Raw genomic sequence first — 115,343 nt, forward strand, 5'->3', positions numbered from 1 at the left:
TGGCAAACGCAAACCCCAGCCAGCCGCCATACGTGGCCGCCTCGCTCATGCCTTCGCCCGTAAGCTGACCGATAAGTTTCGGAACGACGGGGATGATGATGCCAAACCCAATGACATCTAGCAACAACGTGATGAAGATGAAGCCGAGCGCGGCTTGGCGTTTATCAGACATGGTTCTCCGCTTTTAGGGACGTGAACAAAGACGTTGGCGGCGGTAAATGTACAAGTATTTCTAAATAAGTTAGTACGTGCTAAAAAAATTAGACGAGCTAGGCATTTTTATATATGATGAAATGCACTAAGCTGCACTTGCCGACCCATCTCTGCTATTAAAAGTAAATAATTACAAATGACAGTGGCAGTGCTTCAGTAAGTGCAGCCTGATGAGGTGAGGAGGTAATTCTTTTAGTGAAATTTTCAGAAGCAGGCCTGAAGTAGCTAAAATATAATCACTTCCTCCGTTCCAAAATAATACAGCACGCACTGCACATCCGCATATCCTAGCTGTCGAAACAACTGGGCATATTGTTGCAATTGCCGCCGGTGTTGTGGCTCGGGTGGCGGAATCTTGAAATCCAGTAACGTCACGCGGCCGGGTGCTGCGCCAACGTTTGGCTCGAATACGATGCGGTCGGGCTTGTAGTCTTGTCGGCGGGCGCCACCGACTAGGATTTCGCGCTCGGTTTCGGCCTCCACGGCTTGGCTGAAGTAATGCGCTATTTGTGGGTTTTCGACCACTTGGTGCAGCTTCTCGACTAGCTCCGCTCGTTCGCGGGTGCTCACCAAACCTTCCGAAACTAACTGCGCCGCCACCCGATCGACCTCAATAGCTAGGATGGTGCGGCGCAGAGCATAGTGGAGCTTGCGGTTCCATTCGCCCTGGGCCTGCTGATCGTTGAAGTCGAAGAGGGTGTTAGCGTGGCGACGTAGGCGTAGGCGCTCCTCCCACGGCGTGCTAGTTAGGTTCGTCAGCTGCCAGTTTGCCGTTGCTTGTTGCTTGTTTTTAGTAGCAGGAACCCGATTGTGGGCATCTGCCAAGATGTAAGCGGTGCGCTCATCGTCCCACTGACCAGTAGCTAGGAGGTAGCGGTGCAGCAATTCGGCCACTGTTTTGGCCTGGTCAGTACTCGTACCCTCGGTGTCTTTCGCGGTTTTAGTCGCCTTCGGTCGGCGGCTGATGATGTAGAGCCGGTGGCGCGGGCGCGTGAACGCCACATAAAGCATATTGAGACCTTCAAGAAAGGTTTTCTCCAGCTCCTCCGTGTATTGCTCCGCCAAGGGCGTGCGCGTAAGTGCCTGCGTTTGGCTAACAACTGCCACACCCGGCATTTCGGCTATCGGCTTCTCCTCATCGTGCAAACGCCCCCACAGCAAAGTGCCACGGTAGGGCGTCAGCGACCAATCAGCGAAAGGCACGATGACTACGCCGTAGGCTAGGCCCTTGGCCTTGTGCACGGTCGTGATGGTAACCGCATCGCGACCCGCCGGGGCGTTAATACTCAGGTTACTTTTCTTCTGCTGCCAGTAGGTGAGGAAGTTGTTGAGGTTATTGCCGAAGCGTAGGCTGTATTCCAGCGTCAGGTCGAGGAAGCGGAAAAGGTACTCGCTTTCCTCGTTGCGGCCCAGCAGCCCGAAGATGCCAATCAGGCGTTCGGTGAGTTCATACAGACCTAGGTTGCCGGTTTCCCGCTCTTGCACGTCGTAACTCAGGGCGCGCAGCTCATCAAAGAAAGGGAGAGCTAGGGCATCATTGGCTAGCTCGGCAATGCGCCGGGCACGATCGGGGGTGGGCGGCACGCGGCGTACCACCTTGTCTACTAGCAGCAAGGCCTCGGCGCGCGATAAGGTATCGGCAGGCTGGTTGAGCACCCGGAACACGGCCACGAGCAAGTTGACTACTTCTGCAAATTCCAACGACAATGAATCTGCGGAAATAATCGCGTAGCCGCGCTCCTTCAGAAACTTTGCCACCCGCCGGCTACTATCGCGCCGACGGCAGAGCACGGCAATATCCTGGAGGCGAAAACCGTCGTGCACGGCCTGTTCTACCAGTTGCAGGGTCAGGTAAAGGGTGCTTTCGTCGTAGTCGAGAACGTGGGTAGGAGGCAGGCCAGGGAGAGGTGCCTCGGTGTAAGCGCCAGTGGTAGGGTCGTAGCGAAGAGCGGGTGCATCGTCTTCGGTGAAAAGGAGCTCGACGTGGCCAGAATAAGCCTCCTTTTCAGGAGAAGCAGCAGGAAAAAGAGGTTCCGGCGCCTCTTGGGCAAAGTCCTCATCAAAGATGCCCTGCACCAACGGTAGCTGCGGGTGTGACTGGCTGACCTGCCCAAAGAAGTCGTTGTTGAACCCGATAATCTCCGCCGCCGAGCGGTAGTTCACGTTCAGGTTAGCGGGCTCTAGTGCTTGATCTAGGGTGTAATAGCGACCTTCCAGCAGGTCGCGCAGTTCCTCGTCGGCTACGCGGCCGTAGAGGTATTCCGTTTGGTTTTGGTACAGACGCAGAATCTGCTCCATCTCACCACCCCGCCAACGGTAGATAGCCTGTTTCGCGTCGCCCACAGCTAGGGAGAGCCCACCGTTAGACACGGCGTTTTCCACCAAGGGCAGCAAGTTATTCCATTGCAACACAGACGTATCCTGAAACTCATCGATAAGCAAGTGGCGGTACCGCTCGCCCATACGCTCGTACAGAAACGGCACCGGCTCGCGCAGCACAATCTGGGCAATACGGCGGTTGAACTCGGCGATGAGCACCACGTTCCGCTCCCGGCTAAGCTGGTCTACCGACTTGTTCAGTTCGCTCAGCAGCGACACGTGAAAAATATAAGGCAGCATGCCCGTTATCAGCAGATAGTCAGGTAGCAGGCTCGCGCGCAAGTTTTCTAGCTCCGAATACGCTTCTGTTAGTTCCGGTTTTACAGCATCTACGCGTTGCTTATCGGCGGCAGTTTTTACCTTGCCGCTGTACCATTTATCCTGCTCGATGGTGGCGCGCACGTAGCTGTTGGCGTCCTTGTCGGGCAGCAGGCGCTCCTCCCACTTCGTGAAGTAGCCCATGAGGCCATTCTTGCCTTGGTACAGGTCAGCTTCCGTCACGTTGGCTGCATCGAGGTTGCGCAAGGCGCGTTCGGCGACGGCCTTAAAGGTCTGTTCTATTTCCTCCTTGCGCTTCTTCAGCGTCTCGTGCAGGCGCCGGTAGTCTTGCAACGACATCTTCTGAAGCTGGGCCACAGCCTCGTGCACCGGCTCTGAGAGGAGGAAGCGCCCAAACTGCACCAGTTCATCAGCTAGGTTATTCCAACTACGGCCTTCGTCGGCTTTGCTCAGGGCATAGTCGGCGAGGGAGCGGGAGAGAAGCTTGCTGTTGGGGTCGCGGTTTACTTTGTCGAGCAGCAGGGCCACAGCGTTTTGCAGCACGGTGTCGCTGTCGAGTTCTACTTCGAAGGTAGCAGGCAAACCTAGCTCGCGCGTGAATGCCTGCACAATGCGCTGTACAAACGAATCGATGGTGCTGACGGCAAAATCGGCGTAGTGGTAGAGCACCAGCCGAAACGTAGCCGCCGCCCGCCGCCGCAGCTCTTGCTGCTTCTCCTCAGGCGTTTGCGCGTGACGCGGAAGCAGCCCATCTTCCGCCAGTTCCTCCGCAATATCGCGTAGCAGCGGGTCGTCTTGCGCCTGCGGGGCCTCTGGGTACGCAAACCGCCGCAGCGCCCCAATGATGCGCTCCTTCATCTCCCCAGCCGCATCGTTGGTGAAGGTAATAGCCAAGATACTCTTGAAATACGCAGGGTCTTCCGAGCCAAGAGCTAGCTTTAGGTATTCCTTGGTGAGTTGGTAGGTTTTGCCGGAGCCAGCAGAAGAAGAATAGATGCGGAAGGTGGAGGGCATTGAAGATGGTTTTTGATAAAACTAGAGTAATCAGTTTATTTGATAATGGACTATACTACCGACTTATCTGCTCTTGAATGGTTACGAGGCTCTGTCTCTGATCGAAGTGATACTGAATCTTTGAAAGTAAAGCATCTTCTTCCTAATACTTATAGTGCTTACATAGCATTGTTGCCTTCTGTGGGAATTATAGACGGATTCCCTTTCAATAAAGTTGATCCAAATGCTATTTCTATTGGACAGATAAATGCTAACGTTAGAGTTTGGAATGAATATGGTATATACTCATCTAATTCAACTCCTAATTATTCTAAGACAAGCTTTAGTGATTTAGCTAAGCTATTTGAATTGCCTTACAGTATGAGCATGCAGAAAACCCTGCCATGGGGGAAAAGAGGGTTTTCTATATTAGAGCAAGATACATTATATAATTTAAGGGGGATTTTAAATCAAGTATTTCCAAATAATAAGGTTAATCTCTACCTCGAAGATTATTGGAGATGGTATGAAGTGTACAATTTATTGCCACATTCAGAAGAGGTGATCTACAAAGTAACTATTGATGAGTTTATTCATTTCTTTAGTAAATCATTTTTTGATGCTAGTTTGCACCTATTTTCAGATGATAGAAGCTGGTGTTTAGTGAATATGGAAGATGGATTCTGTCCTATTATTGGTATTAATACCTATATGAATAATAAAAGGGCTATTTCATTTGATACAGAAATACTTAATATTGAATTAGAAGATTTAATATAACTTTTGTTTACCCCACCGGCCCCCACAACCGCTGTACCACCGCTTCCTCAATCCGCTTCGGCCGCTGCGACTTAGGGTCGAGCAACACCCATTGTGTCTCCGCTTCGCACAACAGCACGCCATCTGATACCCGCTCGATGCGCACAAAGCGCTGGCACTGCGCACCACGAATTTCGCCGATCCAGGTCGTGCCGCGCAACTCCTCGCCGGCAAAGCTAGGGCGGTGATAGCGGATACGGTGTTCCAGCACTACCCAAATGTATGCCTCCCGCTCGCCGGGTGGGTAGGCTGTAAGCCAGTGCGCGCCGGCCGTATCCTGCACCCAGCGCACGTATTGCACGTTGTTGGCATGACCTAGCTCGTCAATGTCGGCTTCGGTAACGGTGAAAGTGTGGGAGAAGCGAAAGGCAGAATTATTTTCCATCAAGAAGTAAATAGTTGCAAAGGCCGTTTTGTTGCGAATACAGCGTCTAAAGCCTGTTTCTTGTATCGAAGCTCAACGGTAAGCTGTGGTAAGAAGTACAGCAACTAGCTAACAAGAAGACAACTCCTAACATAATTAGTCGTACCATTGCCTAAGTTTAAGAGAATGTGCTTCATCTCGCTATAGCATTACAGATACTATTCGCGTGACCACTTAGCTTAAATGACATCCGTATAAACGCTATCATGCAGACAGGAACAGTAAAATTTTTTAACGAAACCAAAGGGTTTGGTTTCATTAAGAACGATCAGACCGGCCAAGACATCTTCGTGCACGTAAGTGACCTAGTAGATGAGATTCGTGAGAACGACAAGGTGCAGTTTGACGTAGCGCAGGGCAAGAAAGGCCTAAACGCTGTTAAAGTGTCGCTTGTTTAGTTCAAGCCTCACTTACTCAAGTGAAACAAAGAAGACCTGCTCACGAGCAGGTCTTCTTTGTTTATACCCATATCTGCGTGGAACGATTTACGGGGCCAATTTGTAAGTAACTAGCTAGCCTAGAAATCCAGAATATAGCCTGCTACGGCAACTTCTGGTAAGCCTTGCAACGACCTGTGCGAGATGCTATTTGTTTCCGCACGATGGGCTTTCGGTAGCGCCGACTCTTCGAGTTAGCTACGGTTAGCAGAGAGCCAAAACGGGCTTTTTATCTTCCGAATCACGTTTCAATATTCTATTTCAATTAGCAAATACAAAATACTCTTTGTACCTTTGCACCCGCATTTGAGAACGGCCATGTTCTGCGCAGCGTTAGGCTGCCGTCATTTGTCATCATCATCGATTGGCCTCCTGTTTCCCGTTTGTTGCTTCCATCACTTGTCGTCGTTGTTGAGTGGGAGAAGTACATCGCTGAATTCGCTGTTTTCAGAGCTCTTGTTCTCCCATTCCTAAATCCGACATGGAAAAAGTAAAATTTGAAGAGCTGCAACTCTCTGAGGAAATGCAGCGTGCTATCAGCGACCTTGGCTACGAGGAAGCTTCCCCCATCCAAACCGCTGCTATCCCAGTACTGCTGGAAGGCCGCGACGTAATTGGCCAGGCCCAAACCGGTACTGGTAAAACCGCCGCTTTCGGTATCCCTGCCATCGAAGGCATTGACCTCGACAGCCGCGCCGTGCAAGTCCTCATCCTGTGCCCCACGCGCGAGCTAGCCGTGCAGGTATCCGGCGAGATCCAAAAGCTAGGTAAATATAAGCGTGGCTTGGCCGTGGTGCCGATCTACGGTGGTTCTAGCTACGAGCGTCAGTTTCAAGCCCTTGAGCGTGGTGTGCAGATCGTAATCGGTACGCCTGGTCGCGTAATGGACCACTTGGAACGCGGTACGCTGAAGCTTGATAAAGTAAAGAAAATCATCCTTGATGAGGCCGACGAGATGCTTGACATGGGCTTCCGCGACGATATCGAGACGGTGCTTGCCCAGATGCCCGAAGACCGCCAGACGGTGTTCTTCTCGGCCACGATGAGCAAGCCCATCATGGAACTCACCAAGAAGTACCAGACGAATCCGCAGGTGGTAAAGGTCAATCATCAAGAGATGACCGTTACCAACATCGAGCAGATGTACTATGAAGTGCGCAATCCTATGAAAAAGGATGTATTGTCGCGCATCATTGATATGTACAATTTGAAGTCGACTATCGTGTTTGCGAATACCAAGCGCATGGTCGATGAAATTGTGACGGATCTACAAGCTCGTGGCTACTTTGCCGATGGCTTGCACGGTGACATGGGCCAGGCCCAGCGCCAGAACACCCTTGACAAGTTCCGCAAGAGCACGCTTGAAATCCTGGTTGCTACTGACGTAGCTGCTCGTGGTATCGACGTAGAAAACGTGGAAGCTGTTGTAAACTATGACCTGCCTGCCGACGAGGAATACTATGTACACCGTATCGGTCGTACTGGCCGTGCTGGTAAGCTAGGTAAGGCCTTCACCTTCGTGTCGGGTCGCGATATCTATAAGCTCCGCGACATTATGCGCTTCACCAAAGCGACGATCAAGCAAGAGCGTATCCCGTCGTTTGAGGATGTATCGGAGGTGAAAACCACGTTGTTCTTGAATCAGATCAAGGAGATGATCGAGAAGGGCAACCTGGAGAAATATGTAGGTCGCGTGCAGCGTCTGCTGGATCAACAGGAGGATATTACGTCGTTGGACATCGCTGCTGCGCTGCTCAAAATGACGATGAAGGAAGACAAGCAGGCTGAAAAGAGCCTGGAAGCTGGCCGCGAGCGGGGTGCCGTCCGTGCAGGCTTCACCCGTCTCTTCGTCACGATCGGCAAAAAGGACCGCGTACACCCACGGGATATCGTCGACATCATCGCCGAGAATACCTCACTGACTGGCAGCAAAGTAGGCGATATCGCCCTTTACGATAAGTTCAGCTTCGTGGAAGTGCCGAATGAGTTCGTGGAAGAAGTAACTAGCAAGCTAGGTCGCACGACCATCGCTGGTCGTCCGGTAGCCTTCAACATTGCCACGCCGCGCCAAGAAGGTGATGCGCAGCAAGAAGGTGGTGGCCGCGACCGTGGCTTCGGCGCCGAAGACAACCGTCCGGCTCGCCGGGGTGGTTTTGGCGGCAGCCGTGAAGGTGGCTTCGGTGGTAACCGGGGTGGTGGCAGCTACGGCGGCAACCGCGAAGGTGGCTTCGGTGGCAACCGCGGCGGTTACGGCGGCGGTAGCCGCGGTGGCAGCAGCTACGGTGGTGGCTACAAAGGCAACCGCGATGGTGGCAGCAGCTACGGTAACCGCGGTGGTGGCAGCTTCGGCGGCAACCGTGAGCGGGAGGGTGGCTTCAAGCCCCGCCGCGACAACCAGAGCTTCGACGAATAAAGAACTCTTCCGGCCATTTGTCGGCTTGCTCACCTAAATGCTGATTAGCAGTCCGTGGGAGATTCTAGATTAACAAAAAAGGCGCTCTGATCAGAGCGCCTTTTTTGTTGTTGGCCGGCCCAAAGCTACCGGTTTGTCGAGTGGAGTAGCTGATGGCTCATCTACATCGTCTTTTCTAACTAAAAAACAACTTTATGATCTTGGACCTATTACCAAAAAATTGGTCGGGCGTTTTACTTTAAGAAGCTTTAAACCCGTTTCTTTCTCTACTGATTTTATAAGTGTTTCCGGCTTATTCTGATCATAATCAAAGGTATAATCATAACTGCCGCTGAGGTTGGTCACGTTTAGAACGGGAGAGGCTAGGGCCTCCTGAAGCGTCTTGGCCAAGATATCCATAGATACATTGCTACCCGCCAGTATTTTATCGTCTGTGCTTTGATGGCTCATGATGTCTTTGGGATCAGCTTTTTTCAATCGCTTTTGGGCGGCAGGCGAGACGCTCAGCTCGTAGGCTTCCGCTGCTTTGTTCTCTTGCCGCACGGTAATCCCCCATGCATCTTGCAGCATCTGCTGGAGCTGAGTACGCCAAGCCCATTCGGGTGCGTTTTTTTCTGAATTAGTTGCTACAACATCGAATTTTCCCTCTGGCAATGGAGCACTAATTTCGATTGGCTTTAACGTAGCATCAAAGGCGACTTTTAGAATGTCCAAAGCTGAAGCGCCTGTCGTGCTATATAAGTCTGTACCTATTCTGACAGACGTTCCTTGGCTAGTTGAAGGGCGTAGGCTTAACTCGTAAATAGGTTTTGTCAACCTTGTAGCGACAGGTTTAACAGCTTCTTCTTTAGGCTCAACAAGGGGCGCTGCTATTTTTCCTCCTGCTAGTACTTGGTCTAGCATTGCCTCGGATAAATCATTATTTTTTGGATAGCCTGCTACTAGGCCCTTTGCGTCGATCACTACGGTAAATGGGATACTATTGACTTCATAGGCGTCGTACATCGTTCTATCAGTGTCTAAGCCCACCCAGCCGTTTATAGCTCGCTTCTTCAGAAATAGTCTTGCCTTGTCTTCCGTCTGATCTGTAATAGAGATAAATTGAACATCCTTGCCTTTGTATTTCTCTGATAAGGCGTTCAGATGAGGCATAGCTGCAATACAGGGGGCACACCATGTAGCCCAAAATTCAAGGACTATAGCTTTTCCTTGTAGCGATTTTATACTTTCGTCCGTTTTACCTGATGTCTGCAGCAGTTTCGTTAGCTTTAGCTGTGGCGCTGCTTCGCCCACTTTAGGTATTGCCGCCTTGGCGCTATACAGTTGAAAAGTAAGCAGTAATACAAATGAGAATAAAAGGGTCTTGCTCATGATTCAATAATGGGTTGTGGTGGGTGAGATGGATAGGTAATACTGATGTAACTGCTAGAAGAGCAATATATTGATTATAAATAAAGTAAGGAATTATAGTTTTCTTCCTTACCGTCGAACAGGGCTATACGCAAAAAGGCCCCTCGTTTCGGAGGGGCCTTTTTGCGTATAGTCAGAAGCCTGCTAGAGGCTTATGGGAATTACTTGCTCGAATCGCGCAGGGCACGCATTTCGTCGTGGCCTTGCTTGATACCGGCAGCTTGCTTCTCGATTACTGCTTTCAATTCAGCAGGAAGATCTTGAATTTGCTGAGCCGTTTCATAAGCTTTCTTGGCGTAGTCTTCGCCACGCTCGCACTCAGCTAGGATGCTGTGGCGGTCTTTGCTCGTTACCAAACCTTTCAGGTTGATAAAGGCACGGTGTACAGTACCCGTTACCGAGCTGCTTTCGTCTGGTTTCAGATCCAGCTTGAACATCTGGTCTTCCAGCTCAGTGATATAGCTAGCACGCTGAGCAGCGTATTTCTTAAACGTATCTTTCAGATCGGCATCTTCTACGTCGGTCATTGCCTCGGCGTAGCCCTTCTGGCCGTCTTTTAGTGTTTCAATCAATTCGTTAAGGCCGGCCTGTGTGGTTTTGGCGTCCATGAGAGGTAGTAGTTAGTGTTAAGGGAAAGAATTGTGTTTCCGTTTACTACCTATCTGCTCCTAGGGTTGCGTATTGGTGTGGCAGCGAAAGAATAATATTCTATATACCAGCTATATGCGGGCTGCGCTACGCCAAGAAATTGAACAACTTCGTCGCTACACTACGCCGTGTGGATCAGCGTGGCGACACAGCGCGGACGTTGTAGTTTGTGCCTAGGTTCTTCAGTATGCCAACTACAGAGCTTGCACTACCTCTTCTGCCATAGCACGCCCAGCTAGGTAGCCGGTGGTCCAAGCGGCTTGAAAATTGAAGCCGCCGGTGATGCCGTCAATGTCGAGCACCTCGCCGGCGAAATACAGGTCTGGCACGCGGCGACTTTCCATGGTGTGCATGTTGACTTCACCAAGTATCACGCCTCCGCAGGTCACGAATTCTTCTTTGAAGGTGGTTTTGCCGCGCACGGGTAAGGCAGTGCGCAACAGGCTTTCGATGAGCTTATTCTGTGCTTTGGCGGGCAACTCGCTCCAGCGTACTTCAGTGCCAATGCCGGCCTGCTCGGTGAGCGTACGCCACAGGCGTTGGGGTAAGCCGAAAAGTGGGTTGCTCATCACCACCTTGCGGCCATTTTGGTCCCGGAACTCGTGCAGCCATTGCCGCAATGACTCCTCTGTGTGAGCGGGTACCCAACTCACAAGCGCCATGCTTTGGTACTGCAACTCATGCAAACGGCGGGCTCCCCAGGCTGAGAGCTTGAGCACTGCCGGCCCGCTTACCCCCCAGTGCGTAACGAGCACCGGGCCTTCGTACTCTAGTTTTTCGCCGGCCACGCGTACGCGGGCATTGGGTACGCTCACGCCCGGCAGCTCGCGCAATGGTGACTCTGGTACGTTGAAGGTAAACAGCGAGGGTACTGGCTCGGCAATGGTGTGACCTAGGGTACGGAGCCACTGATAATTCTCCGATTTGGGTGCACCGCCCGTCGCAATTAGCAGCCGGTCGACTTGCATCTCCTGCGCGTGAGTGCCGGTCAGGTGGAGGCGAAAGCCGCCTTGCGGTAGGGGCTCAATTTTCTCAGCATTGGTGTTGGTCAGAATCTTAACACCCGATTGGCGAGCGGCCTCCAGCAGACACTGGGCGATAGTTTCGCTGGAATCGGTGGTGGGGAACATGCGGCCATCGGGCTCAGTCTTGAGCTGAACGCCACGGTCGGCAAACCAGCGGACAGTATCGGTAGCGGCAAACTGACGGAAAGCTTCTTTGAGCTGCTTGTTGCCCCTTGGGTAGTGCTGCGCTAGCTGGGTGGGCGAGTCGCAGGCGTGGGTTACGTTGCAGCGGCCACCACCCGAAACGCGCACTTTGCTAAGCAGCTTGCCCGTTTTCTCAATTAGATAAACCGTGAGGTGTGGGTTGGCCTCGGCGCAGGTGATGGCGCCGAAAAATCCGGCTGCACCGCCGCCCAGCACGGCTATAGTAGAAGTAGTAGAATTCACGCAGCAAAGGTAGATAGCAGTCGTAGGAACACACTACGGCTATTTCTCGTTCGCGCAAATCTGTTTGAGAACCTAGGTCCTATGTTTCCGTGTGTCAGCCCGACGCCCGAGGTATCCAGCTAACCTAGGCTCGGGAGCCCTACAAGGCAGCTAGTAAGTTATCGTGTTGAAATTTGTATGCTACTTTCTCGCGCAGTAGCCCACTATCAATGCTTTTACCACTGGCTGTATCGGCTGCCTGGAAGGCTGGCGGCGCCAAGCCTAGCTGCTGGGCAGCTAGCGTATAAAACTCCTGACGGCTAGGATGCTGCGCGGCGCAGGCGTTGAAGGTGTAGCCCCATACTTGCTGGTCGATAATGCTGGTGAGCACGCCAATGCAATCGGCAAGATGGATCAAGTTGACGGGTGCATTCGGCAGCGCTACATCTTGCTTGCCTGCCAAGAAGCGACCCGGTAACCGGCCTGGCCCAAATAATCCACCTAGCCGCACCACCGTCGTTTGCCAAGGCCTTTTAGGGGAAGCAAATAAAGCTTCTGCCCGCAGCATCGAAGAGCTAGCTTCTGCGGTGGCAAGGGCATCCTGTTCTTGCATGAGCCGCGCCTCATCGGGGTAAACGCCGGTGGAGCTAACAAACAGCACTGCCGAGACGCCACACGCTTCGGCGGCTTCACAGACTGGCTGCAGGAGGGAAGCGTAGTCGTGGCTGGTGGCAGAGCGGCGAGGAGGCACGTTCAGAATAAGTACCTCGATGCCGGTGAGCATGGCCTGAAGCGTATCGGTGTCGGTAGCTGTAAGCGTGGGCGCTAGGCTAAGTAAGAAGGGCATAATGCCAGCGTCGCGCAGGGTAAGTAGTTGGCTAGGAGTAGTGGTGGAGCCAACTACGTAGTGCCCTTGCGCTACTAGTGCCTTCGCCAACGGCAAGCCAAGCCAGCCACAGCCGAGTACAGCTACTGTTGGGAGAGAGGAATATGTTGGGAGAGAGTCCGTCATGCCGGCTGCATGTTAATGGTTTTTTAGAAATTGCCAGTAACAGAAGCTTATCGAATCTCAAATTAAGGCTTTCTCCTAAGCTTAGGTACGCCCACAAAACGTTCATTTACCCTCCTCAAACGAGCCCACCCTTATGCCCGCTTACTCCCAACCCATGCTCCGCGACAACGCACTCCAGGGCAAAACCATCGTGGTGACCGGCGGCGGCACCGGCCTAGGTCGTGCCATGACCACCTACTTTCTGCAACTCGGTGCGAACGTCACGATCAGCAGCCGCAAGTTAGACGTGCTAGAAAAAACGGCCGAGGAACTGCGGCAGCAAACCGGCGGTCGGGTGCTGGCCGTGCAGTGCGACGTACGCAAGTACGACGAAGTAGAAAACATGCTGCAGCGCACTATCACCGAATTCGGCGGCGTTGATGTACTGCTCAATAATGCCGCCGGTAACTTTATTTCGCCCACTGAGCGCCTGAGCCATAAGGCCTTCGACGTGATTGTGGATATCGTGCTTAAGGGCAGCTACAACTGCACCCTAGCTTTCGGCAAGCGCTGGATAGCTGATAAAAAGCCCGGTACCATTCTCAACATCGTCACGACGTATGCTTCGGTGGGGTCGGCTTACGTCGTGCCTTCCGCCACGGCCAAAGCGGGCGTGCTCGCGCTTACGCGCTCATTAGCAGTCGAATGGGCAAAGTACGGCATTCGTTCCAACGCTATTGCACCTGGCCCGTTCCCAACGGAGGGGGCTTGGAGCCGCCTCTTCCCCGAGCCGTTGGCGCAAAAGCTAGACCCGGCGGCCAGTGTGCCGCTAAAGCGCGTAGGGGAGCACCAGGAGCTGGCGAACCTAGCTGCCTACCTCGTGTCGGACTTCTCGGCGTACATGAACGGCGAAGTGGTCACCATCGATGGGGGCGAGTGGCTGAACGGCGCTGGCGAGTTCAACAAGCTAGAGGTCATTCCGGCGCCCATGTGGGACGAAATAGAAAAAACCATGCGGCGGTAAGCCTACTCATCCAACAGCGCTATACCCGTTCCCTTTCATTGCAAAGCAAAAAGGCCTTCTGTTCAGAAGGCCTTTTTGCTTTGCTTGATGCGTAGAAGAGATGCTGTCAAAACCCGCAGCATCCCGAAAGAGCTATGTTGGTTACAGCTTGTATCCTTTGTAGTCTTTGGTAAATTCTTCGGGCGCAATGGGCTGATTGGCAACCACCTCAGAGAAGCTGAACTGCTCAAATAGGCCTTTGTCGTCGGCGACATACACGGCCAACGGGAGCATCATCTTCTGATCGATGCAGAGCACGGTGTGGCGGCCATAAGCGTTTGGTACTTGTAGCGTTTTGCCTTCGGGAATAGCTTGGCCGGGCGTGAGGCCGTTGCGTTCGAGCACCCGAAACTCACCGCACCCGAAACGATCAGCTACGCGGGCGGGCGTGTCGCCTTTCACCGTTTTGTAGGAGACGTAGCGAAACGCGTAATCCGACGTCAGGATGTAGCAGGGGCGGTTCTGCACGATGGTGTCGCCGGTGTAACGGAAGCTACGCTCAAAGTTGTGGTCTTGGCGCAGGGCCGAGCCGTGGATGATATCGGCCACCACACCGTAGCCAGCGTCAATCAAGCTGTGGTGCTGATTGCGGCGCATGAGTGTGCCGTTGGGGTCGAGGCTGAGCGTGACATACGGAAAGCTATTAGGATACACCCAGGCATCGCCATCATTTTGCCCCGCCACCCAAAGCACCTCAATACCCTTTTTGTTGCGTAAGTACACGCGTTGCGGGTTATAGGCAAGCTTCAGAGCGGTCTGATTTGACTGGTAGCTAGCTCCAAAGCGCTCCTGGGCCTTGATGACGCAGCGCAAGGTTTTGAGGTTCTCGATGGCAACAGTCAGACGGGAAATGATTTGTTCGGTGGTGACTTTGTCGGGGGCCGCTGGGGTAGCGGCCGCCATTGCAATCCAAGTGGCTAGCACAAGAACCGAAAACCGGAAAAAACGAGTCATGCAGGAAAGCGTGCTGGTGAATTAGTAAGTGAGCAGAGCATTGATAAGAAGACAGTAACTCACCAAGTCGCTATTTTACTAATTAAGACTAATACGGGGAAGACGGGTCGCGGTGCTATCGAAAAGAAATAACTCGTCAATCTCGATGTTGCTGAGAAATTCGTAGAGCGGAAACTGCTCGACGACGGCCCGGACCTCAGCCGCGTCCTCGCCGTTCATGGTAATCCAACCCCGCGAGCGGTCGGCACTGATGGCATAGGTTTCCACTACATTTTCGGCAAGTAGGTGGTTGATGAAGGCGCGGTGTCGCGGAATGAGCGCCATGAAAGCGTCATCGAAAACATCCGGGAGGTGGAGCGAGACATGAAAGCGTGCCATAGATGGGAGGAGAACTAGCAGCCCTAACGGCTGGCTGGTAGAGAAAGTTAGATCGTCAGGAGAGGAAGGCAACTTTTTGACCGAAAAACCAGAATAGGCGGGTATGCATTTTTCTATCATCACCCCTAGCCACAACCGGCGGCAGTATTTGCCCGAAGCGGTTGCCAGCGTCCGCGCTACCGTAAGTGCCCCCCTCGACTTTTCTTACGAACATTTGATCTACGAAAATGGCTCCACCGACGGTTCTGCCGAGTGGCTGAACAGCCTAGGAAAAGATGGTCCTCCGCTACGTTATTGGACGCACTCGGAGCGCATCTTGGCCGGTCCGGCCCGCAACCGGCTCGTGCGCGAAGCTTCCGCCGACACGTGGATCGTGCCCCTCGACGACGACGACATTCTGCTCCAGCGTACGTTGTTCCACTACGGCACCCTCATCGAACAACATCCCGAGCAGCCTTGGTTTGTCGCCGATTTCCTGCGCATGGATGAAGAACGCCGCTATCTGCCTAGTGAAGACTACTACGCCTGGAAGTTTGAAACATCCACTGAAATGCTTCAGGCCATCTTTAAAGCCGAGCACTTTATTCAGGGGAACGTGTGCTATAGCCGTGCCCTATTCGATGATGTAGGCGGCTACGATGAGGAAATCGAAATGGCCGAAGACCTAGATCTGTATGTGCGTTTCTTGCTCGCCGGGCACCTGCCCGTGCTAGCTCCCCACATCAGCCACCTGCACCGCTTCCACACCAACAACGTCAGCATCGGCGTCGATGCCGATAAGCACAACGAAGACCTGCGCATCATCTACGACAAGTACGCGGAGGAGCTACTGCAGCTTGGCATCACAAGACCCTAGCATGGCTGAGTGGCTGAGTAAGGTACGAGAACAATCACTCAGTCATTCAGCCACTCAGTCACTCTTTGTAGACCACTCCGCCTTTCATCACTAGCCGTACCTGCCGCAAGGCGCTTACGTCCTTAGTGGGGTCGCCTTGCACGGCTACCAGGTCGGCGAGCAGACCGGGAGCGACTCGGCCCCGGTCTGCTAGGTGAAAGACCGTAGCGTTGCCGCTGGTAGCTTGTTGCAGCACCTCCAAGGGCGTGAAGCCGTAGTCGTGCACCAGTAGCTCCATCTCGCGGGCGTTGTCGCCGTGGGCAAATACACCTACGTCGCCGCCCATCACGAACGTGACGCCTGCCTTGCGAGCGGCTTGCACGCTCGCCCGTTTTTCTTGCACGCGGGCCGGCTCGGGCGTCTGGCCTTTGCGCCAGCCCTGATACTGCAAAATGGCATCGCCGGCCGCCACGGTAGGGCAAAGCGCAACCTGATGCTGCTTCATGAGTTTGAAGATTTCGGGCGTGCCGTTGTCGCCGTGCTCAATGGTTTCGACGCCCGCCAAAATGGCGCGGCGCATACCTTCGGGCGTAGAGGCGTGCGCTACCACCGGGCGGCCAGCTGCCTTAGCGGTTTGCACAATAACTGTTAGCTCTTCCTGCGAAAACGTGGGGTGCGACGGTTCGCCTTTGCCCCAGCGATAATCAGAGTACACTTTCACCACGTCGGCGCCCTTGCCCATTTGCTCCCGCGTGGCGCGCGCTACGCCTTCCGCTCCGTCAGCTTCCTGCGCACCCTGCGGTAGCGTTACGTCGGTCGAAAGCTTGGGGCCGTAGCTGCCCGTTGCTACCAAGGCGCGCGTGGCGATAAGCAGGCGTGGGCCCGGGACAACGCCTTGGTCGATGGCTTGCTTCAAGCCTACATCCGCGTAACCCGCGCCTTCGGTACCTAGGTCGCGGCTGGTGGTAAAGCCGGCCAGCAGCGTCCGTTGCGCGTGCACCGTGGCGCGGGCGACACGCAAGGCTTGCGACTCAGTGAGCACCTGATCGTTCCAGGTCGTCTCGTTATACGGGTGCAGCAGCAGGTGCGAGTGCCCTTCAATAAGACCGGGCAACAAGGTTTGGTTGGCTAGGTCGAGCGTGCGAGCCCCCGCCGGGGCTGTCACCTGAGCTGCAGGACCTACGGCGGTAATTTTGTTGCCGCTAACCAGCACCACCCAGCCAGCATGCAACTCCTGCCCATCGAAGACGGCTGCAGGCCGAAGCAGCGTTGCAGTTGGCGCTGTTGGTGCCGGGAGGGTTTGAGCGAAGGCTGTAGAAGAAACCGCGACGAGAAACCAGCACGCCAGATGGCGAGGAGAAAACAAATTGGAAAGTAACATGCGAACAAATAGCAACGCTTGATGATAAGGAACAAGCACCATAGTAAGGACAACAAAAAGCCCTGACAGCTGCTGCCAGGGCTTTTTGTTTAAAACGAAACGCCGGAGGTGCTTACGAGTGACCTAGCTCTGCCACAGCGGGCAAACTACGGTCGGAGCGGGCGGGAGCCGGTGCAGTGCCAGATGCCGATGCGGCTGAGCTAGCTTCCCATTGCCGGAAGCGCGAAATCTCCTCCGCAAACTTGCTGATAAACCAGCTGATCAGCGCCACATCGTCTAGCAGGCCTACCACGGGGATAAAATCGGGGACCAGATCGAGCGGCGACAAGAAGTAAAGCAGCACAGCCAAACCGGCGATGATGGTGCTCGTTTCTATTTGTCGATAAGAGCCCGTGATATAAGCACTTACAAGCGCTATCATGGTGCGGCCCATATCTACTATCTGCTGGATAGGACCATTATGGCTGTTTTTATCGTCGAGCTTGGCGGCTACTTCTCGCAGCACAACGGCTACGCGGAAAGGCTTACCGAATAGCTTGCCCGCACGCTGAAGGAATGCACTGAAGATGACATTTTTGGAAATCTGAAGACCTCTTTGAACGAGAGAAGACATGAGTAGACAAAGGCTATAATGAAGGGAGAGAATGCCTTTGTTTACGTGCTGAAGCTGCTCCGCGTTATGGCAAAGACACAACGAGTTTTCGCGCTACAGCTATCAGCAACAAAAAAGCCCACCTAGGCAGGTGGGCTTTTAGTAGGAAAGCTAGGTCCGCAAGACTATTGCTTCACAAAGCGCTTCACGTAGGATTGTTTCTCACCCGTGAGCTTCAGAATGTACATGCCGGAGCTCAGGCTGTTGAGGTGCTGGTTGATCTGCTCGTTGAGGGTCTCCAAAGAACCGCTGGCACTCAGCACCGTGCGGCCATCTGTGGTGCTTACCTGCAACCGTAGTGACTTGCCTGACTCAGGCGCGCTCAAGCGCAGCGTGTTGGCTACGGGGTTGGGGTACACCTGAAGCTGGTCGTTAGCCAGCGCGCGTTTGTTTGCCGTCACGTTGCTGAACAGATAGCGCGTGAGGATGGGGTAGTGGTCGGTAGTCGTGTTGCCGTAGTTCTGCACTAGGCTAGCGGCGTTGGTTAGCACGGCGGCCGAGCCCGGAATGTAGTAGCTGTTCATCTCGTTCGACACAACCACGTGGTCGATCATGTCATTGTAGCTCACGGTCGACTTCTTACCAGCTAGGCTCAGAGGCAGTGTTAGAGCCGGGTAGTTGGCGGCGTCGGAAGTAAAGGAGCTATACGAAGTGACCGTAGTACCCGCATCCGAGGTAATCGTGACATCGAGGTCGTCGTTGAAGTCGCCCAGAATTACGATGTTCTCCGAAGGGTAGTGAGCATCTAACTCGGCTTTCAGTTGATCGGCGGCAGCTTTGCGGCGCTGGTACGAGGTAGCCGTAGGAGCAGTGTTGGCCTTGGCATGAATCACCACAAACTTGATGTGTTTCGTCACGCCGTTCAGCGTCACGTCGGCATCCATCACGTAAGGGAAGCGGCCACCCGACCACGGGTTGTAACCCGGGCACGCTTCGGCTTCGGAACACCGGAAGAGTGAAGAAATCGTAACGTTGCTCAGCAGGCCCGTCTTGTACACGAAAGCTAGCTTCTGTGCGCCAGCGTAGTCTGGGTCACTTGGGTTATCGGCGTAAGAACCGTAGCGCGACACTTTGTAGGTGTAAGGACCGCCGGGTAGTTGGCTCACCACGCTAGCAAGGCGTACTGTATCAACCACTTCCACAAGCGCATATACGTCGGCTTTAATCGAGTTCAGAATGGTCTGAACGTTGGCTTGCTGCTGGTTTTTGTTAGTAGGGCCGTTCTGCGTCGAGCCAAACCACTCTAGGTTCCAGTTCACCACTTCCAAGGTGTTGTCGGTATTGTACGTGTTGCCCGTAACCGGGATGGTCAAGCTCGTAGCGCCGGGAGTTGCGGCGGTCAAGGTACCTGTGTAGTTACGGCTAGCTTGCGTCGGCGCAAACCGCACCGTGATGTTCTTGCTAGTGCCGCTTGCTTCGGCTACTGAGTACGTCACCGTCGAGCTGAAGGCAGTTCCGTCTTTGGAGAGCAGGAACGCAGGGTCAGAAGACGTGATGGTGGCCGGTCCCGTCAGGTTGTTGAAAGTAAGGCTTAGGGTTTGGTTGGCGGTGGTGTTAGCGGCTACGTAGTTGAAGTCGAGGCCGCTAGCAGCGTTGCTGAACAAAGCAGGTGGGGGTGGGGTGCTAGAGTTGAGCAGGCTAATGTCGTCCAACGTCCACCGGGCCCCATCTTCGGTAGAAGAGGTATACACGAAAGCTAGGTACACTTTCTGGCCCTTATAGGCGCTCAGATCAATGTTGCCCGTCTGCGTCCACGTGTCTGACGCTTGGCTTGGGAACTGAACCGGAACATCCGTCCAAGCCACGCCGCTTGCCGTGGGGCTGCCCGTGCCCGAGTAGTTCGTGGAGATGCGCAGTTGCAGCGGATCACCGGTGAAGGCTACGCGGCTCCAGAACGAGAACAGCGGGAAGTTGTAGCCAGTAGTCAGGTCGTAGGCGGACGAGATTAGCCAGTCTTCGTTCGTATTGTTGGTGCTGTTCGCGTAGCCGTTGATTTGTACGCCGTTTGGCTTCGAGGCCTTGCCAGTGGGGTCAGAAGCATCGTGGCCGAACGCGGTGCAAGCCCAGGTTTGGGCCCCTGATACGCTAAACTGCGACCAGCCATCGGAAATTGAGGTAGTGCAGTTGTCAAAGGCCGAAAGCAAATTGTTCGGATCGACGCCGTTGCCCGTCACTGCTACGCTGCGGGTGGTAGCGCCGGTGCTCACGTTGGTGATGGTGCCGCTGGCAGTACCCTGCGCGGTTGGGGTAAAGCGCACCGCTACCGCCCGGGCCATGGTTAGCTCCGCGGGCGAGTACGTGAGGGTAGACGTGAAGTCGGTGCCGTTCTTCGAGATGGTAAAGCGAGCGGGCGCCGTTACCGTAACGTCGCTGGTGAGGTTAGCAGCCGAAAGCGTGTAGTTCTTAGTGGCCGAAGTAGTGTTGATGTTTTGGTTCCCAAAGTCAAGCGTAGAGGGAGCTACCGTCAGGGCCGGCGTGTCACCCGTTGGCGTCGACCAGGCCAGTGTGAAGTCGTCGATAGCCGAAGTCGGACGGTTGCCCGAGCCGGTGCTGGCCGCAACGGTCACAATGCGAATCCATATTGGCCCCGTTAAGTTGTCGAGCTGGGAGCCGAAATCAACCGTAATGGGCTTGTTCGTGAAGGCAGAACCGCCGGTGGTATTGCCGGTGCTCACCGTTGTGAACGTGCTGGGCATGGCGCCTGTGCCGTAGTCTACCTGCCAACTAGTCGTGCGTGTCGAGGAGGCATCAAGCGACTGAAGCAGGAAGTTCAGCTTGAAGTCTGTGCGGCCGCTGGTGTTAGCTACCTGAAACACGAAGGCCGCGCCGGGGTCACCAACTGTGCCCGTCTGGCGCACGCCTAGGGCGCGGTTGGTGGAAGCATCTTGTTCGGCTGAGGTAGATGTTGCCGTTAAGCCTGTAGCAGACGCCAGATTCTTGAAAGCACCGCTGGTATTGTTCCAAGCCGTTTTGGCTGTGGTCAGGGTTGCCGTGGTGCCTAGCGCGGTGGTGGTAGCGGCCGTACGAACGGTGAAGCCGGTAGGCAAGCCACTGCCAATGCCGTCAAACGTTTCGACGTAAGGACTCGTGGCAAGCGTCGCCTGTGCCCAGGCGCTACTCGCTGTGAGCAGCGAAAGCGCACATCCCGCTAGTAAGCGGGAAAAGGGTAAACGGTTTTTCATCGAATAGGTGTTAGGGGAAAAGTGAAGTAAAAGTACAAGGTTGGAGAAATAGTAATGTTACTATTATATTATAAAAAGACAATACAATCTTTTTATTGTTGCATCTGACCAGCTAATTAGTTGCTAAAGGATCTTGTTAAAGCCCAATACCTTACTGTATCCAGCCATAGTAATTGTACAGTTGGCGGTTAGGTAAGCTCTTATTAGCTAGCTCGACTTATACGTAAAAAGCGTGGGCTCAGGCAACTATAGTTGCCTGAGCCCACGCTTTTTTGTCATGGTTGCACGAAAAAGTATGCGACTACTCAAATAAGCATACCGAGCCGCCCACCCAATCTTTATTCTTGTTGAAGTCCACCCCGATCATAGCGCCGCGGCTCAGGCGACCTAGGTTCGTGATGAGCATGGGGCGGGCTGCCTGTTCGTGCCAGATATAGAGCATCCGGATTTCGCACTTCACCAGCCCATCGGGCGACTGAATGACGGGCTCGTAGTGTACTTTGCGTTGGAGCAAGTAGTTGTGCTTGTCCGAAATGGCATCCAAATCTGCCGCTGTCACGTCGAGCCGCACGCCGCTGCCGGCAAAAGAAAACAGCGGCTTGAGCACATAGTTCTCCAAGTCAGCGGGGTAGGAGGCTAGGTCGCTTAGGTAATGACTTGGCGGCACGAACGGATGGTGCAACAGCGGCATGGTGTACTTGCTGATGCGAAAGAACCAGTTGGGGTGGCCCACCCACTTCACGTCCACATCATCAGTCAACCGAAACTCGGTTTTGAGGTCGGAGTGCTGCTCTAGCTCATCAAAGATGAGACGGTTATAAATGCGCTTGATTTCAATTCGACGTCCGTCTTTCTCGTAATACAAGTGGCGACCGTCTTTGCGCACCTTCGTCAGGCAGACTGCTTCAACCCCGATACCCCGGCGGGTTAACTCGAAGTCGAGGCGGGTTTTCTGCTTTTCGGGGAAGAGCTCCAGCAGAATTACATTCTCCGGATTCTCGTCCGCCACAATGAGCTGCCGCAGTTGGGCAAAATACTCAGCTGAGCTACTTACGTTGAATAGCTGCGACACCGTATCCGGGATAGGATAGAACTGCCGAAACTTACCTGGTAAATAGTCCTGAAAAGCGTAGAGGGAAGGAAAGCCTTGTAATTCAATCAACTGAGGCTCTAGCTCGCCGTCGGCGTTGCGACATACCGCATAGTCGATAGCGAGAAATGCAGTGTGCGCATCCTCGTGCGGTACGCGCTGATGAGGTGGCACAGCACCTTCCGTTAGCTGCTTGAAGTTGTCTGCCGTCAGTACGTCGATGATGCTTTCCCCCGCGCTGATCAGCTTGTCGCGCAGCGCTGCTGGCACAAAAATCGGCGTTTCCGCAATCCGAAAGTCCAGCAACCCGGGCAAGTCCGCTGCCATCGAGGCCTGCATTTCTTGGTAACGCTCCGGGCTAAAAGCCTGATTGAAGGTGGCGCGGTATTCGGGAATCATAGGAGAGAGGTTGACGGGCAGAAAAGAAGCTAAGCGAAATTCGCCTAGCTATTTACGCTGAACTCGGCGGGGGCCTGTTGTTCCAGCAACGATTGGATAGAGGTGCGTAGGAAAGTGGGCAGAATGGCCGATTCGGTTAGCTCAATGGCATTAGGGTCTTGCAGAAGCTCAACCATTTGGTAGTACTTCTCCTCCCCATAATTCTCAATCACCGACTGCCGTTTTTCCTCGGTTTGCATGTAGCGCAGCATACCTTCGCCGTCGGCCTCGGGGTGAAACTGAGTGCCGAAAACCTCTTCCGTGAAGCGAATGGCCATTAGCGCTTGCTCCAAGGGCACGTGCGGCCGCTCTTTCTCCAAGGCTAAAATCTGCACCCCGAGCTCCGCAATGCGCTCCGAAGCGGGCTGCGTCACTTGGTAGTCGCGCGAGTCAAGCACGTAGAAAGGGTTCGGTAGCGTGCTCAGGAACGGGTCTTCTTGGCCGGCTTCCGTTTTCGGAATGGGAAAAATACCCAGAGAAGTTGATTTGCGCTTGCTCAACACGCCGATGCCTAGGTGCCGGGTGAGCAGCTGAAACGAGTGGCAAATGGCAAACAAGTATTTTTTGCGCTCATGCGTCCGGTTCCAGGTCAGAATGCCGTCGAGCAGCGCGAAAAAAGGCTCCTCCCACGGTTCTTCTGAGGGGAAAGGGCTGCCAGGGCCGCCGCTGGAAAGGTAAATGTCGTAGCTAAGGTCCGGAATTTCGTTCTTAGCTCGCACATCGAATACGTCAAACGCAAGTGCAATGGGGCTATCTGCCTGGGTATGGCGAACTTGCTGCACAATGCAACGCATGCCTTCGTTAGGGGCGTTGTTGTACAGGTCAAGAATGGCAACTTTTAATGGTTTCATGCAAGAAGACGGCAGCTGTTACGCCACCGGATTAGGAAAAAGCCAATGTGCAACAAAGGTCGTACCGACCTAGGTGCTTGGCTTAGTGAGGTATAGAAAAGCACACGTCGGCGACTACCGTCGACGTGTGCTTCCTAGTATAACAGCCTAAAGCCCGTAGTGGGTTTCCGAAATGATGTAATCCACTACTTTCTTCAGGTCGCCGGTTTGGCGGAATACGGCTAGCTGCCGGTCGGCGCCGGTACCAAACTCCATCATTTTGAGAATGTATTCCACCTCATGGCGGCTGCCTAGCTCGTCGAGCACGTCGTCCACAAAATCGAGAAGTTCGTGGATGAGGGCGCGTGTGGGCACTTCTTCCTGCTTACCGAAGTCGATCAGCTTGCCGTCGATGCCGTAGCGGGCGGCGCGCCACTTGTTCTCGTTGATGAGCGCCTTGCGGTAGAGTCGGAAGTTGAGGTTCTGCAACTTCAACTTGTAAATTTTTGCTACCAAGGCCTGCATAACGGCCGCTACCGCGACCACCTCATCCACGCGCATCATCATGTCGCAGATGCGGTACTCGATGGTGTTAAAGAACGGGTGCAGACGCAAATCCCACCAGATTTTCTTGCCGTTATCGATGCAGCCCGTTTTCACAAGCTGCTCAATGTACTCGTCGTATTCGCTGGCGCTGCCGAAGTAATCGGGAATACCGGTGCGCGGGAACCGCTCGAACACTTTGGTACGGAATGATTTATATCCCGTTTCGCGGCCTTCCCAGAAAGGTGAGTTGGTGCTGAGCGCAAATAAGTGAGGCAGAAAGTACCGCAGCGAGTTCATCATGTACACCCCTAGGTCACGGTTTTCGAGCCCAATGTGCACGTGCATACCAAAAACTAGGTTGGAGCGGGCAGCGTCCTGGAGCTCCTCCACGATTTTGTCGTAGCGGGCGTCGGGCGTAATGGGCTGATCTTGCCAGCGCGAGAACGGGTGCGTGCCCGCCGCGGCAATCTGCAAGTCCACATTACCAGCTAGGTCGATTACCTGACGGCGCAAGTGCATTACTTGGTCGCGCGCCTCATGAATGTTGTGGCAAATGGTCGTGCCAACCTCCACCACCGACTGGTGCATTTCGGCTTTCACTTGCTCCTGCAACACCATTTTGCCCCCTTCCACGATCTGTGACATGTGCGAACGAAGGTCGCGCGTGATGGGGTCAATTGTCTGAAACTCTTCCTCGATTCCGAGCGTGAAAACCGGCAGTGCCATAATGAATACTACTAATAGGTAAGGAGGGGATGCTGCACCGGGCAACCTAGCTCCCTTCCTGCAAGAAGGAAGCTAGGTGTGAGGCATTCTTATTCTTGAGCTTTCTTTGCCTTCGGAGCAGCGGCTTTCTTCGGAGCAGCTTCCTTTTTAGGCGCTGCTTCTTTCTTGGGCGCTGCTGCCTTCTTAGCAGGCGCTTTCGCCGCCGGAGCAGCCGGAGCTGCAACGCCAGCCGCGGCGGCCGAACGCTGCACGAAAGTGCCCCACGTTAGGTTGTCTTGGCCGGGCTGCTGCGCCTGCGCACGCTCGATGGCGTAGTTCGCGGCGGTTTCTACTACCCACTCAAAGTTCTCCTGGCCAACGGAGTGAATATCCGCATCGGGGGCAGGATTGCCGAAGTCGATAGCCAGTGGAATACCGTCGCGCACGGCAAATTCTACGGTGTTGAAGTCATAGCCTAGGCCTTTATTCAGCTTCAGCACGTAGTCTGTCATGGTAGCTAGCAGCTTTTCGCCAGCTGGACCCGTAGTTTTCATCTCCGTGGCGTAGCGCTGGTGGAAATCGTTGCGGGGCTCGTAGGGCATGATGCGCACTTCTTTGCCGCCGATGCAGTAGCAACGGAAGTAGTCGGTGAACTCTACCGCTTCCTGGAACAGCATCACGAGCTGGCCGGTAGCGTCGTAGGCGCGGAAGAATTGCTCGGGGTTATCCAGCTTGTACACGCTCTTCCAGCCGCCGCCGGAGTGGGGCTTCATGAAGGCGGGGAAGCCGATCTTGGCGAAAATAGCGTCCCAGTTTGTCCACTCCAAGTTACGGAAGGAGTTGTGGCTCGTGTCGTCGGGGCGCTCCTTGGAGGGCAGCAGCACGGTGCGCGGTACTGGCACGCCAAGTTGCACGGCCAGGGCGTTGTTGAAGAACTTCTCGTCGGCGCTCCACCAGAAAGGATTGTTAATCACGGCGGTGCCGGTCAGGGCAGCGTTTTTGAGGAAGGCGCGGTAGAAAGGCACATCCTGCGAAATCCGGTCGATGATGACTGCATAGTCGTTTGGAACAGCTTGTTCCACCATGTCAATCTTGACGAACTCAGCAGTGATGCCGCTGGGTGCTTTCTCGTTGATGCGGTCGATGAAAGCTTGGGGGAAAGTGTTTTCCTGGCCGAAAAGAATACCGATTTTTTTCATGAGCGTAGTACGGGGTAGTGATCCGTAGGAGAGAATGAAACGAATGTAGAAAAGACGCCGACGAGCTAGCCGGCGGCTCTAAGTACTTAAATCTGCGACAAATAATGCGGGAACATGTCGCGCCACACTGGCCAATCGTGCGAGCCAGGCCGGATGTCGAGCCAGTGACGGATGCCTTTGCGGTTCAGAATGTCGGACATTTGCAGCGTGGAAGGCTTGCAGAAATCGTGTTCGGCCGTCCCTAGCACGATGTTCATTTGGTAGAGATGATCGTTCTGGGCATTGGGCATGTAGTCGGGCGGGTTGTTGTAGAAGAAATTTTCGTCGTAGTACCCGTCCATGAACTGGCGCATGTCGTAGGCGGCACCCATGGCAAAAAGATAAGCAACTTGCTCGGGGTGGCGGAAGGCGAAGTTCAGGGCCTGATAGCCGCCGAAGCTGCACCCAGCCACGCCAATCTTATCGACGCTGCACTCGCGCTGCAACATGGGCACGAGTTCCTGGCTGATCATGGCGTCGTAGCGCATGTGGTTTTGTACGCGCTCGGCCGGGTGCAGATGCTTGGCGTACCACGTATGCGCATCCACGCTGTCGATGCAGTACAGCTTAATCTTCTTATTCTCAATAAACCACTGCACCGACTCAACGAGCTTGAAGTCTTTGGCTTCGTAGTAGCGGCCCCGCGAGGTCGGAAAGACCACGATGGGGTAACCCCAGTCGCCAAAGACCAGCATCTCCACATCGTGGCCTAGCTGGTGGGAGTAAAACGGACGGTAGGTTTCCTGCAAAATCGTAGCGGTTTAGTGAGCAGGTAAATAAAGGAGAACCGAGCGAAAACACCTCATATGTGGTGCGTAATGCTCGGGAGAAGCCGAAAAAAGTGCTTTATTGGTAGCACGCCACGTACTGGCTTGCTTTATTTGAACGATGAGTCAATATTTTTCTACCCAGCGCCAAACGGTGACGGTCCTGCGCAATCAGTCGATAGATTCGATTCCATTAGAACGTACGGTTCGGCTTGATGTAGTGTTACCTCCGCATTTCGACCCAGCCGCCGGACCTTACCCGGTTCTCTACTTAAATGACGGGCAAGACCTTAACCGGCTACGTCTGCCTGCTACGCTCAACGGGTTGTATCGGCGCCAGGCGTTGCGGCCGTTTGTGCTGGTCGCCATCCACGCTGGGGAGCGAATCCGCGAGTACGGCACGGCTGCCCGCCCCGATTTTTTGAACCGCGGCGAGAAAGCCGGGCTTTACACCGAGTTTATGCTGCGCGAACTGATGCCGAGCGTGCAGGAGCAATACCACGTCAGCGCCGACCCTAGACAGGTGGTGGTGGCAGGCTTCTCGCTCAGCGGCTTATCGGCTTTCGACTTGGTGTGGCATCACCCGGAAGTGGCGCGGCGGGCGGGGGTGTTTTCGGGTTCGTTTTGGTGGCGGAGTCGCGCCCTGAGCGAAGGCTACACCGATGCCGACCGCATCATGCACAATTTGGTGCGCCACGGGCAGGCCCACGCCGAGCATCAGTTTTGGCTGCAAACCGGCACCCAGGACGAAACCAACGACCGTAACCACAACGGCATCATCGACTCCATCGAAGATACTTTAGACATAATGGCCACGCTGACGCGCGTCGGATTGCCCGAGCCCTCGGTGCGCTACGTGGAAGTAGTCGATGGTCGGCATAATCAGCACACGTGGGCCCACGTGATGCCCGATTTCTTGCAGTGGGCTTTCGGCGTCGATGCTAGGTCGGGCTGGCAGATAAGTCGTCCGCCCATGAAGGCGATTCCGTCGCATCACTGGGAAAGCACGCGCCGCATGATCAACCGCCGCCATCCACGCATGCGAAAGAGGAGGAATAGCAGTTACTTAGCAGCCTCATCCGCTCCTTCTTCCGCTATGAACCCCATCACGACGCGCCCGGCCCCCAGTGAGTACCTAGAATACTACCAAACGTACATCGGCTATATTCCCGAAGGCGCTGACCCCATTGCGCATCTACAAGCGCAGTTCTGGCAAGTGCAGCAGCTCACCAACATGCTCACCGACGAGCAAGCGAACCTAGCGTACGCGCCCGGCAAGTGGACTATCAAAGAAGTGTTGCTGCATATCTTAGATACAGAGCGCATTATGGCCTACCGCGCCCTGCGCTTCGCCCGCGGCGACCAGCAAAACCTGCCCGGCTTCGAGCAGAACGACTACGTGCCGAACTCCGGCGCTAATGAACGACAACTCTCCGACATCGCGGCCGAGTACGCGGCCACACGTGCGGCCACAGTGGCGTTGTTTCGCACATTTACGCCCGCTCAACTCGACCGTGCAGGTACGGCCAATAATGGTCCGGCAAGTGTGCGCGCCCTCACGTATATTGTAGCCGGCCACGAAGCGCATCACCTGCATATTCTGCGTGAGCGGTATCTGCCGCTTTTGTAAAATCAGGCGAAAAGACGCACAACACCGCTTTGTGCCCTTGCGTTAGTAAACTTCCTTATTCACCACCACCTACCGTTTCATCATCATGGCAAAAGCACAAGACGCCCGAAAAGAGAAGAAAAAGGAGCCTGTTAAAACAACCAAAGAAAAGAAGGCTGCTAAAGAGGAAAAGAAGCAAGCCCGCGCCCGCAAGCAGGACTAGCTTCGCTAAAAGTGACGGAGCGGCTGGGTGACTGCGTGAATGTCAGAACGACAACACGCAGTCACTCAGCCGCTCCGTTATTTCACAGCGTGTAATAAGGCTCCTGCTCTTTGTCGTGGTGGCGAATGTAGCCGTGCAGGGTGAGTTTGATCAGGGTGCGGTAGGCGCGGCGCTGACCTAGGTTCAGCAGCTTCATGTACTGCGCTAGCGTGATGCGCGGGTTTTTGCGCAGATACTCCAACACCGCTAGCTCTTCTTTATTCAGCGGAATCTTTTCGAACGTCGGTTCGGAGCGCTCCAAAACTTTCTCGGTCAGGCTGCTGGTTTGCACACTTTCGTCGCGGACGCGCACGTAGCCGCGCCAGTCGCCGGGAGCCACTTGGGCGCGGTGCGGTTTTTGGCTGCTTTCCTGCACCGTCACAATGAGCACAGTGCGGCCATCTTCCTCTACCTCCTTGAAACCTAGGCGCAAGGGCGGCTCCACGTAATGCTCAGCTGCTTCGCGCAGCACGTACATTTCCTCCTCCGTGTCGCGCACGCCCACAATGCGGCCGTCATCATCCACGCCTACTAGCACGCGCCCGCCGTGGGTGTTGGCCAGCGAAGCTAGGGTGCGGGAGATGCGGGTCGGATGGGTGGTTTTCTTCTTGAATTCCAGCCGCTCACCTTCGCCTTGCCGGATCAATGCTTGGAGGTCTGTCATCTTCTGTTTGTCTTACGCTATTGATAGTCAACGATAGTGGTCCTACGACTCCAAAGTCGTAGGACCACTTTGTTCTATCACTACAACTGTCCAAGTCCCGTTTCTTCCTCCGAAATGCGCCAGAGTCGGCTCGCTTCTGCCCGGTTCTGCGCGCGGCTAGAGCAGCGGCCCGGCTTGTTATGCTTGAAGTATTGCCCTGATACTTTTTCCACCTCTGGCAAGCTAGCTAGGTAGATGCTGGTTTGGGCACCTTGCTCGGGCGTAACCATAAAAGGGCGAGCCAGCCACCACAGCGCCTTGATGAGCCGAGAGCTATTTGGGTTCACCAAGCCCGTGTCTACAATGCCAGGATGCAGGCAATTAGCCGTTACGCCCGTAAGGTCGAGGCGGTTCGCTAGCTCATTGGTGAAGAGAATGTTGGCTAGCTTGGAGTCGCAGTATGCCGTGAGGGAGCTGTACTTCTCGGGGTCGTTGCGGGCTTCTTGGGAAGATTCTATTTCGCCCAGCCAGTGTGCGTCCGACGCTAGGGTGATGATGCGCGCTTTATCGGCGGCGGTTAGTTTCGGCAAGATCAGGTTGGTGAGCAGGAAGGGGGCTAGGTGGTTCGTCACCCAACTCAGCTCATGGCCTTCGCTCGTGATGGTAAGCGGACCCGGCACAATGCCAACGTTATTAATAAGGACGTCGAGCTTTTCGTAGCGGCGGTTGATTTCGTCGGCTAGCTCCCGCACGTTGGCGAGCAGGGAAAAGTCGCAGAGCAGCACGTCGGGTTCGGACCTAGGGGCAGCTAGTTGCACTACGGCGCGGGCGCTGGCGGCGCGGTCGGGGTGGCGGCACACCAGCACAAGGTGCGCCCCGCGGCGGGCTAACTCCCGCGCCGTCACCAATCCGATGCCGCCGGAGGCACCCGTTATCAGCACCGTCTTACCACGAAGTACTTGTTGATCAAAAGAGCCAACCATGCGAGGGAGAGAAACTAGGAATGCTCCACAAAACGGGCCAACCTAGGGGATGTTGCAAAAGCAATAAACGACAAAATGCAGCGGGTGGCTTTCGGGGGAGGTCGGCTTAAGGCAGTAAGATAGGTAAAGCGTGGTATCTGACCGTTGCTTAAATAGAAGCCTACTACTAAGAGATGGGGGTAAACGCAGCACCAATTAAAGTAAAGGCGTAAGCTAAACCGTCTTCGTAATTGTTGACTGTACCTGTTAGGCTTTCCCCTTCATGAGTTTACTTACCTCGTTAGCGCGTCAGGTGACGCAGCAGGCCACCATTGTTGCCGCACAACGTGTTGCGGCCCACGCGTATCATCTCACGTTAGCTAGCCCGGCCTTCGTCGATTGGAAGTATGTACCAGGCCAGACGCTGAACGTGTTTTTCGGCCTAAGTGCCCGCGGCGAAGCGGCCACCTTACGCAAGCGAACCTATTCTGTATGGGACTATAACCCGCTTACCGCACAGTTGGAGCTAGCTGTTTGCACCTTCTCTGATGGGCCGGGTGCCCGCTGGGCTGCTCAGTGCCAACCCGGCGATGAAGTGAGCTTCTACGGACCGGGTGGCAAGTTCCTATTAGACCCGACTGCCACAGGTTTTGCGTTGCTCGGTGATGTGTCTTGCCTGTCACACTTCTATTCGCTTCGTCGACAGATTCCTGCTAACGTTCCAGTAATCAGCGTCATTCACGCGCCACACGCCGACGATTGTTTCCCTGACCTAGACGGCAGCTCACCGCTGCACTTTGTGGTAGCCGATAGGCTTTCAGCGGAGCAATACCTAGCTGCTGCAAAAGAGCAAGGGCTTCAGACTTCGCCTCAAACGCTGATCTACTGGGGCGGGCCGCAAACAACCTGCGTTGCCGGGCACCGACTGCTTCAACGCGAATGGCAATGGCCCGATCGGCTGTTGAAGACGAAGCCGTTTTGGAAGTAGAATAATTAAATTCTCCTATTTATCTTGGGAGTATGTTCACTGCCTTGTCTCGCCCACTCACGTTAGCAATTACAATATTACTAAGTGGTTCTGCTATCTGCCTGTCCGCTACTGGTCAGACGCAGGACCTGTCGAAGTCGGCTAGTTTAAAAAAAGCTTCAGCTTCGGCGTTAGCAGTCCGCTCTGGCGAGTCTGGATTACTAGTAGCTGATCCGGTGTATAGCTACGTGCAACTAGGAAAAGGAGTCGCGCATAATAGCTCAGATGTCACGGCTCAGTATGATGAAACTGAGGTGCTGCATCGGGGAGTGGCGCAGCGTCTGCCTGGCGAATCAGATACTACCTTTTTGAAGCGAGTACTCCCGGTTTCGTTCCCTGCCTCTTCCGACTTAGTTACGTATGCGTGGCGACCTAGCTCCTTTGGGAAGCAACTGTTCTTTTCGGTGCAGGGCAGCGGCGACAATGAGTACGGGCGTGACCTATTCGTGCTCGATCCTTACCAGGCCAATACCTATGCGGTGCAAGTCCTAACGCTAGAGTCGATGGGCGACGCAACCGACCTAGCTGCTCTCTTTTTTGCAGACGTTGACCATAATGGCCAAAAGGAATTACTGACGCTACTCGAATGCAGCTTGCGCGAACCAGCTTTTAAGAAGAAAGGGCAGCAGTACTACGGACGTGTAGCACATTATCAGACGTTGGTGTTTCAGTGCATCGGCCTAAGCAGTGCCGGGCGCCCTCAGTACCGACTGGATGCAACACCTCGTGCCTATTTGGATGAGCTGCCCACTGCTGCCGCCATTCGTCAAGCATTAGCTCAGCATCAACAGAAATTACCTCAGCCCAAAACAAAGGCTATAAAGTAAAGAAGAGCGAATACAGAGGAGTACTGATCAAATACGTTCTTCAACAAAGGCGGCCCCAACAAAAAAGCCGCTCCTGATCAGGAGCGGCTTTTTCTTCAAAGTCAAAACCTAGGTATGCTTAGAAAGGCAGATCGTTGTCGTCGTCGCTGGCGATAGGCGCAGCGGGTTGAGCACGCAAGTTCGGGTTTTGGTTGGCAGCAGGACGCGGAGCCGGAGCAGCTTGCTGGGAGTAGCCACCACCTGAGCTAGCTGGAGCAGCACCACCGGCAGCCGACTCAATGCGCCAAGCTTCTAGGTTGGTGAAGTACAGCATCTGACCGTTTTTGTTGAAGCCGCGGCCGCGCAGGTTGAAGGTTACCTTTACTTCGTCGCCAATTTTGTAAGGGTCAATGAGGGCAGTTTTGTCCTGCACCATTTGGAACTTGATATGCTCAGGGTACTGGCCATCCTGAACTTCCAGCACGAACTCGCGCTTGCGGAATTTCTCGCTCACCTGTTGTTCATCGAAGATTTCGTGCAGGCGGCCGGTAGCTTCGTAAGCCATAAGAAAAAGATATTGAGAGTGAGATTAGTCATCCAAATATACGAACAAAAACCCGCTTTGGCTAGGTAGCTCGGCCAAAACCGCGCTCCGCTGGCTGCGTACTGAGGGGTGGCTAGGCCGCGAAAGTAGGTGCTTTTAGCCTCCAAATGCGCCTTTGTAAGCAGCTTAACTTCACCCAAATTTTTCACTCTTTGTTCTTCTTTTCCGCATGAATTCTCCTCTCGCTCTAGCCGTGCACGGCGGTGCTGGTACCATCTCCCGCGACCAAATGACGCCTGACCTCGAGCGCAAGTACCGCGACGCGCTGCAACAGATTATTGAAACCGGCTACGATGTGCTGCGCCATGGCGGCTTAGCCCTCGATGCGGTAGAAGCGGCCGTGCGTGCCCTCGAAGATAGCCCCATGTTCAACGCAGGTAAGGGCTCCGTTTTCACCCACGACGGTCGCCACGAAATGGATGCCGCCCTCATGGATGGCCGTGACCGGTCGGCCGGAGCAGTGGCGGGCGTGCGCAACATTCAGAACCCGATTAGCCTGTGCCGTCTCGTGATGGAGAAGTCGGACCACGTGCTGCTGGCCTGGCCCGGCGCCGAGGAGTTTGCCCGCGAGCATAACGTGCCCACTCAGCCCGACGACTACTTTTTTACTCAGCACCGCTATGACCAGCTCCAGGGTGCGCTGAAAAGTGGCAAGGTTCAGCTCGATCATAGCCACGACGGCTCCCAGAAGGAAGACCCCAAAAGCAAGATCGGAACCGTGGGGGCAGTGGCCCGCGACCGGCACGGTAACCTAGCTGCTGCCACCAGCACCGGCGGCATGACCAACAAGCGCTATTCCCGCATCGGCGACTCGCCTGTGATTGGCAGCGGCACCTTCGCCGACAATCGCACGTGCGCCATCAGCTGTACCGGCACCGGCGAATTTTTTCTGCGGGCCGTTGCTGCCTACGACGTGGCCTGCCTCATAGAGTATCGTGGCCTGAGCCTGGCCGAGGCCTGCAACATCGTGGTGCACGACAAACTAGCTCCCGTCGGCGGCGATGGTGGTTTGATTGCCGTCGATACGGCCGGGAACCTAGCTCTGCCCTTCAACTCTGAGGGCATGTACCGCGGTACGCTCACCTCCGAGACTCCTTTGTATATCGGTATTTTCAAGGAGTAGAAGGCCTAGCTTTTTTGCATTGCATACACCGGAGCTAGCCGGTAGGAGAGGTCCTTTCAATTGGAAGCTGCCAAGTGCTTTACCATTCGTCGTGCTGGATGGTTGCCTGCTCCATCACGCATAGTGTGCTGGGCGTAATCGTGTTATCGATTCGGATAGATTTGCGCAAAACATCATCTACTAAGATATCTGCCTTCAGGTATGCGCCGGGCGGAACCCGATTGCCGGCTTTTATTCGTTTGAAGGCAAGGGTAACATAATAGTCTTTGCTGGTCAGAACCTTGTACGTGGTGATGGTGCCCTTCGCTGTTCCGCCGCTAATATCAGTATCCATGTTTTTTGTGGGGCCAGAGCCATCTTCCTGATTGCAGCCAGCATTGACATAAGCACCTAGGTCGTCGAGCTTCGCACCGGTGTAGCGCACCTTCACCGTATGCATAGCAGGCGCTGGGCCATCCATTTTCGCATTATCGTCTGAGCAGCTAAGTAGCGGTAAGAGAGCGGTAAAGCACAGATAAGATAGGAGGGGTAGCTTCTTCATGGCTTTGCTATAGAGGTTCTTAGGAAATATATATACTATTTTTTAATAGTGCTTCATACGCTGTTGCTTAAGTTTAGTAGTCTGTTGCTGGTTGCTACACAGAACCTCCTTAACACTTTTGTTTACTTACGCATCTGTAGAAACCAATAACTCCAATAGCTAATCTACCTAGCCAGATACGGCCGTACCACCTTGGTCCACAAGGCGTAACCAGCGGGCGTCATGTGCAAACCGTCGGATTGGAAAAGCTCGGGACGAGGTTTACCATCGGCCCCAAGCATGGGAGGACCTACGTCGACAAATTGCGCCCAGCGGTGCGTTTTGGTGTACTGTTGAATTTGCTTGTTGGCCATTTGCATCTTCTCATATTGGGCAAAGCGGGCCAAGCTAGGTTTGATAGCAATGTAGAGCAAGCGGGTGCCGGGCAGCTCACGGTGCAAGCGCTCGGCAAACGTGCGAAACTCCTCCATGACTTTTTCGGGCGCCACACCAGCGTTGATGTCATTGTCGCCGGCGTAGAGCACCACCTGCCGCGGATGGTAAGGCGTAATCAGCTTGTCAAAGTAGTGGTTTACGTCGCTGAGCTGGGAGCCCCCAAAACCGCGGTTCAAGACCGGGCGGCTCGGGAAGTCTGTTTGCAAGGTTTGCCACATCCGGATGGAAGAGCTACCGGTGAACACAATACCGCGCGCAGGTGGGGGCAGCAGGCTGTCTTGATGGGCAAAGGCAGCAATTTCGTCGGCGAAAGGGGCTATGGTTTGCGCGTGCAGGGCGACGGGCAAAAACCAAAAGATTAGTGACGCTAGCCAACCATGCCATGACCGAATGTTTAAGATCTTCATTTGGTGAAATCTGAGAAGTGGGAGGAGAAGTTGCTGGTAAGCACCCTTATTTACGGTGTGAGCAAAGCTATCTATATTTAAAAACCCACAACCTAGCCTACATGAAAAGAACGTTACTCCTTAGCATACTAGCTGGTGGCCTGTTTGCCTTCACCAGTTCGGTTGCACCGAAAACTTTAGCTGCCTTGTTTGACCAATACTGGGAGAAGTAAGCCGAACGCCCGTTGCAGACCCTTAGCCGTGTTGGATAAGAAAATGGATGCCTGGGCGGCTAAGCAGAAGTAAGCACACTAACTAGGGCGCCATAAAAAGGGCTGAGCCCGCAGAAGCAATATATGCTTCTGCGGGCTCAGCCCTTTTTATTCTAGATTGACACGAGCAGCTTCCTTACGCTTCCGTCTCAGCTGGTGCTAGCGCTTCTTTGCTCGTGTAGAACTTCCGCTCCTTTATATTATAGACGTTGCCTTTCACCATCACGTGCATGGTCATATTCTCGATGGAAATGGCGGCGCCCTTTTTGGCAGCAGCGGCGTTGTTGTGCTGCAAGTCGTGCCCATCCATGATGACCACTAGGTTGGAGCCAATTGTCTCCACTAGGTTGCCTTCGGTAATGAGCACGCCAGTGTCTTCCCCTAGGCCAATGCCGATGAGCTTGGGGTGGAGGGCCACCGCCTCGATCAGCCGCCCAAAGCGCCCCCGTTTTACGAAGTGCGAATCAATCACGGCCGTGTCGAGTAGTCGCAGACCTAGGCCTAGCTGTACGGCTCCCTTCATGAGAGCACCTGGCACGCTGCCGCCTTTGATCATGATGTGCGACATGGCCATGGCCCCGGCGCTGGTGCCGGCTATCACGAAGTTGGGCTCCTGAAAATAGCGCGTCGTGAGTCGATCGAGAAATTCGCTTTCGCCGAACATATCCCGTAGGCGCGCCTGGTTGCCGCCGCTCATCATTACCACGTCGGCGGCGAGCAGGCGCTCTAGGTACTCGGGCTTGCGCGCATCCTCGGGCGTGCGAATATCCATCACCCCGACGTTCATGCAATTCAGCATCGCAAACGACGACACGTAAATCTTGCCGACTTCTTCCGGAATCATGGAAGCTGTCGTAATCACTTCAATGCGCGGATCCTCTTTGCCGGATTCGGTAACGATGCGCTTTAAGATTCCTAGCTCAAAAAAATTGAGGTAGTATTTCTTCTTGGTGCGGGGATTAGGGTGGGTGCCTTTATCTTCATTGCCACCGATGGCAATCAGCTTACCGAGGGGTTTTTGATTTTTCAACGCAAACAATCAACTGGTTCAACACAAAAGATAGAAACGAAAGGTAGTGGCAAGCAAGCTTTAGGCCACCATGTTTTCGTTTTTACAGCTCAGCCTAGCCCAACCAGCGTATCAAGCGTGCTTGTGGCTACGGCGTGATAGTTGGGTCGCGCTTCGGCGTAAAGGGCCTGCGCCCATGCTAGCCCTTTTGGCGTAGCGAGCACCGCCTTATAGAGCGGCACCAAAAACTTGCGCCGCCCTACTCTCGTCAGGAACTGGTGCACAGCGGCATCGGCGGCATGATAGCCAGCCGCTAGGGTCAGGGGGAGCCAAGCGCCGAGCAGCTCAGCATTGTGGGAGTGTGTAAACCCAAAGACCGCATCGAGCTCGGTAAGTTGCTCGACTGTGAGCTGTTTGGGCAGGCCATGCAAGAAGTGCAGCCACTCATGGCTACTCCAGCCAGCCGTAGCTAGGTGGGCCGCTGGCGTACCATGCTGCCACTTAGCTAAAGCTTCCTCCACCGCCGCAAACCGCTCAGACGCAACAGGTGGTGCTACCGCCGGAATACCCGGACCGTTGATCCATGCATCGAGTTGCAGCTGCTCTTCCAAACCCGGCTCCTGGTCGAGCAGTTCCCGCCGTAGGTAATTCACAAACGAAGCGGTGTCCATCGACTGGAAGCTGTGGCGGGTGAAGTACTCCTTAATAAAGGTGTCTAGCCGCTCCCGGCCCACGAGGTGCTCCAGAGTGAGTAGGAGGTAGTCGCCCTTTTCGTAGGCAATGTCGGTGAGGCCTTCGTCAGGGTCGCGGCCAGCTAGGTCTAGGTGTAAGAGAGTATCGGGGCTAGTCGGGCCGATTTCGTTAATAGTAGTAAGCAGATCGGAGTGACCTAGCACTTGCAGCATATCGGCGTAGGAGCGACCGTACAGTTTTTCCATGATGCGCCGTTCGAAGTACACGGTGAAGCCTTCATTTAGCCAGAAGTCGTTCCAGGTAGCGTTCGTCACCAGGTTACCCGACCAAGAATGAGCTAACTCGTGAGCTATCAAGCTAGTGAGGCTCCGGTCGCCGGTAATAATAGTAGGCGTTACAAATGTTAAACGCGGATTTTCCATTCCACCGAACGGAAAGCTAGGAGGGAGCACCAGCAAATCGTACCGTTCCCAGCGGTAAGGGCCGTAGAGTTCTTCCGCCGCCGCGACCATTTTTTCTAAGTCAATGAACTCGCTGGCTGACCTAGGAAGCGTCACGGGTTCGGCGTATACGCCGGTACGGCCACTTATAGGAGTGAAGCCTAGGTCACCCACCGCTAATGCCATGAGGTAAGCCGGAATAGGCTGAGCCATGGAAAAATTATATTCGCCGAGGGTGTTGCGTGTTTGCGGATTCGTGGCGCTCATTAACGCCAGCAGTGCCGACGGCACCTGCACCCGAGCCTCGTACGTGAAGCGCACGCTAGGCGAGTCTTGGCAAGGCAGCCAGGTACGAGCGAGGATGGCCTGCGATTGGGTGAAGAGGAAAGGATGAACACGTTCAGCGGTCTGCTCGGGTGCCAGCCACTGCAGCGCCGCCGCCTCAGGTGAAGTCTGGTAGTGAATCGTGACGGTATCCGTCTCGGGCCGGTGGAGGTCGATGCGTAAGGACTGCCCGAGCACCGGGTCGTCAGGACCTAGGTCGAAGGTGGTTGGTATACCTGTGGGGCCACCGAGCAACACGGCTTCGATGACCAGTCCACGAGCGTCGAGCCACAGCTCTGTTGCTCCCTCGCTGCGGTCGAGTTGCCAGGTGGCTTGGCCAGCTAGCGTGCGGGTGGTAAAGTCAACGATGAGGTCGAGTGCTAGGTGGCGGACCCTAGCTTGTGTAGGACGGGCGTGGCTGTGTGGGTCGGATGTGAGGGAAGGCAACGAAGTGGACATGGACAAAGCAGAACAGAAGAAAGAGACTTTACTACGGATAGTAGATAGGAAAACAAGAGTAACCAAACCGGCAGCTGCAGCCGGGCCTAAGTTCCGTACGAGGATCCAGAGAAAAGCACTAACTTGCGGCTATTGGTGTATAAAAATAGTAGGCAACCTCGCTAGGCGATACGCAGTAAAATGCGGAACTCCTAATGAATGGTTGAGTTTAGCGTTCGGCTGAACTTGCCATTATCAACCTACTTTTTTGTACCTCGTTTTCCTATTTGCATGAACTTCGTTATTCGTCCTTCTTTCCTGACTACGCTCTTGTTCTGGGTGCTGAGCTTGACGCTCCTCACCTCGACTACGTCGTGCAGCCAGGATCAGAAGGCTAAAATACAGAACGCCATTCCTGGTGCGCTCACGAAAGAACGCGGTCCGCAGCCTAAGCTCGACAGCGTGTATGTGGCGCGTACCATGAACGCCGAGCCCGCTTTCAAAGGGCAATTGGTGTGGGCCAAAAAATTCTATCGGGAGCGGGGCTTCAAGCTCGGCTGGTTCCATGATCATGAGGTGGTGCCCCAGGCCAAGACCCTGCTTGAGGTCATTAACAAAGCCGCTGATGAAGGCCTCAACCCTAAGGACTATAAGATCAAGGACTTTGATAAGCTCTTTGCGGAGCTAGACAAGGCGCAATCTGACACGACCAAGCGTAATGCTTTGGAAAAAGAGATTGACGTCTCGTTATCAGGCACTTACTTTAAATGGGCTTCCGATTTTTATCGGGGTATTGTAGACCCGCGCCAAGTAAAAGACATAGACTGGAACGTGAAGCGCAACAAAATCAAGCTTCACAAGGCGCTGATGACGATCCTGAAGGAGCGCGACAGCACCTACCCTTACTACCAGTTTGAGCCCCTGCACCCCGAGTATGACCGCCTGAAAAAGGCCTTGGCTGAGTACCGTTCGATTCAGCGTAATGGAGGTTGGCCAACCTTACCTGTGGGTACTAAGCTGAAGCCTGGCGACACCAGCCCCACAGTTGCACTTCTGCGTAAACGCTTGTTAGGTGACAAAGCAGAAGCGGCTCCTGCCACCGTTGCTAGTGCAACCGAAACACCAGCCGTGGCAGTTTCCAACAAGCCAGTTGGGAATACCACAGCTGCTCCAGCCGAGAAGTACGACACCGAATTGGCGAATGCTGTAAAGTCATTTCAACGGCAAAATGGACTCGCTGCTACTGGCGTCGTGAGCGGAGAAACCTTGCAGACACTCAACGTTCCGGTGGATCATCGCATCAACCAGATCATCGTGAATATGGAGCGGTGGCGGTGGATCCCTAAGCGCTTCGAGCCAAATTATTTGCTCGTCAATATTCCGGATTATACTCTCCATGTTATCGAAGACAACAAGGAGGCGTTCAATATGCGCGTCATTGTTGGCAAGACACTGAATGCTACTCCGGTGTTCAGCGACAAGATGGAGTACGTGGTATTGGCTCCTTATTGGAACGTGCCAATGAGTATCATTCAGAAAGAACTCCGGCCAAAATTGATGGCTGATCCGGTAGGCACGTTGAATCGCCTGGACATGGAAGTGGTGAAAGGTTGGGGCCGTAAAGCTACACCTATAGACCCCACGACTATCGACTGGTCCAGCGTTGATCAGACCAACTTTAAGTACACGGTTCGCCGCCGTCCAGGTCCTAAAAACGACCTAGGAGATGCGAAGTTTATCTTCCCAAACTCTCAGGATATCTACCTCCACGACACTCCTCACGATGAACTTTTCAGTCAGGGCAAGCGTGGGTTTAGCCACGGTTGCGTACGCGTACAGGACCCTATTAAGCTTGCCGAATACCTGCTGCGCGACCGGCCCGAGTGGGACCGCCAAACTATTCTGGACACTATTGCTACGCACCGGGAGAAGTACATCACGCTCAAAGAAAAGTTGCCTGTGTACCTCGTTTACTTCACCGCTTGGGCGGACGAGGATGGTACCATGCACTTCCGTGATGATATTTACGGGCATGATAAGGCCTTAGCTAAAGAGTATTTCGACTAAAGGAGGCAGATCCCGAGAAGAGAAAAGGAATTGATCTAAACCTCGCTTAGCACAATTCAGAAGGCGTCTCGATGACAATCGAGGCGCCTTTTTCTTTACGTTATAAACCTCAGTTGAAGCGAGCATAGGTAGTACCAGTTGTCTTTTCAGTATGCAGCGGAATAGAATAGTGTTCTGCTGTTCGAGCATTTATGGTAAATGACAGAAGAGGAGCAGAGACTTAGTTCTTGCCTGCCCCTAATTAAAATATATGTTCAAGTAGTAGGATGAATGGCTTAAGTGGTTGTTGATAGATTTGTAAATACACAATTCACTTTGTTTACAAATATACATAAGGCAAATAGTGGTGCTGCCTCCTTGTTTAATATTGTAAACAGAGGTAAAGTGTAGTTGTTGTAGGAAGTAAGAGCGTACATTTGTAATTACCCAACTAAGGTTAGTTATACACGATGGTCGAGCGCATTCGGCAGCTTTTGGAAGCACGGCAATTAACGCCCACGCAGTTTGCAGATGCGATTGGTGTGGCTAGACCAATTATCAGCCATATTCTAAGCGGCCGCAACAAGCCTAGCTTAGAGGTAGTGCAGAAAATTATTGGAGCCTTTCCTGATTTATCCCTCCCCTGGCTGTTAAGCGGTGCGGGCACTATGCTCGCCAGTGCCATACCGCCGGATGTTAAAGTTTCTCCCAAAGCGCCGACCTCGCCTACTAGTTCTGACAACCTCTCTGGTGGCGCCACTAACGCACGCCAAGCTTCCCAGGACAGACCAGCGGCTTTGCGTGCGCCTGAAACGCCGTCAGCCCCCTTATTTGAGCAATCCAAGCGCCAAGTGGAGCCTGCTCCAACACCCAAACCTGCGAATCCAATAGAAAACAGCGAACAAGTGCCTCCTGCGCCTCCGCTAGTACCCCGTGCATTGGCTCCTTCAACTAGCAATAATGATTCGGTAGCTACTTCCGCGGCGCCAGCGCTAGAGATAGCGCAACAAGTACAACCAGCAAGAACTGTGGCGCCAATACCTCCCGCAGCTGCTACGGCCTTTGCAGAGCCAGATAAAGCGATTCGGCGGATCGTCATCTTCTACCAAGACGGCACCTTTACTGACTACAGGCCAGAAGCTAATTAATGTATTGTGCAATGTGGTGACCCTTAACAACCCTTGCAAAACAGGTCTGGTAAACGCGGTTAAGCAGGAGAAATAGCCAAGTTGATTATTTCTAATCAGAAACAGGTACAGTAGTTGTTTACCTGTGTTTTACTGCTAGCTGGGTGGTCCTGCGTGCTTATTCCGCTTGCTGTAATTGAGACCGGCGTTCTTTAGACTAACTGCCTATCTACGCTCCAAAAGGCCTCTTCCGACAGTGTTATTGAACTAGTGCTCAGAGTTAGAGTAGAAGAGTATCGAAAGGTGTGTGCTGTGCTGCCTGCTACTGTCGAGCTATATTTAATACAATTTGGCAGAGTCTATATTCACCTCCTGGTTTTGCTTGTAACTGTATTCGTAAGTATAGTTTGTACGCCTTAGCAATACAGGTCCTGTACACGATTTATTTATATTAATTATAGGTGGTTTAAATGCATTGTATAAGACCGATTATTGATTTTATAAATGCTTTTTTTTCAGTAAGTTATACTAGTGGTTATTAAGCTATAGTAAAAAGAAAAATGCTTGTTTTTATTGATCTTGCAAATAATATTTAAGTGTAATTTATAGCAGTGATTTGCGTTCATTACATGCAAGACTGATTGAGTGCTGTCTTGCTAAAAGCCTTGACACGTGAACAGCTGAGAATAGTCCTGAGTTTTGAGGCTAATTGATATCTAACACTCTTAGCTAAGCGCCTGAGTAGGCATGCTCTCTAGCATGAATAGATGCTGAAGTGCCATTAGTATCTGTTGAGCCATTTTTTATACTAAGCGTGGTTTTTAGGTGCAGAAAGAATGCGCTTTATAAGAGCACAAATGTTAGTGCCAAACAACTTAAGGATGAGTGCAGAGGAGCTGTTTACACTTGTTATAAATGTAAACAGTGGTTCAGAAGATAAATAGCTAAGTACTCAGTTCAGCATAAGACGGTAGTGCTTGGCAGTTTTAGGGGTGGTGCTTACCTTTGGGCATGAAAAAATTACGTCTGCTCTCCCTGCTATTCGCCGCTGGCGCCTCGTTTTATCTAACGTCCTGCACGCCGCCACCTGACGCTGAGAAAGACCCTAACGCTGACGCCGCTTATAAGCGCGCTCATCGTCCCGAAGGTTATCGGGCCGCCCAAAGCAGTCAGCCTTCTGTTAATAAGCAGTAAGGCTGGTTTCAGAGTAGGCGACTTTACCTAGCAATTTTATAAGAGACCTGGTAGCTATCAGGCTCACTTATCCAGCTGATAAACCCAAACAGGCATAGGCCCCACTGATATAATCGGTGGGGCCTATGCCTGTTTGGGTATTGAATCTACAAGTTCCGAGCGTTTCGCAGCACCAGGGTGAGCGCGCGGCTGTACGCTTATTTACGCGTTGACTGACTCCGCGACGCCGGATGCTGGGCTAGGTGCCGTCGGCGTAAGGTCTGGTAACTGAATACCAGCGAGCAAACTCGTCTCCAACAAGTCGGCCCAGGTACGGAAGTACAGCACTACATCATCGCGGTGATTGTGGCGGAGTGCGTTGCGGCGCTCAAAGGGAATAGCCGCTAAGATGGTTGGGTCGTTGAGGCGCTCTAGGTGCGTAAGGTCGGAGCGGGTGAAACCTAGGGCAAGCATTTCATCAATGGTCTCATCGATGGGCAGCCCACTGGTAGGGCAGTAGTCGAGTAGCTGCCGCTCCCAGTCGCCATAGCGCTGCATGGCGCGCGAGTGAATTTCTCCCTTCGTGAGACGGGTGATGGTCTGAGCTAGGTGGCCGCAGTTACAGCTGCCCATGTGCCCCCATTGGTAGGGAGCCTGAGTGGTGAGCCGCTGAGCCGTATCGCGCAAGGCCTGAATAACCGGAAGAGTGCTCTTTGCCATGATAAGGGGTGTTAAAAGATTAGCGTCAGCTAATTAAAACAACATTTGTCTTTATAAGCGAGGCTAGCCAGAATTTGTTTCCGATAACCAGCGAATCAGTGTAGGCTACGTAGGGACTAGGAAGAACCTAGCTTCTACAACAAAAAACCGTCTGGCGCACTTAGCACCAGACGGTCGTTTACTGCTCGGAGGAACAGTTAAGGCCTAGCCTATCTAGGTCCATTGCTACGGTTGCCCCGGTAGCGCCGGCGGTTTTGGCTGTTGCTGTCAGCGTGCTCGCCTGATCCTGCCGGACGGGCAGAGGTAGCACGTTCCGGGCGTGGGCCTCCACCGGTACGAGGGGTTGGCTGACCAGAACGGCCTCCACCATCGGCGGCACGAGGTGCTCGTGGCTCGCGGCCTGGCCGAGGTGGCCGACCTGCTGGGCCTTTCGGGCGCTGGATTTGTCCGCCGCTGAGGAGAACGGGTGCCACGGCACCTGTGCTATAAGGGTGGTCCGCTACAACGTCGATCTGACGACGGATGAGCTTTTGAATATCCTGTAAATAGGCGCGCTCTTCATCTTCGCAGAAGGAAAGCGCAATGCCCGAAGCCCCGGCCCGGCCTGTACGCCCAATGCGGTGCACGTAAGTTTCGGGTTCGTTCGGTAGCTCATAGTTGATGACGTGCGTGAGTTCCTCCACGTCAATGCCACGAGCGGCAATGTCGGTGGCGACGAGCACACGAGTGTTGCCCGCCTTGAAGTTCGACAAAGCCCGCTGGCGATGGTTCTGCGACTTATTGCCGTGAATTGCTTCGGCCACAACGTTAGCCTTGGCTAGGGCCTTCACGACCCGGTCAGCGCCATGCTTGGTGCGTGCGAATACCAGCACCCGGCGGATAGTCTTATCCGACAAAAGGTGCTCCAGGAGAGCCGGCTTGTCATTCTTTTCAACCAAATACACAGCCTGCTTCACCGTATCTGCGGTGCTCGAAACGGGCGTCACGGCCACCTTCACCGGATTAGGGCGCAGAATGGAATCGGCTAGCTGCTGAATTTGAGCCGGCATGGTAGCCGAGAAGAACAGCGTCTGGCGCTTAGCGGGCAGCTTCGGCAGGATGCGCTTGATGTCGTGAATGAAACCCATGTCGAGCATGCGGTCGGCTTCATCCAGTACGAAAACTTCGAGGTGGCGCAGGTCGACGAAGCCTTGGTTCATGAGGTCGAGCAAACGGCCGGGCGTGGCGATGAGCACGTCGACGCCCCGCTTCAGAGCGTTGGTTTGAGGCAATTGACCTACCCCACCGAAAATGACTGTATGGCGTAGCCCTAGGTGCCGACCATAAGCGGTAAAGCTTTCCCCAATCTGGATAGCCAGCTCGCGGGTTGGCGTCAGGATGAGGCAGCGGATGCGACCTGCCGGCTGATGCTGAAGCTTGGCGCGCTGGCTTAGAATCTGCAAGATCGGCACTGTGAAGGCGGCGGTCTTACCCGTACCCGTTTGGGCAACTCCTAATAAGTCGTGGCCCTCCAGCACGTGCGGAATAGCTTGCTGCTGAATAGGCGTGGGGGAAGTGTATCCCTCCTCGTGCAAAGCGCGAAGGATGGGATCAATAAGATTGAGTTCGTCGAAGGACATTAGAAAATAAAAAGGCAGCCAAACAGCGGCTGCGGCTGCGTGACTGGCTCGATGCTCCAGTCAAAAAAGAAGAAAAAACGCCTTGGAAATAGGGAAAAGCGTAAGCAAATCCTAGCCGAAAAACGTATAGTCAGGCGAAATGCCGTGCAAGATGCCGGTTTATTGCGAGATATAACGAATAACACCATTCTGCAGCCTATGAACATCAAGGACCGGAAAATCCTTCACGACGGCCACTATAAACTTGCCGAAATTATTGTTGACGCTGATGGTAAGGAACTTAAGCGTGAACGTTTTGAGCCAGGACGCGCTGTCGGGGCCATCGTTTATGACACTGCTCAGCAACAATATCTGTTTGTAAAACAATTCCGAGTTGGTTCGGAGTCGGAGTTGTTGGAAGTAGCGGCGGGGGTACTCGACAAGGAAGGCGAAGGCCCCGAAGACGCTATCCGCCGCGAAATCGACGAGGAGCTAGGGTATGCTGTCGACCACTTGGAACCAATAGCTAGCTTTTTCGCCTCGCCCGGTGCCAGTGCCGAACAGATCCAGCTTTACTATACGGAAGTAAGCCGTAAAGTAGGAGCAGGTGGCGGAGCTGCCGACGAAGATGAAGGCATTACGGTAGTTTCTTTTACATGGGAAGAGCTACTCCGCACTGAGTTCAAGGATGCCAAAACAATCATTGCTGTGCAGTGGCTTCAGCTGCACAAAGGAGGCAAGTAACAGTGTTTCTTCCTTCGCGTCAATAACAAACAAGCCGTTCGGATTCGAACGGCTTGTTTGTCGTTAAACCAAAATGGGTATACAATATACTACTGAGGGTTAACGATATAATCAAAATTTTGCTTCAGCTTTGAATCTGTAATGGTTACCAATACAGGCTGAGTTGGATCTGTTTTAACAAATGGAATAATACGTTGGCTCATGTATTGGTCGCGATTCCAGAAGCGGCCATTGCCAGCGGCGAGGGTCTGGCTGAATAGCTCCTTACCTGCCTCGTCCTTGCCCAACACCGTGAGGGCCGAGGGGTCGGCGTTCTTCGCACCTTGGCGATACATCGTCACGACCAGCACGCCACCAGGAGGCAGGGCACTGAAGCGACGCTGGTAGGTGGTGTCGGCCCAGCTGTTCATTTTGCGCAGCGCATCTATTTCGGTGAGCAACTCGGTGTAGGGGCGGTAGGCTACGCGGGTGAGCGTACCGTTTTGGTCTGAGTCTTCGTCCGTATTCTTGGTCACGTTTTGCACATAGGCGCAGTCCTTGTCTTTTTGAGGACGCAAGTAGCGTTTGCGAGGAGTGCCGGGAATTGGGGTGGGAGCCTGGGCGGCAGCTGTCAAGGAAGTAAACAGCGCCAGGAAGAAGAGAGCTTGTTTCATAAAATAAGGAGGATACAATAGCGTTGGTACGACCTAGGAGGGAATTAAAGTTGGACAAAGCGGATAAAGCAGCCGCTTAGCTAAAATCGGGCCCGGAACGGCAGCGAGGTGTGGCAATAGTGCCACGTTGAAAGGTGATGTAAGGGTAACCTGGGCGTAATAGCTGATTCACAGTAGCCTTAGATATTTGTTTAAAACCATTTAGGCCCAACCCGATGCATGCTCCGAATACGATGCCGCTTCTGCGTAGCCTGATCCACGGGCTATTTTACGCGCTGTTCCAGTTCGCCCTGGTGCTAGCCTACCTGCTGCACTCGGCTGCGGCTCTCCGGTCTCCTTTTCGGGCCAGTGAGAGAGTACACCAACCTAGCTCACGACGTATTCAGCCACGGGCGCGGTTGTGGTCGAGGCCGGTAACCGGATAGCTATGAAGGTTCCCAAACGCCGCCGCGTGGAAGTTGCGGTTATCTCCGACGTGCACCTAGGTACCTATGGCTGCCACGCGCCGGAACTGCTGCGTTACCTGAAGAGCATCAAACCAAAAGTGCTCGTGCTCAACGGCGACATTGTCGATATCTGGCAGTTCAGCAAAAGCTACTGGCCGCCCGCCCACATGCGGGTGGTGCGCCACCTAGTTGGGCTCCTGACCAAAGGCACGCGCATTCACTACCTGACCGGCAACCACGACGAGCTGCTGCGCAAATTTGTCGGGGCCCGGCTCGGCGCTTTGTCCATTGCTAACAAGCTGGTGCTGGATCTGCCCGAGGGCAAAGCCTGGTTTTTCCACGGCGACGTCTTCGACGTAACCATGCGCCACGCGCGCTGGCTGGCCAAGCTCGGAGCCCAGGGCTACGACCTGCTGATTCTGCTGAATCGCTTGGTCAACTTTGGGCTTCAAAAGCTAGGTCGGCCGCGCGTGGCGCTGTCTAAGGTGGTAAAGGATCGGGTGAAGGGAGCGGTAAGTCTTATTAGCGATTTTGAACTAACCGCCGCTGGTATTGCCGCCGAAGAAGGATACCGCTACGTGGCTTGCGGCCACATTCACCAGCCCGAAATGAAGACCATTTCGACGCCCCAGGGTGAGGTCTTGTATTTGAATTCCGGCGACTGGGTCGAAAACCTAACGGCGCTGGAATACACAACTGCCGCTGGTTGGCAGCTCTACCGCTACGCTCTCGACCCGCGCATGCAGCAGCCCCTCGAACCGGAGGAGCCCGACACCGCCGACGCCACGTTGCTGGCCGACTTGCTGGCTGAATTCAAGCTAGGTCAAAAAGTAGCCGATAAATAAAAGTATAAGCCGTCTGCGGTGCCGCTGCTTCAGCGGCACCGCAGACGGCTTATAGTCATCACCAGAAACTTCCCCGAATGCCCCGAGTACTTTACGCCATCCAAGGCACCGGCAACGGCCACCTAAGTCGCGCCCTGGATATAGTGCCGCTGTTACAACAGCGTGTCAGCCAGCTTGATGTGCTGGTGAGTGGCCCGCCCGCCGACCTTACGCTCCCTTTTTCGGTTCGCTACCAATGCCACGGCCTCGGTTTTATCTTTGGCAAGAAAGGCGGCATCAACTTCGTGAAGACCTTCTGGCAGCTGAACTCGGCCGCTTTTGTACGCGAAATGCGCCAGCTGCCCGTCGAAAGCTACGATCTGGTAATCAGCGATTTTGAGCCCGTGTCGGCGTGGGCGTGTCGTTTGCGGCATGTGCCGTGCGTTGCACTCAGTCACCAGAGTGCCGTGCTGAGCGAGTACGCTCCTCGCCCCACTACCGAAGATGCTGTCGGCCGGGCCGTGTTGCGACACTACGCCCCAGCTACGGTGCGCTACGGATTCCACTTCGAGCGCTACGAGCCCGGCATTCACACCCCCGTTATCCGGCAGCAAGTGCGGGCGCTAACCCCGCAGAATGACGGCCACTACACCGTTTATCTGCCTGCCTTCGACGAGGAAACGCTGGTAAAGCGCCTGCGCTACCTGAGCCGAACTACCCGCTGGGAGGTATTCAGCAAGCATAGCCAAAAGGAGTCGGAGCACGGCAACGTGCGGGTACGGCCCGTGAGCGGGGCAGCCTTCACCGATAGCTTGGCGCGCAGCGCCGGCGTACTCTGCGGCGCCGGCTTCGAGACGCCCGCTGAAGCGCTGTTTCTGCGGAAGAAGCTATGCGTGATACCTATGAAAAACCAGTACGAGCAGACCTGCAATGCTGCCGCGCTGGCGCGCATGGGGGTGCCGGTCGTGAAGAATTTGAAAGACAAGCACCTCGCTACCCTCGACCACTGGCTCCAGAACGGACGTGTCGTGCCGGTCGACTACCCTGATGAAACCGCCCAGGTCCTGGACAAGCTTCTGTTCGAACAGCTCCAAGCAGGGGTACGGCCTATCTCGTTGCCGTCTTGAGCCAATACCCTAGGCTCCTGAGAGCAGTAGCTAGGTGTTTGGGTAACCTATGATAGTAAGTGAGCAGTAATGCGAGTGTTGGTCAAACGCGACTCCCGATAACGCATGTTGCTTTGCTAGCTAGCTCCTCCGAAATTTTCTTACATGACCCAATTACCCGCGGCATTCTTTCCGCCTAGCACACCGACCGTTTACAGCCGCACCGACTTTGGTCCTGATTTTCGCTGGGGTGCTGCGACGGCTGCTTACCAAATCGAAGGCGCCTGGAATCTCGATGGCAAAGGACCTAGCATCTGGGATGCTTTTGTGCGGGGACGGCGAACGATCAAGCGCCGGGAGACTGCCGACATAGCATCTGATTTTTACCATTTGTATAAAGATGATTTAGATCTTATGCAGCAAATGGGTATAAACGATTTTCGCTTTTCTACGGCTTGGTCGCGGATTCTACCAGAAGGGATAGGCGCCATAAATGAAAAAGGACTTGATTTCTATGACCGCTTGGTTGATGGGTGCCTGGAGCGGGGTATCACACCTTGGCTGACCCTTTACCATTGGGATTTACCTCTGGCCTTGCAGCGGCGCGGCGGCTGGACAAACCGTGCCATCGTGGGCTGGTTCACCGACTTTGCGCAGCTAGTTGCTGGCCGCCTCGGCGACCGGGTGCAGCACTGGATGGTGCTCAACGAGCCCATGGTGTTCGTCGGTGCCGGGCACATGCTTGGGATCCACGCACCAGGGCGGCGGGGGCTAGGTTCCTTCCTTTCGGCTACCCATCATGCGGCTTTGGCCCAAGCCGAGGGCGGCCGAGCCCTACGAGCAACGCTGCCCGCCACGGCCCGCATCGGCACCACATATTCTTGCTCTTATGTGACCCCTTGGCGCCCAGGGCTACCCCGTGACGAACGCGCCACGCGCCGCGCCAACGCCCTGCTCAACCGCCTCTTCGTGGAACCCGCTTTGGGGCTAGGTTATCCTGTAGCCGACTTGCCCATTTTGAATTGGCTAGACTATTATGTTCGGCCCGGCGACGAGGCGCTGTTACCATTCAAATTCGATTTCTTGGGCGTTCAGAACTATACCCGGGAGGTAGTGCGGCACTCGCCCTACGTACCTCTATTGTGGGCGACGCTTGTAGGAGCAAAACCGCGTGGAGTCTCGTTTACTCAAATGGGGTGGGAGGTATATCCGGAGAGTATTTACCATATGTTAAAGCAATTTAGTGCTTATTCGGCGGCGCCTCCGTTGCTGGTGACCGAGAACGGGGCTGCGTTTCCGGATGAGCTGGTAGCTGGTCGCGTGCCTGACCTAGCCCGGCAAGCGTACCTGCGCGCCTGCATTGGGCAGGTATTACGCGCCCGGCGTGAAGGGGTGCCGGTAGAAGGCTACTTTGTCTGGTCCTTCACTGATAATTTCGAGTGGGCCGAGGGCTACGAACCGCGCTTCGGCCTAGTGCGCGTCGACTACGACACGCAGCAGCGCACTGTGAAGGACTCAGGCTGGTGGTACCGGGATCTGCTGGCGGGAAATGCGTGCTAAAGTGCCTCATTCACAATTCCATAACCAGAAGGTAATGCTGCGGTAACAGGTTGCCGGTAGCTTTGGCGCTTTGAACCACCAACGCGTTGTTGCTCCAAAACAACTCGTTGTTAAGCAGCCTATTATGCACCAAAACTACTCTTTCTTGCCAAAAGCTCTGTTGCTGTTCGGTCTCACCGTGGGCACTGCGCACGCCCAAACCATCAGCCGAACCGCCGCCACGGCTATCGTTACTGAAAACGCCGGTTCCGTAAGCCTGACGTTCAGCATTCAGAACCCCGGAACAAGCGCCAGCACCGTAGAAGCCGTGGTGCAAGGAATCAGCACCGCAACGGCGGGGCAAGATTTTACTTTCCCGACAACCCAAGCCATTACGTTTCCGGCGGGGGCTACAGGCACTCAAACCCTGACCATTCCGATTTTGGATGACGCAACGGTGGAGGAAACAGAATACTTCACGGTTCGTCTGCAAAACCCGACGAATGCCACCCTAGCTTCTGGCGCCACCGAGGTTCTGGTCTATATAAAGGACAATGACACGCCCGCGCCGGTACCCGCTCGCAACGTAACGCTGAGGCTGTTGCAGAGCTACCAAACGGCAACGCCTTTTAGCGGTAGCACCCAGATCAATTCGGCGGAGATTGTTGCGTATGATGCCAGCACCAAGCGGCTGTACGTGGCCAACTCCGTTGGGGGTAAGCTCGACATTCTCAACTTCGCCAATCCTGCGGCCATTACTTCCGTGGCTTCCATTGATATCAAGCCGTACGGCGGTATCAACTCAGTAGCCGTTCGCAACGGCGTGGTGGCCTGCGCGCTCGAAAACAGCAATCCGCAAGCCAACGGCAGCGTAGTGTTCTTCGACCAGAATGGTACGTTCCTGAAGCAAGTAACGGTAGGGGCCATGCCCGACATGATTACCTTCTCGCCCAACGGCAACTACGTGCTGACGGCCAACGAAGGTGAGCCCAAAGCTGACTATACGGTGGACCCGGAAGGAAGCGTATCGGTGATCGACGTGGCGGGTGGCGTAGCTAGCTTAACCCAAGCTAATGTAACGACGGCCACCTTTACCAGCTACAACAACCAAGCGGTGCAGCTGCGGGCCCAGGGTATTCGCATCTATGGCGGGCTCGCGGCGGCTCCTGCCACCGTAGCCCAGGATCTGGAGCCGGAGTACGTGGCCGTGAGTGCCGATTCGCGCACGGTGTACATCACCTTGCAGGAAAACAACGCCATTGCGGTGCTGGATCTTGCTACGAAGCAAATCACTGCCATCCGCCCCGTGGGCTACAGCGACTTGCGGCAGCCCGGCCGGGGCATTGATGCCTCCGACCAGAGCGGCGACGTGCTGATTGCCAACTGGCCCATCAAAGGCATGCGCCAGCCCGATGCTATTGCCTCGTTTGAAGTAAACGGCACATCGTACCTGCTCACGGCCAACGAGGGCGACGCCCGTGAGTACAGCACGGCCTTTGTGGAGCCCGTGCGGTTGGGAAATGCGAGCTACGTGCTCGACCCCATCACTTTCCCCAATGCGGCGCTTCTCAAAAACAACGCTGTGCTAGGTCGCCTGAACGTGACCAACAAAACCGGCGATACCGACGGTGATGGTGACTTTGATGAGATTTATGCCTTTGGCGGTCGGTCGTTCAGCATTTACAACGCAGCCAGTGGCGCCGAAACCTACGATAGCGGCAACCTGCTGGAGCGCGTTACGGCCGCTGATGCTACGTACGGCGCCATTTTCAACGCCAGCAACAGCTTTGGTGAGGCGCCTGTCCGTAAAAACCGCTCCGACGATAAAGGCCCTGAGCCAGAAGGCGTGACAACGGGACAGATTGGTAACAACCTATATGCGTTTGTTTCGCTGGAGCGGATCGGGGGCGTGATGGCCTTTAACATCAACAACCCTGCTAGCCCCGTGCTAGAGTCTTACATCAACAATCGTAGCCTGACGGCCGGGACCGGTGACCTAGGTCCGGAAGGTATCGTGTTTGTGTCGGCGGCCAATAGCCCCACCGGGCAACCCTTGCTGATTCTAGCCAACGAGGTCAGCAGCACAGTGGGCGTGTACGCTGTTCAGGCGCCGGTATTAGCGGCAGCTTCGGCGCGCACGGCGGCACCGCTGGCTCTGTATCCGAACCCAGCGCAAGGCGCAACGGTGCACCTGAGCCGCTCGGTATCCGGTACGTTGACGGATTTGCTAGGTCGACCAGTGCGCCAACTACTGGCCGCTGATCGTTTTGAAACTACGGGGCTAGGCGCCGGCGTGTACGTGCTGCGCACCACCGACGGAGCCACCAGCAAGCTGATCGTGAAGTAACAAGCTAGGTTACAAGCCAAAAAGAAGGGACGCTGGTAACTACCAGCGTCCCTTCTTTTTGGTATAGGACAAGCTAGGCTTAGAGCAAGCCGAACAGCCGGTGCTTTTTCTTATAGCCTTTGTAAACCTTGTAATTTGGACGGTGTACTGTGGGCCGACTATAAAGGATGCGCGGAGTAAGCGAAGCCTTTACATCGGTGCTCACAATCGTTGGGCTAGCTACTACTTCGCTAGTCCCCGCGAACGTAAGCAACCCGAAGAGAAGTAAGAGAATGCTTTTCATGCAGAACAGTTTTGGTTGAGGTGTAGTGGAGTGCGTTGACTTATAAAAGGAAGATAGAAATTTTTGGAGGAGATATGCAAGGAATAGCACAAAGTTTTATATGTATAATATAATTTATATACTAGCATGTACATAATAAAACGCACACTAAGCACATCGTAGAAATGTGCTTAGTGTGCGTTTCCAACAAGTTCTGCATCAACCTAACTAACAGAGCTAACACCTAGGTGGCTCTTTGAGGCTGGCTGATCAGTGATTTATCGGTGCCTCAATGATTAGAAACTCACTTTCTGTTTCACAATGAACGCTAATCTGGTCCGTTTCCCAGATACCAATCGAATCGCGTGCGTTCAGTTCCTGATCGGCTAAAGCTAGCTTCCCGCTGATGCAGAAGATAAACAAGCACTTATTAAGAGGTTTAAAGGCGTAGTCCAGGGTTTTGCCAGCTTCGAAATAACCCAACGACAGCTTGGCGTTCTGGTTGATCCAGCAATGCGCCGTGCCCTCTTCGTTGCTGATAATTGTGACAAGCTGGTTGTGGCGTTTCTCCCGCGGGAACTGACGACGCTGGTAACGCGGCGTCACGTTTTGCAGCTTCGGCTCAATCCAAATTTGCAGGAAGTTTACTTGATCGTCGCCTACGTTGTATTCCTCATGCCGCAAGCCGCTGCCCGCGCTCATGATCTGTACGCCGCCCGGTGTAATCACCTCCGAGTAGCCTAGCGAGTCTTTATGATTCATGCTCCCGGCCAGTAGCACCGAGATAATCTCCATGTTGGCGTGCGCGTGCAAGCCAAACCCTTGTCCTGCAGCTACGAAGTCGTCGTTGAACACGCGCACCAAGCCGAAGCCAGCTCGCACGGGGTTGGCATAAGAGGAGAAACTTAATGAGAAATTGCTTTGCAGCCAGCCAATGTCTTTCAAACCTCGGTCTTGGGCGCGGGTGATATGGGTAGTCATCAGGCGGTGTGTGGATGTGGTTATTTGGGGTAAACAAAAAAGTGGACAAAGTGGCCTAAGAAAGCAGGCCTACTAGGCTGTATAAGCTAGCTGCTCAGCTAAGAGTAGCTAGCTCTGAAGTAATAGATATTCTTAGAAAGTAGATTGCTCTCATGAGCGGGGAGTGAGAATAATACTATTAATATAGTATAAATAATATATAATAAAGCTTTGTGCTGGTAACATTCAAAGAAATATAAGTAATCAAATAAATTATAATCTACTTAGTGGAAAAGTTATATAAATGAGGCAATAAAAGTCCTTTGGTCTATTTTATGTTATAACTGTGTTATAGCTTACGAAAAGGAATAATGATCTTCTTAAGTTTGAGTTAATTGTATTTATAAGGGCTACTGCTAGTTGATTAGTATCGGTGCTCTTTATCAAGATTACCAAATAAATACAAATATGATATCGAACTGCCTCTTGCCAAAGAGGTAGAGAGCTGACTTCCGTCGCCGCTATTCTTTACTCCCTGACAAACAGTAGGATCAGGCCCGATAACGCTTGGTACTACATAAGTGCGCAACGTGAATGAAATCTATTCTACCTCTTTCCATTTCGTTATTACTATTCGGTGGTCGGGCGCAGGCGCAAGTACCTACCGTATCCTACGCTGAACCCATCGTCATCACCAAAGGAGGCGTTTATACAGGCAATTATCGCAGTGCGAGTTCGGCCGTACCATGCGTGCTGGTGATTACCAATGAACCCGTAGTACTAGAAGGTTGTACGCTGGTTGGTGCTGGCGACTTAGTGCAAGCATCGGGCGGTTCTAACTTAACCGTTCGCAAGTGCCGCGGCTACGGGCTAGAGCCTACGGAAGATAATCGCCCCCGCGGCCGTTTTGTAGATGCGTACCAAGCTAGGCAGCTAGTTGTTGAGCACAATTACCTGGAGCACACAACGGGGATTCTGGCTAATCGGTGGAGCGGCGATGGCTCGGCCCAGCAGACGCTAACCGTCCGCTACAACCAGGGTGTCAACTGCGACGGACGTTTTCGCAATGGCGGCAAGGAGAATCGCAGCTTCGTGCAGCTCAACACGGTGCAGAACCTAGCTGGTATCGACATCAGCTTCAACGAGTTTCGTAATGAGCCCAACGAAAGCGCCGTGGAAGACAATATTAATTTCTATAACTCCTCGGGCACGGCGCAAAGCCCCGCGAAGGTGCACGACAACTATGTGCAGGGGGCGTATCCGTACCCAGCTACCGACTCCTATTTCACCGGCACCGGCATGACCACCGATGGCGACGGCTCGACGGCCGCTACAACGACGGCTTACCTGGAAGCGTACAGCAATCAGTTTGTGAGCACCTGCAATGCGGCGATGAACATTGCCGCTGGCCACAATATCTATTTTCACGATAACCGCATCGTTACCAGTGGCATGCTAACCGATGGTACCCCCTTGAACGCTACGTACGCGGCCACGGCTATCTTCAATGGCTACAACAAGTCTGGCTCCGTCTTCTTCGGCAATAAAATCGAAAACAACACGATTGGGTACGTGAAAAGCGGCTACAACTTTCCCTACACCAACCGGCACGACCAAGATGTAGTGACAGGTGCTAACCTGATGCCAATGACGGGTAACAACCACTTACCCAACACGCCTATCACGGTTCAAACCGAGAAGAATGAGTGGTCATTGTGGCAACAAAAGCTCCAACAACAGAACACGTACGTGGGGCCCCAAGCAACCATTGCCTTGCCGGTGCGAACAGCTGCTGCCTCTACCGCTAAGCCTATCGAGCAGGAACTCTACACGCTGATGGGCAAGCAACTATGGCAGCGCCCGTACCAAGAGCAACTGGATTGGAGTCAGGAGCACCGTGGCTTGTATATTCTGCGGACGCGGCACCAGGATGGGAGCATCACTAGCAGCAAAGTCTTAGTTGACCAATAACTGGTAGGAGCTAACAAGCCGGGCCCACACGCAATTTGTCGAAGATAATTTGCGTGTGGGCCCGGCTTGTTAGCTTGCAGCCTCATTCCTAGCTCACAGCCAATGGCATCGCACATTCTTCTAATCGATTGTCCTGATGAACGCGGACTAGTTTATAAGATCACAGGCGTTCTACTGAAGCACAACTTAAACATTGTGCGCAACGGAGAATTCGTGGAAAGAGAATTCAACCATTTCTTCATGCGGACTGAGTTCTCGGGCGATGTGGAGCGCGAAGCCGTCGTGCAAGACCTACGCGAGGTATTGCCGGCCACCGCCGGAATCAAGCTGACTGCTAGAGAGAAAAAAGACATCGTTTTACTGGTAACCAAAGAGCATCATTGCCTTAGCGACTTGCTGATCAGGCATGCTTTTCAGGAGCTGAACGCGCGCATCCTAGCTGTGATCAGCAACCACGACGTGCTAGCTGACTTGACCCAGCGGTTTGATATTCCGTTCCGTTATGTCAGCCATGAAGGCAAAAGCCGTGAAGCGCATGAAGCGGAAGTGATACAAGCCATTCAGGCGTACAACCCTGAGTTTGTAGTGCTGGCCAAATACATGCGCATTCTTTCCCCCGCGTTTGTTGCTGCATTCGCTAACCGGCTCATCAACATTCACCATTCTTTTCTGCCTGCTTTCATCGGTGCGAACCCGTACGCGCAGGCGTATGAGCGGGGCGTAAAAATTATTGGCGCCACCGCCCACTTTGTAAATGAACAGCTCGATCAGGGGCCTATTATCGCGCAGAATGTCATACCCGTGGATCACACCCAAAGCGCAAAAGAAATGGCACAAGCGGGCCGCGACGTAGAAAAAATAGTACTGGCTAGGTCGCTGAAGATGGTATTCGATGAGCAGGTGTTTGTCTATCGGAACAAGACCATCCTATTCAACTAAGATCAGTTAACTCAGCTGAAGCGCTGGCTGGCATGGCGAGCTAGGTAGGGGATAGAAGGGCAAAAGAGTAGGATCTGTTCTAGCGAAACGGCATCTCTACTAATCAATGCATTTAAATAGGAAATGAGAAAAGCACCTTACAAAAGTGAGGTGCTTTTTTGTGCTAGGTTGTTAGCTTGTCGGTGCTGATACTGTCGTTGAGCTACAGCACAAATTACTAAACTCAACCTAACTCACCGCGCTGGATCATCGTAGGGTAGTGTATCTCTTCACTAATCTATTTCGCTATGAATCAGCCTCAAGCCTCTCAGCAGGATACACTCCATAATTCTGGCTCCGTGCTCGATCAGGCCCAGCAGTGGCTCAATCAGAGCTCCGTGACCGATTTGTTAGACAAAGTGCCCCAGTCCGTTAAGGGCCTAGGTACCAACGTCTCAAAATCATATAGTAAGCTGAGTACCACGCAAAAAGTGGTCGGAGGAACTTTGCTTGCGCTAGGGATTGGATACTTAATCCGCAACAACAGCAAGTCTGCTGATAAGAACACGTCGAGTGACGAGCAGACCGACAATCTTCATGAGCTATTGCTCTTCGTGAATGACCGAATCGAGGGGTATAAGCGCGCCGTAGAAGAAAGTCAGGATCCGCAGCTGAGTGGTTACTACAAGCAGTTGGTAAGCCAGAGCCAGCGTTTCTCCAATGAGCTGAATAACTACTTGCGCCAGCAAAACGGCGACCAAGAAACGTCCACTACGCTCAAAGGCAAGCTGTACCGAGCTTGGATGGACACCAAAGCCGCTGTTACCGGTGCAGATGAAGAAGCCATTCTAGGGTCCAACATCTACGGGGAAGAATGGGCAATAAAAGCGTATAAAGAGGCCCTCAGCAGCAACACCCTGCCTGGCTCCCTACGCTTGGAGGTGGAACGCCAATATGCGCAGTCGAAAAAGACCTACAAGGACCTGAAGAAGCTAAAAAACAAAGTAGCGGAGTAATGGGCCCTATAAAACCGATTACCAGACTCTAAGTCAAAACAAAAGGCCTCGCAGCACTATGCTGCGAGGCCTTTTTCTCTGCGGTCCGGACGGGACTCGAACCCGCGACCTCCGCCGTGACAGGGCGGCATTCTAACCAACTGAACTACCGAACCAGAGTGCCTTAACATGAGTGGAAAACCATGTGCTTTCCGTTAAAGTGTTGCAAAAGTAAGGCGAAAATCAGGACTTGCAAGAAAAAATGGCTTCAGTGGCTCAAAATTGCTGTTTTTGCGCAGCTACTTCCCCTAAAGCCAAGGCATCTTTCTAAGCAGTGCGCTCAGTATGAGCAGCCTAAGAACCATAATCACTTAAACACAAGCGGAAGAAAATTTTCGTTGATAGGAAGTTCGGTTGAGCAAACGAGAGCGACCTAGCTCAATAGAGCAGCGTTTGGCTGAAAAAGAAAAGGCCCTTGTAAGATCTAGCTTACAAGGGCCTTGCAGTATTACCTGCGGTCCGGACGGGACTCGAACCCGCGACCTCCGCCGTGACAGGGCGGCATTCTAACCAACTGAACTACCGAACCAATTTATTTAACTAAGGTGGAAAACCGTGTGTTTTCCGTTAAAGTGCTGCAAAGGTAGAAGGAGGTTTGAGACTACACAATACTCCGCCTATTTTTTCTGCTTTAGGCAGACGGTTTAGGTTGCTTGTGGCTGTTTCTCAGGGAGATTATTTTTTGCAAAATCATTCCTAAAGTTGCTTTGCCGCAGATGGGACGGTTTCGCTTACCTTTGCCTCCTGCTTTTTTCGCAACCAGACCCAACCCCTCGGTGATGCTCCTCGATTTTGAACAACCTATCGCGGCCCTAGAAGGCAAACTTCGTGAAATGCAGCAACTGGCGCTCGACAGCCAAGTTGACGTATCGGAGGCGGTAGCGGCCCTAGAGGCCAAAATCAAGACTCTTAAGAAAGAAACGTACGCTAATCTTACCCGCTGGCAGCGGGTGCAGCTTTCGCGCCACCCCGACCGCCCTTACACGCTCGACTACATCGAGGGCATGACCTCGAAATTCGTGGAGCTACACGGCGACCGGACCGTAGCCGACGACAAAGCCATGGTGGGCGGCTTTGCCGAGCTAGATGGTCGCACGGTGATGTTTATCGGGCAGCAGAAAGGCCGTAACACCAAGCAGCGGCAGTTCCGCAACTTCGGTATGCCCAACCCGGAAGGCTACCGCAAGGCATTGCGTCTGATGAAGCTAGCCGAGAAGTTTAATAAGCCCATTGTAACGCTGATTGACACGCCCGGTGCGTTCCCCGGCCTAGAAGCGGAGGAACGTGGACAAGGCGAGGCTATTGCCCGCAACTTGAAGGAAATGTTTCTGTTGAAAGTACCAGTTATCTGCGTGGTAATAGGTGAAGGCGCGTCGGGCGGGGCATTAGGAATCGGCATTGGTGACCGGGTGCTCATGCTCGAGAATACTTGGTACTCAGTTATTTCTCCTGAGAACTGCTCGACCATTCTGTGGCGCTCCTGGGACTACAAAGAGCAAGCCGCTGAAGCCATGAAGCCCACTGCGGCCGACATGTTGCAAGCGAAGCTCGTGGATGGCATCGTGAAGGAGCCGCTCGGTGGCGCTCATACGGCTCCGCAAAAGATAATTGAGACGCTTAAGAAAGCACTGCTTAAAACGCTTGATGAGCTGGAGGCCCTGCCTACGGATGAGCGCATCAGCCAGCGGATTGACAAGTTCGCAGCCATGGGCGTCGTATTAGAGTAAGTCAATGAACAATTATCAATGAACAAGGAGCCATTGATAGTTGCTGATATGCGTGGCTAGGTGCTTTACTTCACTTAGCCACGCATTTTTACTTGAATGGCCCCTTGTTCATTGATAATTGTTCATGGCAATGAAGCTTCACACAATTGATACCGGCCTTTTCAAACTTGATGGCGGTGCTATGTTCGGCGTGGTACCCAAGAGCTTATGGCAAAAGCTAAACCCCGCCGACGAGAACAATATGTGCACCTGGGCCATGCGCTGCCTGTTGGTAGAAGATGGCAATCGGCTCCTGTTGATTGACAATGGGATCGGGGAGAAGCAAGACGCTAAATTTCGCGGGCACTTCTATTTGCACGGCGATGATACAGTAGAGAAGTCGTTGCGCAAGCTAGGGTTCACGGCTTCTGATATCACGGATGTATTTCTGACGCACTTGCACTTCGACCACTGCGGTGGCTCGGTGGTACGCACCCCCGACGACAAGTTGGTGCTGGCTTTCCCAAATGCTACGTATTGGAGCAACGAAGCGCACTGGGAATGGGCTGTGCACCCCAACGCCCGCGAGAAAGCTAGCTTTCTGAGGGAGAACATTCTACCTATTCAAGAAAGCGGTCAGCTGCAATTCGTCAACCCCGCGGCCGGGGTGCCGGGAGCGTTGTCGCAGTTCTCCGAAATCATCTTTGCCGATGGGCATACCGAGAAGATGATGGTGCCGGTAATGCACTATAAAGGTCGTACGCTCGCTTTCATGGCCGACTTGCTACCGTCTACGGGGCACATTCCGCTGCCCTACGTGATGAGCTATGACATGCGCCCGCTCGTGACGCTTAGCGAGAAAGAAGCCGTGTTGCGCCGCGCTGCTGAAGAAAACTGGGTACTGCTACTGGAACACGACCCGACCGTAGAAGCGTGCACTGTGCAACTCACCGACAAAGGGGTGCGCTTGGCCGAAACGTTACGCTTAGCAGACTTGTAGCCTTGATGGTTAGTGCTCCTCAGCACTGAAGAAAAAGCTGCTGCCGTCTACAATTTTCCTCAAACAAGCTCCCCAAACTAATGATCGGTCTAGCTTTATCTGGTGGTGGCGCACGGGGTATTGCACACCTAGGTGTCTTGGCGGCGCTGGACGAGCTACAGATTCCGGTGGCGCGGCTGGCGGGGGTAAGTTCTGGGGCTATTGCCGGCACTTTCTACGCCGCGGGCTTTCCGCCCCGCGAGATCCTGCGACTATTTCAGGATGTGAACATCACGCGTCTTACGCGCATTGCGATGAGTCGCTATGGGCTGTTCCGAATTGACGCCGTCGGAACGCTGTTTGAGCGGCACCTAGGTGTAGACAGTACATTTGAGCAGTTGCGGCTGCCGCTGACACTCGTTGCCACAGATTTAGTAGAAGGCGTTTCTGTCCGATTTTCCAGCGGTCCGCTGGTGCTGCCGCTATTGGCGTCGGCGGCTGTTCCTATCTTGTACCGGCCAGTAGAATACCAAGGCCGGCAACTCGTGGATGGGGGACTGCTCAATAACTTACCGGTGGAGGCAATGCTCGACGAAACTCAGCCAGATTTACGCATTGTGGGGGTGCACTGCAATCCACCGAATCCCGACGCGCAGTTCAACAATATCCGAGGCGTCATTGAGCGCACGCTCAACCTAGCTATCGGGGGTAACACGGTATTGAGCAAGCAACAATGCCATTTGCTCCTAGAGCCGCCCGAGTTACGGCGGTACCGCACCATGAGCTACCGTTTGGCGCCCGAGCTTTTCGAGATTGGTTACCGCTATACATTGAGCCGGGCAGCCGAGTTAGAAGCTTTGTTGTAGAAACGGTAGGCCGTCGCTTAGCGGCTTACGCGACATTTGCCTAGTTTTGATGCCCGGCAGCGCTACTCACCAGCTGCTTTCTTTTTCGCATGGCTCGCAAAACCTCTACTTTCTGGTATCTATTCTCGCGTTTTTGGTTCTGGATAACGGGCTGGCACCTAGGTCCGCGCGTACCACCAGGCATTCCAAAAAGCATGATGATTGCCGCGCCCCACACCAGCAACTGGGACTTTATGTACGCGCGCGCCGCTTTCTTCCTGATGGACGTGGACGTGAAGCTTACTATTAAGAAAGAGTGGACGTCCATTCCGGTGCTTGGGGCGTTGGTACAGTCGCTGGGCGGCCTCGCCGTAGACCGCAGCAAAAATAACAGCCTCGTGGATGGCATGATCCAGCTGTTCAAGGAGCGAGACGAACTGGTAATTCTTATCACGCCCGAAGGCACCCGCAAATACCAGCCGAAGTGGCGCAAGGGCTTTTACCACGCCGCTGTAGGCGCAGGCGTACCTATTTTGCTCGGTTACCTCGATTATAAAAACAAAGAAGCTGGTGTCGGTCCGCCCTTTTACCCAACGGGCGACTACGAAGCTGATCTGGAGAAAATCAAGGACTTCTACCGCACAAAGCAAGGTCGCTTTCCCGACCAGGGTATTCGGTGAGTGCTCTTTGAGTTGTAAGATTCAGTCGCTGGGGGTTAGCGTTGACTTGTGTACCTTAGGCAGCGCGTCGTAAGAAATTACTAAACTGCTATGCCTGAAAAACTCCAAACGCTCCTGTTCATTGGTATTGGGTTGCTAGCCCTCGTCGTGCGGTGGTGGCGCAAGGCAAAAGAAGCGATGCGGCGCGAAGCACAGGAGCGGCGTTTGCCCCGACCCGATCAGCCACGGCCCGTGCGACCTGCTTCGCCAGGAGCGCCCGCTACTTCTTTCGAAGAATTGCTGAAGCAGATGCAGACGCAGAACAAGAACCAGGGCGTACCAACTCTACCTCAGGCAACCGTAATCCCCGAAACCACTCCTGCCGGTCGATCCTTACCACGCGAAAAAGCGAGAACCGCCCGCAGCTTGGAGCGCACCGAAACGTCTCCGGTATCCTTGGAGGCACCCGTCGCAGCTCGCTCTCTTGAGGCCGCGCCGCCCATACGGCAACGTGCGTCTACGTTGCCCCGCGCTAATACGTCGCGACCTAATGATTATTGGAGTCGTCAGGCAGCTTCCACCGGACTTAGCCGCGCGGATACACAACGACGCGTGACTGACCTGTTGCGCAACCCAGCGGATGTGCGGGCTGCTTTTGTGCTGAGTGAGATTCTGAAGCGCAAGTATGAGTAAGTAAGGCGCTTCTCGCTTTTACTTAATCCTGCGTCAGAGCATACGCCACTAAATTAGCACCCATGCGTAGCGCTGCTTCATGCACAGCGGGGGTGTCTTCGGGGTAGGTGCCCACGTCTTCCCAGCCGTTGCCTAGGTCGCACTCAAACGTATAAAAGCACACAAGCCGGCCTTTGTAGAGCAAGCCAAAGCCTTGTGGCCGCTTGCCATCGTGTTCGTGCACTTTGGGCAAGCCTCTAGGGAAAGCAAACTTTTGGTGATAAATAGGGTGGGAGAAAGGTAGCTCCACAAACTCTAGCTCCGGAAAAACCTTCTTCATCTCGGGCCGGATGAACTTGTCGAGGCCGTAGTTATCGTCGATGTGCAGGAAGCCACCGCCGATCAGATAACGCCGCAGGTTCTTGGCTTCTGCGTCGGTAAATGATACGTTGCCGTGCCCCGTCATGTGCACAAACGGGTAGGTAAACAGCTCCGGCGAATCAAGCTCTACCGTGGCTTCATCAGGAGCGATGTTCGCTTTGAGCGTTTGATTGCAAAACTGAATCAAATTGGGCAGCGACGTTTTGTTGGCGTACCAGTCGCCGCCGCCACCGTAGTGCAGCTTAGCAATGCGGAAGCTAGGTGCCACCGGCGCGGCAGCCACCGTGATTAGAAGGAAGAAGCTGAGGAAAAAAGTCTTGAGCATTTTTCGGGTAAGGTTTTCCGCAGAAGTGCGCTACAGTAACGCGCCAGCCTGCCGAGGTCGTTCAATTAACCAGTGGTTAGCCTTTAAGCAAGTTAACAACGTGCACGGTATGCACCGCGGCCAGGGCTGCCGTTTCGGTACGCAAACGGGTGAGTCCAAGCGCTACCGGCCGAATGCCGCGCTGCCGTGCGGCGGCAATTTCTTCCGGAGTAAAGTCGCCTTCCGGGCCTATAAGGATGCAGCACGTAGGAACATGAGCTACCTGCGCTAGCTCCGTGCGTTCATCGTCGGCGAGATGTGCGATGAAGGTAGTAGTAGGGTCTACCACCGGCAGAAAAGTGTCGAAATTGGTCATCTCATCTAGCTGCGGCAACCAGGCCTGACCGGACTGCTTAAGGGCGCTTACCGCAATTTTCTCCAGCCGCTCCAGCTTCAGCTCACGGCGTTCGGAGCGGGCGCAGCGTAAGAAACTCATCCGATCTACGCCCATTTCAGTAGCTTTTTCAACGAGCCATTCCATGCGGTCGAGGTTTTTGGTAGGCGCTACGGCCACGTGCACCACATAAGAACGGCGCGGTACCTGTTGCTCGTGCGTGATGCGTAGTTGGCAGCGCTTAGCATCAGCCTGCGCAACTTCGGCCTGGTACACGCCACCGCGGCCGTTTACCAGCTCTACGGAGTCGCCGGCACGCAGGCGCAGCACGCGCACGGCGTGTTTGCTTTCTTCTTCGGGAAGGGTGTAGGTTGGGGTAGTGAGGTCGGGAGCGTAGAACGTAGGCATAAGCACAAAGGTACGCTGAAGGAGCAGGTGAGTCGTTTTACTCCCCAACAGTTAGAACTAGATTTGCAAAAACGAATTGGGAGTTTCTACGATATAGGGAGCAGAAAAAAGGACCACTTCTTTGCTCCGCTTGGTCCAATGCCCACTGTCTCCATGACTATTATCATTCGCAAAGCACAACCAAGCGACACTGCCCGATTGGCAGAAATCTTTCTAGAAAGCCGCCGCTTGGGCTTTTATTGGCTAGACCCCGAGCGGTTTCAGCTCGAAGACTTTGAACGGCAAACGCAAGGCGAGGTCGTGTGGGTGGCTGAGTGCAACGGCGAATTGGCCGGCTTCATCTCCGTCGAGGAAGAGGATGCGTTTATTCATCACTTGTTTGTGGCGCCGGGCTACCAGCGTTCCGGAATTGGCCGGCGCCTGCTACAAAGCCTGCGAACGTGGTTGCCTACCCCTTATACCCTCAAATGCTTAACCAAGAATAAGCGAGCTAGAGCGTTTTATAAGAAGAACAACTGGCGAATCGTGGGGGAAGGGCGGAGCGGCACCGGCGCTTACTTGGTGCTCGTTTTTGGCTCTTTGACGCCAAAGACGAAGCAAAACCCGCCGCCGGGGCTAGGTGAGGCATAGGGAAAGTTTTGTAGCTTTACCAACCACGCTTGTTGGCAGCCCAGCTCTGCACCGGCGTCTTATTCTTTACCACTTCTAATCACCTTCCATGCAAAGTGCTTCTGCCGTGCGAGAGCAAGCTCCCGCAGCGGCCCAAACCAGTCATCCGAGGGGCTTGTACTTGCTGTTCGCCACCGAAATGTGGGAGCGGTTCAGCTACTACGGCATGCGCGCCGTGCTCGTGCTTTTCCTCACCAAGGCCATGATGATGGATAAGGCCTTTGCCTCCAAATTCTACGGCGGCTACACAAGCCTTATCTATCTAACGCCCTTAATTGGTGGCTACATCTCAGACCGGTACTGGGGCAACCGCCGCTCGATTGTGACGGGCGGCTTGCTGATGGCACTAGGCCAGTTTACGCTTTTTATATCGGCCTCCAGCTATGGTCCTGCCGAGGGCCACTCTCTCAGCCACCAACTACTGTACCTAGGCCTCGGCTGTATGATCATCGGCAACGGTTTCTTCAAACCGAATATCTCGTCGATGGTGGGCACGCTTTATTCGCCTACCGATTCGCGCAAGGATGCCGCTTACACTATTTTCTACATGGGCATCAACCTAGGCTCATTCTTTGGCAACACCATCACCAGCCTCGTCGGGGACACCGGCAATCCTGCTGACTTCCGGTGGGCTTTCTTGGCTTGCGGTATTGCGATGATATTGGGCACTATCGTTTTCAACTGGGGTAAAACGAGATACCTGCACACGCCCGAAGGCCAACAAGTAGGTACTACGCCGGTTAGCTCCCCGGGCGTGAAGGGCGTATTTATGCTGCTGCCGGTGTTGCTGGCTGTAGCGCTCGGCATTCTATGGCTCGATTCCACCCAACTAAGCGTAATTGCTCCGTTGCTGCTGATAGCAACGATTGGCATTGCCGTCTTCATCTTAGCCGACAAGTCGCTGACCTCTGGCGACCGGCAGCGGGTGTGGGTAATTTTCGCGGTTTCGTTCTTCGTGGTGTTCTTCTGGGCCGCCTTTGAGCAGGCACCCGCTTCGCTCACATTCTTCGCCGATGAGCAGATGGATCGGACCATCTTTGGGTATACGCTGCCACCTAGCCTCTTCCAAAACCTCAACGGTTTCTTCGTAGTAGTGGGTGCCCCGCTAATGGCCTTGCTCTGGACGGCCCTAGGCCGGCGCGGCGCAGAGCCGCCATCCCCCATGAAAATGGCCATTGGCCTAGGGTTGCTGGCGCTCGGCTATTTGGTTATGTGCTTCGGGGTGAAAGATATTCAGCCCGGCGTGAAGGTGAGCATGTTCTTCTTGGTAGCGCTCTACTTCCTACATTCAATGGGCGAGCTGTGTTTGTCGCCCATTGGCTTATCATTGGTCAATAAACTTTCCCCGCTGAAGTTTAGCTCTCTGCTGATGGCCGTGTGGTTCTTGGCCAACGCTGCGGCCAACTACCTAGCTGGCTTCATGAGCGGCTTGTACCCGGAAGCTGGTAAGCCAGCGCCGCATTTACTGGGCTTTGAAATCACCGGTATCTACGAATTCTTTATGGTATTCGTGGTGTCGGCGGCTACGGCTGCGGTTGTCCTGTTCATCTTCAGCCGCAAGTTGGTAAAAATGATGAATACGATAGGCTAGACCTAGGTTTGACTAGTTGAGAAAGCCCCGTTGGTAGTTGCCAGCGGGGCTTTTTACGTGAATTAAGAGTGCTGCAGTAGTGCTAACAGCAGCGGAAAAGCATGTAGGACGGTGCCGAAAAAGAAAATTAGTGCTAGGACATAAACTGGGCGGGAGTTTATGCGCAGAAAAATAAATTGTTCGATGAGCCGCCCAAGCCAGAAAATAGCCGTGCTGCCGAGCACAAAGTGACCTAGCGAAGAAGACAGCAAGGCTTTTGTATAAATCAAGCAAAGGATGCCAAAAACACCTAACACGTACATCAGCCGCAAATTGAGAATCTGCACGATGGCGCGGTTGGCACTCTTCAGTTTTCGAAGTTGCTTGCGCCACCTAAACAGCCGCCAGAAGAGTCCGTGAAATACGACGAATAACAGGTTGTACACGCCGCACATGTACAGTAGCAGTTCTGGTAGGTCTTGGCGCATGAGGCAAGGCAATAGAAATTTGCCGTTCTATACGTTAAGCGTAGTTACTAGAGCCACCGTAATGCAGATCCTATGTGGTCCTGCGCTAGAACGGACAATAGCGTGACTAGCAGAGCTCGTTCTACACCTCACAAAAGAAAAGCCCCGAGGACCTAGGTCCTCGGGGCTTTTCTTTTGTCGCAGCTAGGCTAGCTACGCGGCTGATCTTACATCATGCCGCCCATGCCGCCCATGCCGCCAGGCATACCGCCACCAGCAGGAGCTTTCTCATCTTCCGGCTCGTCCGAAATAACAGCTTCCGTGGTTAGGAGCAGGCCAGCGATGCTAGCAGCATTCTCCAGCGCCAAGCGCGTTACTTTGGTTGGGTCGAGGATACCAGCAGCTACTAGGTTTTCGTAACGGTCCTCGCGGGCGTTGTAACCGTAATCACCTTTGCCTTCGCGAACTTTCTGTACGACTACCGAGCCTTCGCCACCAGCGTTAGCTACGATGGTACGCAGGGGAGCTTCCAGCGCCGTGCGGATGATGTTTACACCCGTGCGCTCGTCGCTGTTGATCGTGTCAACGGCTTCCAGCGAGTCGAGGGCGCGCACCAGCGCAACACCACCACCAGGTACTACACCTTCCTCAACGGCGGCGCGAGTAGCGTGTAGGGCGTCGTCAACGCGGTCTTTCTTCTCTTTCATTTCTACTTCCGTGCTAGCACCGATGTAGAGGATAGCTACACCACCCGACAACTTGGCCAGGCGCTCTTGCAGCTTCTCCTTGTCGTAGTCAGAAGTAGTCGTGCCGATTTGGGCTTTGATCTCGTTTACGCGAGCCGTAATGCCTTCTTTATCACCGCGGCCATTGACAATCGTCGTATTGTCTTTGTCGATGATGATTTTTTCGGCTTGGCCTAGGTACTCAAGGGTAGCGCTGTCAAGCTTGTAGCCGCGCTCTTCCGAAATCACGGTACCGCCCGTCAACACAGCAATATCTTCCAGCATCGCCTTACGACGGTCGCCGAAGCCAGGAGCTTTTACAGCGGCAATCTTCAGCGAACCACGTAGTTTGTTTACTACGAGTGTAGCAAGAGCCTCGCCATCAACATCTTCCGAGATGATAACCAGCGGCTTGCCAGTCTGAACTACTTGCTCCAATACGGGCAGCAGCTCTTTCATGGTGCTTACTTTTTTGTCGTAGATCAGAACGAAGGGGTTTTCGAACTCCGCTTCCATCTTCTCCGGATTCGTTACGAAGTAGGGAGAGAGGTAGCCACGGTCGAACTGCATGCCTTCCACCGTTTTTACTTCGGTTTCAGTGCCGCGTGCTTCTTCAACGGTGATAACGCCTTCTTTGCCAACTTTATCCATGGCATCGGCAATCATCTTACCAATTTCAGCGTCGTTGTTAGCCGAAATGGTACCTACTTGGGCGATTTCCGAAGAGTTTTCGATCTTCTTTGACTGAGCCTTCAGGTTAGCAACGACAGCTAGTACTGCCTTATCGATGCCACGCTTCAGGTCCATGGGGTTAGCACCAGCGGCTACGTTCTTCGAGCCAGCGGTGTAGATAGCCTGAGCTAGTACGGTAGCGGTAGTAGTACCGTCACCAGCTTGGTCAGCCGTTTTGGAAGCAACTTCCTTCACTAGCTGAGCACCCATGTTTTCAACGGGGTCAGATAGTTCGATTTCTTTCGCAACGGTTACACCGTCTTTCGTAATCGTGGGAGCACCAAATTTCTTGTCAATAACCACGTTGCGGCCTTTTGGACCTAGGGTTACTTTCACGGCATTCGCCAGTTTGTCTACGCCGCGCTTCAGCTTGTCGCGGCCGTCGGTGTCGAATTGGATGTTTTTAGCCATCTTATTTAAAGAGGTTTAGAGCAGATAAGGGGGAGGGGAAGCTACTACAGTACGGCAAAGATGTCCGACTCCTTCATAATGAGGTAGTCTTGGCCATCAACGGTGATTTCAGTACCGGCATATTTGCCATACAGCACTTGGTCACCAACGCTCACCTGAGGCTTAATAGCTGTGCCGTTGTCGGCTACTTTGCCTTCGCCTACGGCTACCACTTCGCCGCGCTGGGGCTTTTCTTTAGCCGTGTCGGGGATGATGATACCCGATTTGGTTTTTTCCTCGGCGGCAGCTGGCGCAATGATGATGCGGTCGGCCAGCGGTTTAATGCTAAGTGCCATATTGTACGTTTTGGTTGAAAGGAGTTAAACGATATTGTGGGAACTAAACCCGTGCCCGCCAATGCACACTTCTTGTGCCATCCCGGCAAACCTGACAGAATGGACGCGACTGACGCTATACACGACAGCTAGGTCCAGTAGAAGCTGCCAAACATGTCAGTAGCACTCTGACAAAGGCGGGGCTAAGGGCCGGCAAATCTGCACAAAAAAAACCGGTGCCTCCTACTCAGAAGAGGCACCGGTCTGCGGAAGTCGGGTATAAAATTATGGGCTCTACTGTGCCGGTGGCGTAGTAGGCGTGGTAGTAGCGGGTGCCGGAGGTGTATCCGTGCGCGGCTGAGCAGGCTGGCCTGGTGCCGGAGCAGCAGGGGCAGCCGGACCCGTTGGGATGCGTGTCTCTAAGGCACGCTGCTGGTTTACGCTACGAGCCGGTGCACCAGCCGTGGCAGATCCTTGCAACACGTGCGTGCCCAACGACAGGATGATCAAGCCAATAGCAAAACCCCAGGTAAGCTTCTCTAATAGGTCGCCGGTGCGCTTCACGCCCATCAGGTTAGCAGCACCGCCCGCGCCAAACTGGCTCGACAGGCCACCGCCCTTTGGGTTTTGAGCCAATACAATCAGGCCCAACAACACACAAACAAGAATAATCAAGGTGATGATAGCAATGTACATCTACTCCGAAAGTTTCAGTTTTTGAATTTGGTCTGCAAAATACGCCATTTTTTCCGGCTGGCGCACCATAAGCCGTTCATATATTTCTATAGCGCGGTCGTTTTTGCCTTGCCGCACCATGATGAGGGCCAAGCTCTCCGATGCTAACTCCGGCTCGGCGCGCGTGCTTTTTACAGACAAATCGGCCTGCTCGTTAGCAGCTGGCGGCGTAGGTACCGGCGTCTTCAGCCGCGGCTTGTTGCGCAAAAACTGAGAGATTATATCAATAGAGGTGCGAGTCGGTGCCGCGGGTAGCTGTGCTGCTAAATGCGCTAGGATCAGCGCATCAGGTTCGAAGCTGCCAGTAGGTAAGCTTCGCGTTAGTTCGTCTGGGCTTTGCAAGCAATACCCCATGCGGCTGCCTACACCTAAGCTATAACCCACATCGGCAACCCCGTAGAAAACGGGTGCTGTGACAGTTGTGTCCTCAGCATCAACTGTATCAAGCTCCTCCGCTTCTAACAGTTCGTATACAGGAGCAATAGGAGGCGTTGACTCCATTAAGCCAAACTCAAATTGCGAAGAGCCGGCTTCGAGTGGCGGCCGGATAGGCGGCGCAATGGCAGGTAACAACTCCTCCGCTGATTGGACGGGTGACTCAGCTTGTTCAACTTCTACTGCCATTGGTTCTTCAATCTCTGCTCCAGCTTCCTTCGAAATAGAAGGCACTTCTTTGGTTGTCTCCGAAGAACCCGTTGGCTGCTCTGTTAGAGCTATTTCCAAGTGGTCCGTTGATTCAGGAGGCGCGGCAACGGCGGAAGTGGTAAGTTCTTCGCTGGTAGTCTCCAGAAGCACGTTTACAGGTTCTTCTACTCCTGACGAAGTTGCTTCTTCAACTGCAAGGGCTGTAGTGACTACAGCTGTGTTTTCGTCAATTGCTACCTCAGTTTCAGAATCTAACTCAACTGCGGCTTCGATGAAATCTGCTTCAGGGGCTGGTGCAAGAGCATCGATAGCGAACGGTTCGGGAGCTAGCGCTTGGGTAGTAGCCGTAGGCTCTGCTGATGCGGCAAGCACGACTATTTCGCTTGCTGGTAGTGCCGTATTGTCTACTTGCGGTGCAGCTAGTGCCGGGATAGGTGCTGTAAACTCAATGAGCTGCCGCAGAAGCTGCCGGTCAGTGGCATAGGTAGCGGCTCGCCGTAAGCGTTGGCTCGCTAACATACTGCCTCGATCGTGAGCGGCTTTCGCTAATAGTAAGTGAGCGGTCTGGCAGTAAGGGAAAGTAGTGGCGAGCTGCTCTAGCTCCCGGACTTTAGCGTCGGAAATCTCGCTTAGATGGTCCAGAACATGTAGCAGCGACGCACGGGTCATAGTAAATAAGACTGAAGGGTAAGTGTTGAGTGTTGGTAGATCCGCTGGTTGCCTTACCGTGAGGTAAGCTCTGGTGTTGAGGCAACTTGTGGGCAAAAGTCAAAACTTAACCTCAAAACTCAACACTTCTGGCTTTCATTACCAGTTGGCTACCGACTTGTTGAACACGTCGGTGATAATGTTGCGCAACACGTCGCGGGTAGCGGTGGGGTCGCTGTTGATGCTGGCAATGTCACGGCTAGCTGGGAAGTCGGCATTGCTTTGGAAAGTTTGCTCGAAGTCCTGCTTCGGGTCGCGGGCGTTAGTGAAACGCACACGTACCTGCACCGTTAGGCGGTTCACGCCAGCTTGGTCTACGTTGCCTTCCCGAGTAATGGCCGCCGGTGCAAAATCGTAAGCAACTATCTGTCCTTCAAACTGTAAGTCACCATCACGTGGCAACAATTTTAGCGTGGTATTGCGCTGGAAATAGTCTTTGAAGTTTTCCGTGAAGTTCTGCGCCAGGGCAGAAGGGCCATTGTTGGCGTTGTTCTGAAACGTCTGAATGGAGATGGTTTTGACCGTAGGGTCAATATTGGTCCCCGAAAATGAATAGATTTTGCAGCCACCTAGTATCGGCAGCAGCATTACGCATAGCCAACCGATAAGGCGCTGACTACAATTGTTCCAGGTCATACTGCTTTAGTTTACGGTAGAGCGTGCGCTCGGAAATACCTAGGTCGTGGGCGGCGTACTTGCGCTTGTTGTGGTGTTTCTTGAGCGCCTTCATAATCATTTCCTTTTCCTTGGCTTCGAGCGACAACGTTTCCTCTTCGGTCTCGTGCGGAATGTCTTCCACCCGTTGGGCTTCGTCCTCAAAGTCGGCCGCTTCATCAACGGCTAGGTCCGGAATAAAGTATTCAGATGACGTATCCGGTGCAGCCGGCCGATTCAGCCGAGGATTGCCATCGTAAGGCGCTACGTTGAGGTTCGTGAACAAATGGCTGTTCTGCCGCAATAGTTCCTGCGCTTCCGCCGGACGTTGCCCAGCAGCTAGGTCAAGGACAAGCTTCTTCAGATCGGTCATGTCGCGGCGCATGTCGAACAGCACCTTGTAGAGCAAGTCACGCTCCGAGTAAGCACTATTACCCGCCCCATCGCCCGTGCTACCGGAACCTAGCAACATAGGCAAACTGCTACTTTGCTGGGCAGGCAAGTACTGGCGTAGACGGTTGGCGTCTACCTCTCGTTCCGTTTCCAAGACCGACATCTGCTCGGCAATATTCTTTAACTGCCGGATATTGCCGGGGAAGCGAAAACGCTGCAATTCTACTACTGCGTCGGGGGGTAAGCTGATGGGCTTGACGTGGTAGCGCTCAGCAAAATCCGTAGCGAACTTGCGGAATAATAAGTAGATATCATCCCCACGTTCACGTAATGGTGGAACTGTAATCGGCACTGTGTTCAGGCGGTAATACAGGTCCTCCCGAAACCGACCCTCGCGCACAGCATCCAGCAGATTCACATTGGTAGCCGCTACTACGCGCACGTCGGTCTTCTGGATTTTGGAAGAACCAACTCGGATGAACTCACCATTCTCTAGTACGCGTAGCAGGCGCGCCTGCGTACCTAGGGGCATTTCCCCAATCTCGTCGAGGAAGATGGTGCCGCCGTTTGTTACTTCAAAATAGCCCTTGCGAGCTTCATTCGCACCCGTAAAAGAGCCTTTCTCGTGACCAAAAAGCTCTGAATCAATGGTTCCCTCTGGTATAGCGCCACAGTTGATGGCAATAAATTGTCCGTGCTTGCGGGGCGAGAGGGCATGGATGATTTTGGAAAATGACTCTTTGCCCGAGCCACTTTCCCCCGTAATCAGCACCGTCATATCGGTGGGCGCAACCTGCGCGGCCACCTGAATGGCGTAGTTCAGCGAAGGCGCGTTGCCAATGATGCCGAAGCGCTGTTTGATGCTTTGTATTTCGGAAGGTGTCAAATCTGGTCGTGTTAAAAGTCTGTTAGATTCCTTACAGTTATGCTAGGAAGCCTGTCTGTAAGTATTTCTAAACAGGAATTATCAGTTGCAATAACATAGTGCTCAGCGTTTGGCAGATAGGCTTCTAAAAGCACAGAATGCCAATGCGAGTTTTTGACTATGAATGTATTGCTAAGAGCTGGTCGTTGTTGAGATATTATCTCCCAGTATTTCAACAAGTACTCTTCAGCAGCTACCTGATAAGGTCCGAAGCGTTCAAAGTGAAAATCATAAATAAGGTCTTTCGAGCACACACTGTAAGTCAGAGTCCATTGTTTGACCTGGTAGAATAACCGAAGGTCATGTAACAGGCCAACATCTGAACAGGGTGTATTCCACCGTTCAAGAATCAATTGTGCTTCTTCCATGCGGAAGGGCGCTGCACAAACGAACTAAACAGCTTCTCCTAGCAAGGCCGCGCCCGTCGTGCTGGTAGCCAGCACGTTGACGTAGTCTCCCTTCTGGAAATTGCCTCTCGGGAAAATAACTACCTGGTTTTGGCTGTTGCGGCCACTCAGATGTTCCTGGCTGCGCTTCGAGGTGCCTTCTACCAGCACCTGATGCACCCGGCCTACCATGCGAGCGTAGCGGGCGCGGGCATGTAACTGCTGGCGGTCGATGATTTCCTGCAAGCGGCGCTTTTTCACTTCTAACGGAATATCGTCCGCTAGCTTACGGGCGGCTAGTGTGCCCGGACGCTCCGAGTAGAAGAAGTTGTAGCCCATGTCATACTGCGCGAAGTCGAGCAGGCTGAGACTGTCTTGGTGTTCTTCCTCGGTTTCGGAGCAGAAGCCCGAAATCATGTCGGTGCTAATAGCGCAATCCTCGCCCAAGATGCGGCGGATAGCGCGCACACGCTCCTCGTACCAAGGCCGGTCGTAGGTGCGGTTCATCAATTTGAGAACCCGCGAGTTGCCGCTCTGGGCGGGCAGGTGGATGTACTTGCAGATGTTCTCATGACGTGCCATTGTATGCAGCACCTCATCGGTGATGTCCTTAGGATGGGAGGTCGAGAAGCGCACCCGCAACGCAGGGCTTACCAGCGCCACGCGCTCCAGCAGCTGCGCAAAGTTGACATGTTCAGTGCCATCTTCGGAAGCCCATTTGTAGCTGTCTACATTCTGACCTAGCAGAGTAACTTCTTTATAGCCAGCAGCTACTAAGTCCTGGCACTCGCGCACGATGCTGTACGCGTCGCGGCTGCGCTCACGGCCACGGGTGAACGGTACCACGCAGAAGGAACACATGTTGTCGCAACCGCGCATGATGCTCACAAAAGCTGATACACCATTGGAGTTCAGGCGCACAGGTGTGATGTCGGCGTAGGTTTCCTCGCGCGAGAGCAGCACGTTTACCGCTTTCTGGCCGCCATCTACCTCGCTGATAAGGCGCGGCAGGTCGCGGTAAGCATCGGGGCCTACCACGAGGTCAACAATCTTTTCTTCCTCTAAAAATTTGGTTTTCAAGCGTTCAGCCATACAACCTAGCACGCCAACCAGTAGACCAGGATGCTGCTTCTTATGACCATTGATTTGTTTCAGGCGCATGCGCACCGTTTGCTCAGCCTTCTCGCGGATGGAGCAGGTGTTGAGCAGTACAAGGTCAGCGTCAGCGAGCTGTTCAGTGGTATCAAAGCCCTCCTCAAAGAGAATAGAGGAGACAATTTCAGAATCGGAGAAATTCATCTGACAGCCATAGCTCTCAATATAGAGCTTGCGCTGCCGGCCCGTACGGGTGCCGGGACTCACGCGGACGGCCTCGGCCGGCTGGTGGGCTTCGGCCGTGGGTGCAGTCGATGAATCAAGAAAATCTAGGGTGATGAGTGGCTGCGACATAATCATTCAAACACAGAAGGACGGCAAAGGTACGTCTTTACCCCGAAAAATGACAGAATGGCAGAAACGTAATTATGCTGTAGGAGTACGCCGTGATGGATTCTTCGGCTGATGTAGCATGGCGTACATCAACACCAAGCGCACCTAGGCGCGTTTCTACGGGATATTGGTGCCGAGCACTGCCAGTAACGCTTTGGCTTTCAGCAAACACTCCTCATACTCGTGCTCCGGCACCGAGTCATAGGTGATGGCGCTGCCTACTTGGAAGCTAAGGTAGCCGTTGACTTTATTATACTGCAAAGAGCGAATAACGACGTTGAAATCGAAGTCTCCATTGGGCCAAATGTAACCTAGGCTGCCGCTGTAGAGTCCGCGCCTAGTGCGTTCGTACTGCTCTATGAGCTGCATGGCCCGTATCTTAGGAGCTCCCGTCATAGAACCCATGGGGAAGGTGGCACGCAACAGATCAACGAAATCATGAGCTGGGTGACGACGCGCTTGCACGGTCGAAATCATCTGCCAAACGTGGCGGAAGCTGTAGAGTCCGAAGAGTTCGGGCACCTGCACGGAGCCGGTGCGGGCCACGCGCGCGAGGTCGTTGCGAACCAAGTCCACGATCATCAGGTTTTCGGCGCGCTCCTTCTCATCATGCAAGAGCTGCTGGCGCAACTGCTCGTCTTGCGCTGGCGTGTCACCGCGTCGAATAGTGCCCTTAATAGGCTGGGAAAGAAGAGTATCGCCATCCTGGCGTAAGAAACGCTCGGGCGAAGCGCAGAGCAGATAACGATCTTGCCACTTGTAAAAGCCGGCGAACGGTGTGGGCGAGATTCGGTTGAGCCGCAAGAAGGTGTCCACGGGCTCCAGGGCTACATGCTCAGCGTAGAATTCCTGACATAGATTGAGCTCGTATACTTCGCCATCTAAAATATCCTCGCGAATGCTGGCTACGGCTGCGAGGTACTCGTGTTTTGGCAAACGTGCTTGTATGCCTTGAATGCTGGGTTGGCTGATTTCGGTGGGAACGCAAGTCAGGATTTCGTCTAAAACGGTTGGTGGACCGTGAATTTCTACTTCTGTTCCGTGCCAGTAGAGCCAGATCTCAGGCTCAAAAAAATGAAGAGCCGGAAAACCTATGCCATCAAAATGACTGCTACTGAGTGCTTCAACCTCGTTCTTCAGGTCGTACGTAAGAAAACCGCAGCGCGGGGCTGTTGTCGGGTGTTGCAACCACGTGCGCAGCTCCTCTAATGACCTAGGTGCTACCGTCTCCGTTTGCCTGACCGCCAGCAACTGCTCGAATGACTCATGCGGATAGGCTAGCCCACTGGGCTCATAGTAAGCACAATAACGAAATTGTGCCGCCCAGTGCAGTGCCCGCTCCCGAAATTCGGCGGGCGAAATGGCCAAAGATTGAAGAGAAACTGTAGCTGCCAAAGAAGCAGATTTATAGGCGAAAGGCTAGGTTTAGCTAAGGTGTCACTTCAAGCTGGCTAACGCAATTTTAGCTTTGGTGTCGGTGCTGTTTTTGTATTCGTGCTTGGGCGAGTCGAGCACCTTTTGGAAGTACACACGCGCTAGATGTAGTTCACCATTGACCTGACAAAGATAGCCCATTTGCAACGCAGCTTGCGGGGCGAAGTAGTAGGGTGCCTGCCCCGCCAACGCAATAGTGCGGGTGTAAAACAGGCGAGCCGAATCTAAGAGACCTAGGCCATGATAAGCGCGGGCGCGGCGATAGGGCCATTCTAGCTGGTCGCGCAACGGCGTGGCGTTTACGGGAGAGAAGATCCGCAGTGTTGCCAACGCTTCTCGGTAGTAGCCACCATCGATTTGCAGGCGGGCACGGGTCAGTACGCGGTTCAAGGGTAATTCGTCATCGTAGAAGCGCTGTGCGTACGCGTCCTCCTCTACCACGGTACGACCGGTGGCATTGATCTGCTGGCGGTAACGGTCAGCGGCAGAGGTGTTGCCACCTAGCCAAGCCGCTAGGTAGAGCTTAAAGGCCGCGTCCTTGCGGTAGTGCTGACCGTGGTATTGTTCCAAAAATACCTGGTTGGCACGTTCAGCAGCGGCATATTTGCCTTGGTAAAGCAGCAAATCGGCAGCCATGTGGTGCAGGTAGGGAAGTAGCAGGTAGCTAGTACCTGCTGGTCGAGCACGGTAAGCCGCTAACGCCTGCTCCGTCTGGTGCTGGCGCTTGTGCAGGCTGATAGCTAAGTAGGTGTAGAGCAGATTGGTAGGCTGCTGCGCTGCCAAGCGTGTGAGTAACTGCGTAGCTTCCTCCGGCCGTTTATAATATGACTCCTGGATAAGAGCCAACAGAATCTGCGCTTCCGGTTGAAAATCGTTGGGGCGTTGCGCGGCCAGACCTAGGTTCTGTAGGCCAGCATCGGTGCTACCAGTTAAACCCAGCAGTTTCAGAAACCAACGGTAGCCTGGCGGAAGTGCGCCGATAAAAAACTGACACAAACCCAGCGTTTTCCGCGCCGGCAGAAAGTTGGGGTAGCGCTGCACCACGGCTTGCATCTGCAAATAGGCTTGGCGTAAGTTCCACGCGCCCTGTACTTCATGGCCAAACGTCACTTGGCTGGCCGCTTGGTGGAGCCGAATTTCCGCGGCTGCATAACGAGGCAGCGGGCCTTGTTCATTGGAGTGAGCTAGCTGCTCGAGCCGACGATCCTGCGCTTCCACAGCTTTTGCATAGCCTGCCGCCTCTTGGCTGATCATCAGCTCCGTGAAGTCGGCGCAATCGGCTACGAGTAAGGTGCTGGCGGCTGTGGGCGGCGCGGCGCGGAGAATGGTGCGGGCCGGTTCGGGGCGTAGTTTTAGTACTTCCGCGTAGGCTCGGCGTGCTTCGGGCAGGAGTTGACCGTTTGCAGGCGGTTCAACTAACGGCGCTTGCAAGGGTTCCCGCAGAGGTGCGCCGAGGGTTTCACAGAGGTGCGCAAAGGTCGTAATTAAGACGAGCACGAGTGCCCTTTGCGTTCTTCTACGAAATACTCGGGGCACCTCTGCGGGAAACTCCATAAGCTCAATAAAAAAGGAACGACCAAGGCCGTTCCTTTTTTGTTACAAGCGCTAGTAGCGTGAAACCTAGGCTGCTTTAAAGTCAACGTCGGCGAGTACGCGGCCACAGTGCTCACACACGATAATCTTTTTGTGCGAGATAATATCAGCCTGGCGCTGAGGAGGAACGGTGTTGAAGCAACCGCCACAAGCGTCGCGCTTTACCGTCACGACGGCGAGGCCGTTGCGTACGTTGCCGCGGATACGAGTGTAGGCCATCAACAAGCGGTCTTCGATGGGCTGGGTGGCTTTGCCACGCTCGTCCATGAGCGTTTTCTCCTCCGTTTCGCTTTCCGCTACGATGGTTTCTAACTCGCCTTTCTTGTTGGTTAGGTCTTTCTTGCGCTCTTCCAAGCGCTGCTTGGTGCCAGCTATTTCCGTGTTCTTCAGATCAATTTGGTATTGGGCCTCCTTGATCTTCTTCTCCGAGATTTGAATCTCTAGCTTTTGCAGCTCGATTTCCTTGGCAATTGCCTCGTACTCACGGTTATTGCGTACGTTCTGCTGCTGCTCTTCGTACTTCTTGATGAGGCCTTCGGCATCTTTAGCAGCTTGCTTGCGCTGCTTGATCTGATCGTTCAGACCAGCAATTTCTTCGTCGAACTTGCTAACGCGCACCTCGTAACCAGCAATCTCATCTTCCAGGTCGCGAACCTCTTCAGGCAGGTCGCCGCGCACGCGCCGGATTTCATCAAGTTGTGAATCAATGCGCTGCAGGTTCAGTAGGGCTTCCAGCTTACTGGCAACCGGGGTATCCGTGGAAGGATTAGAAATCATATCGGACAGGGTTTGTGGGGGTCTCAGCGATTAAGACCGCAAAATTACTGGTAAAGTTCGCGGTAAGCAAATCTTGGAATAGCTCACTGGTAAATTGCTCACTTTCAAAGTGACCAACATCGCAGAGCATCAACTGCCCTTCGGCGTTGAAAAACTCGTGGTATTTCAAATCGGCCGTTACGTACGCATCGGCGCTGGCAGCGCGGGCCTTGCCCGTCAGAAAGCTACCCGCACCGCCGCACAAGGCTACTTTCTTGATGGGCCTGTCGAAAGCCGTGTGTTTGACGACGGGCACGTCCAGGGCTTGGCGCAACCTAGCCCGAAACTCGCTCGGGCTTAACGCTTCAGGCAATTCGCCGATCATGCCAGAGCCGACTTCCTGGTGCTCATTTTCGAGGCGAATCAGATCATAGGCCACTTCCTCGTAAGGGTGCGCGACGCGCATGGCGCTCAGAACGGCGCGTTGGCGGTGCAGGGGCAGGAGCACTTCTACCCGTACTTCCTCTACGTGCTCGGGTTGGCCTGGCTCACCCTGGAAGGGGTTGGTATCAGGACCGGGGGTAAAGGTGCCGTGGCCGGGGAAACGGAAGCTACAATCGGTATAGTTGCCGATCTGCCCGGCACCAGCGGCGTAGAGGGCAGCGAGGAGTTGGTCGGCATATTCGGGAGGAGTGTACACGGCTAGCTTTGCCAGTTGGCCGCCTTTGGGTTCCAGAATGCGCAGCTTCTCCAGACCTAGCTTCTGAGCTAGCTTGCGATTGACGCCCGCTGCTACGTTGTCGAGGTTGGTGTGCGCGGCGTAGATGGCCACGTCGTGTTTGATGGCTTTGATGAGAGTCTGTTCAACTTCGTTGGCGCCGGTCAGGCGTTTCAGCGGCTTAAACACAACCGGGTGATGCGCCACGACCACATTGCAGCCGCGCCGGATGGCTTCTTCCACCACGGCGAGCGTACAATCTAAGCTGATAAGCACGCCAGTGACTTCCACCCGCGGGTTGCCGCACTGCAAGCCGGCGTTGTCATACGATTCTTGGTAGGCGAGGGGCGCCGCGGCTTCGAGCACGCGAGCTAGGTCGGCAACGGTTGTCATGTTATTCGGGAAGAATGGAAAAGCAGACAGGAACACTTTTGTGATCTACGCCTGCGTTGGATGGCGAAAGTTAGGTGGCTTGAGGTCTTACGGCATCCAGCACCTCCACGTAGCGCGCTACGTTTTCCGCCAAAGCTCGGCGTTTGTACTGCATAAGGTAACGTGGGTGGTCGAGTACAATGATCTGATCAAACAAGCCTAGCTCCTGATTTAGCTGCGTAAAGTACTTGCCATTGCGCCGACCCAGGCAAATAGCCGCGTGGCGGGCCACACCAACTTCCGCTACCTGACGACGCAGCGAATCCTGAATGGCGGGCCAGAGCGCGGCGGTTACGGCCGGAGAATCGTAGAAATTATAGTTGAGGCCGTGGCGTAGCAGCACAAGCGGGTAAAGGGAGCCCAGGAAAAAGTCTTGGTAAAAGGCCTGCGGACCGCCCATGGCGAGCACCACTTCTTGCACAAACTCGCTTGAAGGCTCGCGACGGCGGGGTAAGTCGTTGTCGATGCCCCAGGCAGCTAGAGCGACCGGATCGGTGAAGGCAACACCTGTGCGGCCGTTGCCTAGGCGGCCTGGGTTGATGCCGAGCAACGCCACTCGGGGCCGGTTATCGGCGTAATAACGCTGGGCAAACTGGGTGAACAACGCCAGGGGAGTAGGTTGTTGGTAGGGACTAATGGCCTCCACTTCTTCCGGTAAGGCAGCTGGTAGCGGAAAACTGGTGAGGAAATGCAGGAGGCGGTCGGCGAACGTAGACATGCTGGCGAAGGGAGGTCAAAGGAGGTGTTTGCTGTTCTTACGGCTTCAGCCGAAAGAGGGCGTGCCGTGCTATTCTGCCTGCAAACTTTAGTACTCAAAGTTCACTAATTCATTACCTCACCATATTCCCTGTATTTTTGCGGCTCTGCTACTTGTCTCGCTCTAGTTGATGCCGCTGTTGTCTTTCTTTCTGCTGCCTTTTGCCTGGCTTTACGCTGGCGTTATGGCTGTGCGCAACTGGCTGTACGATAAAGGTATAAAAGCAGGGGCTAGCTTCTCGGTGCCGGTTATTAGTGTCGGTAACTTACGGGTGGGGGGCACCGGCAAAACGCCCCACGTGGCCTGGGTTGTCCGCGAGCTGCTGGCCCAGGGAGAAAAGCCGGCCGTGCTGAGTCGCGGTTACGGCCGGCGTACGCGGGGCTATCGTTTGGCTAGTACCACCGATACGGCCGCTACGCTCGGCGACGAACCATTGCAGCACCACCAGGATTTTGGCGCAGCCGTGCCCGTGGCCGTGAGCGAAGACCGCCGGGTCGGCATTACGACCCTTGCCCAGCAGCAACCTAGCCTCACCACGGTTGTGCTGGATGATGCCTACCAGCACCGCCGCGTGCGGCCGACGCTGAGCATCTTACTCACGGAGCAGCACCGGCCATTTTACACCGACTATGTACTCCCGGCTGGTCGCTTGCGCGAGAGCCGGGGAGGTGCCCGCCGTGCCGACGTGGTGATAGTAACCAAGTGCGCCCCTAGCTTGCCCACCAGCACGCAGCATACCATAGCCGCCAGCATCAGGCGCTATGCGCGGGCAGGCGTGCCGGTGCTGTTTTCGACGTATCGGTACGGAGCGCCCGTGGCTATTACAGTGCAGGCCACGCGCCCAGGAACGAGCATTGTGCTGCTCACGGGTATTGCGCACCCTGAGCCTTTGCGCAACCATTTGCAAGCCCTAGGCTATCAGATCACCCACCATGCTGCCTTTACCGACCACCACGCGTTTTCGGCGGCTGATATTGCTGGGGTCGCTGCGCAATGTCGAGCCGGGCAGTGCGTTTTTACTACGCAAAAAGATGCTGCGCGCTTGCTAGCTCCCGAGCTGGCGACGGCAGTAGCGGCTTTACCTATTTTTTATATCCCGATTGACGTGCAATTTCTGGGTGATGGCGCCGCTTGCCTTCAGCAGATGCTCTCGTCGTTATTTCAGCCCCAAGCTGTTGTCTGACTCATTGTTGCCTTCGACTTTATTCGCGCCGTTGCGCTGGTTTTATGTTTGCTCGCGCCGGCTTTTCGGCGTAGCCCAAGCACCTAGCTTGCTGCTGTTGTGCTTGCTCAGCCTGCTTATGCTGCGCCCTGGTGCCAGCCGGGCGCAGATCCTGGACGACTCCACCAAGGCGCTGTACGGCCCGAAGACGACCCTGATTTTGCGCGAAGCCGACATTCTGCGCGAAAACTACAAGGGAGTGATGGTGGATACCTCCATCACCGACATTCAGCAGCAGCGCTACTGGACCCACGACAGTACGTATCAGCAGGACTTAGGCAACATGGGCACGGCTTCGCGCCCATTGCTGTGGCAGTTCACCCCGCAGATCGGCGCCCGTCTTGGCCGGGATGCGTTTAACCGCTACTTCCGCAACGCCAGCACCATTCCGTACTACGATACCCGTTCGCCTTATACGTTTATTCGCTACATTCAGAGCAGTGCCGGCGAGCAGGTGTTTGAGATTTCATATGCGCGCAGCTTGGGCAAGAATTTCAATGTGGGCGTGGCGTATGAGCGCATTGCGGGTAACAAGGCGCTGGATGTAGCGCGTAAATCAGGCCTGACAGAACAGTCTAATATTGTGCTGTTTGCACGTTATCAATCGGAGGATGGGCGTTACCACTTAGTTGGCAACTTCACGACTGGTCGGTATGCCGCAGCAGAACAAGGTGGAATTCGGCGGCAGTCCAACGATACTACTTGGTTCAACTATCGTCGGTCAAGAATCTGGCTAACGAATGCCACCAACCGGGATGACCGGGACGAGTTACATTTCTCGCACACGTACCAGCTGCTAGGACGTGGCCTGACTGCCTTTCACACCTTTGATTGGCGGCGGCAAACGATTAAGTATGTTGACACCAAGGTGCCGGGCATTGACATTGGCGCGGATTCGCTCCGCTTCTACGCTTTTAATCGCTATAATTTCGCTACCAACGACGATAGGGCCGATTACCGGCAATTTGAGAATACGATCGGGGTGCTAGGTCACAGCGACGCCGTAGATTATCGTCTGTACGCCCGCAGCCGCAATGGGAAGCTAACCACTCAAACGCTTTACCCAGATTTTGTGTTAACTAGCTCGCTTGGGCGGGCTACTAAGCCCCGGTCTGTGAATCAGCTTTTTTTAGGTGGTACGGCCGCATTTCGGTACAAAATCTTTGCTGTCGAGACGGCTGGCGAATTTCTGCCTTCGCTTGGCCAATTTGGTACAACTGGCAACAGCGCCGTTGGGGAGTACTGGTTTCGGGGAATAGCTAAAGCAGGACCGCTCAGTGGCGAAGTAGCTAGCAGCTCGTATGCACCCACACTTACACAAGATGAATTTCTTGGGGCGCACAATAACTGGAATCATCTAACCTCCGAGAACGAACAGCCTGATAACCGTTTCAGCTACCGATTTGATAATACCACGGTGCTTCAGTTTACGGGGCGTCTCAATCAAACTCTAGGCGTGCACCATCTGGAGGCTTCTGTGGCGGCCGTGAACATTGCTAGCTTGGTGTACTACGACCGTAACTCCCAGCCGCAGCAGCTCAATCAGGCCAAGCAGCTGCTGATCGTCGGCGCGCGGTATCGCTTCAGCCTAGGGAAGATGTTCCTGGATAATGAGGGCACGTACACCATTGGTGGCGATGACGAGGGCCTGCGCATTCCGGCGCTCGTGACCAACTCCAAGGTGTATTACCAAGGCTCCGTGTTCAAGAGTGCCGTATTCGGCCAGATAGGAGCGGAGGTGTACTACCAATCGCGCTTCCGGGCCTACGACTACAACCCCAGCATCCAGCAGTTCTATGTGCAGGACCACTTCACGATTCGTAACTACCCAATTGTCAGCTTGTTCTTGAACGCTGATATCAAAACAGTGTCCTTTTTTATGAAGATGGCTTACGTGAACCAGGGCTTATACCGCGATGGTTACTTTGCCACACCTTACTACACGGGCCTGCCGCGGCGCATTCAATTCGGTATCAAATGGCAGTTCTTTGATTAAAAAGAGTGACTGAGCGACTGAGTGAGTGGTCATACTACTTTGCTCAGGCACTTAGTTTTGCTTACTCAGTCGCTCAGTCACTCAGTCACTCCATTCATGAAAGAAAAAACCATCCTTAAGCTTAAGCTCAACACCGACCCTAGGTGGGTGGATATTGCCAGCAAAAACATTGAAGATATTCTCGTTGATCATGCTTACTGCGAGCAGAAAGCTGCTAGCACTGGCATTAGTCTGATCGTAAAATACCCGGAGAAAACCCGGCTTGTCGACGAGCTGACGGGGCTTGTGGCGGAGGAGTGGGAACACTTTGGGCGAGTGTTGCAGGAGCTGCGCAAGCGGGGCTTCGAGCTAGGTAAGCCGCGGCGCGACGAATACGTGGTGCAGCTCATGAGCCACGTACGCAAAGGGGGCGCCCGCGAGCGGCAGCTCATGGACCAGCTGCTCGTGTCGGCGCTGATTGAAGCTAGGTCGTGCGAACGGTTTAAGCTGCTTTGGAAACACATTCCTGACCCCGACCTAAGCCAGTTTTACTACGAGCTGATGGCATCCGAAGCCGGCCACTTTGTGGCCTACGTCGACCTGGCGAAGGAGTACTGCGACCCGCAGGAGGTGGATGCGCGCTTGCAGGAGCTGCTGAAGATAGAGGGCGAAATTGTGACGAATTTGCCCGTCCGCGACGACCGCATGCATTAGCCGCACTCAGTGAAGACATCCTAGGCTAGCCCGGTTGCGTATGCGACCGGGCTAACTGTTTTATAAGCCCATCGTTCTCGGCGCGCACGCTCGTGCCCGGCAGCCATGGCACCACCCGATAACAACGGTATGCCAACTCACTCCGATCCTGAAACGGCTATTCACGCCGTGAAGGACTTTATGCTGTTTATGCGCTGGATGTACGATTTACCCACGTGGCTGCTTGGGCTGCTGGTTGTGGGCCTGTTTGTGGGCCTGACGTTGCTTGGACTACGCTTTTTTCACAGCCGATTGCACCGAAGTGCGCTGGCTACGCTCATCGATAACGGCACTGTAGGCTGGTTTTTCTCCGGCATCTCATTGCTCTATGGACTTACCCTAGGTTTGCTTACCGTCGCTACCTGGGGCAATTTCACCGAATCGGCTGCTATTGCCTCGCAGGAGGCGGCCTCTATTGCTGCTCTCTACCGCGACTTGGCCGGTTACCCGGTCGGGCAGCAAGCCGTGCTAAAAGCAGAACTGCGGGATTATACGCGCTTTATTATTGAGAAGTCGTGGGCTGCGCAGCGCCAAGGTAAGATCAACGACAACGAGAACCTGGTGCTCGAAACGTTCCAGAATGACCTGCTGACGACGGACCTAGCAAACAATGAGCACCAAGCCTTACATGCCGAGGCCTTGCGCATGTTCAACAACATGGTGGAGCTACGCCGTCAGCGCATCGAATCGATCGGGGGCAGCGTGCCAGGAGTGCTGTGGAGCGTGGTGCTGCTTGGAGCGTTAGCCACGCTGGGTTCTTCCTTCCTTTTTTCGGTCCAGAATTTCGGCTTGCATGCCGCCATGGCGGGTTTGCTGGCCGCCATGGTCGGGCTGCTGATCTTTCTCATCATTGCCCTCGACCATCCCTATTGGGGGGAAGTGAGCGTGACGCCAGAGGCGTACCAACGGGTACTCAGCAACGTGATGGTACGGTAAACAAGTACGCCATAGCCCAGGGTTTAGCCCCTGAGCTATGGCGTACAGATGTGTAGATGCAAAAGCTAGGTTGTGCTAGCGTGGCGCAGAGTTTTCGCTTGCCACTTTAGGCTGCTCAACCGGCCCGGAAGCGAGCAATCCTGCTGGCACATCCAGCTTGCCGGTCTGGGGGTCAATGATGCCGTTTCGCTCATCCTCAATGTTGGTGGCTTGCGTGTAGACATCGCCGGCAATGGGGCGGGCCCGCAATTCCTGTTTGAACTGCCGAATGCGCTCGGTTCGCTCTTCGTTATCGGCTGGTCCGCCGTAATCGGGAAAGCCAAAGCCGCCCCATTCACTCACAATCAGGGGCACTTGGTGGCGGTAGAAAAATGGGTCGCCCACGACCAGTGGGAAGGCGGCCGTGCCTTCCATCTCGCCGTGTACCAGCCGGTCGAGCAACTCGCGCCACCGAGCTAGGTCGGGAGTGTAAAGGTGGGCCGTGAGCAGGTCCGACTTCAGACGGCCAGTGTAGGAAATGTGGTGCCAGCCGTCGTTGTCGACCACCAAGAACTGCGGGTGTGCCAGCTGCATATAGTGGTAAGTATCAACGATATACCGCTGCGTTTTCTCGTTGGTCGCAATGTCCTGCACGCCCCAGTCCTCGTTGTAAAGGCTCCAGATGACGATAGAAGGATGCGTCTCGATCAGGGCCAGCATGCGCAGCAGTTCGGCTTTGTGGTTGCGGCGGCTGCGGGCGTTGGAGCTGTGCGGGCTAGGCACTTCCACCCATAAGAGCAAACCTAGCTCATCGGCCAGGTTGTAGATGCGCGGGTCGATGCCGGCAATGTGCACCCGCACCAGGTTACAGCCTAGCTCCTTCATGGCGTACATGTGGCGCTGCATTTCAGCAAACGTCGCCGTACCGGGCTGGTACAGAATGCCATCGAGGTAAATGCGCTGATTGTTGAGGTACACGTGGCAGCCCCGCGCTTCTATTTTGCGCAGGCCGAAGTAGGCTTCAATCTGCGCTTCGTAGCCGTCACTGTCGATGAGCTGGGCTTCCAGTCGGTAAAGCGTCGGCGACTCCGGCGACCATAGCCCGGCGTTGGGCACTTCCATTACCAGGCGCTGCTGCTTCTGCCCGGCTTCCAGACGCATGGGAAAGTCGGAAACGGAGAGCGGCTCGGCATCGGACGATTCTCGGGCAAATACCTTGAGCCGCACGATGTAATTGCCGGGGTCGTGGATGCGTAGGGTTACGTTGAAGCGCACCAGCTGGTCTTCCACCACGCTAACGACCCCAAGGCGGGAACGAAGGCGGTTGCGCTCCACCATTTCCAGCCATACGCTGCGCACCGCGCCGGTGTAGGTTTGGTACCAGATGCCGCCGCGCTTGTACACGTGCGACTCCTGCTTGCCACGGGGCAAGTCGGCGTCCATCGTATCCACGATGCGCACGGTGAGGCGGTTGCCTAGGTGCAGAATCTCTTCGGGTATTTCGTAGGAAAACGAGGTGTATTCCCCGTAATGCACTTCCTCGCCTTCGATGGTGCGCAGCAAATGGCCATTGAGCCACACCCGCGTTTCGTAGCCGCAGGCCCCAAACGTGAGCTGGAACATGGAACGAGATTGTGGCTCGCCGCGCTCCGGCATCATGAATTCCCGTTCGTACCAAGCCACTACTTTGTCTTGCCACGCCACGGGATTCTGCTGCCCCTTAGCCTGGGCCATATGCATCTCCACCGAGCCGGGCCAGTTAGCGGTGTGCTCGTAGTTGTGCCCTAGGTACCACCCCTCACGCAGACCACAGTCCTCCACGTCGATGGCAAATTTCCACTCGCCGTCGAGCAGTTGGTGGTTGTTGAGCCGCAGCACGGCACGGGGCAGCGGGTTCTCAAGTTCTTCCTCGGAATGCTCCTCCTCACGACTTGCGGTGAGGCCTCGGTTGGTGTGGGTCAGGTCCATGCGTGGTGTTTAATAGTGAAAGCATAACCACTTGAGCCGCTGAAATGATTGGTTTTGTATTCAATCTCGGCCGTTGCGATTAAGTAAATGGATACGGTGCAGATGAATTTTTGGCTGCCGTAAGCAGTAATACCTAGGTAGTAGGTTTCGCAAAACAATGAACGCACAGGCCTCTTTTTACCAAGCTAAAGGGCATTTTGAATTCGCGTATTAACACGATATTACCGACGAACTTTCCCACCTACTTATTGTGCTGTTATGAAAACCTTTGCCTTGGGTGTTTGCCTAGCTATTGGAGCGCTGTTCAACTGTTCATCGGGCGCTGCCCACGACGAAAAAGCGGCGCCTGCACCTTCTATTTTGGTTTTTTACAAAACGAGTGGCTTTCGGCACGCGTCCATTCCGGTGGGGCTCAGGGCCATTCAGCAGCTAGGTCGAGAGCACACATTTGCGGTCGATACGACCAATAATGCCGCGGCCTTCACGAGCGCCGCTCTAAAGAAATACGCGGCTGTTGTTTTTTTGAGCACCACCCAGGATGTGCTGAACGCGGCGCAGCAAACGGCTTTTGAGCAGTATATCCGCTCGGGGAAAGGCTTCGTGGGCGTGCACGCCGCCACCGATACCGAGTACGAATGGCCTTGGTATAATGGGCTGGTTGGGGCCTATTTCTCCAACCATCCGGCCATACAAAAGGCCACCGTGAAGGTGATTGACAAAACGCACATGTCCACCTCTATGCTGCCGAGCACCTGGGAGCGTACCGACGAGTGGTACAACTTCAAAAACATTCAGCCCGACCTGAAGGTGCTGGCAACCCTAGATGAGAGCACCTACACCGGTGGGACCAATGGCGCCACGCACCCGATAGCTTGGTACCATGCCTATGATGGTGGTCGGGCGTTTTACACGGCCCTGGGGCACACCGATGAGAGCTACAGCGAACCGCTGTTTTTGCAGCACCTGCTGGGCGGAATCCGCTACGCTATTGGCCGCTAGCTTTCATGAGCCAAGAACAGGCAACGTACCGGCGGGAAGCCTATCTTTCGTCGATGATTACCAGAAAACTTCCCGCTCTACTTTTTGCGCTAATGCTCCTTGGGCTGGCGTACCTAGCTTTTCCATCTGCTGCGCTTGCGCAACAGGCCTCTGCTCCGCGAGATACGTCCTTCACCACGTACAGCGCTTTTGTTAAAGCCAAGAAAACGCATCCGGACATCACCATTGCCCGGCCTGTCGTCCCCACCACGATTCAGTCAAGGACTAATCTGACGTACTGCAGCATCGGCAGCCGAAGCTTGCAGCTCGATATTTTCTATCCCAAGGCCAAGCGGAAAAAGGGCTACCCAGCGGTGCTGTTTATTTACGGGGGCGGCTGGCGTTCCGGCGACCGGTCGCAACACGTGCCCATGGCGCAGCAGCTCGCGGCCAAGGGCTACGTCACGGTAACGGCTGACTACCGGCTTTCCACCGAAGCGCTGTACCCGGCGGCCGTGCATGATCTGAAGGCCGCCATCCGCTGGCTGCGGGCCAACGCCAAGCAGTACCCCATCGACACCACCAAAATAGCCGTTTGGGGCTTCTCGGCCGGTGGGCAGCTAGCTTCCCTCATCGGCACAACCAATGGCGACGCGCAGTTTGAGGGCGATGCGTGCTATAAAAGCCACTCCAGCAGCGTGCAGGCCATCGTCGATGTAGATGGCACTCTGGCGTTCATCCACCCCGAATCCGGCGAAGGCAACGATAGCAAAGGCACATCGGCGGCTACCTACTGGTTTGGTGCTTCCAAAACCGAGAAGCCTGAGCTGTGGCACCAGGCTGGCGCCCTAAACCACGTGACCGATAAAACGCCGCCCATTGTGTTTATTAACAGTTCCGTAGATCGGATGCACGCGGGGCGCGAAGACATGATCAAAAAGCTAGATACCTACCACATCTACCACGAAACACATGCCTTCCCGGAGGCTCCGCACCCGTTTCCGTTGTTCAACCCGTGGTTTGAGCCAACGTTGGCGTATACCGCGTCGTTTTTGGATAAGGTATTTAAAACGAAATAGTAATTCGGGAGCAACAAGCTAACAGGGCTAAACCGCCGAAGCGGTTATGAGAGGCGTCGAGCGGCAAGGCTTCTGATTAGCTAGACACGCAGCTCTGCCTCGCTTTATGGTGAAGAGCTGCTACTTGCGCTGCACGTAAAACGGAATGTTGGCCGTAGCCACGTTGTCGTGGCCGTCGTAGGCGTAGATAAACAAGCGATACGCTCCTTCCTTGGCAGGCGCGGTAAGCGTAGTTTGGCCCTTCGCACTCGCCGGAATCAAGCCTGGAATAGGAGCGGGGCGGCTTTCCCGGTCGCCGCCGGTTTTGAGGTCGGTGCTTTCCGGCAGCAGTTCCCACCGGTAGGTAATCGGATCTTGGTTGGGGTCCGTAACGGCAGCGACAACGGGGTAGCGCTGGCCGGGTTGCAAGTACACGTTGTCGGTGGCCTGCTTTCCATCGAGCCGGAACGAGGCTAGGTGCGGCGCCCGATTCTGGGGCCAGTTGCCGCTCCACAGGTACTGCATCACATCGACTACTTCCGATTCCTTGCCGTCTTCGGTGAAGATGCCGTACCATGTAGGCGTGCGCTCCTGCTTCTGCCCCCACAAGAACACGTAAGTACCTAGGCACTGCGTCTTGTCTTTGGCTACAGAGGCTTCATAGCGGCTCTGATACACGGCCGCTTTCTGACTACTGGTCTCTTCCACAGAGGCCTTCCAGGGCGTAACCGGGCTCTCCCAGTGACCTGTTGGGCCCCACTCGGCTACCACGTAAGGGCCCGTCCAGCCGGCGGTGCGCACCTGCTGCGGAATGGCGGCCAGCCCCGCGTAGGTATTGATACTGAGAATATCAACGGCCGAACACCTAGCCTTGATGTAGTCGACTTCCTTCTGATTGCAGCCCGCTAACACGGTGCTGGTGGGATGGTTGGGGTCGACTTCGTGAATCATCTGGGCGATCTGCTGCACGGCGTCCCAAACCTTGGGGTTGGTGTACTCTAGGTTCAGCTCGTTGCCAATGCCCCAAAAGAGCACGGCCGGATCGTTCTTGTACTTTAGCACCTCAGCACGCAGCTTTTGCAATTGCGTGGCTACGGCTTGCGGGTCGTTGTAGTCGAAGCCGTGTCGCTCGCGGGCCACATCAAGCCCCAGCATAACGGTAAGGCCATTCTTGTTGGCTTCGGCTAGTACTTTATCTGCGTTGTCGGTGCCCCAGGTTCGGATGGAGTTGCCGCCGTACGCCTGGATGCGCTCTGGAAACTGACCACCTCCAGCCCCTTTAATAAAGTAAGGCTGCCCGCCACGTCGCAGCTCGTAGCGCCCATCCGTTTGCTTTACTTCAACTTTAACAGGACCAGTTTGGGCGTACCCAAACGTGGAAAGAGCCAATAAGGAAAGAATGAGAGGAAACTTCATGGGGTGGGATAGCGCGGTTGAAGGCAGTATTTTACATAAATGACGCGAGTATCCCGCCAAAGTGAGCACGAACTCACTCCGGCAAGCGCAGTAATTTGACGACGCTTTCTAGAGTGTTTAATGGTAAATAGCTAATGGTCAGGTGGTCTACTGCTAAGCGTTTACACGCATAGCAGGCCTAGCCTGGTGCAGGGCGCGGTGGCTAGGCCCTTGCCAACGCTTGCGAAAGCGCGTGAATAGCAATGCGCCCGGCAGCATTACAGTAGTGGTGGAAAGGCTGGCTACTTCCCAAAAACTCATACCCGGCATGCGCACCAACACCTCCGCCACAAGCGCCACATAAATCTCTAGCACCGATAAGTACATAAAGCTGTAGTGTAGCTGTCGCCACGAGCGGGCGGGCTTTTTCCGCAGTACCGGTATCATGCCCAGGCTCAGCGTGATAGAACTAAGTAGAGCGGCTACGTGAAAAATGCCGAACCCGTGGTACTGCCGGTAAATGGTGAAAGACGTAACCAGCATAACGGCCATACTGATCACGTATCCATAGCCTAAGCGTTGGTGGAGCTTGCCCCGCTTGGGTAGTACCAACACAGTGGTGCCCAGAAGCAAAGAAGCTAGCGCTGCGATAAGGTGTAGTAGCCCCCAAGTGCTGTAAACTAATGTAGGCATGCGGTACGCGTCGTGTTCGGCAGCCGCTGAGGGCTGCTTGGCCAGTGCTAATGGCAGCTAAGCCAGCTAGTTGATGTTAGTGGCAGAACAGGAGCAAACAAGGATTGTTCTGCTTCCGGCCAACGGCTTAGTTGAGTTTTTGACTGCTAAGCCCAACCATGCCGACCTAGCTCACGTTATATAGTGCATACACCATTTCCCTTGTCAATCATGAGCATCTTTGGTTCTAATAATCAGCAAAGCGGTACAATGGGCGGCCTCATTTCGGGCCTGTTTCGGACCTTCTCCGGCGGTAATCCTCCCGCTGGTGATGCTGGTACAAGCAGCAGAAACACCGGAGGCATCAACCGCAAGCTAGCAGGCGGCGCACTACTAGCCGCTGGTGCCGCTTACCTATACAACCGCTCAAAAAATAAGAAAGCAGGTCTTTCTAACCTAGGTTCTAATATCTAGGCTACCCACCCGCCTAAGATACAGAAGCCCCAGCCGTCAGCCTCTTATAGGCTGCGGCTGGGGCTTCTGCATTGCTGATAAATCGTTGGTTTATAGTCTTACAGGAGGAAGCCCTCCTTAATACCCGTTCTGAGCTCGGTGCCGAATGCGCGATTCCCACCGCTTACGACGGGGAGCAATGTTACCGCGCAGGTATTTCTCCATCACCATTACGGCGCAGGGCGCGGCGGCCGTAGCGCCAAACCCCGCATTCTCAATGTAAACCGCCACCGCTATTTTGGGGTTGTCGGCCGGGGCGAAACCTACGAACGCGGCGTGGTCGTCGCCGTCGTCGTTTTGCACGGTACCGGTTTTGCCCGCTACTGTGATGCCTACATCGGCTAGGCTGGAGGCATCGGCGGTGCCCCCGCGTTGCATAACAGCGACCATGCCGGGGACTAGCGCGGCAAAGTTCGCGCTATCGATTAGAGTCCGGTGCTTTTCGGTGAAGCGTGGCAAGGGGCCATTTTCCCCAACGCTGCGTACCAAGTAGGGTGTATAATACCAGCCGCGGTTGGCAATAATAGCCGCCATATTAGCCATTTGCAGGCCCGTGAGGTTAATTTCGCCCTGCCCAATGCTGAGCGAGTAAATGGAGCGGTATGTCCAGTTGGTGGTGCGCCGAGCCTTATCATAATACGCCGGAGTAGGAAGAAAACCGGGAGCTTCGCGGGGCACGTCCACGCCTAGCACCGAATCTAGTCCAAACGAGCGAACGTAGCGGCGCCAGAGGGCTAGGTTGGCGTGCCGTTCGGCCACCGTATCCACGGCTAGGCTATCGGGCATGCGGTCGATGAGCGTCTGCATCACTTGGTAGAAGTAAGGATTGCAGCTATACTTCAGACCGAGAGTCAGGCTTTTAGCCTGCGGATGGTGGTGTACGCAACTAACCAGCGACTGGTCGCAGCGGAATGCAGTGGTGGGGCTGATGGCACCTAGCTGCAAGGCCACGGCAGCATTTACCAACTTAAAGACCGAACCGGGCGGGTTAGCCAGCATTGCCGGCCGGTTGATAAGCGGCATGTTTTCGCTGTCCAGCAGCTTGGTGCGCACACCGGCCTGGTCGGGCGCGGTGATAATGGACGGCTGGTAAACAGGCGCCGATACAGAGCATAAGATTTCACCCGTGCGCGGGTCCAGGGCCACCAAATAACCTTTGCGGCCACCTAACAGCTTTTCGGCGTAAGCTTGTAGCTTGATATCGATGGTCAGGTGCAGGTCCTGACCCTGCTGAAAGACGGTGTCTTTGGCCCAGGTACCGTGCTCTTTACCCTTCGCATCGACCAAGGGGTGTAGGTAGCCTAGGTGCCCCTTGAGTAGGCCGTTGTAATAGCTTTCGACCCCGCCGCTACGCAGCCGGTAGAAGCGGCCGCGCCGGTAGCGTTGCGCTTGGCGGTAGAAAGTCTGCGCCTCGGCACCTAGGTAGCCCAGCACGGGTGCGCCCGCATTGGTTGTGTAAGTCCGTTGGGGGCGCTCGATTAGGGTCAGCTTGGGCATTGTGGCGCCACTGTCGCGGCGCACCCGCTTGGCTTCAGCCGTTGTAAGGCTGAACTGAACTGGGTAGCCTGTCTGGCCAATTCCGTAGGGAAGTGCATCGGCAATGCGCTGGCGAACAGTCACTGAGTCCCAGCCCAGCAGCTGGCCTAGGGCTAGGGTATCAAGCGGCAGGCGGCGCGGCAGCTTCAACAAATATTGTGTACGGGTATCTACCAGCACCGAATCGTTTCGGTCGAGTATGCGGCCCCGGATGAGCGAGTCGGCCACCACGACGCGGCGTTGGGTGTAGACTTCGCCGGTGGTTGGGTCCTGCGTTGGGGCGCCTGACTGCTGTTCTGGGGAAGAGCAGGCGGCAAGCATAAAAAGCACTACTGATAGACTTTTTTTCCAAATAGTAGAGGTGGGCATGAAGGTAAAGCTAAACAATTGCCAGGGTGTTGGTCGTCTGCTTTTCGATCAACCTAGCTCTTTGCCACTCAAACCATGCCGGAAGCGTATCTCTATCTATGTGATTTGCTTTCTGTAGATGATACTGTTTTGTGGAAAATGACCCTGCAATGTGTCGTCTTGTAAAGACGAAGCTCCGGCTGCTGGTAACAACCGGAGCTTCAAAAGGTGGGTGCTCTTACTCTTCGCTAGCGCGACTTGCAGTTGGATGGTATGTGATACCAGTTTGCCGCTGGCGCGGCAGTGGAGGTGCAACCTCCACCCAAAGCTAAGCACGAGTTACGCTGCGCTAAACTCGCGCCAGTTGGTGAATATAGCGCGGTAGCAGTTTGTCGCTGGCACGGCAGTGAAGGTGCAATCTGTACCTCATTGCTGGTCGCGAGTTACGCTGCGATAAACTCGCGCCAGTTAGACGTAACTTCATAAGTTATTGTCCATCCCGCCTAACACCTATATAACGTTCCTTACTATTCTCGCTTTCATGGTAGATGATCTCACCATTGTCAATCACAATGAATGCACCCAAATTATGTCCTAATATATTCATCAGTGCTTCCCTGATAAGCATCCATTTACCATCTAGGTCGGCACTTTCGTGTATTATGTAGCATTCTGTGCATTTAGTAAGAATATTGATTTGCTTCAGCACATAATCAACATACTGAGAGTCAACCGGTATTTTCTTACAATATCGTAGGTCTAGGTTGTTAGTAAAATGTGCCAGTTCGCCGAAGCCATAACCGCCTCTAGAATTTGGCTTTTGTGTTATAGCCAAATATCTAGACCGTTTGTGCTTCACAACGAAGTTCTTTATTACCCGCGCTACTATTTCTGATTCAGGAAGCCGCTTAGAGTTCATTTGATCTTGCATGATCAAATACATTATTTACTAACCTTGATCGTATATACTTCAAGGTTTCGCCGCCATCGTAAACGTCAGCTCGCCACCGTTCATAATATCTTGATGATTCAAGAACGGCCGCGTGAGTTTCTGGCCGTTTAGCCTAGCTTCCTTCACGTACACGTTCTTGTCGCTCTGGTTTTTGACATTGATGCGGAAGGTTTTGCCGTTTTCCAGATTCAACACGGCGCCGTGCACGGCGGGGCTACCTAGGGCGTACTCCGGGGAGCCGGGAGCGACGGGGTAGAAGCCGAGGGCCGAGAAGATGTACCAGGCGCTCATCTGCCCGCAATCGTCGTTGCCACCTAGGCCGTCGGGGGTGGGGCGGTACATCTTGGGCAGAATCATGCGCACGCGGGCCTGAGTTTTCCAGGGCTGGTCGGTCCAGTTGTAGAGGTAGGCCACGTGGTGGGCGGGCTCGTTGCCGTGCACGTAGTTGCCGATGATGCCGTCACGGGTAATATCCTCGGTTTCAGCAAAGAACTTATCGGGCAGGTGCATAGTGAATAGCGAATCGAGGTGGGGCACGAAGCGCTTCTGGCCGCCCATGATCTGAATCAGAGAGGCTGGGTCTTGGGGCACGTAGAGGCTGTAGTTCCAGGCGTTGCCCTCGATAAAGCCTTGGTCGTTGGTGCTCAGCACGTCGAAGCGGGGGCGGAAAGTGCCGTCGGCGAGCTTGGGGCGCATGAAGCCGATACGCTGGTCGTACACGTTGCGCCAGTTCTGGGCACGCTTACTGAATTCCTGATAAATATCCTGCCGACCTAGCTTCTGGGCCATCTGGGCAATACACCAGTCGTCGTAGGCGTATTCCAGCGTTTTCGATACTGAGGAGCCACTTTTGTCTTCGGGCACGTAGCCGAGCTGCACGTAGTAGCCGATGCCGTCGTAGCGGGCCTGGCGGGCGGTGGTCACGCAGGCGTCGAGGGCTTTGTTGGCGTCGAAGGGCGCATTGCCTTTTATTACGGCGTCGGCAATGACGGGCACCGAGTGGTAGCCGATCATGCACCAGTTTTCGTTGGCGTAGTGGCTCCACACGGGCAGCATGCGCTCCACACTCTGGTCGAAGTGGGCCAGCATGGATTGCACCATGTCGGCATTACGCTTGGGTTGCAGCACGTTGAAGAGCGGGTGCAGGGCGCGGTAGGTATCCCAGAGCGAGAAGGTGGTGTAGTTGGTGAAGCCGTCGGCCTTGTGGTTGTTCTGGTCGAGGCCGCGGTATTGGCCGTCGGCGTCCATGTAGGTCGTCGGGCTCAGGAAGGCGTGGTACATGGCCGTGTAGAAGTTTTCCTTGTCCACCTTCTTCGGCGACTCAATGACCACTTTGCTGAGTTCTTGCTGCCACTGTTGCTGGGCTTGGTTTTTCACCTTGTCGAAGTCCCAGCCGGGCGCTTCGGTGCGCAGGTTTTGGAGGGCGCTGGCGGTGCTCGTGGGCGAGAGGGCAAACTTCACTTTCAGCTTCTCGTTAGCTGTCGTCTTGAAGTTGAAGAACATGCGCAGCTGTTCGCCGGCTAGGTCGGGGAAGTTCTTGGTCTGGTCGAACTTGCCCCAGAAGCCACGGTATATCTGTTTCTTGGAGAAGTTGCGGCTGCCGTAGTCGGTGAAGGGCTTGGAGAACGTCATGGCGAAGTACACCGTGCGGGTGCGCGCCCAACCGTTGGTTTGGCGGTAGCCAGTCACGAGCGTGTCGTTTTCCACCCGCACAAACGTCCAGACGTTCTTATCGGGGTAGTTGTAGATGCCCGCCATCAGGTCCAGAATCAGGTGCGACTGGTCCGACTGCGGGAAGGTGTACTGGTGCATGCCCACGCGGTTGGTGGCAGTCAGCTCGGCCAGGATGTTGTGGTCGTCGAGCTTCACGCGGTAGTAGCCAGGCTCGGCTACTTCGGTGGCGTGGGAGAAAGTGGAGCGGAAGCCACTCTGGGGCTTGTCGGCCGTGCCGGGGTTGAGTTGCAGCGGGCCCGTAGTGGGCATGATCAGGAAGTCACCTAGGTCGGAGTGGCCGGTGCCGCTGAAGTGGGTGTGGCTGAAACCGACGATGCTCTTATCACTGTATTGGTAGCCCGCGCAGTACTTGTACATGTCGGGGTTGTACTTGCCGTTCAGCTCGTAGCTGAGCGTATCGGTATCGGGCGAGAGCTGCACCATGCCGAACGGCACCGTCGCGCCCGGAAACGTGTGCCCCATCTTGGCCGTCCCGACGATGGGGTGAGCGTACTGGACGAGGTTTTCGGCGGGCTTGATTTTCTGGGCTAGGCTAGGGAGAGAGGCGAGGAGTAGGACGGCAAGGGAAAGTTGTTTCATCAGCTTCAGGAGGGGTTGAAGCTGGAAAGGTAGGAAGGAGGTTGGAAATGGAAGCACTAATTTAGTAGTCCCACATAGGTTGCTCCCATTTCCGCAGAATATGCAATCCAGCTTGTTGCACAAGCTCTATGAGTTTCTCTTCAATAATATTTTGCACGATCAACGACATATCAAAGCCAATTTCAATATAGGCATCACCTATCTGGATTTTAACTTTCAATAACTCGCGTATACCTAGCTGTAAGAAGTCGTACAGTTGTTCTTTTGATCCTAGAATTATTTCTTGCTCATGTTCTTTATTTAGAAGCCCTACTATTTCAATTTGTTTTTGAGTGAAAAGGTATTTAACAGATTCTGAACAGGAGCTTTGCCACCTGTAATGTAAACGCGAGTAAGTTAGATTGCTGTCGTATTTATCGATAATGTTAAAAATAAAGTGTATTAGCTTCTGTTCTTCTTGTAAGTATTGGTTAGCTAGATCTTTGTGTTCTGGATCAGTATCAATGTTTACAAAGCTGTATAAGACAATATTTTGAAATTCGTGTTCATTAAGGATACGGTCGAATCTATCTATCCAATATAGAAAGTGGTTCTTGAGTTTAGAGACTTGCATCTGTGATTATAGTAGCATCATTAGAGGCGATGACTTTATTGATATTATGAGATCTTAGATTAAAGAATAGTACAGTAGGAATAAAAAAAGGTTGTAAATATAAATTCATAAATCAGCCGGTTATTTTTCAGAGACTACTTCTTTTCAAAAGCCTTAGATTTAGCTATTAATTTTAATACTTTCTCTCCTATGTCCAAGTTATCATAGCTATCAACAATGAAGTGCGCTAATCCGCTCCTCATGGAATCTTTGTTGTCAAAATTTAACTCATCAAGGATAGATAAAAGCGTTTGATTCAAATCAAGCTCCCTGGCCGATATAGTGTTCTGCTCTAGTATATGCTTTACTTCTAGTCTAATATCTTTAAGGCGTTCATCAAATATGCTCTTAGCTTGCTCCATGATTTTGATTGATTTTAGCAAAATTCAAAATAGGAGTCATAAATTTTTGTAAACTTCCGACTACACCAATTCGGCAAAATCCCTAAGTGGAATCTGTATTTTCCTACAAGAATATTGTCGTTGTTGATAAAAGATAAAATTGCTCTGTTGCCTTTGTATTCGGCATGTATAGTACTACTGAAAATCATTTCTATAGCATCTTTAAATCTCGCAGGATCTTCTCTGATCATTTCATAAGAGAAATCAGGCATCTCACGCGTTTTATCTATCCAGAAAGTAACGTTACTAGAAGTGACCTCGAAATTCATGTTTACTCTGCCAGGTTTAGCAACGGAGTTGAATTTTAAGTAGAAGTCTGCTGGTAGTTGGTTGTCAATGGTAAACTCTGAATTATCTAGTAGCATCCTTTGACCTAGCTTGGCAAATACTTCATCAAAGAGTGCAAGAACATCTTGCACTTTGAGGTTCAATAGCATTGATATAGTTAGTGTGGTGCCTTACTTTATAGTATAACCATATTAGTTATTTGCTGCTTGCACCCGATACATTACATCAGTTCTCAAAACGTACTTAACGCCTTTTATTACCTCGCTACCTTCGTGATAGAGGTTATGCAAAAACAAAAGTGCCATACCTTGCTTGGGCCGAATGCTAATACCTTTGAAAGTTGTTTCACCACCTTCAAAATTCTCGTTTAAGTATATCATGAACGTAAGATAACTGGCTTCAAATTTATTGCGAATGTAGCTCTCGTCGAAGTGTCCTTTGAACTGGTGGCCACGTTGGTAACGATAAAATCGAAATAACTCATTTAAGCCAATAGCTTTACTATTACCGAGCTGTGCAGGTACAAAAGGTTGTACTTTCAACCACAAGCTTTGAGCTAGCTCTTCGTTTTTGTAAAAAGAACGGTTATTGTTTCGAATGTGCGTGAGCACCTTTGCTCCACTATTGGTATTGACTTTAGCGGCTTCGTAGCCATTTTTTTCACTCAATACCATAAACTCCTGACATTCCGGTTTGGTCAGGAAATCATCAACTGTAAAAATTGAGTCAGTAATCTTTTTATACTTCATTTTGTCTTGCGAGACGGTGAATGTGTGAGAGGCCATTATAATCAATTCTGATCAGGAAACACGAAACCCACCAAGCACATGTGTAAATACGCGCTTGGTGGGTTTCGCATCTAGTATTCTAAAACGCAGCAGCGACCTAGGTCTTCTGCTTCTTCTTCTTCGCCGCTGGGAAAAGAATGTTGTTCAAAATCAACCGATAACCCGGTGAGTTAGGGTGTAGCGACAGGTCAGTAGGCTCCTCTTCCACCAAGTGCTGGTAGTCTTCGGGGTCGTGGCCACCGTAGAAGGTCCAGGTGCCTTTGCCGAGGGTGCCGTGCATGTAGCGCACTTCGCCGGAGGCTTTGTTTTCACCCATCACCACCACGTCGGGCTTGATGAGGCTCTTGCGGAACGCGGTGGTCTGGCCCATGAACCCCTTGATGGTTTTCTCGTGGTCCTGGGTGAGCATGGTGGGTACTGGGTCGTACTTAGCCGAGAAGGTGAAGAGCTGAAAGTAGTCATTGTCCTCGTACACGCCGCGCTCGAAGGGCTGCATGTCGATGTTGGAGTACTCGTATTGGATCGGGTTGCGCTCCAAGGTAAAGTCCTTAAAAGCTAGGGTGCGGTTGAAGTTTAGTTTGCTTTGAGCGGCCGGGTCGGCGGGGTCGCCATCGTACATGCTTTCCACCATGTCGATACCTAGGCCGGCCAGGGCAATGTCGTAACTGTCAGTAGCCGAGCACATAGCGAACATGAAACCACCGCCTGCAATGAACTCCTGCATCTTGGTAGCCACGGCGCCCTTCATCACACTCACTTTCGAAAACCCGTTGCGCTTAGCAGTAGCTTCTGAATCGCGCTGCTGCTGCTGGTACCAGGGACGGTTGCGGTAGGAGGCAAAGAACTTACCGTACTGGCCCGTAAAATCCTCGTGGTGCAGGTGTAGCCAGTCGTACTTGGGCAGGTCGCCGTGCAGCACCTCGTCGTCGTAGATCTGAGTGTAAGGAATTTCGGCGTACGTGAGCACCATGGTCACGGCGTCGTCCCAGGGCTGTTTGCCTTTGGGGGTGTACACCGCAATTTTGGGTACTTTCTCCAGCTTCATCACGTCCATATTGGCGTTCGGGTCGGCAATTTCCTGGAGAATGCTGTTGTACTGCGCATCGCTGATGACCTGGTAAGTTACGCCGCGCACGGCTAGCTCATTTTCGGCGCCAGCGGCGTTGGGGAAAGCAAAGGCGCCGCCACGGTAGTTTAGGAGCCAGTCAACTTCCACCTGTTTGCCAAGCAGCCAATACGTGGCGCCATAGGCTTTTAGGTGCTCTTTCTGAGCTTCATCCATCGGGATGAGGACGTGGTTGGCCCAAGCCGCAGCAGGTACGCTCAGCCAAGCGGCCAAAACCAGGACCAAAGACAAAATTCGCTTCAACACCATCACGTTCGGCAAAAGGAAAGGAGGGGAAATAAAGGGAAGATACGAAACAGCACCGACGGAAGAGAACAAGCCAAGACAAATTGTTGGTTAATCTGCCTAAAGCCATTCACTTATGCCTCGCCGTTCCTACGCAGGTGCCGCCGAAACGGCATCAGCAATGACGACGCAGAAGTAGGGGGCTCTGCTGTATGCACGTACCTAGGTTTTCACCAGAATCCTCGTTCATACTTCAGCCGAAACCCTATACCTTGCAGGAGGAGTAGTTACTACCGCTATGCATCTACTAGAAAACATCAAGGAAGCTTTCCGTTCCATCAACAGCAATCTGCTCCGTACGATCCTGACGGCGCTGATTGTGAGCATCGGTATTATGGCGCTGGTGGGCATTCTCACGGCAATTGATACGATGAAGTACAAGCTGAACTCGACCTTTGCCAGTCTCGGAGCCAATTCCTTCGAGATGCGCGCCAAAGGGTATAACAACGGTCGGCGCCGGCAGGGAGTGACGGAAAAAACGTACCCGGCTATTACATATCTGCAAGCCCAGCAATATAAAAGGCAAATTGGCGATGAGGCGACCGTGGGGCTCTCCGCTCAGATTACCGGGGCGGCTGAAGTGAAAGCGAACGGTCAGAAAACCAACCCCAACACGCAGGTAGTAGCCGGCGACGAGAACTATCTGCAAATCCAAAGCTATAATCTCTCGTTTGGCCGCTCCTTTTCGCAGACTGAGCTAGATAATGGCGCTAACGTGGCGATTATCGGCTCGGAGCTCAAGGACAAACTGTTCCCGAATGAAAGTCCGCTGGGTAAGTACATTTATTTGCTGGGCCGCCGCTTCTTGGTTGTTGGCCAACTCGAAAAGAGCGGCAGCGACCTAGGTGGGGGCGGTGCCGACCGCCTCGTGCTCGTTCCGCTCGAGACGGGCAACCAGTTGCCGCGGCAGAGGGCCCTCACGTTCAACGTAAAAACGGCCGTTACGCAGGCTTCAACCCTGGCTTACGTGACCGGCCAAGCAACCGGCATTATGCGGGCCGTGCGCCACGACCCCTTGGGCCAAGAAGATTCTTTTGAGGTTGACAGCAGCGACTCGCTCACGGGCAAGCTGGATTCTATGACCAGCACCTTGCGTTCGGGGGGCTTCTTGGTGGGCTTTATTACGCTGCTCGGCGCTAGCATTGCCCTCATGAATATCATGATGGTGTCCGTCACGGAGCGCACCCGCGAAATAGGAATCCGCAAAGCCCTTGGTGCTACGGCCCTTCAGATTCGGCAGCAGTTTCTCATCGAAGCTATTGTGATCTGCGTGCTGGGCGGAATCCTGGGCATCGTGTTAGGCGTGGCCATGGGCAACTCTATTGCGTTGCTCATTCCGGGCGGTGGTACCTTCTTCGTGCCGTGGCTCTGGATGATACTTGGCTTGGTAATCTGCGTAACCGTGGGGCTAGCCTCCGGCTACTATCCCGCCAGCAAAGCCTCCCGACTGGATCCTATTGAGTCGCTGCGGTACGAGTAGGAGGGCACAGGGCACAGCTTGCCTTTCTTACTGCTAAGCAACAAACCCCAATGTCCCCCTGGATGACAACTTGGTCTTTCTAAACAAGATCAGGTGTCACTTAGGGGGATTTTTTGTAGTTGGCAGTGTCGTATGCTCTAATAATTCATGCTGTGGAAGGCAGCGCAACCTAACTTCATCTAGTGTCGGATATAAACAAAACAGCCAGTACAGGTGAAGCTACCGCATAACAGATCAATAATTCTTTAATAGCTGTATTAAACAAATGAGTATATATTTGCGTTGAGAAGCGCATAATTTATTTGTTACCATAATGGCAAGTCAAACTGTTGGTCAACGCATTAGTCAGCTAATAGCACATTTGGGAGTGTCTAAAAATGCTTTTGCTGCCTCATTAGACAAGACGGCAACGGTTATTCAACACCTTGTGGACGAGCGAAATAAGCCAGGGTTTGATCTTTTGTGTAAGATATTTGAGGTATATCCAAATGTATCTAAAGATTGGTTGTTACAAGGAAATGGTGTTATGTTAACGAGTGATGAATCAATTGCTCCAAAAGAATCCTCATCACCTGTTCCCATTGCGAAAGAGGAAAAAACTACAACGGCGGAGTCTAAGTCCGCGGCTGCACCGGTAGCTCCTGAGCCAGCAGCTGCACCCGTCGAAAAAGAAGTTTCGCCAGCCGCTCCTGCATTTGTTGCCGAAGCACCAGTTGCCCCGCCTGTAGCTGCTGCTCCTTTTGTTGCCTCTAGTATTGTAGCACCATCAGCACCCGCATCTGTACCCACGCCGGCCACGGTAACTGCAACAGCAGCACCTACCCCAACAGCATACGGTGACCCAAATGCTAGCTTGCAAGCGGCTCTTTACGCCCAGCAACTCACGCATCAGCTAGCCTTAGCCGAAATGCGCAACCAGCATTTGCAAGAGCAGCAGCGCATGATGCAACAAATGATGGAAATGATGCAGCGCCAACTTAGCCGGTAGAAGTAGAACAAATAGATCATAAAACAAAAGGAGCTAACCCAATCTGGGTTAGCTCCTTTTGTTTTCAAAGCAACTCGAGATAAAGTCTAGTGTTGAAATACCTCAACTCCTAGCTCCTCGGCCTCCATTTGTCCTTGCGCATTGACAGCTGTCAAGCGCAGGCGCTTCCGCTCGCCTACGAGCAGCGGATCGTATTTGGCCGTAACGCGGATATAATTGGGCGTAAATCCTTCCATCTGACCGTTGGTCACATCGTCCTCGAAGAGTACTTCTGTTTCGGCACCTAGGTGCTGCTCGTAGAAGAAGCGCTTTTTCTTCTCTGACAGGGAGCGCAGCATGGTGGTGCGGCGGTGTCGCTCGCCGTCGTGCACGCGGCCGGGCAGGCTAGGAGCGAGGGTGTTAGCACGCTCCGAATAGGGGAATACGTGCAGGTAGCTCACGTCTAGCTCGTTGAGGAAATGGTAGGTATCCAAAAAATCCTCTTCGGTTTCGCCGGGAAAACCCACAATCACATCCACTCCGATGCAGGCGTGCGGCATCACTTCTTTGATCAGGGCGATGCGGCTAGCGTAAAGCGCCCGCCGGTAGCGGCGGCGCATCAGCCCCAAAATCTTGTCGGAGCCGCTTTGCAGCGGAATGTGGAAGTGGGGCATGAAGCGCTTCGAGTCCGCTACGAAGCGAATAATCTCGTCGGTGAGCAAATTGGGCTCGCACGAGGAGATGCGGAATCGGTTGATGCCGTCCACCTCGTCGAGGGCACGCACCAGGTCAAAGAAGCTCTCGTGCCGCTCTCGCTCCGGACCTTGCAAACCAAAGTCACCGAGGTTAACTCCCGTTAGTACGATTTCTTGCACTTCGGTTTCGGCTAGCTTCTGCACGCGCTCCACCACGCTCTGCACACTGCCCGAACGGCTTTTGCCCCGGGCCAGCGGAATGGTGCAGAACGAACAAGAGTAGTCACAGCCGTCCTGCACCTTTAGGAACGTGCGGGTCCGGTCGCCAAACGAGTGCGCTGCGTGAAACTCCGTTGCTTCGCTGATCGGGCTAGCATACACTTGGCCCTTGCCGCTCGCGGGCTTCTCAAACCCAGCCAGAATATCTACTAACTGAAACTTTTCGGCGGCACCTAGCACGGCGTGCACGCCCGGAATTTCAGCAATTTCCTGGGGCTTGAGCTGGGCGTAGCAGCCCACAATCGTTACAAAAGCATCGGGGTTATGCTTCAACGCTTCTTTCACCACCTTGCGGCACTTGCGGTCGGCGTGGTCAGTGACGGAGCACGTGTTGATGACGTAAATATCGGCAGCCTCCTCGAAGGCCACCTTGCGAAAGCCGCGCTCCTCAAACTGCCGCCCAATGGCAGAAGTCTCCGAGAAATTGAGCTTGCAGCCCAGCGTATAAAAGGCAACTTTTCTGGTATCCATAAGAACTTGCAAAGGTACGCAAGCGCGAGCGTTTTCTGACCACAGCAGCTAGCCTACGGCGAGTAATACAAGCTGACTGCGCTATAAAGCCGCTTCGGATACGGACAAAATAGGGAGAAATCGATGCTCCTGCGTAGCGTAGGCACAAAACCGCAAGTCGCCTTGCGTAGTTCACAATACCGTACTTGCAACGGCGCGTTGCTACGAAACGGTTAGATTAAGGGTACCTAGCCGGGTCCGGATGAGCTGCATCAAAGAGGTCAAGTCAGCCTGATCAAACTCCTCTTTCGATACAAGCAACTGCCACTCCCCAGCAATATTTTGCCAGAAGGCGGCCGGTAACGGCTGCTGACGCAACGCTGGAAATTCCTGGATAAATTCTTTGCGGTGTAGAAAACGACTAGGTATACCTAGCTCTTGTACAAACTGCTTCCATGCTGAATGCATACTCATAGCGCCATACGTTAGCCGGCACAACGAACAGGCGTACGTTTGGGGCGAAAGGGTCTTATGTAGGGTATCGAGCAGACCATTTAGCGCGCCCGCCTCAGCATTATATACAAAAAGCAACTGCGGCATTAGAGACAGCTATTTATTTGCGCAGAAAGTCGGCGTAAGAGGCCTGCTCGTACGCCTGGCCCTGTACTAGTTGGGTATTAGGCACTTGATCGGGCGCCTTCCACATCATCGTGCGCGCCACATTATCGAAGGTGACAGCGCCCGTTGGCGTGACCATACCAAACCCATTATTAAAGCAGTAGAAAGCAAATGGCTTAGTAACCGGCTGCAAGAGGTTATGGCTCCAAACGTAGTCTTGGGCGGGAAGCTGAAGCTGGGCGAGGAGCGTGGCCGCTAGGTCAGTCTGAGCGCCGTACGTCGTCACCACACGTCCGCGCGCTTCGGGGCGTAGGGCGCCACCCGCCACGATCAGCGGAATGTGAAACTTGCTGGGGTTCTCGTTGGAATCGTTGTTGGGCAGCGGGTGGCCATGATCGGCCACTAACACGATCAGCGTGTTATCCCACCAAGGCTGGGTGCGCGCTTCGTGCAGAAAGCGACCTAGGGCCCAATCGGTGTAGTACACTGAGTTGCGAAAGTGAGCCGCTTCGTCGGTGCCGGGAAATTTGGCCGGGATAGGAATGTCGAATGGCTCGTGGCTGCTTAGCGTGAAGGCCGTGACAAAAAACGGTTGGCGCTGGCTTGGTAATTCCTTAAGTATGCGGTCGAACAAAATGTGGTCGTGCGCTCCCCACTTCGAGTTCTGCTGCGCCGGTGTGAAATCGGTGCGCTCCGTAAATTTTTCGTATCCCGCCGTGATGAGGTAGCTTTTCATGTTGGCAAAAGCTAGCTCGCCTCCATAATAATAGTGCGAGCTGTAGCCCACTGCCTTCAGCGACTGACACAAGTGCGGCAGGTGTTCCGTCTTGCGCGGATACTTAATGATGCTGGTGGTGGGTTGGTTGGGATAGCCGCTCAGCAAGGAGACTAACCCCTTTTGACTACGGTCGCCACTGGCGTAAAAGTTAGTGAAAAGCACTCCCGTACGCGCCAGGCTATCTAGGTTAGGCGTCACGCCCGTTTCACCACCTACGCTTCCTACTAGCTTGGCGGTAAAGCTTTCCAAGATGATAAACAGCACGTTGGGCCGCGGTTGACGGATCAGACGGGTGGTGGCAGTATCGGGTGCAGAAGCCGCGGCCGTGTACAGTTGGCGCACGGTACGTTTTGCCATGCTGTCGGCCATAAAGTGGTACGGGTTGGGCCCGCCATTCTGCAAAAACAGGGAGTTGGCCACGTTCCAGGGCACATTGATAGCCGCGTGGTTGGCGTAAGGCTGACTGGAAAAGTAAACGTCGCTTTGGTTGACCGGGATTTGTTGCACGCCACCCCGCAACGGCACCACCAGCAAGAGCATTTCTAATAAACCAACTAGCGCGGCCCGACCACGGCCGAATGTGGGCGGTAAGTCGGAGAAGCGTCCTACAATCTTTTGGTAGAGACCCCAGCCAAGCAGTAGTAGCCCCAAAAACGCTACTACCAGCAACAGGAGCGGGGCGCTACCCGCCGAAGCAGCCATCTCGGTTGGCGAAGCTAGGTATTGTAACGGCGTGGCATCCAGACGAAAGCCCCACGCGCTATAAAGCTCCAAGTCGGTAACGGTAAGCAACGTGACCAGCAGCAAGGCCAAGGCCGTGTATAAACGGATAAGTCGGTCGGTCGGAAAACGCGGGCCGGCTAAGCTACCAACGGCAAAGAGTAAGTAAGGCGGCAAGCATAAGTAGGCAGTACTGGAAGCATCAAGGCGCAGGCCATATAGGAAAATGTGCGCTATCGTCCCAGCTGACAACGCTGCGGTATGGGCCGCGTGGTAAACTAGGAATAAAGCTTTCGCAACTAAGAAAAATGCCAGCCAAAATAAAAAATACAAGGGCTGGAACGCAAAGCGGTTTTTCACGGGGTAAAGGTAGAACGAAAGTGACGCCCAACCTTTGCTTGAGGTTGCGTTGATTTGAGAACTATAAGCAGAATCAACAAGCGCCAAAAGGCCGGAAAAGCAGAGGGCTAGGTACTGCGTAAGGATAAAACCTACTTGACGATTTTTAGGTGGTAGTAAGAAATACCTGAGGTTTAAGCAGAAGCTAGGTCTTGATTTAGGGTTGATGAAGCGAAAACGAATTGGATTTTGTAAAAAGTGGCCATTTTTTCGGGGAGCTTTGGAAAAACGGTTTGTTCTCTTCTATTTTGCCTGCATCAAGTAATACCTAAACGTTCTTCATGTCTATTCTGCGCTTTAAAGCTCTTGAATTAGTTGACCGACGCGAACCAGTATCGGTACCCACCACTACTGAGCGTCGCTCGGATAGTTTCGGTAAAAATGTATTCAACCTGGAGGCCATGCGGGCCACCATGCCAGGAGAATACTTTAAAAAATTACAAGCTGCTATTAAGCAGGGCACGCCAGTAGAGCGGTCGGTGGCCGATGCGGTGGCCTCGGCCATGAAGACGTGGGCCATGGCCAAAGGCGCTACTCACTACACCCACTGGTTCCAGCCCCTGACGGGCGCCACGGCCGAGAAGCACGACTCCTTCTTCGACCTGAATTCCGACGGTCGTCCGATCGAGAACTTCAAGGGCTCAGCGCTGGTGCAGCAGGAGCCCGATGCGTCTTCCTTCCCCAACGGCGGTATCCGCAACACCTTCGAGGCGCGCGGCTACACGGCCTGGGACCCGACCTCGCCCGCTTTCATCTTGGAGGCGCCCGGCACCAAGACCCTGTGCATCCCCACCATCTTTGTGGCCTACACTGGCGAGGCGCTCGACTACAAAGCTCCCCTGCTCAAGTCGCTGGCCGCGCTGGAAAAAGCCGCCGTGGACGTGTGCCAGTACTTCGACAAAGACGTGCAGCGCGTGCACACCACCCTGGGCATCGAGCAGGAGTACTTCCTGGTGGACAAAGCCCTCTATGATGCGCGGCCCGACCTGGTGATGACCCAGCGTACGCTGTTTGGCCACGCCCCGGCCAAGGGTCAGCAGCTGGAGGACCATTACTTCGGCTCCATCCCCAGCCGGGTGCACGCCTTCATGGTCGAGTTCGAGGAAGAAGGCACCAAGCTCGGCATTCCGCTGCGCACGCGCCACAACGAGGTGGCCCCGAACCAGTTTGAGTGCGCCCCCACCTTTGAGGATGCCAACCTGGCCGTGGACCACAACCAGCTCTTGATGGACGTGATGGACCGCGTGGCCGAGCGCCACCACTTCAAGGTGCTCTTGCACGAGAAGCCTTTCGCCGGGGTGAACGGCTCGGGCAAGCATAACAACTGGGCCATGAGCACGGACACGGGCGTGAATCTGTTCGCCCCGGGCAAGCGGCCCAAGGAAAACCTGCAGTTCCTGACCTTCTTCATCACCACCATCAAGGCCGTGCATACCTACGGGGAGCTACTGCGCGCCAGCATTGCTTCGGCCAGCAATGATCACCGCTTGGGAGCCAACGAAGCGCCGCCGGCCATTATGAGTGTGTTCGTGGGCTCGATGCTGGACAACGTGCTCAACGAGCTGGAGCGCACCGCGAAGTTGCCGCTGGACAAGGGTGACAACATCTACCTCAAGCTCGGCATCGACAAGATCCCAGCGATTCTGCTGGACAACACCGACCGTAACCGCACCTCCCCGTTTGCCTTCACCGGCAACAAGTTTGAGCTGCGCGCGGTAGGCTCTTCGGCTAACTCTTCTTCGGCCATGACCGTGTTGAACGCCATTGTGGCTGAGCAGCTCATCCTGTTCAAGCAGGCAGTAGATGCGCAGTTGGAGCAAGGCAAGAAGAAAGAAGTGGCCATTGTGGATGTGTTGCGCGAGTACGTGATCAGCTCCAAGGATGTGCGCTTCGAGGGAAACGGCTACTCGCAGGAATGGAAAGAAGAGGCCGCCCGCCGGGGCTTGGCCAACGTGGCTACCACGCCGCAGGCCCTAGACGCCCTAGTGAGTGATGCCGCCGAGACGCTGTTTGCACGCCACGGCATCTTCTCTCCGGTGGAGCTGCACGCCCGCCATGAGATCTTGCTGGAAGAGTACCTGAAGAAGATTCAGATCGAAAGCCGCGTGATGGGTGACCTAGCTATCAACCACATCATCCCCACGGCCGTTGCGTATCAAACTAAGCTGATTACCAACGTAAAAGGCTTACGTGAGCTAGGTCTGGATGACGAAAGCGCTCAAGTAACCATTGATACCATCAAGGCCATCTCGCGCTACATTGCAACGATCAAGACAGAGTCTGATGCAATGACCAACAGCCGCAAAGTGGCCAACAAGATAGAAGATACACGGGAGCGGGCCATTGCCTACTGCGACACCGTGAAAGCACACTTCGACCCCATTCGCCGCGCCGTAGACAAGCTGGAGCTGATGGTGGCCGATGAGGACTGGCCGCTGGTTAAGTACCGCGAACTCTTGTTCCGGCACTAGCAGCGGACGGGCTCGACCCGGAGTTGGGTGGGAATTTTCTCCGCGTGTCGAGACGCGAAAAAGCCGTTCCGGGTGGGACGGCTTTTTTTGTGCTTTACTTACCTAAGCTAGGCAGATGCTACTGTGTTACTGGGTAAGGCTTGCATTGGTGTGTCATCGGTCAGCAGCTCAGCACTGCTGGCAGCATCAGGCGCCATGGTGTGCCAAGCTGTTTGTTTGAGCTCATCGAGGCGATGCAGTAGCTCAGCGACGGTGGGGTTTGCTTTGAGTTTATCAAAGAAGCCAGTTTTGTGACCGGCTCTCACTAATGCTTCTAACGCAAAGGGCAGAATCCAACCTATGATGTTAGAAGCCAGTGCTCCGCGCAGACCAATGCGCACCAGCAAACGGGCCGCCATGCGCTCAAGCAGCAGTGCTTTCACGGTAGGCAGCGCTTTGTTGGAAAGAAAATCAGCCACTAGTTGTGCGTTACCCTTTTGCACTTCAGCACGCAGTACTTCTTGCACGGCTTCTAAGGCATTTTGGGCCGCTTTACGGAACAGGTGCCCCGTTTGCCAAGCAGCCAAACCTGTGCTGCGAAATGCATTGCGTACGGCAGGAGGAAAAACAGGCTTTTTCATAGAAAAAGAAGCGGTGAAAAGCGTCAGCTGGCCGCTACTGCTGTGTACAAACGTGAAATAACTCTAGTTGTCTATTTATGAAAATATATTAGAACGCCAACCCGCCATAACAGAGGAGCGTATTTTTACTAAACCATACTGCTTCATGAAACAGCTCCTTCTCTGCTTAATGTCGCTGCTTTACATCGCGACCGGTATTAATCACTTTGTACATCCTTCCTTCTACGAAGCAATCATGCCCTCGTGGCTGCCCTGGCACGGCTCATTGGTGTTGCTGAGTGGTATTTGCGAGGTAGTGCTAGGCCTGTTTCTGCTGCCAATTGCTACCCGCCGTCTTGCCGCTAGCCTGATCATCCTGATGCTCATCGTTTTTCTGCCAGTGCATATTCAGCTGTTGGTAGATGCGTGGCAAACCCAAAGTCCCAACTTATGGATACATATCCTGCGAATTCCATTACAGTTTGTTCTTATCTGGTGGGCTAAGCAGTACACGAAGCAGACGGGTGTCTTCTATGTGCCGACCCCAATCGTATAAAGACTTATTTATTCGGTTTATACCTGCTTTATGAAGGTAATTGTAGTAACGGAGCCTGGCGGACCAGAAGTATTGCGTGTACAGGAGAAGCCGATACCTAGCCCTGCGGCTAACCAAGTCCTGGTCAGAGTGCACGCGGCTGGTGTGAACCGGCCAGACGTTTTTTTGCGCAAGGGTAAGTATGGAGGTGCCCCCACCCAGCCGGGCATGGTGCTCGGGTTGGAAATTGCAGGTGAAGTTGTGGAGGTTGGGGCGGAAGTAACTCGTTGGCAACCAAATGATGCCGTATGCGCGCTTGTTGCTGAAGGTGGCTACGCCGAATATGCCGTAGTTGATGCCCGCCACTGTTTGCCCGTGCCCGCGGGATGGAGCTTTGAGGAAGCGGCTTCCTTACCTGAAACCGTATTTACTGTGTGGCACAACGTATTTCAAAAAGGACAGCTCACCAGCGGCGAAAATTTTCTGGTGCACGGTGGCAGCAGCGGCATTGGTATCACGGCTATTCAATTAGCCGTTGCTTTGGGGGCTAAGGTATTTTCTACGGCGGGTGGCGACGAGAAATGCCGTGCCTGCGAGGAGCTAGGTGCCACGCGCTGCATCAACTACAAAACGCAAGACTTTGAAGCCGAGCTGAAAGGTGAAGGTGTTGACGTTATTTTAGATATGATAGGTGGCGACTATATCGCCAAGAACATTCGTCTGCTCCGGCCAGATGGGCGCCTGGAGTTCATCAACGCTATGCAAGGTCCTACTGCTGACATCAACGTGCTGGACATCATGGCGCGCCGCCTTACCATCAGCGGAAGTACTCTGCGTCCACGCAGCGCCGACTTCAAAGCTGAGCTAGCCGCTGACATTGAAAAACAGGTGTGGCCGCTGCTAGCCGCAGGCAAGTTTAAACCGATGATTTACAAAGTGTTTCCGCTAAGCGAAGCGGCCGAAGCACACCACCTAATGGAGAGCAGTGCCCATATCGGTAAGATCATGCTCCGAATTGAATAACGAATGTAGCGCGAAGCTCCTGCTTCGCGCCTCGTTGAACGTGCAACCTAGGTGCTATCGTCCACCAAGACGCGAAGCAGGAGCTTCGCGCTACATCCATACTGCTAGCTTACCAAAAAATCGGGAATGACCTTCAGGCAAACTGGCGCTGGTAGCTCCACATTAACGCCTGTTGGCGTGAGCTTTCCTGTTTGACTGTCGACGCGGTAGGTGGTGATGTTATTCGTGTTCTGATTACCTACTAAGGCAATGCGGCCGCTGGGGTCGAGAGTGAAGTTACGAGGGTATTTGCCTTGCGTATCAGCGTGTTGTACGAGAGTGAGCTTGCCACTACGCTGGTCAATGGCGTAGACCACAATGCTGTTGTGACCCCGATTCGACCCGTAGAGAAACTTGCCGTTGGGTGAAACGTGGATATCCGCGCAGTAGCTCTCGCCAGTATAACCAGCTGGCAGCGCCGACAAAGTTTGCAGTTCGACGAAGGTTCCTTTAGTCGCATCGTACGCCAGAGCGGTTACCGTGGAGTTAAGCTCGTTGATGAGGTAAGCCCAGCGATTATTAGAGTGGAAAGTAAGGTGCCGCGGCCCAGCGCCCGGTGCAGTGGTAAATGCCGTGGTGGCATTCGTCGAGAATTTGCCGTTTGCGGGGTCTAACGGGTACGCCAGCACCTTGTCAATACCTAGGTCGACGGCTAGGCCAAACTTGTTGTTGGGGTCGGCAAAGAAGCAGTGCGCGTGGGGTACGTTCTGGTTTTTGTGCGGACCGGAGCCGGTGTGTTGTACAGTAGCGGAAGGAGCGCCAAGCTGACCGTTGGCCTGCACTGGTAGAGCACAGATGCTGCCCCCAGCGTAGTTGGCAACCAATACCTCTTTGTTCGTGTGGTCGAGACTAATGTAGCACGGGCCTGGTCCGAAGGACGATTGCTCGTTGAGCAGCGTCAAACCGCCCGTTTTCTTATTGATAGCATACGCGCGAACAGAGCCGCTTTTGTCACCTTTGTATTCGTTCGTTTCGTTGACGGTATATAGAAACTGCTGTTTTGGGTCAAGCGTAAAATACGTTGGGTTGGCTCCGGCCTTGGTGGCTCCTACACGCGTGAGAGTGCCTGTGGTAGCATCAAGGCGGTAGAGGAAAATACTTTCAGCGTCGGGTTGGGCGAAAGTGCCAACGTACACCAGGTAAGTTTGCTCTTTTCGCGCCAACGCAGCCGCCTGAGCGGCGAACGGCAGCGTTGCTAAACCTAGGCCGGTGATTTTCAGAAAGCTGCGGCGCGAATGGGAGTGGTGGCTCATACGAAAGAAGAACGATAGAGTGAGTAAGGTCTGGCAATATAGCTAGAGCTTTTTAGGAAGGTGTACTCCGGTATAACGGCCTCAGCTATGCGGTTGGTATCGTTGCCGACGTGTGCGGGCCGGCTGCCCTGGGCGTCCTATTGGTTGTCGCCAGGACAAGTGGTTGGAACAACCTTCGTGCACCTAGCTTGAACAGCTATCAACAGCCGATAACTGGTAGGACACCTAGGACGTCAGACCGGCGGACTTGCTGCGTGCAAGGAGGCGCGAAGTACAAGCTTCACGCGGCCGCGCATGTAGCTGCGGCCTAATCCTTGTACCTTTGCTTCTAACCGCAACTTTAGCCCACTGCCGCTGGTTTTTAGGATATGAACAAGACGTATTGCCCTAGCCTCACCGAGTACAAACGCCGCCTCAGCCGTGAAGTGAAAATCGGCGACGTGCCCATGGGCGGCCTCAACCCGATTCGGGTGCAGAGCATGACCACCGTGGATACGATGGACACCCTAGGTTCGGTGGAGCAAACCTTGCGCATGGTCGAAGCTGGTTGCGAATACGTGCGCATCACGGCGCCTAGCGTGAAGGAGGCGCAAAACCTGCTCGAAATCAAGAAGGAACTGCGCAAGCGGGGCTGCAACGTGCCACTCATCGCCGACATTCACTTTACGCCTAACGCCGCCGAGCTGGCCGCGCGCATCGTGGAAAAAGTGCGCGTGAACCCCGGCAACTACGCCGACAAGAAGAAGTTCGATATCATTGAATACACCGATGCTACCTACGCCGCTGAGGTAGAGCGCATCCGGGAGCGGTTCCGGCCGCTGGTGCAGATCTGCAAGCAGTACGGCACGGCCATGCGCATCGGCACAAACCACGGCTCGTTGTCCGACCGAATTTTGTCGCGCTACGGCGATACGCCGCTGGGCATGGTAGAGTCGGCCCTGGAGTTTTTGCGCCTGTGCGAGGAAGAAAATTACTACGATGTGGTGCTGAGCATGAAGGCTAGCAACACCCAGGTGATGGTGCAAGCCTACCGCTTGCTCGTGCAAAAGCTCGATGAAGAAGGCCTGCAACCGTACCCCTTGCACCTAGGTGTCACAGAAGCTGGCGAGGCCGAGGATGGCCGCATCAAGAGCGCCGTGGGCATCGGTACGCTGCTGGAAGACGGCATTGGCGACACCGTGCGCGTGTCGCTCACCGAAGCACCAGAGGCCGAAGCACCCGTAGCCAAGATGCTGATTGACCGCTACACCAACCGCGCCGCCGAAGCCAAGCCGATTGCGCCCGTAGTTGGGCAGGAGCCAATTGACCCGTTCCAGTATTTCCGTCGTTACACCCGCGAGGTGCTGAACCTAGGTGGGCAAAACGTACCGCGCGTCATTGTCGATTTGTCGCGCCTGCCCTCGGTGGAGTACGCCGATCTGCGTTGCGCGGGGCACTTGTATTCGGCCTTTCTGGACAAGTTTCAGATGAACGACCTAGGGGCCGACTACCTCTACAGCGGTCAGCGCCCCGTACCGTTTATGCTGCCCAATGGCCTCAAGGAAATCGTGGATTACAGTGCTTGGCTTGATGCTGGTCAGCGCGCCGAGCACTTCCCGGCCCTCACGCCGGCTGAGTACGCCGTAGCTGCTGCTCGCCACCCGCAGCTGAACTTTGTGTTTCACACCCTAGGTTCGCTCACGCCTGCCGCCTTAGATCAGCTGCGCGCCGACAGTACCGCCGTGGTGGTTCTGCACACCGACAACGCCCACGCCATGCCCGAAATCCGGCGGGCGTTTTTCGAGCTGCTCAACGCCGGCGTGACCTGCCCGGTGATTATCAAGCGCGAGTACCCGGCGCTAAAAGACGAGCAGACCCAGCTCTACGCCGCTACCGACGTGGGCGGCCTGCTCCTCGACGGCCTCGGCGACGGTGTGGTGCTAAGCACCGAATTGCTCCCCGAGCGCAGCAAAGACGAGTGGCTCACCACCCTCGACCAGCTCAATCAGCTCAGCTTCGGCATCTTGCAAGCCGCCCGCACGCGCATGAGCAAGACCGAGTACATCAGCTGCCCAAGCTGCGGCCGTACCCTATTCGACCTCCAGGAAACCACCGCCATGATCCGCAAGCGCACCGACCACCTGAAAGGCGTCAAAATCGGCATCATGGGCTGCATCGTGAACGGCCCCGGCGAAATGGCCGACGCCGACTACGGCTACGTGGGTGTGGGCAAAGGCAAAATCGCCCTCTACCGCGGCCAGGAAGTCATCAAGAAGTCCGTCCCCGAAGCACAAGCTGTGGATGACTTAATCGAGCTGATGCGCGAGGATGGTAAATGGATCGAGCCGGTGAAGTTGGAAGAGCCTGTAGGAGCGTAGATGCTTCTTAGAAAGTACCAGGTATAATGGGATTGAGCGCATATGTTCAATCCCATTTTTACTTATTAAGGTTGCAGTATGCTTGACTTCTTTCTAATTGACGATAGTCAACCTAGACCAAATC

At 54.1% G+C, this 115,343-nt stretch carries 100 protein-coding genes and 2 tRNA genes (2 of these 102 cut by a window edge); 41 read left to right on the forward strand and 61 right to left on the reverse strand.

Translation table 11 applies throughout. The features are described from left to right. Together SD425_RS11435 and SD425_RS11440 are read right to left on the reverse strand one after the other, a co-directional pair. Positions 1-172, reverse strand: the 5' end (the start) of a protein-coding gene (locus SD425_RS11435; protein WP_324678606.1) for a TCR/Tet family MFS transporter. 1,082 nt of this gene lie to the left of the window's left edge; only the first 172 of its 1,254 coding nucleotides appear in the window; it begins with the start codon at positions 170-172; its stop codon lies beyond the left edge, outside the window. 266 nt (positions 173-438) lie between these two features. Next, complete coding sequence (locus SD425_RS11440; RefSeq protein ID WP_324678608.1) at positions 439-3,885, reverse strand: UvrD-helicase domain-containing protein; 3,447 nt, start codon at positions 3,883-3,885, stop codon at positions 439-441. Positions 3,886-3,930: 45 nt separating this feature from the next. Here SD425_RS11440 and SD425_RS11445 point away from each other — a divergent pair, with 45 nt between their 5' ends. Continuing rightward, positions 3,931-4,644, forward strand: a complete 714-nt coding sequence (locus SD425_RS11445; RefSeq protein WP_324678610.1) for a hypothetical protein — start codon at positions 3,931-3,933, stop codon at positions 4,642-4,644. Between the two features lie 7 nt (positions 4,645-4,651). Here the strand turns inward: SD425_RS11445 and SD425_RS11450 are convergent, their stop codons facing one another. Then, entirely contained in the window at positions 4,652-5,068 is a 417-nt protein-coding gene (locus tag SD425_RS11450) for a thioesterase family protein (protein ID WP_324678612.1), read from the reverse strand. A gap of 245 nt (positions 5,069-5,313) precedes the next feature. Here SD425_RS11450 and SD425_RS11455 point away from each other — a divergent pair, with 245 nt between their 5' ends. Both SD425_RS11455 and SD425_RS11460 read left to right on the forward strand, forming a co-directional pair. Then, positions 5,314-5,505: a cold-shock protein gene (locus SD425_RS11455; RefSeq protein ID WP_086596063.1), complete on the forward strand. Its 192-nt coding sequence runs from the start codon at positions 5,314-5,316 to the stop codon at positions 5,503-5,505. A 520-nt stretch (positions 5,506-6,025) separates the two neighbouring features. Next, positions 6,026-7,957 (forward strand): DEAD/DEAH box helicase, encoded by a 1,932-nt coding sequence (locus tag SD425_RS11460; RefSeq protein WP_324678615.1) that lies wholly within the window; start codon positions 6,026-6,028, stop codon positions 7,955-7,957. A 192-nt stretch (positions 7,958-8,149) separates the two neighbouring features. On the opposite strand, the gene SD425_RS11465 is transcribed toward SD425_RS11460, so the two are convergent. The 4 genes from SD425_RS11465 to SD425_RS11480 form a co-directional block, all read right to left on the reverse strand. After that, on the reverse strand, positions 8,150-9,328 hold the full coding sequence (locus SD425_RS11465; protein WP_324678617.1) for a TIGR03435 family protein: 1,179 nt from the start codon (positions 9,326-9,328) through the stop codon (positions 8,150-8,152). Positions 9,329-9,528: 200 nt separating this feature from the next. Then, positions 9,529-9,975, reverse strand: a complete 447-nt coding sequence (locus SD425_RS11470; RefSeq protein WP_324678619.1) for a PA2169 family four-helix-bundle protein — start codon at positions 9,973-9,975, stop codon at positions 9,529-9,531. A gap of 234 nt (positions 9,976-10,209) precedes the next feature. Then, positions 10,210-11,466, reverse strand: a complete 1,257-nt coding sequence (locus tag SD425_RS11475; RefSeq protein WP_324678621.1) for an NAD(P)/FAD-dependent oxidoreductase — start codon at positions 11,464-11,466, stop codon at positions 10,210-10,212. A gap of 139 nt (positions 11,467-11,605) precedes the next feature. Beyond that, positions 11,606-12,457 carry an NAD(P)H-binding protein gene (locus SD425_RS11480; protein WP_324678623.1) on the reverse strand — a complete coding sequence of 284 codons (852 nt, stop codon included), beginning with the start codon at positions 12,455-12,457 and terminating at the stop codon, positions 11,606-11,608. A gap of 133 nt (positions 12,458-12,590) precedes the next feature. Between SD425_RS11480 and SD425_RS11485 the strand changes: the two genes are divergently transcribed. Beyond that, on the forward strand, positions 12,591-13,460 hold the full coding sequence (locus tag SD425_RS11485; protein WP_324678625.1) for an SDR family oxidoreductase: 870 nt from the start codon (positions 12,591-12,593) through the stop codon (positions 13,458-13,460). Between the two features lie 141 nt (positions 13,461-13,601). On the opposite strand, the gene SD425_RS11490 is transcribed toward SD425_RS11485, so the two are convergent. Continuing rightward, the gene (locus tag SD425_RS11490) at positions 13,602-14,453 is read right to left on the reverse strand and encodes a DUF1571 domain-containing protein (protein WP_324678627.1); all 852 of its coding nucleotides are present in this window, start codon (positions 14,451-14,453) and stop codon (positions 13,602-13,604) included. A 78-nt stretch (positions 14,454-14,531) separates the two neighbouring features. Further along, positions 14,532-14,831 (reverse strand): hypothetical protein, encoded by a 300-nt coding sequence (locus tag SD425_RS11495; protein WP_324678629.1) that lies wholly within the window; start codon positions 14,829-14,831, stop codon positions 14,532-14,534. A 103-nt stretch (positions 14,832-14,934) separates the two neighbouring features. On the opposite strand from SD425_RS11495, the gene SD425_RS11500 reads away from it, so the two are divergent. After that, positions 14,935-15,687, forward strand: coding sequence for a glycosyltransferase family 2 protein (locus tag SD425_RS11500; RefSeq protein WP_324678632.1), 753 nt, complete (start codon positions 14,935-14,937; stop codon positions 15,685-15,687). A 58-nt stretch (positions 15,688-15,745) separates the two neighbouring features. Here SD425_RS11500 and SD425_RS11505 read toward each other — a convergent pair whose 3' ends face one another. The 8 genes from SD425_RS11505 to SD425_RS11540 form a co-directional block, all read right to left on the reverse strand. Further along, positions 15,746-17,047 carry an amidohydrolase family protein gene (locus SD425_RS11505; protein ID WP_324678634.1) on the reverse strand — a complete coding sequence of 434 codons (1,302 nt, stop codon included), beginning with the start codon at positions 17,045-17,047 and terminating at the stop codon, positions 15,746-15,748. Between the two features lie 112 nt (positions 17,048-17,159). Beyond that, the gene (locus SD425_RS30005; protein WP_416381031.1) at positions 17,160-17,660 is read right to left on the reverse strand and encodes a YkvA family protein; all 501 of its coding nucleotides are present in this window, start codon (positions 17,658-17,660) and stop codon (positions 17,160-17,162) included. A 164-nt stretch (positions 17,661-17,824) separates the two neighbouring features. After that, positions 17,825-20,881, reverse strand: a complete 3,057-nt coding sequence (locus SD425_RS11515) for a T9SS-dependent choice-of-anchor J family protein (protein WP_324678636.1) — start codon at positions 20,879-20,881, stop codon at positions 17,825-17,827. Positions 20,882-21,182: 301 nt separating this feature from the next. Continuing rightward, positions 21,183-22,370, reverse strand: coding sequence for a hypothetical protein (locus SD425_RS11520; RefSeq protein WP_324678638.1), 1,188 nt, complete (start codon positions 22,368-22,370; stop codon positions 21,183-21,185). A 44-nt stretch (positions 22,371-22,414) separates the two neighbouring features. Then, positions 22,415-23,260, reverse strand: a complete 846-nt coding sequence (locus SD425_RS11525) for a type 1 glutamine amidotransferase (protein WP_324678640.1) — start codon at positions 23,258-23,260, stop codon at positions 22,415-22,417. Between the two features lie 147 nt (positions 23,261-23,407). Next, entirely contained in the window at positions 23,408-24,505 is a 1,098-nt protein-coding gene (locus SD425_RS11530; protein ID WP_324679530.1) for a carboxylate-amine ligase, read from the reverse strand. Between the two features lie 95 nt (positions 24,506-24,600). Beyond that, positions 24,601-25,689, reverse strand: coding sequence for a hypothetical protein (locus tag SD425_RS11535; protein ID WP_324678642.1), 1,089 nt, complete (start codon positions 25,687-25,689; stop codon positions 24,601-24,603). Between the two features lie 86 nt (positions 25,690-25,775). Continuing rightward, a complete protein-coding gene (locus tag SD425_RS11540) occupies positions 25,776-26,477 on the reverse strand; it encodes an esterase family protein (RefSeq protein WP_324678644.1) in 702 nt (233 codons plus the stop codon). A 139-nt stretch (positions 26,478-26,616) separates the two neighbouring features. Here SD425_RS11540 and SD425_RS11545 point away from each other — a divergent pair, with 139 nt between their 5' ends. Continuing rightward, entirely contained in the window at positions 26,617-28,125 is a 1,509-nt protein-coding gene (locus SD425_RS11545; RefSeq protein ID WP_324678646.1) for an alpha/beta hydrolase-fold protein, read from the forward strand. A 284-nt stretch (positions 28,126-28,409) separates the two neighbouring features. On the opposite strand, the gene SD425_RS11550 is transcribed toward SD425_RS11545, so the two are convergent. Then, entirely contained in the window at positions 28,410-29,030 is a 621-nt protein-coding gene (locus tag SD425_RS11550) for an ATP-binding protein (protein ID WP_324678648.1), read from the reverse strand. A gap of 80 nt (positions 29,031-29,110) precedes the next feature. Continuing rightward, complete coding sequence (locus tag SD425_RS11555) at positions 29,111-29,992, reverse strand: SDR family oxidoreductase (protein WP_324678650.1); 882 nt, start codon at positions 29,990-29,992, stop codon at positions 29,111-29,113. Between the two features lie 262 nt (positions 29,993-30,254). Here SD425_RS11555 and SD425_RS11560 point away from each other — a divergent pair, with 262 nt between their 5' ends. Then, on the forward strand, positions 30,255-30,959 hold the full coding sequence (locus SD425_RS11560; protein ID WP_324678653.1) for a siderophore-interacting protein: 705 nt from the start codon (positions 30,255-30,257) through the stop codon (positions 30,957-30,959). Between the two features lie 227 nt (positions 30,960-31,186). Beyond that, a complete protein-coding gene (locus SD425_RS11565) occupies positions 31,187-31,825 on the forward strand; it encodes a hypothetical protein (protein ID WP_324678656.1) in 639 nt (212 codons plus the stop codon). Positions 31,826-31,943: 118 nt separating this feature from the next. On the opposite strand, the gene SD425_RS11570 is transcribed toward SD425_RS11565, so the two are convergent. Further along, a complete protein-coding gene (locus SD425_RS11570) occupies positions 31,944-32,369 on the reverse strand; it encodes a DUF3127 domain-containing protein (RefSeq protein ID WP_324678658.1) in 426 nt (141 codons plus the stop codon). A 208-nt stretch (positions 32,370-32,577) separates the two neighbouring features. Between SD425_RS11570 and SD425_RS11575 the strand changes: the two genes are divergently transcribed. Continuing rightward, positions 32,578-33,531, forward strand: a complete 954-nt coding sequence (locus SD425_RS11575; protein ID WP_324678660.1) for an isoaspartyl peptidase/L-asparaginase — start codon at positions 32,578-32,580, stop codon at positions 33,529-33,531. Positions 33,532-33,610: 79 nt separating this feature from the next. Here SD425_RS11575 and SD425_RS11580 read toward each other — a convergent pair whose 3' ends face one another. The 4 genes from SD425_RS11580 to SD425_RS11595 form a co-directional block, all read right to left on the reverse strand. After that, complete coding sequence (locus tag SD425_RS11580) at positions 33,611-34,072, reverse strand: hypothetical protein (protein WP_324678661.1); 462 nt, start codon at positions 34,070-34,072, stop codon at positions 33,611-33,613. 164 nt (positions 34,073-34,236) lie between these two features. Then, complete coding sequence (locus SD425_RS11585; RefSeq protein ID WP_324678663.1) at positions 34,237-34,854, reverse strand: SGNH/GDSL hydrolase family protein; 618 nt, start codon at positions 34,852-34,854, stop codon at positions 34,237-34,239. 447 nt (positions 34,855-35,301) lie between these two features. Beyond that, positions 35,302-36,195 carry a cyanophycinase gene (locus tag SD425_RS11590; protein ID WP_324678667.1) on the reverse strand — a complete coding sequence of 298 codons (894 nt, stop codon included), beginning with the start codon at positions 36,193-36,195 and terminating at the stop codon, positions 35,302-35,304. An 89-nt stretch (positions 36,196-36,284) separates the two neighbouring features. Beyond that, entirely contained in the window at positions 36,285-38,090 is a 1,806-nt protein-coding gene (locus tag SD425_RS11595; RefSeq protein WP_324678669.1) for a M1 family metallopeptidase, read from the reverse strand. Between the two features lie 270 nt (positions 38,091-38,360). Here SD425_RS11595 and SD425_RS11600 point away from each other — a divergent pair, with 270 nt between their 5' ends. The 3 genes from SD425_RS11600 to SD425_RS11610 all read left to right on the forward strand — a co-directional run bounded on the left by SD425_RS11600 (position 38,361) and on the right by SD425_RS11610 (position 42,436). Next, the gene (locus tag SD425_RS11600) at positions 38,361-40,136 is read left to right on the forward strand and encodes a L,D-transpeptidase family protein (RefSeq protein WP_324678671.1); all 1,776 of its coding nucleotides are present in this window, start codon (positions 38,361-38,363) and stop codon (positions 40,134-40,136) included. 449 nt (positions 40,137-40,585) lie between these two features. After that, complete coding sequence (locus SD425_RS11605) at positions 40,586-41,263, forward strand: helix-turn-helix domain-containing protein (RefSeq protein ID WP_324678674.1); 678 nt, start codon at positions 40,586-40,588, stop codon at positions 41,261-41,263. A 990-nt stretch (positions 41,264-42,253) separates the two neighbouring features. Further along, positions 42,254-42,436, forward strand: coding sequence for a hypothetical protein (locus SD425_RS11610; protein WP_324678676.1), 183 nt, complete (start codon positions 42,254-42,256; stop codon positions 42,434-42,436). 201 nt (positions 42,437-42,637) lie between these two features. Here SD425_RS11610 and SD425_RS11615 read toward each other — a convergent pair whose 3' ends face one another. Both SD425_RS11615 and SD425_RS11620 read right to left on the reverse strand, forming a co-directional pair. Further along, positions 42,638-43,135 (reverse strand): hypothetical protein, encoded by a 498-nt coding sequence (locus tag SD425_RS11615; protein ID WP_324678678.1) that lies wholly within the window; start codon positions 43,133-43,135, stop codon positions 42,638-42,640. A 209-nt stretch (positions 43,136-43,344) separates the two neighbouring features. Then, complete coding sequence (locus SD425_RS11620) at positions 43,345-44,754, reverse strand: DEAD/DEAH box helicase (RefSeq protein ID WP_324678680.1); 1,410 nt, start codon at positions 44,752-44,754, stop codon at positions 43,345-43,347. Between the two features lie 198 nt (positions 44,755-44,952). Between SD425_RS11620 and SD425_RS11625 the strand changes: the two genes are divergently transcribed. Next, on the forward strand, positions 44,953-45,477 hold the full coding sequence (locus SD425_RS11625) for an NUDIX hydrolase (RefSeq protein ID WP_324678682.1): 525 nt from the start codon (positions 44,953-44,955) through the stop codon (positions 45,475-45,477). A gap of 89 nt (positions 45,478-45,566) precedes the next feature. On the opposite strand, the gene SD425_RS11630 is transcribed toward SD425_RS11625, so the two are convergent. Further along, on the reverse strand, positions 45,567-46,130 hold the full coding sequence (locus SD425_RS11630) for a hypothetical protein (protein WP_324678684.1): 564 nt from the start codon (positions 46,128-46,130) through the stop codon (positions 45,567-45,569). A 427-nt stretch (positions 46,131-46,557) separates the two neighbouring features. On the opposite strand from SD425_RS11630, the gene SD425_RS11635 reads away from it, so the two are divergent. The 4 genes from SD425_RS11635 to SD425_RS11650 all read left to right on the forward strand — a co-directional run bounded on the left by SD425_RS11635 (position 46,558) and on the right by SD425_RS11650 (position 52,392). Beyond that, positions 46,558-47,421: a UDP-2,3-diacylglucosamine diphosphatase gene (locus SD425_RS11635; RefSeq protein ID WP_324678686.1), complete on the forward strand. Its 864-nt coding sequence runs from the start codon at positions 46,558-46,560 to the stop codon at positions 47,419-47,421. A gap of 77 nt (positions 47,422-47,498) precedes the next feature. Beyond that, positions 47,499-48,527, forward strand: coding sequence for a glycosyltransferase family protein (locus SD425_RS11640; RefSeq protein ID WP_324678688.1), 1,029 nt, complete (start codon positions 47,499-47,501; stop codon positions 48,525-48,527). A gap of 144 nt (positions 48,528-48,671) precedes the next feature. Continuing rightward, a complete protein-coding gene (locus SD425_RS11645) occupies positions 48,672-50,066 on the forward strand; it encodes a GH1 family beta-glucosidase (RefSeq protein ID WP_324678693.1) in 1,395 nt (464 codons plus the stop codon). Between the two features lie 145 nt (positions 50,067-50,211). After that, on the forward strand, positions 50,212-52,392 hold the full coding sequence (locus SD425_RS11650; protein ID WP_324678695.1) for a choice-of-anchor I family protein: 2,181 nt from the start codon (positions 50,212-50,214) through the stop codon (positions 52,390-52,392). A gap of 79 nt (positions 52,393-52,471) precedes the next feature. Here SD425_RS11650 and SD425_RS11655 read toward each other — a convergent pair whose 3' ends face one another. Both SD425_RS11655 and SD425_RS11660 read right to left on the reverse strand, forming a co-directional pair. Beyond that, positions 52,472-52,675 (reverse strand): hypothetical protein, encoded by a 204-nt coding sequence (locus SD425_RS11655; RefSeq protein WP_324678697.1) that lies wholly within the window; start codon positions 52,673-52,675, stop codon positions 52,472-52,474. Between the two features lie 249 nt (positions 52,676-52,924). After that, positions 52,925-53,635, reverse strand: a complete 711-nt coding sequence (locus tag SD425_RS11660; protein WP_324678699.1) for a pirin family protein — start codon at positions 53,633-53,635, stop codon at positions 52,925-52,927. Positions 53,636-54,208: 573 nt separating this feature from the next. Between SD425_RS11660 and SD425_RS11665 the strand changes: the two genes are divergently transcribed. The 3 genes from SD425_RS11665 (at position 54,209) to SD425_RS11675 (ending at position 57,519) form a co-directional block, all read left to right on the forward strand. Then, a complete protein-coding gene (locus SD425_RS11665; protein ID WP_324678701.1) occupies positions 54,209-55,585 on the forward strand; it encodes a hypothetical protein in 1,377 nt (458 codons plus the stop codon). 102 nt (positions 55,586-55,687) lie between these two features. Next, positions 55,688-56,524: a formyltetrahydrofolate deformylase gene (gene purU, locus SD425_RS11670; protein ID WP_324678703.1), complete on the forward strand. Its 837-nt coding sequence runs from the start codon at positions 55,688-55,690 to the stop codon at positions 56,522-56,524. Positions 56,525-56,811: 287 nt separating this feature from the next. Next, positions 56,812-57,519 carry a PA2169 family four-helix-bundle protein gene (locus SD425_RS11675; RefSeq protein ID WP_324678705.1) on the forward strand — a complete coding sequence of 236 codons (708 nt, stop codon included), beginning with the start codon at positions 56,812-56,814 and terminating at the stop codon, positions 57,517-57,519. 81 nt (positions 57,520-57,600) lie between these two features. Here SD425_RS11675 and SD425_RS11680 read toward each other — a convergent pair. Together SD425_RS11680 and SD425_RS11685 are read right to left on the reverse strand one after the other, a co-directional pair. Continuing rightward, positions 57,601-57,674 (reverse strand) — tRNA-Asp (locus SD425_RS11680). Between the two features lie 339 nt (positions 57,675-58,013). After that, positions 58,014-58,087, reverse strand: a tRNA-Asp gene (locus SD425_RS11685). A gap of 250 nt (positions 58,088-58,337) precedes the next feature. Here SD425_RS11685 and SD425_RS11690 point away from each other — a divergent pair. The 5 genes from SD425_RS11690 (at position 58,338) to SD425_RS11710 (ending at position 62,440) form a co-directional block, all read left to right on the forward strand. Continuing rightward, entirely contained in the window at positions 58,338-59,285 is a 948-nt protein-coding gene (locus tag SD425_RS11690; protein ID WP_324678707.1) for an acetyl-CoA carboxylase carboxyltransferase subunit alpha, read from the forward strand. 130 nt (positions 59,286-59,415) lie between these two features. Continuing rightward, positions 59,416-60,264 carry an MBL fold metallo-hydrolase gene (locus SD425_RS11695; RefSeq protein ID WP_324678709.1) on the forward strand — a complete coding sequence of 283 codons (849 nt, stop codon included), beginning with the start codon at positions 59,416-59,418 and terminating at the stop codon, positions 60,262-60,264. Positions 60,265-60,344: 80 nt separating this feature from the next. Then, on the forward strand, positions 60,345-61,109 hold the full coding sequence (locus SD425_RS11700; RefSeq protein WP_324678711.1) for a patatin-like phospholipase family protein: 765 nt from the start codon (positions 60,345-60,347) through the stop codon (positions 61,107-61,109). An 89-nt stretch (positions 61,110-61,198) separates the two neighbouring features. Then, positions 61,199-61,768, forward strand: coding sequence for a 1-acyl-sn-glycerol-3-phosphate acyltransferase (locus tag SD425_RS11705; protein ID WP_324678713.1), 570 nt, complete (start codon positions 61,199-61,201; stop codon positions 61,766-61,768). A 90-nt stretch (positions 61,769-61,858) separates the two neighbouring features. Further along, on the forward strand, positions 61,859-62,440 hold the full coding sequence (locus SD425_RS11710) for a hypothetical protein (RefSeq protein ID WP_324678715.1): 582 nt from the start codon (positions 61,859-61,861) through the stop codon (positions 62,438-62,440). A gap of 22 nt (positions 62,441-62,462) precedes the next feature. Here the strand turns inward: SD425_RS11710 and SD425_RS11715 are convergent, their stop codons facing one another. Together SD425_RS11715 and SD425_RS11720 are read right to left on the reverse strand one after the other, a co-directional pair. Then, positions 62,463-63,125 (reverse strand): DUF4159 domain-containing protein, encoded by a 663-nt coding sequence (locus SD425_RS11715; RefSeq protein ID WP_324678717.1) that lies wholly within the window; start codon positions 63,123-63,125, stop codon positions 62,463-62,465. Positions 63,126-63,201: 76 nt separating this feature from the next. Further along, a complete protein-coding gene (locus SD425_RS11720; RefSeq protein WP_324678719.1) occupies positions 63,202-63,906 on the reverse strand; it encodes a 16S rRNA (uracil(1498)-N(3))-methyltransferase in 705 nt (234 codons plus the stop codon). A 138-nt stretch (positions 63,907-64,044) separates the two neighbouring features. Between SD425_RS11720 and SD425_RS11725 the strand changes: the two genes are divergently transcribed. Together SD425_RS11725 and SD425_RS11730 are read left to right on the forward strand one after the other, a co-directional pair. Further along, positions 64,045-64,536: a GNAT family N-acetyltransferase gene (locus SD425_RS11725; protein WP_324678721.1), complete on the forward strand. Its 492-nt coding sequence runs from the start codon at positions 64,045-64,047 to the stop codon at positions 64,534-64,536. Between the two features lie 88 nt (positions 64,537-64,624). Then, positions 64,625-66,166 (forward strand): peptide MFS transporter, encoded by a 1,542-nt coding sequence (locus tag SD425_RS11730; protein WP_324678723.1) that lies wholly within the window; start codon positions 64,625-64,627, stop codon positions 66,164-66,166. A gap of 62 nt (positions 66,167-66,228) precedes the next feature. On the opposite strand, the gene SD425_RS11735 is transcribed toward SD425_RS11730, so the two are convergent. From SD425_RS11735 to SD425_RS11795, 13 genes are all read right to left on the reverse strand, one after another. After that, positions 66,229-66,591, reverse strand: coding sequence for a hypothetical protein (locus SD425_RS11735; RefSeq protein WP_324678725.1), 363 nt, complete (start codon positions 66,589-66,591; stop codon positions 66,229-66,231). Positions 66,592-66,839: 248 nt separating this feature from the next. Then, the gene (gene groL, locus SD425_RS11740; protein WP_324678727.1) at positions 66,840-68,480 is read right to left on the reverse strand and encodes a chaperonin GroEL; all 1,641 of its coding nucleotides are present in this window, start codon (positions 68,478-68,480) and stop codon (positions 66,840-66,842) included. A 44-nt stretch (positions 68,481-68,524) separates the two neighbouring features. Beyond that, entirely contained in the window at positions 68,525-68,815 is a 291-nt protein-coding gene (groES, locus tag SD425_RS11745; protein ID WP_086596013.1) for a co-chaperone GroES, read from the reverse strand. Between the two features lie 273 nt (positions 68,816-69,088). After that, positions 69,089-69,490: a preprotein translocase subunit SecG gene (gene secG / locus SD425_RS11750; RefSeq protein ID WP_324678729.1), complete on the reverse strand. Its 402-nt coding sequence runs from the start codon at positions 69,488-69,490 to the stop codon at positions 69,089-69,091. After that, on the reverse strand, positions 69,491-70,843 hold the full coding sequence (locus SD425_RS11755) for a hypothetical protein (protein ID WP_324678732.1): 1,353 nt from the start codon (positions 70,841-70,843) through the stop codon (positions 69,491-69,493). A 138-nt stretch (positions 70,844-70,981) separates the two neighbouring features. Continuing rightward, positions 70,982-71,518: an LptE family protein gene (locus SD425_RS11760; RefSeq protein WP_324678734.1), complete on the reverse strand. Its 537-nt coding sequence runs from the start codon at positions 71,516-71,518 to the stop codon at positions 70,982-70,984. Continuing rightward, a complete protein-coding gene (locus SD425_RS11765; protein ID WP_324678737.1) occupies positions 71,499-72,815 on the reverse strand; it encodes a sigma-54 dependent transcriptional regulator in 1,317 nt (438 codons plus the stop codon). The genes SD425_RS11760 and SD425_RS11765 overlap by 20 nt, the downstream gene beginning before the upstream one ends. A 431-nt stretch (positions 72,816-73,246) precedes the next feature. Then, positions 73,247-74,689, reverse strand: coding sequence for a tRNA (N6-isopentenyl adenosine(37)-C2)-methylthiotransferase MiaB (miaB, locus tag SD425_RS11770; protein ID WP_324678739.1), 1,443 nt, complete (start codon positions 74,687-74,689; stop codon positions 73,247-73,249). A 156-nt stretch (positions 74,690-74,845) separates the two neighbouring features. Then, positions 74,846-76,096, reverse strand: a complete 1,251-nt coding sequence (locus SD425_RS11775) for an anthranilate synthase component I family protein (RefSeq protein ID WP_324678741.1) — start codon at positions 76,094-76,096, stop codon at positions 74,846-74,848. A 69-nt stretch (positions 76,097-76,165) separates the two neighbouring features. Beyond that, the gene (locus SD425_RS11780; RefSeq protein WP_324678744.1) at positions 76,166-77,659 is read right to left on the reverse strand and encodes a DUF3808 domain-containing protein; all 1,494 of its coding nucleotides are present in this window, start codon (positions 77,657-77,659) and stop codon (positions 76,166-76,168) included. 123 nt (positions 77,660-77,782) lie between these two features. Next, complete coding sequence (locus SD425_RS11785) at positions 77,783-78,532, reverse strand: zinc ribbon domain-containing protein (protein WP_324678746.1); 750 nt, start codon at positions 78,530-78,532, stop codon at positions 77,783-77,785. After that, positions 78,522-79,622: a Nif3-like dinuclear metal center hexameric protein gene (locus tag SD425_RS11790; protein ID WP_324678748.1), complete on the reverse strand. Its 1,101-nt coding sequence runs from the start codon at positions 79,620-79,622 to the stop codon at positions 78,522-78,524. The genes SD425_RS11785 and SD425_RS11790 overlap by 11 nt, the downstream gene beginning before the upstream one ends. A gap of 70 nt (positions 79,623-79,692) precedes the next feature. Next, positions 79,693-80,379, reverse strand: a complete 687-nt coding sequence (locus SD425_RS11795) for a uracil-DNA glycosylase family protein (protein ID WP_324678750.1) — start codon at positions 80,377-80,379, stop codon at positions 79,693-79,695. Between the two features lie 169 nt (positions 80,380-80,548). On the opposite strand from SD425_RS11795, the gene lpxK reads away from it, so the two are divergent. The 4 genes from lpxK to SD425_RS11815 all read left to right on the forward strand — a co-directional run bounded on the left by lpxK (position 80,549) and on the right by SD425_RS11815 (position 85,304). Continuing rightward, on the forward strand, positions 80,549-81,601 hold the full coding sequence (lpxK, locus tag SD425_RS11800; RefSeq protein WP_324678752.1) for a tetraacyldisaccharide 4'-kinase: 1,053 nt from the start codon (positions 80,549-80,551) through the stop codon (positions 81,599-81,601). Further along, positions 81,594-83,636, forward strand: a complete 2,043-nt coding sequence (locus SD425_RS11805; protein ID WP_324678754.1) for a putative porin — start codon at positions 81,594-81,596, stop codon at positions 83,634-83,636. Before lpxK ends, SD425_RS11805 begins: the two co-directional genes overlap by 8 nt. Positions 83,637-83,732: 96 nt before the next feature. Continuing rightward, the gene (locus tag SD425_RS11810; protein ID WP_324678756.1) at positions 83,733-84,329 is read left to right on the forward strand and encodes a tRNA-(ms[2]io[6]A)-hydroxylase; all 597 of its coding nucleotides are present in this window, start codon (positions 83,733-83,735) and stop codon (positions 84,327-84,329) included. A gap of 105 nt (positions 84,330-84,434) precedes the next feature. After that, positions 84,435-85,304, forward strand: a complete 870-nt coding sequence (locus SD425_RS11815; protein ID WP_324678758.1) for a DUF4239 domain-containing protein — start codon at positions 84,435-84,437, stop codon at positions 85,302-85,304. A 75-nt stretch (positions 85,305-85,379) separates the two neighbouring features. Here the strand turns inward: SD425_RS11815 and SD425_RS11820 are convergent, their stop codons facing one another. Then, positions 85,380-87,251, reverse strand: a complete 1,872-nt coding sequence (locus tag SD425_RS11820) for a glycoside hydrolase family 2 protein (protein ID WP_324678760.1) — start codon at positions 87,249-87,251, stop codon at positions 85,380-85,382. A gap of 258 nt (positions 87,252-87,509) precedes the next feature. Between SD425_RS11820 and SD425_RS11825 the strand changes: the two genes are divergently transcribed. Both SD425_RS11825 and SD425_RS11830 read left to right on the forward strand, forming a co-directional pair. Continuing rightward, entirely contained in the window at positions 87,510-88,250 is a 741-nt protein-coding gene (locus tag SD425_RS11825) for a ThuA domain-containing protein (RefSeq protein WP_324678762.1), read from the forward strand. Positions 88,251-88,255: 5 nt separating this feature from the next. After that, positions 88,256-89,308, forward strand: a complete 1,053-nt coding sequence (locus tag SD425_RS11830; protein ID WP_324678764.1) for an alpha/beta hydrolase — start codon at positions 88,256-88,258, stop codon at positions 89,306-89,308. 120 nt (positions 89,309-89,428) lie between these two features. On the opposite strand, the gene SD425_RS11835 is transcribed toward SD425_RS11830, so the two are convergent. After that, positions 89,429-90,703 (reverse strand): glycoside hydrolase family 2 TIM barrel-domain containing protein, encoded by a 1,275-nt coding sequence (locus SD425_RS11835; RefSeq protein WP_324678766.1) that lies wholly within the window; start codon positions 90,701-90,703, stop codon positions 89,429-89,431. Positions 90,704-90,856: 153 nt separating this feature from the next. Then, positions 90,857-91,375, reverse strand: a complete 519-nt coding sequence (locus tag SD425_RS11840) for a hypothetical protein (protein WP_324678768.1) — start codon at positions 91,373-91,375, stop codon at positions 90,857-90,859. A 210-nt stretch (positions 91,376-91,585) separates the two neighbouring features. On the opposite strand from SD425_RS11840, the gene SD425_RS11845 reads away from it, so the two are divergent. Further along, positions 91,586-91,828 (forward strand): hypothetical protein, encoded by a 243-nt coding sequence (locus tag SD425_RS11845; protein WP_324678770.1) that lies wholly within the window; start codon positions 91,586-91,588, stop codon positions 91,826-91,828. A 117-nt stretch (positions 91,829-91,945) separates the two neighbouring features. Here the strand turns inward: SD425_RS11845 and SD425_RS11850 are convergent, their stop codons facing one another. The 7 genes from SD425_RS11850 to SD425_RS11880 form a co-directional block, all read right to left on the reverse strand. Further along, entirely contained in the window at positions 91,946-93,772 is a 1,827-nt protein-coding gene (locus SD425_RS11850) for a peptidoglycan D,D-transpeptidase FtsI family protein (RefSeq protein ID WP_324678772.1), read from the reverse strand. Positions 93,773-94,721: 949 nt separating this feature from the next. Continuing rightward, positions 94,722-97,016, reverse strand: a complete 2,295-nt coding sequence (locus tag SD425_RS11855; protein ID WP_324678774.1) for a GH92 family glycosyl hydrolase — start codon at positions 97,014-97,016, stop codon at positions 94,722-94,724. Positions 97,017-97,077: 61 nt separating this feature from the next. Further along, positions 97,078-97,629: a hypothetical protein gene (locus tag SD425_RS11860; RefSeq protein ID WP_324678776.1), complete on the reverse strand. Its 552-nt coding sequence runs from the start codon at positions 97,627-97,629 to the stop codon at positions 97,078-97,080. 134 nt (positions 97,630-97,763) lie between these two features. Continuing rightward, positions 97,764-98,030 (reverse strand): hypothetical protein, encoded by a 267-nt coding sequence (locus SD425_RS11865; RefSeq protein WP_324678778.1) that lies wholly within the window; start codon positions 98,028-98,030, stop codon positions 97,764-97,766. 14 nt (positions 98,031-98,044) lie between these two features. Next, a complete protein-coding gene (locus SD425_RS11870) occupies positions 98,045-98,500 on the reverse strand; it encodes a hypothetical protein (RefSeq protein WP_324678780.1) in 456 nt (151 codons plus the stop codon). Between the two features lie 48 nt (positions 98,501-98,548). After that, on the reverse strand, positions 98,549-99,106 hold the full coding sequence (locus SD425_RS11875; RefSeq protein ID WP_324678782.1) for a 2OG-Fe(II) oxygenase: 558 nt from the start codon (positions 99,104-99,106) through the stop codon (positions 98,549-98,551). A gap of 136 nt (positions 99,107-99,242) precedes the next feature. Beyond that, the gene (locus SD425_RS11880) at positions 99,243-100,520 is read right to left on the reverse strand and encodes an asparagine synthetase B (RefSeq protein WP_324679532.1); all 1,278 of its coding nucleotides are present in this window, start codon (positions 100,518-100,520) and stop codon (positions 99,243-99,245) included. Between the two features lie 274 nt (positions 100,521-100,794). Here SD425_RS11880 and SD425_RS11885 point away from each other — a divergent pair, with 274 nt between their 5' ends. Next, positions 100,795-102,036, forward strand: a complete 1,242-nt coding sequence (locus SD425_RS11885; protein WP_324678785.1) for an ABC transporter permease — start codon at positions 100,795-100,797, stop codon at positions 102,034-102,036. A 313-nt stretch (positions 102,037-102,349) separates the two neighbouring features. Next, a complete protein-coding gene (locus SD425_RS11890) occupies positions 102,350-103,024 on the forward strand; it encodes a hypothetical protein (protein WP_324678787.1) in 675 nt (224 codons plus the stop codon). A gap of 86 nt (positions 103,025-103,110) precedes the next feature. Here the strand turns inward: SD425_RS11890 and mtaB are convergent, their stop codons facing one another. The 3 genes from mtaB to SD425_RS11905 form a co-directional block, all read right to left on the reverse strand. Next, positions 103,111-104,448, reverse strand: coding sequence for a tRNA (N(6)-L-threonylcarbamoyladenosine(37)-C(2))-methylthiotransferase MtaB (gene mtaB / locus SD425_RS11895; RefSeq protein ID WP_324678789.1), 1,338 nt, complete (start codon positions 104,446-104,448; stop codon positions 103,111-103,113). 201 nt (positions 104,449-104,649) lie between these two features. Next, on the reverse strand, positions 104,650-105,027 hold the full coding sequence (locus SD425_RS11900; protein ID WP_324678791.1) for a hypothetical protein: 378 nt from the start codon (positions 105,025-105,027) through the stop codon (positions 104,650-104,652). Between the two features lie 13 nt (positions 105,028-105,040). Beyond that, the gene (locus tag SD425_RS11905) at positions 105,041-106,720 is read right to left on the reverse strand and encodes an LTA synthase family protein (protein ID WP_324678793.1); all 1,680 of its coding nucleotides are present in this window, start codon (positions 106,718-106,720) and stop codon (positions 105,041-105,043) included. Between the two features lie 503 nt (positions 106,721-107,223). Between SD425_RS11905 and SD425_RS11910 the strand changes: the two genes are divergently transcribed. Further along, positions 107,224-109,413 carry a glutamine synthetase III gene (locus SD425_RS11910; protein ID WP_324678795.1) on the forward strand — a complete coding sequence of 730 codons (2,190 nt, stop codon included), beginning with the start codon at positions 107,224-107,226 and terminating at the stop codon, positions 109,411-109,413. Positions 109,414-109,520: 107 nt separating this feature from the next. On the opposite strand, the gene SD425_RS11915 is transcribed toward SD425_RS11910, so the two are convergent. Next, positions 109,521-110,033, reverse strand: coding sequence for a hypothetical protein (locus SD425_RS11915; RefSeq protein WP_324678797.1), 513 nt, complete (start codon positions 110,031-110,033; stop codon positions 109,521-109,523). A 145-nt stretch (positions 110,034-110,178) separates the two neighbouring features. Between SD425_RS11915 and SD425_RS11920 the strand changes: the two genes are divergently transcribed. Together SD425_RS11920 and SD425_RS11925 are read left to right on the forward strand one after the other, a co-directional pair. Continuing rightward, positions 110,179-110,568 (forward strand): DoxX family protein, encoded by a 390-nt coding sequence (locus SD425_RS11920; protein ID WP_324678799.1) that lies wholly within the window; start codon positions 110,179-110,181, stop codon positions 110,566-110,568. Positions 110,569-110,598: 30 nt separating this feature from the next. Further along, positions 110,599-111,570 (forward strand): NAD(P)H-quinone oxidoreductase, encoded by a 972-nt coding sequence (locus SD425_RS11925; protein WP_324678802.1) that lies wholly within the window; start codon positions 110,599-110,601, stop codon positions 111,568-111,570. A gap of 104 nt (positions 111,571-111,674) precedes the next feature. Here SD425_RS11925 and SD425_RS11930 read toward each other — a convergent pair whose 3' ends face one another. Continuing rightward, positions 111,675-112,862 (reverse strand): lactonase family protein, encoded by a 1,188-nt coding sequence (locus SD425_RS11930; protein ID WP_324678804.1) that lies wholly within the window; start codon positions 112,860-112,862, stop codon positions 111,675-111,677. A 368-nt stretch (positions 112,863-113,230) separates the two neighbouring features. On the opposite strand from SD425_RS11930, the gene ispG reads away from it, so the two are divergent. Then, positions 113,231-115,219 (forward strand): (E)-4-hydroxy-3-methylbut-2-enyl-diphosphate synthase, encoded by a 1,989-nt coding sequence (gene ispG, locus SD425_RS11935; RefSeq protein WP_324678806.1) that lies wholly within the window; start codon positions 113,231-113,233, stop codon positions 115,217-115,219. A 78-nt stretch (positions 115,220-115,297) separates the two neighbouring features. Continuing rightward, positions 115,298-115,343 carry the 5' portion of a hypothetical protein gene (locus tag SD425_RS11940; RefSeq protein WP_324678808.1) on the forward strand. It continues 254 nt past the right edge of the window, so 46 of the gene's 300 nt are visible here — the first part of the coding sequence; the start codon lies at positions 115,298-115,300; its stop codon lies beyond the right edge, outside the window.

Origin of the sequence: Hymenobacter sp. GOD-10R, assembly GCF_035609205.1 — a bacterium.
In the GTDB taxonomy this organism is placed as follows: Bacteria; Bacteroidota; Bacteroidia; order Cytophagales; family Hymenobacteraceae; genus Hymenobacter.

Excerpts from the sequence above, each read along its gene's own strand:
- SD425_RS11850 (WP_324678772.1), bottom strand. The coding sequence starts at position 93,772 with ATGCCCACCTCTACTATTTGGAAAAAAAGTCTATCAGTAGTGCTTTTT.
- SD425_RS11855 (WP_324678774.1), bottom strand. The coding sequence starts at position 97,016 with ATGAAACAACTTTCCCTTGCCGTCCTACTCCTCGCCTCTCTCCCTAGC.
- SD425_RS11880 (WP_324679532.1), bottom strand. The coding sequence starts at position 100,520 with ATGGTGTTGAAGCGAATTTTGTCTTTGGTCCTGGTTTTGGCCGCTTGG.
- SD425_RS11675 (WP_324678705.1), top strand. The coding sequence starts at position 56,812 with ATGAATCAGCCTCAAGCCTCTCAGCAGGATACACTCCATAATTCTGGC.
- SD425_RS11810 (WP_324678756.1), top strand. The coding sequence starts at position 83,733 with ATGAAAGAAAAAACCATCCTTAAGCTTAAGCTCAACACCGACCCTAGG.
- SD425_RS11665 (WP_324678701.1), top strand. The coding sequence starts at position 54,209 with ATGAAATCTATTCTACCTCTTTCCATTTCGTTATTACTATTCGGTGGT.
- SD425_RS30005 (WP_416381031.1), bottom strand. The coding sequence starts at position 17,660 with ATGTCTTCTCTCGTTCAAAGAGGTCTTCAGATTTCCAAAAATGTCATC.
- SD425_RS11605 (WP_324678674.1), top strand. The coding sequence starts at position 40,586 with ATGGTCGAGCGCATTCGGCAGCTTTTGGAAGCACGGCAATTAACGCCC.
- SD425_RS11580 (WP_324678661.1), bottom strand. The coding sequence starts at position 34,072 with ATGAAGAAGCTACCCCTCCTATCTTATCTGTGCTTTACCGCTCTCTTA.
- SD425_RS11785 (WP_324678746.1), bottom strand. The coding sequence starts at position 78,532 with ATGATTTCTAATCCTTCCACGGATACCCCGGTTGCCAGTAAGCTGGAA.
- SD425_RS11575 (WP_324678660.1), top strand. The coding sequence starts at position 32,578 with ATGAATTCTCCTCTCGCTCTAGCCGTGCACGGCGGTGCTGGTACCATC.
- SD425_RS11595 (WP_324678669.1), bottom strand. The coding sequence starts at position 38,090 with ATGTCCACTTCGTTGCCTTCCCTCACATCCGACCCACACAGCCACGCC.
- SD425_RS11830 (WP_324678764.1), top strand. The coding sequence starts at position 88,256 with ATGAGCCAAGAACAGGCAACGTACCGGCGGGAAGCCTATCTTTCGTCG.
- SD425_RS11920 (WP_324678799.1), top strand. The coding sequence starts at position 110,179 with ATGAAACAGCTCCTTCTCTGCTTAATGTCGCTGCTTTACATCGCGACC.
- SD425_RS11925 (WP_324678802.1), top strand. The coding sequence starts at position 110,599 with ATGAAGGTAATTGTAGTAACGGAGCCTGGCGGACCAGAAGTATTGCGT.
- SD425_RS11835 (WP_324678766.1), bottom strand. The coding sequence starts at position 90,703 with ATGAAGTTTCCTCTCATTCTTTCCTTATTGGCTCTTTCCACGTTTGGG.
- SD425_RS11865 (WP_324678778.1), bottom strand. The coding sequence starts at position 98,030 with ATGGAGCAAGCTAAGAGCATATTTGATGAACGCCTTAAAGATATTAGA.
- SD425_RS11445 (WP_324678610.1), top strand. The coding sequence starts at position 3,931 with ATGGACTATACTACCGACTTATCTGCTCTTGAATGGTTACGAGGCTCT.
- SD425_RS11440 (WP_324678608.1), bottom strand. The coding sequence starts at position 3,885 with ATGCCCTCCACCTTCCGCATCTATTCTTCTTCTGCTGGCTCCGGCAAA.
- SD425_RS11455 (WP_086596063.1), top strand. The coding sequence starts at position 5,314 with ATGCAGACAGGAACAGTAAAATTTTTTAACGAAACCAAAGGGTTTGGT.
- purU (WP_324678703.1), top strand. The coding sequence starts at position 55,688 with ATGGCATCGCACATTCTTCTAATCGATTGTCCTGATGAACGCGGACTA.
- SD425_RS11635 (WP_324678686.1), top strand. The coding sequence starts at position 46,558 with ATGAAGGTTCCCAAACGCCGCCGCGTGGAAGTTGCGGTTATCTCCGAC.
- SD425_RS11485 (WP_324678625.1), top strand. The coding sequence starts at position 12,591 with ATGCCCGCTTACTCCCAACCCATGCTCCGCGACAACGCACTCCAGGGC.
- groES (WP_086596013.1), bottom strand. The coding sequence starts at position 68,815 with ATGGCACTTAGCATTAAACCGCTGGCCGACCGCATCATCATTGCGCCA.
- SD425_RS11515 (WP_324678636.1), bottom strand. The coding sequence starts at position 20,881 with ATGAAAAACCGTTTACCCTTTTCCCGCTTACTAGCGGGATGTGCGCTT.
- SD425_RS11570 (WP_324678658.1), bottom strand. The coding sequence starts at position 32,369 with ATGGCTTACGAAGCTACCGGCCGCCTGCACGAAATCTTCGATGAACAA.
- SD425_RS11730 (WP_324678723.1), top strand. The coding sequence starts at position 64,625 with ATGCAAAGTGCTTCTGCCGTGCGAGAGCAAGCTCCCGCAGCGGCCCAA.
- SD425_RS11720 (WP_324678719.1), bottom strand. The coding sequence starts at position 63,906 with ATGCCTACGTTCTACGCTCCCGACCTCACTACCCCAACCTACACCCTT.
- ispG (WP_324678806.1), top strand. The coding sequence starts at position 113,231 with ATGAACAAGACGTATTGCCCTAGCCTCACCGAGTACAAACGCCGCCTC.
- SD425_RS11815 (WP_324678758.1), top strand. The coding sequence starts at position 84,435 with ATGGCACCACCCGATAACAACGGTATGCCAACTCACTCCGATCCTGAA.
- SD425_RS11820 (WP_324678760.1), bottom strand. The coding sequence starts at position 87,251 with ATGGACCTGACCCACACCAACCGAGGCCTCACCGCAAGTCGTGAGGAG.
- SD425_RS11615 (WP_324678678.1), bottom strand. The coding sequence starts at position 43,135 with ATGGCAAAGAGCACTCTTCCGGTTATTCAGGCCTTGCGCGATACGGCT.
- SD425_RS11465 (WP_324678617.1), bottom strand. The coding sequence starts at position 9,328 with ATGAGCAAGACCCTTTTATTCTCATTTGTATTACTGCTTACTTTTCAA.
- SD425_RS11700 (WP_324678711.1), top strand. The coding sequence starts at position 60,345 with ATGATCGGTCTAGCTTTATCTGGTGGTGGCGCACGGGGTATTGCACAC.
- SD425_RS11545 (WP_324678646.1), top strand. The coding sequence starts at position 26,617 with ATGAGTCAATATTTTTCTACCCAGCGCCAAACGGTGACGGTCCTGCGC.
- SD425_RS11535 (WP_324678642.1), bottom strand. The coding sequence starts at position 25,689 with ATGAAAAAAATCGGTATTCTTTTCGGCCAGGAAAACACTTTCCCCCAA.
- SD425_RS11550 (WP_324678648.1), bottom strand. The coding sequence starts at position 29,030 with ATGACAGACCTCCAAGCATTGATCCGGCAAGGCGAAGGTGAGCGGCTG.
- SD425_RS11860 (WP_324678776.1), bottom strand. The coding sequence starts at position 97,629 with ATGCAAGTCTCTAAACTCAAGAACCACTTTCTATATTGGATAGATAGA.
- SD425_RS11695 (WP_324678709.1), top strand. The coding sequence starts at position 59,416 with ATGAAGCTTCACACAATTGATACCGGCCTTTTCAAACTTGATGGCGGT.
- SD425_RS11825 (WP_324678762.1), top strand. The coding sequence starts at position 87,510 with ATGAAAACCTTTGCCTTGGGTGTTTGCCTAGCTATTGGAGCGCTGTTC.
- SD425_RS11495 (WP_324678629.1), bottom strand. The coding sequence starts at position 14,831 with ATGGCACGCTTTCATGTCTCGCTCCACCTCCCGGATGTTTTCGATGAC.
- SD425_RS11620 (WP_324678680.1), bottom strand. The coding sequence starts at position 44,754 with ATGTCCTTCGACGAACTCAATCTTATTGATCCCATCCTTCGCGCTTTG.
- groL (WP_324678727.1), bottom strand. The coding sequence starts at position 68,480 with ATGGCTAAAAACATCCAATTCGACACCGACGGCCGCGACAAGCTGAAG.
- SD425_RS11480 (WP_324678623.1), bottom strand. The coding sequence starts at position 12,457 with ATGACGGACTCTCTCCCAACATATTCCTCTCTCCCAACAGTAGCTGTA.
- SD425_RS11710 (WP_324678715.1), top strand. The coding sequence starts at position 61,859 with ATGCCTGAAAAACTCCAAACGCTCCTGTTCATTGGTATTGGGTTGCTA.
- SD425_RS11525 (WP_324678640.1), bottom strand. The coding sequence starts at position 23,260 with ATGAAACCATTAAAAGTTGCCATTCTTGACCTGTACAACAACGCCCCT.
- SD425_RS11705 (WP_324678713.1), top strand. The coding sequence starts at position 61,199 with ATGGCTCGCAAAACCTCTACTTTCTGGTATCTATTCTCGCGTTTTTGG.
- SD425_RS11625 (WP_324678682.1), top strand. The coding sequence starts at position 44,953 with ATGAACATCAAGGACCGGAAAATCCTTCACGACGGCCACTATAAACTT.
- SD425_RS11640 (WP_324678688.1), top strand. The coding sequence starts at position 47,499 with ATGCCCCGAGTACTTTACGCCATCCAAGGCACCGGCAACGGCCACCTA.
- SD425_RS11760 (WP_324678734.1), bottom strand. The coding sequence starts at position 71,518 with ATGACCTGGAACAATTGTAGTCAGCGCCTTATCGGTTGGCTATGCGTA.
- SD425_RS11690 (WP_324678707.1), top strand. The coding sequence starts at position 58,338 with ATGCTCCTCGATTTTGAACAACCTATCGCGGCCCTAGAAGGCAAACTT.
- SD425_RS11915 (WP_324678797.1), bottom strand. The coding sequence starts at position 110,033 with ATGAAAAAGCCTGTTTTTCCTCCTGCCGTACGCAATGCATTTCGCAGC.
- SD425_RS11560 (WP_324678653.1), top strand. The coding sequence starts at position 30,255 with ATGAGTTTACTTACCTCGTTAGCGCGTCAGGTGACGCAGCAGGCCACC.
- SD425_RS11655 (WP_324678697.1), bottom strand. The coding sequence starts at position 52,675 with ATGAAAAGCATTCTCTTACTTCTCTTCGGGTTGCTTACGTTCGCGGGG.
- mtaB (WP_324678789.1), bottom strand. The coding sequence starts at position 104,448 with ATGGATACCAGAAAAGTTGCCTTTTATACGCTGGGCTGCAAGCTCAAT.
- SD425_RS11470 (WP_324678619.1), bottom strand. The coding sequence starts at position 9,975 with ATGGACGCCAAAACCACACAGGCCGGCCTTAACGAATTGATTGAAACA.
- SD425_RS11645 (WP_324678693.1), top strand. The coding sequence starts at position 48,672 with ATGACCCAATTACCCGCGGCATTCTTTCCGCCTAGCACACCGACCGTT.
- SD425_RS11450 (WP_324678612.1), bottom strand. The coding sequence starts at position 5,068 with ATGGAAAATAATTCTGCCTTTCGCTTCTCCCACACTTTCACCGTTACC.
- SD425_RS11875 (WP_324678782.1), bottom strand. The coding sequence starts at position 99,106 with ATGAAGTATAAAAAGATTACTGACTCAATTTTTACAGTTGATGATTTC.
- SD425_RS11520 (WP_324678638.1), bottom strand. The coding sequence starts at position 22,370 with ATGATTCCCGAATACCGCGCCACCTTCAATCAGGCTTTTAGCCCGGAG.
- SD425_RS11500 (WP_324678632.1), top strand. The coding sequence starts at position 14,935 with ATGCATTTTTCTATCATCACCCCTAGCCACAACCGGCGGCAGTATTTG.
- SD425_RS11900 (WP_324678791.1), bottom strand. The coding sequence starts at position 105,027 with ATGCCGCAGTTGCTTTTTGTATATAATGCTGAGGCGGGCGCGCTAAAT.
- SD425_RS11610 (WP_324678676.1), top strand. The coding sequence starts at position 42,254 with ATGAAAAAATTACGTCTGCTCTCCCTGCTATTCGCCGCTGGCGCCTCG.
- secG (WP_324678729.1), bottom strand. The coding sequence starts at position 69,490 with ATGTACATTGCTATCATCACCTTGATTATTCTTGTTTGTGTGTTGTTG.
- lpxK (WP_324678752.1), top strand. The coding sequence starts at position 80,549 with ATGCCGCTGTTGTCTTTCTTTCTGCTGCCTTTTGCCTGGCTTTACGCT.
- SD425_RS11890 (WP_324678787.1), top strand. The coding sequence starts at position 102,350 with ATGGCAAGTCAAACTGTTGGTCAACGCATTAGTCAGCTAATAGCACAT.
- SD425_RS11505 (WP_324678634.1), bottom strand. The coding sequence starts at position 17,047 with ATGTTACTTTCCAATTTGTTTTCTCCTCGCCATCTGGCGTGCTGGTTT.
- SD425_RS11930 (WP_324678804.1), bottom strand. The coding sequence starts at position 112,862 with ATGAGCCACCACTCCCATTCGCGCCGCAGCTTTCTGAAAATCACCGGC.
- SD425_RS11725 (WP_324678721.1), top strand. The coding sequence starts at position 64,045 with ATGCCCACTGTCTCCATGACTATTATCATTCGCAAAGCACAACCAAGC.
- SD425_RS11845 (WP_324678770.1), top strand. The coding sequence starts at position 91,586 with ATGAGCATCTTTGGTTCTAATAATCAGCAAAGCGGTACAATGGGCGGC.
- SD425_RS11660 (WP_324678699.1), bottom strand. The coding sequence starts at position 53,635 with ATGACTACCCATATCACCCGCGCCCAAGACCGAGGTTTGAAAGACATT.
- SD425_RS11790 (WP_324678748.1), bottom strand. The coding sequence starts at position 79,622 with ATGACAACCGTTGCCGACCTAGCTCGCGTGCTCGAAGCCGCGGCGCCC.
- SD425_RS11630 (WP_324678684.1), bottom strand. The coding sequence starts at position 46,130 with ATGAAACAAGCTCTCTTCTTCCTGGCGCTGTTTACTTCCTTGACAGCT.
- SD425_RS11795 (WP_324678750.1), bottom strand. The coding sequence starts at position 80,379 with ATGTCTACGTTCGCCGACCGCCTCCTGCATTTCCTCACCAGTTTTCCG.
- SD425_RS11490 (WP_324678627.1), bottom strand. The coding sequence starts at position 14,453 with ATGACTCGTTTTTTCCGGTTTTCGGTTCTTGTGCTAGCCACTTGGATT.
- SD425_RS11460 (WP_324678615.1), top strand. The coding sequence starts at position 6,026 with ATGGAAAAAGTAAAATTTGAAGAGCTGCAACTCTCTGAGGAAATGCAG.
- SD425_RS11755 (WP_324678732.1), bottom strand. The coding sequence starts at position 70,843 with ATGACCCGTGCGTCGCTGCTACATGTTCTGGACCATCTAAGCGAGATT.
- SD425_RS11840 (WP_324678768.1), bottom strand. The coding sequence starts at position 91,375 with ATGCCTACATTAGTTTACAGCACTTGGGGGCTACTACACCTTATCGCA.
- SD425_RS11600 (WP_324678671.1), top strand. The coding sequence starts at position 38,361 with ATGAACTTCGTTATTCGTCCTTCTTTCCTGACTACGCTCTTGTTCTGG.
- miaB (WP_324678739.1), bottom strand. The coding sequence starts at position 74,689 with ATGTCGCAGCCACTCATCACCCTAGATTTTCTTGATTCATCGACTGCA.
- SD425_RS11910 (WP_324678795.1), top strand. The coding sequence starts at position 107,224 with ATGTCTATTCTGCGCTTTAAAGCTCTTGAATTAGTTGACCGACGCGAA.
- SD425_RS11555 (WP_324678650.1), bottom strand. The coding sequence starts at position 29,992 with ATGGTTGGCTCTTTTGATCAACAAGTACTTCGTGGTAAGACGGTGCTG.
- SD425_RS11885 (WP_324678785.1), top strand. The coding sequence starts at position 100,795 with ATGCATCTACTAGAAAACATCAAGGAAGCTTTCCGTTCCATCAACAGC.
- SD425_RS11715 (WP_324678717.1), bottom strand. The coding sequence starts at position 63,125 with ATGCTCAAGACTTTTTTCCTCAGCTTCTTCCTTCTAATCACGGTGGCT.